The organism is Microbulbifer sp. MKSA007 (assembly GCA_032615215.1).
Taxonomy (GTDB): Bacteria; Pseudomonadota; Gammaproteobacteria; order Pseudomonadales; family Cellvibrionaceae; genus Microbulbifer.
In genome coordinates, this window is sequence record CP128433.1 from 3,422,717 (window position 1) to 3,538,059 (window position 115,343).

General features: G+C 48.8%; 105 protein-coding genes and 3 tRNA genes (2 of these 108 running past the window's edge). 37 read left to right on the forward strand and 71 right to left on the reverse strand.

Annotated features, from left to right (window positions below; translation table 11 throughout):
* Window positions 1–1,242 carry the 5' portion of a DUF6351 family protein gene (locus tag QT397_18045; protein ID WNZ54767.1) on the reverse strand. Its footprint begins 1,134 nt before the window's first position, so 1,242 of the gene's 2,376 nt are visible here — the first part of the coding sequence; the start codon lies at window positions 1,240–1,242; its stop codon lies beyond the left edge, outside the window.
* Window positions 1,243–1,435: 193 nt separating this feature from the next.
* Entirely contained in the window at window positions 1,436–2,065 is a 630-nt protein-coding gene (gene cysC, locus QT397_18050) for an adenylyl-sulfate kinase (GenBank protein ID WNZ54768.1), read from the reverse strand.
* 1,032 nt (window positions 2,066–3,097) lie between these two features.
* Here cysC and nhaA point away from each other — a divergent pair.
* Window positions 3,098–4,528, forward strand: coding sequence for a Na+/H+ antiporter NhaA (nhaA, locus tag QT397_18055; protein WNZ54769.1), 1,431 nt, complete (start codon window positions 3,098–3,100; stop codon window positions 4,526–4,528).
* Window positions 4,529–4,642: 114 nt separating this feature from the next.
* On the opposite strand, the gene QT397_18060 is transcribed toward nhaA, so the two are convergent.
* Complete coding sequence (locus tag QT397_18060) at window positions 4,643–5,038, reverse strand: universal stress protein (GenBank protein ID WNZ54770.1); 396 nt, start codon at window positions 5,036–5,038, stop codon at window positions 4,643–4,645.
* Between the two features lie 1,226 nt (window positions 5,039–6,264).
* Complete coding sequence (locus QT397_18065; GenBank protein WNZ54771.1) at window positions 6,265–7,095, reverse strand: glycerophosphodiester phosphodiesterase; 831 nt, start codon at window positions 7,093–7,095, stop codon at window positions 6,265–6,267.
* Between the two features lie 829 nt (window positions 7,096–7,924).
* Between QT397_18065 and QT397_18070 the strand changes: the two genes are divergently transcribed.
* The gene (locus QT397_18070) at window positions 7,925–8,203 is read left to right on the forward strand and encodes a hypothetical protein (GenBank protein ID WNZ54772.1); all 279 of its coding nucleotides are present in this window, start codon (window positions 7,925–7,927) and stop codon (window positions 8,201–8,203) included.
* Window positions 8,204–9,618: 1,415 nt separating this feature from the next.
* Here the strand turns inward: QT397_18070 and umuD are convergent.
* Window positions 9,619–10,020, reverse strand: a complete 402-nt coding sequence (gene umuD / locus QT397_18075; protein WNZ54773.1) for a translesion error-prone DNA polymerase V autoproteolytic subunit — start codon at window positions 10,018–10,020, stop codon at window positions 9,619–9,621.
* A 6-nt stretch (window positions 10,021–10,026) separates the two neighbouring features.
* Window positions 10,027–10,224 carry a hypothetical protein gene (locus QT397_18080; GenBank protein ID WNZ54774.1) on the reverse strand — a complete coding sequence of 66 codons (198 nt, stop codon included), beginning with the start codon at window positions 10,222–10,224 and terminating at the stop codon, window positions 10,027–10,029.
* Window positions 10,225–10,632: 408 nt separating this feature from the next.
* On the opposite strand from QT397_18080, the gene QT397_18085 reads away from it, so the two are divergent.
* Entirely contained in the window at window positions 10,633–11,283 is a 651-nt protein-coding gene (locus QT397_18085; protein ID WNZ54775.1) for an AHH domain-containing protein, read from the forward strand.
* A complete protein-coding gene (locus QT397_18090) occupies window positions 11,283–11,861 on the forward strand; it encodes a hypothetical protein (protein WNZ54776.1) in 579 nt (192 codons plus the stop codon). Before QT397_18085 ends, QT397_18090 begins: the two co-directional genes overlap by 1 nt.
* 450 nt (window positions 11,862–12,311) lie before the next feature.
* Here QT397_18090 and QT397_18095 read toward each other — a convergent pair whose 3' ends face one another.
* Complete coding sequence (locus QT397_18095) at window positions 12,312–12,866, reverse strand: HNH endonuclease family protein (protein ID WNZ54777.1); 555 nt, start codon at window positions 12,864–12,866, stop codon at window positions 12,312–12,314.
* A gap of 75 nt (window positions 12,867–12,941) precedes the next feature.
* Complete coding sequence (locus tag QT397_18100) at window positions 12,942–13,925, reverse strand: hypothetical protein (protein WNZ54778.1); 984 nt, start codon at window positions 13,923–13,925, stop codon at window positions 12,942–12,944.
* A 452-nt stretch (window positions 13,926–14,377) separates the two neighbouring features.
* Between QT397_18100 and QT397_18105 the strand changes: the two genes are divergently transcribed.
* Complete coding sequence (locus QT397_18105) at window positions 14,378–15,322, forward strand: hypothetical protein (protein WNZ54779.1); 945 nt, start codon at window positions 14,378–14,380, stop codon at window positions 15,320–15,322.
* Between the two features lie 419 nt (window positions 15,323–15,741).
* On the opposite strand, the gene QT397_18110 is transcribed toward QT397_18105, so the two are convergent.
* From QT397_18110 to QT397_18125, 4 genes are read right to left on the reverse strand one after another with little or no spacing between them, the layout of a single operon-like run.
* Window positions 15,742–17,796: a hypothetical protein gene (locus QT397_18110; protein ID WNZ54780.1), complete on the reverse strand. Its 2,055-nt coding sequence runs from the start codon at window positions 17,794–17,796 to the stop codon at window positions 15,742–15,744.
* Window positions 17,796–18,890, reverse strand: a complete 1,095-nt coding sequence (locus QT397_18115) for a hypothetical protein (protein ID WNZ54781.1) — start codon at window positions 18,888–18,890, stop codon at window positions 17,796–17,798. Before QT397_18115 ends, QT397_18110 begins: the two co-directional genes overlap by 1 nt.
* A gap of 47 nt (window positions 18,891–18,937) precedes the next feature.
* On the reverse strand, window positions 18,938–19,864 hold the full coding sequence (locus tag QT397_18120) for a hypothetical protein (GenBank protein ID WNZ54782.1): 927 nt from the start codon (window positions 19,862–19,864) through the stop codon (window positions 18,938–18,940).
* Between the two features lie 10 nt (window positions 19,865–19,874).
* Window positions 19,875–20,411 (reverse strand): hypothetical protein, encoded by a 537-nt coding sequence (locus tag QT397_18125; GenBank protein WNZ54783.1) that lies wholly within the window; start codon window positions 20,409–20,411, stop codon window positions 19,875–19,877.
* An 88-nt stretch (window positions 20,412–20,499) separates the two neighbouring features.
* On the opposite strand from QT397_18125, the gene QT397_18130 reads away from it, so the two are divergent.
* Window positions 20,500–21,111: a hypothetical protein gene (locus tag QT397_18130; protein WNZ54784.1), complete on the forward strand. Its 612-nt coding sequence runs from the start codon at window positions 20,500–20,502 to the stop codon at window positions 21,109–21,111.
* 156 nt (window positions 21,112–21,267) lie between these two features.
* Here the strand turns inward: QT397_18130 and QT397_18135 are convergent, their stop codons facing one another.
* From QT397_18135 to QT397_18260, 26 genes are all read right to left on the reverse strand, one after another.
* Complete coding sequence (locus QT397_18135) at window positions 21,268–22,131, reverse strand: hypothetical protein (GenBank protein ID WNZ58559.1); 864 nt, start codon at window positions 22,129–22,131, stop codon at window positions 21,268–21,270.
* A 912-nt stretch (window positions 22,132–23,043) separates the two neighbouring features.
* A complete protein-coding gene (locus QT397_18140; GenBank protein ID WNZ54785.1) occupies window positions 23,044–23,430 on the reverse strand; it encodes a hypothetical protein in 387 nt (128 codons plus the stop codon).
* Between the two features lie 9 nt (window positions 23,431–23,439).
* Window positions 23,440–25,899, reverse strand: a complete 2,460-nt coding sequence (locus QT397_18145) for a hypothetical protein (GenBank protein WNZ54786.1) — start codon at window positions 25,897–25,899, stop codon at window positions 23,440–23,442.
* On the reverse strand, window positions 25,896–27,422 hold the full coding sequence (locus QT397_18150; GenBank protein ID WNZ54787.1) for a hypothetical protein: 1,527 nt from the start codon (window positions 27,420–27,422) through the stop codon (window positions 25,896–25,898). Before QT397_18150 ends, QT397_18145 begins: the two co-directional genes overlap by 4 nt.
* The gene (locus QT397_18155; GenBank protein WNZ54788.1) at window positions 27,422–28,111 is read right to left on the reverse strand and encodes a tail fiber protein; all 690 of its coding nucleotides are present in this window, start codon (window positions 28,109–28,111) and stop codon (window positions 27,422–27,424) included. The genes QT397_18150 and QT397_18155 overlap by 1 nt, the downstream gene beginning before the upstream one ends.
* A 21-nt stretch (window positions 28,112–28,132) precedes the next feature.
* Window positions 28,133–28,540: a hypothetical protein gene (locus QT397_18160; protein WNZ54789.1), complete on the reverse strand. Its 408-nt coding sequence runs from the start codon at window positions 28,538–28,540 to the stop codon at window positions 28,133–28,135.
* Window positions 28,540–28,866, reverse strand: coding sequence for a hypothetical protein (locus tag QT397_18165; GenBank protein ID WNZ54790.1), 327 nt, complete (start codon window positions 28,864–28,866; stop codon window positions 28,540–28,542). Before QT397_18165 ends, QT397_18160 begins: the two co-directional genes overlap by 1 nt.
* Before the next feature lie 58 nt (window positions 28,867–28,924).
* On the reverse strand, window positions 28,925–29,818 hold the full coding sequence (locus QT397_18170) for a DUF5309 family protein (GenBank protein ID WNZ54791.1): 894 nt from the start codon (window positions 29,816–29,818) through the stop codon (window positions 28,925–28,927).
* Window positions 29,819–29,820: 2 nt separating this feature from the next.
* Window positions 29,821–30,810 carry a hypothetical protein gene (locus QT397_18175; GenBank protein WNZ54792.1) on the reverse strand — a complete coding sequence of 330 codons (990 nt, stop codon included), beginning with the start codon at window positions 30,808–30,810 and terminating at the stop codon, window positions 29,821–29,823.
* Window positions 30,811–30,816: 6 nt separating this feature from the next.
* A complete protein-coding gene (locus QT397_18180; protein ID WNZ54793.1) occupies window positions 30,817–31,062 on the reverse strand; it encodes a hypothetical protein in 246 nt (81 codons plus the stop codon).
* 4 nt (window positions 31,063–31,066) lie between these two features.
* Entirely contained in the window at window positions 31,067–33,103 is a 2,037-nt protein-coding gene (locus QT397_18185; GenBank protein WNZ54794.1) for a hypothetical protein, read from the reverse strand.
* Entirely contained in the window at window positions 33,103–34,539 is a 1,437-nt protein-coding gene (locus tag QT397_18190) for a terminase family protein (GenBank protein WNZ54795.1), read from the reverse strand. Before QT397_18190 ends, QT397_18185 begins: the two co-directional genes overlap by 1 nt.
* The gene (locus tag QT397_18195; protein WNZ54796.1) at window positions 34,475–34,990 is read right to left on the reverse strand and encodes a hypothetical protein; all 516 of its coding nucleotides are present in this window, start codon (window positions 34,988–34,990) and stop codon (window positions 34,475–34,477) included. The genes QT397_18190 and QT397_18195 overlap by 65 nt, the downstream gene beginning before the upstream one ends.
* A complete protein-coding gene (locus QT397_18200) occupies window positions 34,990–35,253 on the reverse strand; it encodes a hypothetical protein (GenBank protein WNZ54797.1) in 264 nt (87 codons plus the stop codon). The genes QT397_18195 and QT397_18200 overlap by 1 nt, the downstream gene beginning before the upstream one ends.
* Window positions 35,250–35,618, reverse strand: coding sequence for a 3TM-type holin (locus tag QT397_18205; GenBank protein ID WNZ54798.1), 369 nt, complete (start codon window positions 35,616–35,618; stop codon window positions 35,250–35,252). Before QT397_18205 ends, QT397_18200 begins: the two co-directional genes overlap by 4 nt.
* Window positions 35,618–35,995: a D-Ala-D-Ala carboxypeptidase family metallohydrolase gene (locus QT397_18210; GenBank protein WNZ54799.1), complete on the reverse strand. Its 378-nt coding sequence runs from the start codon at window positions 35,993–35,995 to the stop codon at window positions 35,618–35,620. Before QT397_18210 ends, QT397_18205 begins: the two co-directional genes overlap by 1 nt.
* 490 nt (window positions 35,996–36,485) lie before the next feature.
* Complete coding sequence (locus tag QT397_18215; GenBank protein WNZ54800.1) at window positions 36,486–36,689, reverse strand: hypothetical protein; 204 nt, start codon at window positions 36,687–36,689, stop codon at window positions 36,486–36,488.
* Window positions 36,690–36,802: 113 nt separating this feature from the next.
* A complete protein-coding gene (locus tag QT397_18220; protein WNZ54801.1) occupies window positions 36,803–37,696 on the reverse strand; it encodes a hypothetical protein in 894 nt (297 codons plus the stop codon).
* Window positions 37,697–37,792: 96 nt separating this feature from the next.
* Window positions 37,793–39,019 (reverse strand): DUF4263 domain-containing protein, encoded by a 1,227-nt coding sequence (locus QT397_18225; protein ID WNZ54802.1) that lies wholly within the window; start codon window positions 39,017–39,019, stop codon window positions 37,793–37,795.
* Between the two features lies 1 nt (window position 39,020).
* Entirely contained in the window at window positions 39,021–39,650 is a 630-nt protein-coding gene (locus tag QT397_18230) for a hypothetical protein (protein WNZ54803.1), read from the reverse strand.
* A gap of 290 nt (window positions 39,651–39,940) precedes the next feature.
* On the reverse strand, window positions 39,941–40,273 hold the full coding sequence (locus tag QT397_18235) for a hypothetical protein (GenBank protein ID WNZ54804.1): 333 nt from the start codon (window positions 40,271–40,273) through the stop codon (window positions 39,941–39,943).
* A 109-nt stretch (window positions 40,274–40,382) separates the two neighbouring features.
* Window positions 40,383–40,628, reverse strand: a complete 246-nt coding sequence (locus QT397_18240; protein WNZ54805.1) for a hypothetical protein — start codon at window positions 40,626–40,628, stop codon at window positions 40,383–40,385.
* Between the two features lie 27 nt (window positions 40,629–40,655).
* Window positions 40,656–41,369 (reverse strand): helix-turn-helix domain-containing protein, encoded by a 714-nt coding sequence (locus QT397_18245; protein ID WNZ54806.1) that lies wholly within the window; start codon window positions 41,367–41,369, stop codon window positions 40,656–40,658.
* A gap of 2 nt (window positions 41,370–41,371) precedes the next feature.
* The gene (locus tag QT397_18250) at window positions 41,372–41,581 is read right to left on the reverse strand and encodes a hypothetical protein (GenBank protein ID WNZ54807.1); all 210 of its coding nucleotides are present in this window, start codon (window positions 41,579–41,581) and stop codon (window positions 41,372–41,374) included.
* Between the two features lie 80 nt (window positions 41,582–41,661).
* Entirely contained in the window at window positions 41,662–41,874 is a 213-nt protein-coding gene (locus tag QT397_18255) for a hypothetical protein (protein ID WNZ54808.1), read from the reverse strand.
* Window positions 41,875–41,936: 62 nt separating this feature from the next.
* Entirely contained in the window at window positions 41,937–42,212 is a 276-nt protein-coding gene (locus QT397_18260) for a hypothetical protein (GenBank protein WNZ54809.1), read from the reverse strand.
* A 134-nt stretch (window positions 42,213–42,346) separates the two neighbouring features.
* On the opposite strand from QT397_18260, the gene QT397_18265 reads away from it, so the two are divergent.
* The 9 genes from QT397_18265 (at window position 42,347) to QT397_18305 (ending at window position 48,172) form a co-directional block, all read left to right on the forward strand.
* The gene (locus QT397_18265; protein WNZ54810.1) at window positions 42,347–42,799 is read left to right on the forward strand and encodes a hypothetical protein; all 453 of its coding nucleotides are present in this window, start codon (window positions 42,347–42,349) and stop codon (window positions 42,797–42,799) included.
* Between the two features lie 314 nt (window positions 42,800–43,113).
* Window positions 43,114–43,509: a hypothetical protein gene (locus QT397_18270; GenBank protein ID WNZ54811.1), complete on the forward strand. Its 396-nt coding sequence runs from the start codon at window positions 43,114–43,116 to the stop codon at window positions 43,507–43,509.
* A gap of 33 nt (window positions 43,510–43,542) precedes the next feature.
* Window positions 43,543–44,154 carry an ERF family protein gene (locus QT397_18275; protein WNZ54812.1) on the forward strand — a complete coding sequence of 204 codons (612 nt, stop codon included), beginning with the start codon at window positions 43,543–43,545 and terminating at the stop codon, window positions 44,152–44,154.
* A 121-nt stretch (window positions 44,155–44,275) separates the two neighbouring features.
* Complete coding sequence (locus tag QT397_18280; GenBank protein ID WNZ54813.1) at window positions 44,276–44,920, forward strand: YqaJ viral recombinase family protein; 645 nt, start codon at window positions 44,276–44,278, stop codon at window positions 44,918–44,920.
* A gap of 13 nt (window positions 44,921–44,933) precedes the next feature.
* Window positions 44,934–45,617, forward strand: coding sequence for a hypothetical protein (locus QT397_18285; protein WNZ54814.1), 684 nt, complete (start codon window positions 44,934–44,936; stop codon window positions 45,615–45,617).
* A gap of 91 nt (window positions 45,618–45,708) precedes the next feature.
* A complete protein-coding gene (locus QT397_18290) occupies window positions 45,709–46,113 on the forward strand; it encodes a hypothetical protein (protein WNZ54815.1) in 405 nt (134 codons plus the stop codon).
* Window positions 46,106–46,882, forward strand: a complete 777-nt coding sequence (locus tag QT397_18295; protein ID WNZ54816.1) for a hypothetical protein — start codon at window positions 46,106–46,108, stop codon at window positions 46,880–46,882. The genes QT397_18290 and QT397_18295 overlap by 8 nt, the downstream gene beginning before the upstream one ends.
* Window positions 46,879–47,124, forward strand: coding sequence for a hypothetical protein (locus tag QT397_18300; protein ID WNZ54817.1), 246 nt, complete (start codon window positions 46,879–46,881; stop codon window positions 47,122–47,124). The genes QT397_18295 and QT397_18300 overlap by 4 nt, the downstream gene beginning before the upstream one ends.
* Window positions 47,117–48,172 (forward strand): tyrosine-type recombinase/integrase, encoded by a 1,056-nt coding sequence (locus tag QT397_18305; GenBank protein ID WNZ54818.1) that lies wholly within the window; start codon window positions 47,117–47,119, stop codon window positions 48,170–48,172. The genes QT397_18300 and QT397_18305 overlap by 8 nt, the downstream gene beginning before the upstream one ends.
* A gap of 131 nt (window positions 48,173–48,303) precedes the next feature.
* Here QT397_18305 and QT397_18310 read toward each other — a convergent pair.
* The 3 genes from QT397_18310 to QT397_18320 all read right to left on the reverse strand — a co-directional run bounded on the left by QT397_18310 (window position 48,304) and on the right by QT397_18320 (window position 48,666).
* Window positions 48,304–48,379 (reverse strand) — tRNA-His (locus tag QT397_18310).
* A gap of 115 nt (window positions 48,380–48,494) precedes the next feature.
* Window positions 48,495–48,571, reverse strand: a tRNA-Arg gene (locus QT397_18315).
* Between the two features lie 18 nt (window positions 48,572–48,589).
* Window positions 48,590–48,666, reverse strand: a tRNA-Pro gene (locus tag QT397_18320).
* A 340-nt stretch (window positions 48,667–49,006) separates the two neighbouring features.
* On the opposite strand from QT397_18320, the gene folD reads away from it, so the two are divergent.
* The 3 genes from folD to QT397_18335 are packed head-to-tail and all read left to right on the forward strand — an operon-like array spanning window position 49,007 to window position 51,574.
* Window positions 49,007–49,852, forward strand: a complete 846-nt coding sequence (folD, locus tag QT397_18325) for a bifunctional methylenetetrahydrofolate dehydrogenase/methenyltetrahydrofolate cyclohydrolase FolD (GenBank protein ID WNZ54819.1) — start codon at window positions 49,007–49,009, stop codon at window positions 49,850–49,852.
* Entirely contained in the window at window positions 49,845–50,549 is a 705-nt protein-coding gene (rsuA, locus tag QT397_18330; GenBank protein ID WNZ54820.1) for a 16S rRNA pseudouridine(516) synthase RsuA, read from the forward strand. Before folD ends, rsuA begins: the two co-directional genes overlap by 8 nt.
* A gap of 8 nt (window positions 50,550–50,557) precedes the next feature.
* Window positions 50,558–51,574, forward strand: coding sequence for a methyltransferase (locus QT397_18335; GenBank protein ID WNZ54821.1), 1,017 nt, complete (start codon window positions 50,558–50,560; stop codon window positions 51,572–51,574).
* A gap of 49 nt (window positions 51,575–51,623) precedes the next feature.
* On the opposite strand, the gene QT397_18340 is transcribed toward QT397_18335, so the two are convergent.
* The 4 genes from QT397_18340 to QT397_18355 all read right to left on the reverse strand — a co-directional run bounded on the left by QT397_18340 (window position 51,624) and on the right by QT397_18355 (window position 54,018).
* Window positions 51,624–52,079, reverse strand: coding sequence for a hypothetical protein (locus QT397_18340; GenBank protein WNZ54822.1), 456 nt, complete (start codon window positions 52,077–52,079; stop codon window positions 51,624–51,626).
* Between the two features lie 126 nt (window positions 52,080–52,205).
* Complete coding sequence (locus tag QT397_18345) at window positions 52,206–52,952, reverse strand: methyltransferase domain-containing protein (protein WNZ54823.1); 747 nt, start codon at window positions 52,950–52,952, stop codon at window positions 52,206–52,208.
* Window positions 52,952–53,425, reverse strand: a complete 474-nt coding sequence (locus QT397_18350) for a GAF domain-containing protein (protein ID WNZ54824.1) — start codon at window positions 53,423–53,425, stop codon at window positions 52,952–52,954. The genes QT397_18345 and QT397_18350 overlap by 1 nt, the downstream gene beginning before the upstream one ends.
* 131 nt (window positions 53,426–53,556) lie before the next feature.
* Window positions 53,557–54,018, reverse strand: coding sequence for a hypothetical protein (locus QT397_18355; GenBank protein WNZ54825.1), 462 nt, complete (start codon window positions 54,016–54,018; stop codon window positions 53,557–53,559).
* Window positions 54,019–55,312: 1,294 nt separating this feature from the next.
* Here QT397_18355 and QT397_18360 point away from each other — a divergent pair.
* Window positions 55,313–57,187, forward strand: a complete 1,875-nt coding sequence (locus tag QT397_18360) for a hypothetical protein (protein ID WNZ54826.1) — start codon at window positions 55,313–55,315, stop codon at window positions 57,185–57,187.
* Between the two features lie 384 nt (window positions 57,188–57,571).
* Here QT397_18360 and QT397_18365 read toward each other — a convergent pair whose 3' ends face one another.
* The 7 genes from QT397_18365 to QT397_18395 all read right to left on the reverse strand — a co-directional run bounded on the left by QT397_18365 (window position 57,572) and on the right by QT397_18395 (window position 67,437).
* A complete protein-coding gene (locus tag QT397_18365; protein ID WNZ54827.1) occupies window positions 57,572–57,952 on the reverse strand; it encodes a hypothetical protein in 381 nt (126 codons plus the stop codon).
* Between the two features lie 42 nt (window positions 57,953–57,994).
* Entirely contained in the window at window positions 57,995–61,642 is a 3,648-nt protein-coding gene (locus QT397_18370; protein WNZ54828.1) for an SbcC/MukB-like Walker B domain-containing protein, read from the reverse strand.
* Window positions 61,643–61,797: 155 nt separating this feature from the next.
* Complete coding sequence (locus QT397_18375; GenBank protein ID WNZ54829.1) at window positions 61,798–62,562, reverse strand: DUF4194 domain-containing protein; 765 nt, start codon at window positions 62,560–62,562, stop codon at window positions 61,798–61,800.
* Complete coding sequence (locus QT397_18380; protein ID WNZ54830.1) at window positions 62,555–63,982, reverse strand: DUF5716 family protein; 1,428 nt, start codon at window positions 63,980–63,982, stop codon at window positions 62,555–62,557. The genes QT397_18375 and QT397_18380 overlap by 8 nt, the downstream gene beginning before the upstream one ends.
* Before the next feature lie 15 nt (window positions 63,983–63,997).
* Window positions 63,998–64,186 (reverse strand): DUF3012 domain-containing protein, encoded by a 189-nt coding sequence (locus QT397_18385; protein WNZ54831.1) that lies wholly within the window; start codon window positions 64,184–64,186, stop codon window positions 63,998–64,000.
* Between the two features lie 114 nt (window positions 64,187–64,300).
* On the reverse strand, window positions 64,301–65,677 hold the full coding sequence (gene cysS / locus QT397_18390) for a cysteine--tRNA ligase (GenBank protein WNZ54832.1): 1,377 nt from the start codon (window positions 65,675–65,677) through the stop codon (window positions 64,301–64,303).
* An 86-nt stretch (window positions 65,678–65,763) separates the two neighbouring features.
* The gene (locus QT397_18395) at window positions 65,764–67,437 is read right to left on the reverse strand and encodes a glutamine--tRNA ligase/YqeY domain fusion protein (protein ID WNZ54833.1); all 1,674 of its coding nucleotides are present in this window, start codon (window positions 67,435–67,437) and stop codon (window positions 65,764–65,766) included.
* 213 nt (window positions 67,438–67,650) lie between these two features.
* On the opposite strand from QT397_18395, the gene QT397_18400 reads away from it, so the two are divergent.
* Window positions 67,651–68,160 (forward strand): peptidylprolyl isomerase, encoded by a 510-nt coding sequence (locus QT397_18400; GenBank protein ID WNZ54834.1) that lies wholly within the window; start codon window positions 67,651–67,653, stop codon window positions 68,158–68,160.
* A 35-nt stretch (window positions 68,161–68,195) separates the two neighbouring features.
* Window positions 68,196–68,921 carry a UDP-2,3-diacylglucosamine diphosphatase gene (locus QT397_18405; GenBank protein WNZ54835.1) on the forward strand — a complete coding sequence of 242 codons (726 nt, stop codon included), beginning with the start codon at window positions 68,196–68,198 and terminating at the stop codon, window positions 68,919–68,921.
* Here QT397_18405 and QT397_18410 read toward each other — a convergent pair.
* Genes QT397_18410 through QT397_18420 form a run of 3 tightly spaced genes read right to left on the reverse strand, consistent with a single transcriptional unit; the run spans window position 68,918 to window position 72,023 of the window.
* Window positions 68,918–69,859 (reverse strand): NAD(P)-dependent oxidoreductase, encoded by a 942-nt coding sequence (locus tag QT397_18410; protein WNZ54836.1) that lies wholly within the window; start codon window positions 69,857–69,859, stop codon window positions 68,918–68,920. The two genes, QT397_18405 and QT397_18410, sit on opposite strands and share 4 nt — an antisense overlap.
* 24 nt (window positions 69,860–69,883) lie before the next feature.
* Window positions 69,884–70,684 (reverse strand): glycosyltransferase family 8 protein, encoded by an 801-nt coding sequence (locus QT397_18415; GenBank protein ID WNZ54837.1) that lies wholly within the window; start codon window positions 70,682–70,684, stop codon window positions 69,884–69,886.
* A 34-nt stretch (window positions 70,685–70,718) separates the two neighbouring features.
* Entirely contained in the window at window positions 70,719–72,023 is a 1,305-nt protein-coding gene (locus QT397_18420; protein WNZ54838.1) for a condensation domain-containing protein, read from the reverse strand.
* A 210-nt stretch (window positions 72,024–72,233) separates the two neighbouring features.
* Between QT397_18420 and QT397_18425 the strand changes: the two genes are divergently transcribed.
* The 6 genes from QT397_18425 to adiC all read left to right on the forward strand — a co-directional run bounded on the left by QT397_18425 (window position 72,234) and on the right by adiC (window position 80,747).
* Complete coding sequence (locus tag QT397_18425) at window positions 72,234–73,394, forward strand: saccharopine dehydrogenase NADP-binding domain-containing protein (GenBank protein ID WNZ54839.1); 1,161 nt, start codon at window positions 72,234–72,236, stop codon at window positions 73,392–73,394.
* 98 nt (window positions 73,395–73,492) lie between these two features.
* Complete coding sequence (locus QT397_18430; protein WNZ54840.1) at window positions 73,493–75,175, forward strand: FMN-binding glutamate synthase family protein; 1,683 nt, start codon at window positions 73,493–73,495, stop codon at window positions 75,173–75,175.
* A gap of 25 nt (window positions 75,176–75,200) precedes the next feature.
* Entirely contained in the window at window positions 75,201–75,395 is a 195-nt protein-coding gene (locus QT397_18435) for a thiamine pyrophosphate-binding protein (protein ID WNZ54841.1), read from the forward strand.
* A 32-nt stretch (window positions 75,396–75,427) separates the two neighbouring features.
* Window positions 75,428–76,912: a thiamine pyrophosphate-dependent enzyme gene (locus QT397_18440; protein ID WNZ58560.1), complete on the forward strand. Its 1,485-nt coding sequence runs from the start codon at window positions 75,428–75,430 to the stop codon at window positions 76,910–76,912.
* Between the two features lie 41 nt (window positions 76,913–76,953).
* Window positions 76,954–79,257, forward strand: coding sequence for an Orn/Lys/Arg decarboxylase N-terminal domain-containing protein (locus QT397_18445; GenBank protein ID WNZ54842.1), 2,304 nt, complete (start codon window positions 76,954–76,956; stop codon window positions 79,255–79,257).
* An 8-nt stretch (window positions 79,258–79,265) separates the two neighbouring features.
* Window positions 79,266–80,747 (forward strand): arginine/agmatine antiporter, encoded by a 1,482-nt coding sequence (gene adiC, locus QT397_18450; GenBank protein WNZ58561.1) that lies wholly within the window; start codon window positions 79,266–79,268, stop codon window positions 80,745–80,747.
* Between the two features lie 2 nt (window positions 80,748–80,749).
* Here adiC and QT397_18455 read toward each other — a convergent pair whose 3' ends face one another.
* Window positions 80,750–81,220: a putative molybdenum carrier protein gene (locus QT397_18455; protein ID WNZ54843.1), complete on the reverse strand. Its 471-nt coding sequence runs from the start codon at window positions 81,218–81,220 to the stop codon at window positions 80,750–80,752.
* A gap of 129 nt (window positions 81,221–81,349) precedes the next feature.
* Here QT397_18455 and QT397_18460 point away from each other — a divergent pair, with 129 nt between their 5' ends.
* Window positions 81,350–81,805 carry a DUF2269 domain-containing protein gene (locus QT397_18460; GenBank protein ID WNZ54844.1) on the forward strand — a complete coding sequence of 152 codons (456 nt, stop codon included), beginning with the start codon at window positions 81,350–81,352 and terminating at the stop codon, window positions 81,803–81,805.
* Window positions 81,806–81,822: 17 nt separating this feature from the next.
* Here the strand turns inward: QT397_18460 and QT397_18465 are convergent, their stop codons facing one another.
* From QT397_18465 to QT397_18475, 3 genes are all read right to left on the reverse strand, one after another.
* Window positions 81,823–82,803 carry a hypothetical protein gene (locus QT397_18465; protein WNZ54845.1) on the reverse strand — a complete coding sequence of 327 codons (981 nt, stop codon included), beginning with the start codon at window positions 82,801–82,803 and terminating at the stop codon, window positions 81,823–81,825.
* Window positions 82,804–82,877: 74 nt separating this feature from the next.
* Entirely contained in the window at window positions 82,878–83,507 is a 630-nt protein-coding gene (locus QT397_18470) for a malonic semialdehyde reductase (GenBank protein ID WNZ54846.1), read from the reverse strand.
* Between the two features lie 54 nt (window positions 83,508–83,561).
* Entirely contained in the window at window positions 83,562–84,026 is a 465-nt protein-coding gene (locus tag QT397_18475; GenBank protein ID WNZ54847.1) for a DUF3429 domain-containing protein, read from the reverse strand.
* Between the two features lie 70 nt (window positions 84,027–84,096).
* On the opposite strand from QT397_18475, the gene QT397_18480 reads away from it, so the two are divergent.
* Entirely contained in the window at window positions 84,097–84,357 is a 261-nt protein-coding gene (locus tag QT397_18480) for a DUF3081 family protein (GenBank protein WNZ54848.1), read from the forward strand.
* Between the two features lie 302 nt (window positions 84,358–84,659).
* On the opposite strand, the gene QT397_18485 is transcribed toward QT397_18480, so the two are convergent.
* On the reverse strand, window positions 84,660–84,926 hold the full coding sequence (locus QT397_18485; protein ID WNZ54849.1) for a hypothetical protein: 267 nt from the start codon (window positions 84,924–84,926) through the stop codon (window positions 84,660–84,662).
* Between the two features lie 1,896 nt (window positions 84,927–86,822).
* Complete coding sequence (gene miaE, locus QT397_18490) at window positions 86,823–87,449, reverse strand: tRNA isopentenyl-2-thiomethyl-A-37 hydroxylase MiaE (protein ID WNZ54850.1); 627 nt, start codon at window positions 87,447–87,449, stop codon at window positions 86,823–86,825.
* A 220-nt stretch (window positions 87,450–87,669) separates the two neighbouring features.
* Between miaE and QT397_18495 the strand changes: the two genes are divergently transcribed.
* Complete coding sequence (locus tag QT397_18495) at window positions 87,670–88,605, forward strand: hypothetical protein (protein WNZ54851.1); 936 nt, start codon at window positions 87,670–87,672, stop codon at window positions 88,603–88,605.
* Window positions 88,606–88,648: 43 nt separating this feature from the next.
* Here QT397_18495 and QT397_18500 read toward each other — a convergent pair whose 3' ends face one another.
* Window positions 88,649–89,098, reverse strand: coding sequence for a DUF1289 domain-containing protein (locus tag QT397_18500; protein ID WNZ54852.1), 450 nt, complete (start codon window positions 89,096–89,098; stop codon window positions 88,649–88,651).
* A 302-nt stretch (window positions 89,099–89,400) separates the two neighbouring features.
* On the opposite strand from QT397_18500, the gene acnB reads away from it, so the two are divergent.
* The 3 genes from acnB to QT397_18515 all read left to right on the forward strand — a co-directional run bounded on the left by acnB (window position 89,401) and on the right by QT397_18515 (window position 95,867).
* Window positions 89,401–92,016, forward strand: coding sequence for a bifunctional aconitate hydratase 2/2-methylisocitrate dehydratase (gene acnB / locus QT397_18505; GenBank protein ID WNZ54853.1), 2,616 nt, complete (start codon window positions 89,401–89,403; stop codon window positions 92,014–92,016).
* A 415-nt stretch (window positions 92,017–92,431) separates the two neighbouring features.
* A complete protein-coding gene (locus tag QT397_18510) occupies window positions 92,432–93,241 on the forward strand; it encodes a sulfotransferase family 2 domain-containing protein (protein WNZ54854.1) in 810 nt (269 codons plus the stop codon).
* A 484-nt stretch (window positions 93,242–93,725) separates the two neighbouring features.
* On the forward strand, window positions 93,726–95,867 hold the full coding sequence (locus QT397_18515; protein WNZ54855.1) for an alginate lyase family protein: 2,142 nt from the start codon (window positions 93,726–93,728) through the stop codon (window positions 95,865–95,867).
* Between the two features lie 21 nt (window positions 95,868–95,888).
* On the opposite strand, the gene QT397_18520 is transcribed toward QT397_18515, so the two are convergent.
* From QT397_18520 to QT397_18530, 3 genes are read right to left on the reverse strand one after another with little or no spacing between them, the layout of a single operon-like run.
* Window positions 95,889–97,289, reverse strand: coding sequence for an MFS transporter (locus QT397_18520; GenBank protein WNZ54856.1), 1,401 nt, complete (start codon window positions 97,287–97,289; stop codon window positions 95,889–95,891).
* Between the two features lie 31 nt (window positions 97,290–97,320).
* Window positions 97,321–98,700, reverse strand: a complete 1,380-nt coding sequence (locus tag QT397_18525; protein ID WNZ54857.1) for an MFS transporter — start codon at window positions 98,698–98,700, stop codon at window positions 97,321–97,323.
* A gap of 40 nt (window positions 98,701–98,740) precedes the next feature.
* Window positions 98,741–100,126, reverse strand: a complete 1,386-nt coding sequence (locus tag QT397_18530; protein WNZ54858.1) for an MFS transporter — start codon at window positions 100,124–100,126, stop codon at window positions 98,741–98,743.
* A gap of 199 nt (window positions 100,127–100,325) precedes the next feature.
* Between QT397_18530 and QT397_18535 the strand changes: the two genes are divergently transcribed.
* The 4 genes from QT397_18535 to QT397_18550 all read left to right on the forward strand — a co-directional run bounded on the left by QT397_18535 (window position 100,326) and on the right by QT397_18550 (window position 105,363).
* On the forward strand, window positions 100,326–100,796 hold the full coding sequence (locus tag QT397_18535; GenBank protein ID WNZ54859.1) for a hypothetical protein: 471 nt from the start codon (window positions 100,326–100,328) through the stop codon (window positions 100,794–100,796).
* A 197-nt stretch (window positions 100,797–100,993) separates the two neighbouring features.
* Complete coding sequence (locus tag QT397_18540; protein ID WNZ54860.1) at window positions 100,994–102,217, forward strand: hypothetical protein; 1,224 nt, start codon at window positions 100,994–100,996, stop codon at window positions 102,215–102,217.
* A 488-nt stretch (window positions 102,218–102,705) separates the two neighbouring features.
* The gene (locus QT397_18545) at window positions 102,706–103,791 is read left to right on the forward strand and encodes a hypothetical protein (protein ID WNZ54861.1); all 1,086 of its coding nucleotides are present in this window, start codon (window positions 102,706–102,708) and stop codon (window positions 103,789–103,791) included.
* Between the two features lie 450 nt (window positions 103,792–104,241).
* On the forward strand, window positions 104,242–105,363 hold the full coding sequence (locus QT397_18550) for a hypothetical protein (GenBank protein WNZ58562.1): 1,122 nt from the start codon (window positions 104,242–104,244) through the stop codon (window positions 105,361–105,363).
* A 500-nt stretch (window positions 105,364–105,863) separates the two neighbouring features.
* Here the strand turns inward: QT397_18550 and QT397_18555 are convergent, their stop codons facing one another.
* The 6 genes from QT397_18555 to QT397_18580 all read right to left on the reverse strand — a co-directional run.
* A complete protein-coding gene (locus tag QT397_18555) occupies window positions 105,864–106,220 on the reverse strand; it encodes a hypothetical protein (protein ID WNZ54862.1) in 357 nt (118 codons plus the stop codon).
* Window positions 106,210–107,643, reverse strand: a complete 1,434-nt coding sequence (locus QT397_18560) for a sulfatase-like hydrolase/transferase (GenBank protein WNZ54863.1) — start codon at window positions 107,641–107,643, stop codon at window positions 106,210–106,212. The genes QT397_18555 and QT397_18560 overlap by 11 nt, the downstream gene beginning before the upstream one ends.
* A gap of 246 nt (window positions 107,644–107,889) precedes the next feature.
* Window positions 107,890–108,507, reverse strand: coding sequence for an MFS transporter (locus QT397_18565; protein ID WNZ54864.1), 618 nt, complete (start codon window positions 108,505–108,507; stop codon window positions 107,890–107,892).
* Between the two features lie 137 nt (window positions 108,508–108,644).
* A complete protein-coding gene (locus tag QT397_18570; protein ID WNZ54865.1) occupies window positions 108,645–109,262 on the reverse strand; it encodes an MFS transporter in 618 nt (205 codons plus the stop codon).
* A gap of 307 nt (window positions 109,263–109,569) precedes the next feature.
* The gene (locus QT397_18575; protein WNZ54866.1) at window positions 109,570–114,762 is read right to left on the reverse strand and encodes a flagellar motor protein MotB; all 5,193 of its coding nucleotides are present in this window, start codon (window positions 114,760–114,762) and stop codon (window positions 109,570–109,572) included.
* A protein-coding gene (locus QT397_18580) for an isopeptide-forming domain-containing fimbrial protein (protein ID WNZ54867.1) crosses the window boundary here: on the reverse strand, window positions 114,762–115,343 show its final stretch. Its footprint extends 12,468 nt past the window's final position; the window shows 582 of its 13,050 coding nt (coding positions 12,469–13,050); its start codon lies off the right edge, out of view; it ends in the stop codon at window positions 114,762–114,764. Before QT397_18580 ends, QT397_18575 begins: the two co-directional genes overlap by 1 nt.

Sequence of the window (115,343 nt, forward strand, 5' to 3'; positions counted from 1 at the left end):
AGGGTTATTAACCAACGGTACTAAGCCTCGCCACCCTTCGACGCATTCAGTGGTTCCCTGCATCCTATCTCGGTAGCGACTATCAAAAATCCCAGCAAAAAAGCTCAACACTCCAAATTTACTTGAACCATTCTCACTGGCAGCTAACCCCTGGATAACCGTGCGCTCCTCTGCTTTTTTCCAGCGTTGATTCTGCCTATCCACAATGTCAAAGAAGTACTCCAGTGGCTCACAGTCGAAGGCATAGATTGTTTGGGACACCATATCTGGGTAGGAATACAAGGGGATAGCGGCATCTAAGAGGCCCGGAGCATTCTGCGCAAATAGATACTGCTGGATCGCTCCACCTGACCCCCCAATGCCAACGGTGTACATTGGATCCCCGTATAACGATACAAATTGCTTTTTCACTCTACGAGCAGTGTCTTCTGCCAGCCACATGTTGTAGTGGTTTCTAGTCTGATTGGCGGTCGAATAGACAATCGCATAACCGCGCGCAAGCTCATCCATTCGCCGCGTGGTGATATCTCCTTTGTTGATTTTTCCCTGGCGCCCTCCAATGCCTACGCCACCACGAAACTGATAGATCAGCCGCTTATTCCAGTTACTACCACTTGGCCTACCTGCAGACTCACCCTCTCCCCTTAATACTGCTATTGCATAAAAGTGACGGTTGATCGTGCCTGTCTCTACACGAACAATAAAATCTACCTGCTTCCCGTTTACCGTCACCTTATCGATATCATTTCTGGCCTCATGCAGATAGTGAAACTGGCCATCAGTGGTACTACGGTAAAAATAGGTAACCTCTGTAGCATGACTGCAATCCCGGCTATACCCAATAACCTCTTTTGTCTTCCTGCCCTTATCATTTAGAGCAAAGATAGGCACCCCTTCACCATCCTGGTTGTCTACCAGGGGCTGCTTATTTGTAATATTGTTTTTCCCGCAATAAAGAGGGTACCTGGCTGGGCCACTGAATAGAGTCTCTACAGGCCCGACTTCTCCCAAGCCAATAGGAAATGGGAAATATTCAGGCGGGCGGGACATCATTCGGGGGTGAGGGCCGGAATAAGCTGGCGCAGGTTGATAGTCCAACACCCCTTCAGGAACCTTCAACACCGGAGCATCTACGCTCCCGTGGACTTTTGGCAGCTGGTTATACCCATACCAAGCTGCTGCCCCCAGGCCCACTAGCACCAAGAGCAAAATAGAGAGTATCCAGCCTCTCCTAACGGACATAAGCGCCTCCACAGGAAACATCACTTTCTGTACAGCTTGAGTATATGAACGGATGTCCCAGGCTACTGGCAGTTGGCGCCGAGGAAGACTTAAAGAGGGCAGGACTTGTAGAGCGGTGCGCAGAAGCGCAAATATCTTTAGGACAAAAACAAAAAAGGGGATCTAGTGATCCCCTTTTCGAAAGCAGTGCCGCCTAGTCTTTAGCGATAATGCCTTTCTCCTGGAGAGTGGAGAGAATCACTTCCACTTCCTCTTCAAGAGTCATTTCAGCAGTATTCAGGTGCAATTCTGGTGAAACAGGTGCCTCATAGGGGTCATCAATACCAGTAAAACCTTTGATCTCACCTGCGCGAGCTTTCTTATACAAGCCTTTGGGGTCGCGTGCCTCAGCCTCTTTCAGTGGGCAGTCTACGAACACTTCCATATACGGAAGATCACCTGCTTCATGCATCTTTCTTACTAAATCACGATCTTCACGGTACGGACTGATAAAACTGGATAAAACAACCACGCCAGTATCCGCAAACAACTTAGAAATTTCGCCTACACGTCGGATATTTTCCTGGCGGTCCTCAGCTGAGAAGCCAAGGTTAGAATTGATGCCCAAGCGGATGTTATCGCCATCCAGACGGTAACTGAGCACGCCACGAGCAGCCAGAGCCTTCTCTACGGCAACAGCCACAGTGCTCTTACCAGAGCCCGAAAGGCCGGTGAACCAGAGAGTCACGCCTTTGTGGCCGAGGATACTTGCCCGGTTTTCGCGGGTCACATCACCCTTATGCCAATGGACATTGGTCGCTTTTTGCTCAACTGTAGCTGTCACTGATTACTCCAAGTCTTGAATACAATCCTAGTGTCACAGGTATCAAGCATTTCATTGCACTCTGTGCCAATGCCTGCCTGTGATATGGGCGCTAATTATCGAGTATTTGGGCGGTAAGCGTAAAGCCCTCTGTTATAACGTGTCTATTCAACTCAAAGTCTTGAGTGCATAAGCAACAAAGTGGCATTGTTCTAATAGTGGGACCGAATGGGCAAAATAACGCTATAGACAGGACTTTTTTGCTTGGAATCTGCTCCAGTGGTACTACTGCAGGCAGCATCATTTAAACCATTCTACCACTACCATCCCTTCGTTACGCGAAGGCCGAGCAAGACATCAGAGTGTTACACTAACCCATCTATAACTAGGTACTTCTATTAGCTATTGAGTGAAATAAAGAATGGAGCAAGAAGTATCACTAGTCACAAACGCTCGCAACCAATACCCACCTACATATTTTGTAAATCTATAAATTCTCACCGGAGATGTAAGCTCCTTCCGTCAGCTCCTTTTACTCGCTCCAATGAATAATATGCCGTTGAATAATCATCAGCTGGGGAGCCAAAAACAGGTAGGAAAATTTGACAAGGAGGCTCCTATGCAATGCTACTCTCCTTAACCTCAAGCAAAGAAACTTAGTAGCACCGCTACCCTTTTGGACTAGCTAGGCAAACTAAAGTAGACCATTCAAATCCATAGACAATTGGTTATTACAGTTAACACAAAAAACTATTATTCCTTACAACCCGAATACAATAAAATTATATGATATTAGAATTAAACTTGTCACCTGCCGATAAAAAGCATCGTTTAATTTCAAGTCATCGACACCCTCAACTTTTTCACACGAAGCGAATAACCCCCCGACAACTGCGCAGGTTTTCTCATTCATCATATTTGCGGAAGGCTACCGAGTGACGCGCTTTAATCTAGTTAAAAATACAAGTTCCATGGTAATCTGTGAGCCGAAATCGAGAAAAAACAGCCCTATATTTCTTAGGGTCTATAGTCAGTAAAGGAGGATGCTCAACGATGAGTAAAGGGGTTTTAAATAGATTTAAAATTCGCAAAGGAAAAATTTTTGAAGCCCCGCTAGAAGAGGCATTTGGTCGCCTGGTTACTCCTTTTGAGGAATTTATTCATCGTCAAAGCAGCAGTGGTATATTACTAATGCTCTCTGCGCTTATCGCTTTGATTGTTGCTAACTCTCCCCTACAAGAGGCTTACAAGCACCTACTTCATATGCCTATTGCGATAGGTGCAGGAGACTGGACATTTTCCCTTTCCCTACATCACTGGATCAATGACGGCCTAATGGCCATCTTTTTCTTTCTAGTCGGCTTGGAATTAAAACGAGAGTTTCTTGTGGGAGAACTCTCAGATCTCCGTCAGGCAGTACTACCTGTGATGGCCGCTATCGGCGGCATGGTGGTGCCCGCCCTACTATACAGCTCCCTTAATTTAGGTACCGAAGCCGGTCCAGGCTGGGGTATCCCGATGGCAACAGACATTGCCTTTGCAGTAGGCTGTATTGCACTACTAGGCAACCGTGTACCACGAGCAGTAGTGACCTTTTTGGTCGCACTGGCGATCGTAGATGACTTAGGGGCAATTCTCGTTATTGCCATCTGGTACACAGAACAAGTAAACATGACAGCACTCATCGTATCAGGTGGCCTGGTTGCAGTGCTCGGGCTGCTCAATGCTGCGGGGATTCGCCGATCCGCAGCCTATGTCTTTGTTGGAGGTCTATTGTGGTACGGACTTCACTCAGCTGGTGTCCACGCTACTCTCGCTGGTGTCATTACCGCTATGGCATTACCTGCCAAGCCAAAATACGATCCTGTAGCATTTAGCACCTTCGTAAAAGATATCATTCGCAGCTTTGACCGCTGCTTCCGCCCAGGTGACAAGATTATCGCTAACGATGATTTACGAGCTCGCGTAATGGGCTTGGGTAATGGCGTCAACTTAGCCCAATCTCCGCTACAACGCATGGAGACTCGCCTGCACATTCCGGTCGGGTTTGTAGTGATACCTATCTTTGCACTAGCTAACGCGGGAATTCCGGTCGACAGCTTCAGCAGCTCCGAAGCAGTACTCAACCCGGTAACTCTCGGGGTTATCTTTGGCTTGGTGGTCGGTAAGTTACTTGGGATTGTAGGGGCCACTTGGGTAGGTTGGAAGCTAGGCTGGGGCCAATTGCCCAAAGCGGCGAATTTCCAACATATTGTCGGTGTAGCATTGCTCGCAGGTATTGGGTTCACCATGTCCATTTTTATCGCAGAACTAGCATTTAGCTCACAAAATGAACTGCTTATTCAGGCGAAAGCCGGCATTCTGCTTGCATCGGTTATCGCTGGGACAGCTGGCTTTTTGGTGCTGCGTAATGCTCCCGCCTCAGAAGGCAATGAAGTCAAAAGCGAGGAGTCAGATTACCCGGCCCAAGCTACGTCCAACTAAACAGCAACATTCAAAGTAGGCCGGGCAAACTCCGGTTGCCCGGCCTACAAAAAGCGTCATCACGAATTAGGAACGAATAGAAGGCAAACTTTAAGTCAACTATGTCCCTATAACTTAGATTCGAACCAAAGTTACATCACAATGTGCATAGTTCACTATGCTATTAGCGGTAGAACCAATCAGGGAACTCAAACCTTTCTTGGAGTGAGTTCCCAGAACTATCAGATCCACCTTCCTTTTTTCAGCTTCCTTACAGATAACCTCATAAGGCTTTCCTACTTTAAGGGCCCGATTTCTCTTGCTAACCCCAAAGTCTTCCGTAATCTCCTCAAACTTCGGAATTGCACTCTCTTTCAACTCTTTTTGATAATCCTTGGGCAGGAAGCTATAAGGCAGTACATTTAAAACTACTAGCTTGCTATCAAATTTCTTAGATAGTTCTACCGCTTTAGACAACACATGCCTCCCTTCTTGAGACGCTTCTATAGCGCAAAGGATAGTATTGTACATATTCCCCCTCCAGTATATTTGACTAATAACAACTGAACTTATCGAGCACCAATTCCACCACAGCTTAAATGAAAAGAGTTCGAAGCACAAAGAGGGAAAATTAAAAAATCAACCTAATACCACCTATTATCTATTCAACCCGAACGGACTAAAGCCTCGATTATGGCACAATTCTCAAACACCATAGGAGGTCAAAAGTTATCATTTTCTTGACTAAACCTCCTGCGAACTCTAAATAATTAATATTAAACGATGAACATCTTTATCCGCGCAGATGATATTAATAGAAGAACTATCAACTTCAGAAAAATGTATACCTATTAACATCTCATTTACAGCCCTGCACTCGAAACAAAGCTTCATTTCAGAAGCCAATTGTTTCTCCAACAGGATTTGCATTACAAAGCACGGTGTCACTCAAAGGCCGAAAGAAATCTGACATGAAAGCCTCATGTGTGGCGGCTATGACTTTTTGTTAGCTGTCTACGCGTTAATGAGATTTACTGGAAAGTAAGGGGGCTCTTTTGGCTTGCACAATGGTAGCAGTAAAGATTCAACGTGGTAGTTACAAATATCCCTATGGACTAGAAGACACTCCCAATTCCCTCTCGACTGTATATGCACGCGGTAATATTAGCTTACTTAAGTAGCCTAGCATTGCAATAATTAGATCCAGAGATACGACAAAAACGGAATGAAAATAGTTCAAAAAAATGGTCAGCCATATTTCTTCTAGAAACAATGTCATCGTCAGTGGGATAATTCTAGGAGTTGACACAGCAGCCTGCAGGAAACGCTAGCTTCTAAAGGTGGAACAATTGCAACCTCACCTACGGATTGCATACAGAAAACCCAAGATCAAATTATCAACTAGCAATGTAAGTATTAAAAGGTGGAGGCCTGTGGGTATCAGAGCACACCTCCCCAACAGCACTTTTTGTATGCCGGAATAGATTGCAGCTAGGCCTTTCCCAACCCTCTCTAGTTGTTGAATCTGAAGCTTCGGGAGGCTCAATGAAGTATGTAGATTTCTGCCTCTAGGCTAAACACAAACTCTTTGCATCCTGCTTTTGCCCATAAAGATCAATATTACCTTTTCCTAGAACCTTAAAAAGCCAATAAAACACTGACTTTTTAAGGTTGAAATTATCAAGTTATCACTAACCTCATTATTCTTTTACATGAAAATTTTTGTACTCGGCAATTCTGACCCCAATCTAGAAAAATTACCGTTCTCCAGCACTCTCAAGTAGTTGATAAACTCGCCCAGGGAAATCGCCAATAAACCCATCTACACCAAGGGATATACTGCGCTCAATATCATCTGTATCGTTAACTGTCCAGAGATCGACGGCTACACCTTTACTCTGAAAAAAGCGAACATAGGGCTTAGTGGTAATACTGTATGGCAGTTGGGCAACTTCAAAGTCCGGCCTGAAAGCCCATCCAAAGCCTGAACTCCAGGCTAGACTGGCCTCTATAAGTTCACCGATTGTTGCACTCGTTCTAATCTTTCCCCCGCTGATATCACGAAAATGCCCCATAGCCCTATTGTGCTGGCTAGCCACAGTAACTTGCTGTTCCATTCTGTAGTCAACAATTACTTGCCATAGTATTTCTGATAAGACCTTATCATTTGGTTTAATTTCAATGTTAAATATGGCATCAGGATAGCGCTCAAATAGTTCATTTAATGTTAAGAGGACGAGCCCTTGGTTTCGGAATGGGTAACTATCACCATTATCTAGGGTAAACTCATATCCAGCATCCAATGCTTTTATTTCTCCCAAAGTCAAATCTTCTATTTTATCCGAGACACCTGCATTTTTTTTAAGGTCTGCATCGTGATTGATAATAATGAACTGATCTTTCGACAAATGTATATCCAGCTCTAGAATATCTGCCCCCTGCTCCAATGCCATATCAAAAGCCAGGGTGGTACTTTGAGGGTACTCACCAGAAGCTCCTCTGTGAGCAAGGATATCAATAGCCAAAACCTTATTGTAAGCCATCATAGATAAAACCAGACAAGTAACGATCCTGAGCACGTTGTTCATTTAGAAGTTTCCTATATTTTAAGAGAAGAGCTATTAGTCAGACACAAACAAAAGCCAGTCCAAAATAGATTCTACAGAGAAATAGTATTGGATCTACTATTTCTCACACATATAAAGCACGAATTGACTCATTCAACCTATTTAAACTATTTAAACCATATAAGAGATACAAAAGTAACTCTTACAGCCTTCAAGGCTCTTTTTGTTCACGTATACCCAACCAAAGAACCAACCATTAAAGCACTTAAATCTGATTGATAACCCACTCTAAATGCACCCATCAGTTTTAAGCAATATAATACATTTAAATATTAAGCACTAATGCACAAATCTAGAAAATATCGCCACCAAATTCATTAACTAAACAAAGCTTCCATTATCAATTATGGAAATATCGATCAAGCTTCTGGGTTGGAAATTCCATCCTTTAAGCTAAAACAAAACATTTAGATCAAGCCAGGAAGGTTAAGAGCGGTCGAGAGGGCCTGAAAATCCTCCCCCTTCATCTATACAGGCAAGCAAAAATAAAAATATATCGAACAATATAAAGCCTAGAGCAATTTAGACCTATTTAGACCTATTATTCTTGCACAAACATGTTGCAGATCACGACAAAAACCCTCCTCAAAATGCAAAAGCATATACTGGTTAAGCTTCTATACATAAACAAAAGGGTTAGATTAGAGTGCATGGTTAGTATGTAGGTTTTTAAAAGATAAAACATACTTCTAGCCAGGCAATTAGCCAACGGCGCTTCGGCGTATTTAGCCGACAGCAACTACCCAAGGCTACCGACTCGGAGCCCAGATTTATAAATTTGGAGAATCCCATGGAAAGATACGCATTATTTACCGGTACATATAACCTACTTATGGGTGGAATAAAGGACTTCAAGCGATCATTTCACAATAAGGAGGACGCCTATAAGGAAATAGAACAGATTGCCAAAACTGATCCATTTACTCACTGGGCACAGATATTCGACAAGAGAACTGATAAGGCAAGAATTTTTAATATTGTCGATGAAAATGTGATTGAGAGCAAAATCAATGACTGCCCGAAACAATCTGCTAAATCAATGGCGAAGGCTGTAACTAAGTTTTGCTAAATAGTATTCAGCCAGCTTGTGAGCCCGCGTAAAGCAGGCTCGCAAACCCTCGCATATTTATTAGCGGTATCGAATAGCAGATACCTATGTGGCTATTCAGTGAATAAGGAGGTTCTTACTTTCCAACAATACCTGTGCGCTATCAATTCTGCGGGTATCTCTACCCCAAATCACCAATAGCAGCAAGTATAAAGAAGAAATTACTCCGATCTTAAAGCTACTCATATGATTCGGAAGGGTAGCTTCGACACAGGCGTATCCCAGTCTACAAAAATTTATAGCGCTAATAGTAAAACTGTGCTGTCCATAGGTGTATCTCGGTGAAACGGAAACCTCATGAAAAACCACTTACATGGACTAGCTCAATCTTAATCTGAAATACCCAATGAAAAGGAGGTGTTTACCGGTTTTGCTGCAGGAACCTAGACCTAAAACCAAAGATAAGCCCGATGATCCATGCTAATAATCGCATTATCAAACAAAAAATATGAAGCTCAAGCCAGTAAAAGAACTCGGCAATATATCCAAAGCTGATATGATTCAGAATGTATCGAGAGACACCTTAGAAACCGTTTCAATTCGCGACGTAGACGCCCATCTTGAGGATAATCGATGGGTATCCAACCGTAAGAACCATATTGACACAGCCATTAAAAAAACAGCCTTGACTTGTGCCCTCCTCTAGGAGCCTACCCATCGACAGATTCGAGTCATCAGTGAACTGCGTAAACGCGGTTCACTTGTGTGTCCTCGTGGCGTTCGAAGTATTTGGCTAAGATCACACTAAAAGATTTCAAACTGAGATTAATAGAGCTTGGGGCTAAGATGGAGAAGGGACTCACCCTCACCGAGCCACACGTTCAGGCCTTGGAGTGAAAGCAGCAAAGGAACAGCGATTAGAAATTTCTATCTGAAGTTGGATAACCAGCTGCTTCCAAGCTACTCATAAAAAAATCTTCATATCGTATGACAAAAGGGAGTAGGATCAGTTGAACTTCTTCCCAGTCTCTCTCTTGACAACAAATTCTATCTGCTACTCTTCACTGCCTACCATCATACTCAAAAGCTCTATGATCGGCTCCAGTATACCCACCTAACTAATATTTGAATCTTTTTAACGGGATACCGAGAAACAAAGCTTTAATATAGATTAAGGCCCAAATTGCCACACCGAAACAGAAAAGAAAAAATTCGTATAAGTGAGTTTGTAAGTCCTTAATAAACAAGGACGAATCTGGGATGGCCGACGGGGATCGAACCCGCGACCTCAGGAGCCACAATGTTTGGCCTGCCCTTTCAAAATCAACCGCTTACACCATTTTCAGGGGTAACTACTGTATAAAAAGCCAGTATATTACCCTGCACCGCGGGTATTAAACATCGATAGTTACCCCTTATGCAAGCTGGACATGCAATCAGTGCTTTTTGTCACCCATACGATGGTACCGAATAGACGCCTTAACCACGCCCTCAACTAGCAATTCTTGGCCCTCCCAGACCGGTATTGGCCTGTATTTGCCATTAGCTGACAATAGTCGGCCTCGTTTCAAGTCCAAGATTTTGCAAGCCAGCTGACCATCCAGAGCGACCACTACCACATCACCATTCATAGGTGTCAGCGAGCGATCGACAATGAGCACATCACGGTCAAAGATACCCAAGCCCTGCATGGAGTCTCCGTTGGCCCTGGCCATGAATGTAGCCGGAGGGTTGGTTATTAAGTGTTCATCTAGGCTTAACGGCTGTTCTTTGTGATCATCTGCTGGGGAGGGGAAGCCACAGCTGACGCCGCTGCTGTATAGAGGGGATAATTTCATAGCTTGTTACTTCAATAGTTCTTTGAGCTGGGCCTGCTTCTCGTTCAGGGTGTTCAGCTCATCTACAAGGGCATTGGTTGCCGCATCCAGGTTGTTCACCTGAACCTTCAGCATGTCCCTAAGCTTCGGGTCGGCAGTGTCTGCGGTCATATCAATAGTGTTCAAGCAAGCGCGTATCTCGGCTTCAACCTCTATGAATGTCATGGTCCAACTCCTTCTTTCCGTCGACACAGGGGCAATCTACCAAAATACTGTATATATATACAGTATCGATAGCAAAAAGAAGATGGCGCCCACGCTAGCGGGCTTAGAGGGTCAGGATATACAGGTTTTTATGGGTGCTGAGTGGCTCTTTGGGTGAATGGTAGACGGAGGCTTTAGATAGAGTTAGTTAAATTAATTCGACTCTATTAGGGAGGCGCCTCTCATTTCATTGACTTACAGCATAATTTCTACACCTAGCGCTATTTTATACTGAGCCACACAAACCATAGATGATAATCATGAACAATTCTTGGACGCTGTAAAAGGACTAGTCAGTAAATGGAAATTAAGTACCAGAACGGAAAGAGAATAACCAAGCACAAACATGAATTGTCTCATCTAGAGTCGATGATTCAAGACTACGAGCAAAAGGCAGAAAAATTCTACAGCGGGGGCAATGCGGTAAACTCCTTAGATAAAGAGAGGAAGGCAGAAAGGGAGAAGGCTCTGAAATATTTGGACCAAGAGCGCAGAACCATTGAAGCCATGATGGACGTTCAAGAACAGCTTGCTAAGTATCGAGCGGTAGGTGAAGGAGCCCTTAGCGGTACACTAAAGGAAAGGACGGATACTCTTCAGGTAATGGAGAAAGAAAAACACCACCCCACCGATACGCTAGAAAAGTACATGCGAGCCGAGGGAGTGCCCAAGCCGAGTCCACTACATACTGCGCACCACATTGTGCCAGGTAAAGGAAAGCTACCAGTCGTCACAGGTAGAGCCCGAATGCACCTCCATCGTCATGGGATCCGTATAAATGACCCGGCGAATGGAGTTTATCTAGTCAGAAGAGATGATGATACTCCACACTGGTCTATGCCAGAATCGACAGGCCACTTAACATATCATACCCATGAGTATGAGCGATGGGTCGCTCGACGTATACAAGGGTTTCGCGATATGGATACGATCAAAACTCAACTTCAGGTAATCGGGAGAATACTCCAAGAAAATGAACCCGATACCGCTATTACCGAAATTAAAAACGGAGTTATCTGATGCCTGCAATTTACGCAATTCGTGACGACGGCTTTCGGTTTAAAAACCTAGACTTAAGTATTCTGGATATTGCCAGGCACGCACCAGATGACTCCGATCCAGACTCAATCCTAGATTTTAGCCTGCACAATACTGCGATGGCTGCCTGGTGGCCCCCCATGGGAGCACACTTTTTAAGCAATGAAGGGTTTGAGGGGTCCCCTATTCCAGATATATCATCTGGCCTCGGTGCCACGCTGGTCCTGTCCCCAAAGGCCAAACGTTACCTTGGGGATTTGCTGGAAAGCTATGGGGAGCTGCTACCTATTGAAGCAGAAGGTGAAGTCTACTATCTCTTCAATTGCCGCACTTTTGGTCAGGAAGATTTAGATGTTTCCCAGCATGAATACCTTGGTGATACCCCTATTTCTTTAAAAGCTTTAGCTTTTACCGGTGATGCCGAAAAGCTAGCAACCTTTAAATCCAAATTTGAAAACTGCGCGACTGTATTCTGCAATGAGCAGTTTAAACGTGCTGTAGAGAAATTTGAGCTAACTGGCATTAGCTTTGATGAGAACCTAGTTGAGCAGTTTGGCTGAAGAACAGCAAATGGGAGGCAAAACCTCCCCTATTCCTCTAATAATCCCAGAATCTGGGCTGACTTTCCGGAGAGAGCTGCAGCCCATGCTTCTTAGCTATGACATAGACTCATTTTGGCCACACCCGAGACAGTGGTAGTAGGGTCCAAACCTGCCTGTACGAAATTCAACCGGCCCGCCACAGCGGAAACAGGAATATTCCTCTCCCTGACTCCAGCGCCAAAGCCGCAAGCCTGGAGGGAAAGCAAACAATATTCCGAGGCAAAATAAAACTAAACCACCCCAGCCCGACAACCAATATGCTCCCGCTACCATCTTTTCAAACATTGGGTGAGTAAAAAACAAAGGTATAATCTTTCCTAACACTACTATTGCCAGGAAGGACAGTAGAAAAAATAAAATTGAATAGCGGAATAATTTCAAGAACATCCTTGTCTGCATAGAAAACCTTTAACCTGCGTTATTGCTTCTTAGCGCTGCAAATTGCCGCGCCTCATCTTCTGTTAGAGCCAATCCATACTTCTCCACTATCGCCATGAAGCGCTGCACATAGATTACCTGGACGGGCTCATAGGGTGGCATCCACTCATCAGGGCCTTTGTCACCCTTGCTTTGGTTCCGGCCATCATCGACTAGCCACAGATTCTCAGGGTCTTCCGCAAACTGACGCTTTAGCTCTACAGTCCAGTTGGCACCACCGTGCCCGTGAGCCCAGGACAGCGGCACGATGTGTTCAACATCCAGGTCAGAGGCCAGATTGAAAAATTGGCCCGTGTATGGGTCCAGCCAAAGGCCAGTATCTACAGTGCACCGCTTGTCATTGGTGAAGGTTACTGGAGCCAGGGAGAACTGAACCAGTAGCTCATGGCGTGTACTCTGGCAGTCTCGATCGGAATCAGACCAGCGTGGCAGCCATTCGTGGCGGTCGTATTCGTTGGTGTTGGCTACAGCCTCAAAACAACCAGACAGAGCGGTGGATAGGATAATTGGTAGCAATAGACGCATGACGACCCCTCTTTATTGTTTAGAGGGATCGTACATGACGAAAATTAAGAGAACAAATACAAGCCTTTACACTTTTTACTGTAACCTGGGAGGGTAATCGAGAATTTCTTCTCCTGTGTATTGCCCTGAATTAATATCGAAGACACCAAAGCTCTTAACAGGCGCATTCCAAACTCCAAACTTGGGAAATGAAGTGCTCCCATCACCATGTTGTCGATATGCAATTGTGATCTCATTGTATTTAGCCCGCTTTTCAGAAGTCAGAATATCTTTATAATGAAAAGCGTTTTCAGCTAATTGCTCACGGTCCTCTGGAGTTACCGGGCGGGTACCAATCAAACCTTTTTCTTTAATTCTATTGCCCAGCCCATACTTAAGCTTCACCCCTGGCTTATGTGAAGAAGAGGGTCGATCAAATGCAATCATTTGCGCGCCAATATCATTTTCATACGCCAACTTTATGCGCGTCATTTTACTTCTATACTCTCTAAACAAGGGGCAAAGAGATGATTCTGGATACTTTTTAACTATATGGTCAACCACATGAAGTAAATGCATATCTTCAGGCTCAGGAAGTGGCATAAAAACAGCTACAGCGCCATGCTTCCCCCTATCTAGAGCTAAAAATAACTGCTCAGATATAGGTTTTTCCCGCGTCAATAAGGAGGCACTAAGATCATGCAGGCCATACCTATATTTTAAACTTTGAGACCCGGGGCCATTATAAAAAAAGCTCGGCATCGTTCGAGCCAAAACTCCTTGACCACTCACATCATATATATGATCGTAACTCTTTTTTCCTGACTCCCCAAATGGCGTAGCCATAGTAGACTCATAAATTGTTTGCCATTTAGAAGAGCTATCACTTCCATCACAATTATTGTACACACGAATAGATAATCGCGACTCGTGAAAAGCTTTCGATACAGTATCCTTAGACTCCCACTTCTTAAACTCACGCCACCACACTTTGGCATAAGAAGCGATAATGGGTTCCGGCCTTTCATCTGCCACTTCCAATACATCGATAAAATCATTACGCGCCTCAATAAGGTTCATAAAATTCCTGCCATGCATTGTAAAAAAAGGTTTCTATTGATACCGACTCCCCCCAAGCATCAATCTTTAAAATATGCACAAAAAGGGAAAACTAACAGTAAAAAACATCAGAATTGAAATCAATTAAAACAACACCACTCATACTATTCTCTTAGAGCAAAATAACTACACAAGCAAAAAAACAACTAGCCGAAAAACTTTCCTTAACCTCCATCAGGGAGAAACAAAATAATAGAAAGAAGCTGAGGTATGACAACCCTTCAGAATTATATTGAGTGGTCGTACTGGAAGTGAACAGAGGAGACAAATACAGTTCGACATATCAAACACTTGTCTCCATATATCAATTTTGAAAAATTAACAAGAGTTTACTATTACGTGGCAAGTCACGATAATCCCCGTGGACCACTAGTTAAATATCAAAAGAAAATTGAATAAGCCAAGGAATGGTTTTGAAGAAATTAATTTTTCTTGCATTTGGGGATAATTTTTTTACACGATTCTTAAATCACCCCGCATTAAGCATTTGTATACCTGCCTTTACCACTATGTATTATCTAACCCTTGATATTTGGGGGGATGACTTTGCATTAATCAAGAACAACATAGAATTTCATCAGTCAGCTTTTCTGACCCTCCTCTTTATCACATCCCTAGTGATAATATTTAAAACAATTTCTGAGCTTTTGCACAGCAAGGTAAGCAAACAAAAAAACGAGATAACCAAGGCTCTAATAATGCTATTCAAGAGCCTGGTAAATAAGAAAAAACGTAGATTTTTTGACAAGGCAAAGCACCTAAAACCAACCGGTGATACCTTCAAAGCAATCACACACCCAAAGGAGCAATTAGAGTATGTACTGGCTGAAACAAAAAGATTTTTAGTCGAAGCTTTTGGATTAGACGCCAAAAATATTGCAATAACAATCATCCAAGGCAATCCAAGGGAAGATAAGTGGTGGTATGAGTTGCGATGTGAAACACAAAGAAAATACGCAAGAGCTCGGGACATCATGAACGGAAACTCTACAGCCGCCACCTGCTTTCAATCTGGTGATAGCCTATTGATTCCAGATATTAGAAAGGGTATCAAAGAGAATATGTTTGAGCACTCTAAACGATCTAGAGATGCCAAACAGGGATCAATTTATTGCAAACCAGTTAGAATAACTGTAAACAACTGTAATTATGTTTACATTTTCTCTATTGCAGTTTATGGTCAAAATATATGTCCAGCAGATAGTAATGAAGATTTTAAGGCCTGCGAAAATGTATTGGATGACATCGCTGACCGCGTCGAATTAGAGCTTTATCTACACTCAATGAGAAAATATCGATTTCAGGACATCAGTACAAGCAGGGAGGGCAGTGCAAATGCGGAAGATATTAGCACCTGAAAAAGGTGAGTTTAAACGTCAAGGAAAGCTCGATTATATAAGGTCTGCAGCAATTAAAATGCTAGCCTCCAATATCAAACCGGTTAGCAGTAAGGAGCCCGAGGTACAAATTATAACTAGTCGCCCTAAAGAGCTAAAGCCATCCGGGAGTTACTGATAGTTAACCATGCAAACAGTACCACTTGGGGCTGACTCACGCGCCCCAAGTAGCTGGCACCCTCATTCCAATTGGGGGTTTTACCTTATGGCACGCTTCTCCTTAATGCCCACTGCCAGACACTTTTTGTATTTGCTATCTGGGATATGGTTTAGGAATGAATAAAGAAACAAAACAGTTAATCGAAGAAATTGTCTTTACATTCGGGTTAGCTGTTATTTTTATAGCTCCCTTTGTGAAAGATTGGCACTTCTCATAGCCATTACTGGTTAACGACATCCAGGGCCCCAACCAAAGGTGCGAGTGATTTGCCCTCTTCCCTTACGGGGGTTACTGGTATGTCTATAATCTCGGCATCTAAAACTCCCTTGGCGCGCCGCCCTTTGTACCCTAGCTCCAGTAATTTCAGAGTTGCCCGCTCAAATACGCCCAGGCTTTCTTTTAGAGAATTAACTGCCACACCTGTCGGCCCATCGCCTAGAGCTGTTCCAGGAACAGGAATACGCAACTCACCAACTTTGGCAATACTCTCAAGGGCTTCAAATTCCTCATTAGATAAAATTTGCTTAAGCTTGGGTCTGCCAATGCCCTCAATTGCTCTTCGGAATTCCGCCCCATTGAAAGTCCGCTCGCCCTGCTGATTTGTAGCAAGCGATTTTGTTGCCCTATCTTTTAGGTGTACCAAAGTTTGAGCCCGAAGGTCATTCCAAGCAGCCTTGCCAGCCTCACCACTGCCGCTATTCAAATAGCCCTTTAAGAGCTTCAGGTCATCAACTTTGCCGCTCTTGCCTACCACCAATCGATTGAAAATGTCCTCTGGCGCAACCCCTCCCTCCAGTATTTGCTTTACAACGGACTTGTCGTTCTTCCAGAACTTATGCTTTTTAACTGCCTCCAGCGATTTCCGGGACTGCTCGAAAGCCGCGCGAGCTTCTTTGTAGAAATCGTCACCGGCAGATGCAAAAACATCCTCGTCAACCGCGTCCTTGAGTTGTGTCAATATGCGGCGCCCAATGCCGCTAGTGGAATCCCAATATTCATTGATAAGTTGCCGGACATCCCGCTCCACTTGCCTTGGCGTGAGGCGTGCATGTTTCTCTACCATGCCTGCCGAGTTAACCGCTGATGGGGACTGGCTGAGCAGCAACCCCTTACGCTGTAGCCTGCCTCTGATCGCCTTCAGCACACCATTAGCAGCATCGTCCGAGGTCATACTATCTTCCAACAAACTATTGAAACGCTTGAGCAGCACTTTCGGCTGGCCACCAGCAATCTCACTAGCCTGCTGATACAGCTTCGACGCGAGGGCATCATCATGTAATGCTCTACGTGTGATCGCGTCCTCAATCGCATAACCCGTTTCATGCGCCTCTCGGCTGGCCCCACCAGTCCGGCCAGCCAACTCATCTACGCGTTGAGTTAAAATAGAGTCCTGCTCTTCCAGAGCTCCACGGATAGCGCCAGAGTGCTTACCCAACTCTTGCTGCTCGCGGAAATCATCAGCATTACGCGTGAGCTGGGCCTTTGTTGGTTTTACTCCTACCTCTTCGAATGTCCTGTTGCGCACACGCTGCTCGACTGTATCGAGAGCACCTTTTAACTGCGTAGGCTGAACCTCGCCACGCGCCACAAGTCGCGCCCCCTCCCTGGTAACCCCTTTCTCATCAGCGAGAACGCCTTGGGAGATAGCCATTGGCTTGCGCTTCATATTTGAGGTTACAGCTGCAGCCCCTACGGGTAGCGCTAAAGCCCCTACCATCTCGCCCACTTGACGCCCAGTCTCGCCACCAACATATTCACCAGCTTCTCCACCAAACTCAGAGCCAGCACCTGACGCGGCGCCAAGACCAATATCAGCTGAGGCCGAAGTCTTACCTACTTCGCGGATAGCTCCGGCAACCGCTGACTCAGAAGAAGCTCCGAATTGCGGCAGCCTTGCAGCGGCTTGCCTTAACATACCCCCGGCACTTGCAGCAGCAGGGATTACTTCCCCTGTTTGGCGGACTACATTTTTGCCTAGCCCGTCCTCCATGAAATTGCCTTCAGTTCCCTCTTCTAAAGCACCTGTTAAACGAGGCATTCTCCAATCAGAACCAGCCGCATATGCCACCGCATTCGGTACTGCACCAGCAACAAAATCTACAAGTTCAGTTGCACCACGGTTCACCGCACTCATGAACTCCAGTGGAACAGAGGCTACTAGAGGCATAGATGAGCTTTCAGCACTACTCTCGGTCTCTTCCTTTGCCCATTGACGCTCCCAAGGCCTCGGATTTTCTGAAGCGGATTCCCAATTTCTCTCCCAAGGCTTTGTCATTATTTCTGCCTCCAGTTGTTAGGGTCGTTTGGGTTACCGCCAAGGAATTCATAGCCGTCTACTACCCCTCCCTTTTGGGGGAGGCCTGATGGAGGACCAAGGGAATCAATATTTGTATTTCCTGTTGGCTCATCTCCACTGCTAGGCCGAGCCTCATCAAAACCGATTCCAAGTTTTGCGCGAACAATCTGGTCTACCATTTCAAGCTTTGCTTTTCGCGCTTCGGGATGGTCTTTTCGGGTCGGAATCATGTTTATCAGTAATTCTTGGTCTTTATCTGTAAAAACACCTTCACCAGCTTCACGGAAAAGAGATTTAAGAATTGGAGCCATTGCTGAGACTGCACCATCAGCCGTCTGCGCCGCTGAGGTCAACGCGGGTAATGAGCCTGTAATCGGGTTAGTAGTGGTCCCCTCCATTCCTTTAGTTAGACCTTCCATACCTGCTTGATACGCCTTGTAAGTTTTGGCGTTAAGTACTGCAGTTTTTTCGGCCTCAGAATTAGCCTTTAAATCAAGCTCGCCTTTCTTGTTCTTTATGCGCTGGTCATAAATCTTCTGAAGCTGCTCATCCGATAAAAGCTCCACCGGAGTGTTGCCGCCAGTCGTTGTCAAAAGCTGGTCACCGATCTTATGTACTTTTGGATCAAATCGAACACCCAAGTCACGTACTTCAGTCGAGCCATCAGGATTCTTAACCGCAATCCCATAGTTACCATTAGCGAGCGCCAAAGGAGAGCCAACAGTCTCAGGAGTAGCCATTCCTTTCTGCTCTATCATTGCTCGCTTAAGATTTATTTCATCAATCCCAGAATTGAGCTTGGCATTATTATTTTGTAGCGCTGCTAGTTGATTGTTGTACCCCTGATAAGCTTGTGAGGGTTCGCCACCGTTTAGGCCTACACCTGCAGCTGTCAGCATCCGTCCAATGCGGGCCCACTTATTACCTTTCAGCCTTTCAACTTCACTCTGATTTTCAATTAACTGCTGTTCGTATCGGTCTATGCTGCGAGAGAAAGGATCTGAGGAATCGAAGGTGGGAGATTGTTGCGGTTCAAGAAAATTCTGGTCGAGCACTCCGATAGGCTCACCCATGCTTAGTACTGGCATTTATCTATCCTGTTGATTTTCAGTTGTGGGCCTTATCCCATGCCCTGCATGATTCCGCCGATACCACTAAGGATGCCCCCGGCTCCTTGACTACCGCCTGCCTGAGTGGACTGATTAAGCACAATCGGTGAGCCAATCGAGCCCTGGTACAACTGCAGTTTCTGCCAGGGCTCCATTGCTACCTGCTGCATGTAGTTCTGCATTGCATTGCCGCCCTGCCCCATCATGCTCACACCGCCCATACCCATGTTATAGGCGTTGCCATACCCGGTATTAAATAAATTCCCAGCTGTGCCGAAATTGCTCGTCGCCATATTGGCATTGAGATTGTTGGTGTTCATTTGCGCGTTTTGGTTTGCACTGGCTTGATTCGCTGCAACCCCCACGGCCTGGTTATAGGCATTGGAGCGAATACCTGCGGCCACATCTGAGGCCCTATCATCTGCTCCGCGCATAGCGATACCTTCGGCAACCCCTCGGCGCGTTGAGCCTGTATTACCTGTAGAGACAGCGCCTGAGGCTATGCCCGGTAGCTGGTTTTCATTGAGGTCGCGGTAAATATCACGAGTACTCGCTGTGATTTGCGAGTTCAGTAGGTCATTATCAATTAGGGAGTTCACGGTATTCATATCAACACCGTTTTGCATTGGTGTTTGATATCCACCACTTCCCATGACTTGGTTTAGGTAACTCTGCATTGTGTCTGCAGTATTTCCGAAACCATTGGATGCACTTGTCACTTGGTTAGCATAACCATTGGCCGTATCACCAAACCCCATTGCAGCCTGAATGTACTGCTGCATTTGTGGTGTGAGGTCTGCGACTGGAGATTGGCCAGAGTTGTAGAGTTGCTGCCCTTGCCCCCAAATATCATTGAGGTAGCCTTTCTGGTCCTCATCCAGATAACTCTGGCTTTTGGACTCTCCACCGCCACCCATAAGACTGTCTAAAAATCCCATGTTTCACCTGTTAAAAGAGGCTGAGAATGCCTTTGATTAGTGGGTCTTCTTTCAATCCATCTTCAAACGCTTTGCCAGCGTTGGAGAAATCCAGAGAGCCAAGGTTTGCCATTGATTCAACCATGCTGCCAGAGCCTGGCAAGGTATCGTTGAGGTCGTCTTTCCAGCGGTAGGTGGCGTCCTGCTCGAACACCTTTCCGCCGAGTAAGTCCAGGGCGTAGCCCTTGTCATCTTCATCGCGATAGCCACCATCTCGGGCTTCGTGTTCGTTGATGGCAATGATTGCGGCGAGGGCTGCCCAGGGGCCGGCTGATGCAATCCAGCTAGAACCTCCTGTTACACCACTGCCGGCGCCAGTGCTTGCGGTGCTACTCGCGGTACTCCCTGCACCAGATGCGCCACCGCCTGCGAATTTGTTGTACCAGCTCATGGCCTGCATTGGGTTGATACTGGATTGTTGTGTGGTTTGGGGTTGTTGAGTTAAAGAGGGTGCCGGGTTGTACAAGGTTTCCCAGTCGGGCATGTAGGGGTTGTATCCAAGGTTCATAATTTTCTTCTATGGAAAGGGTACATTTAGCACTTTGCTGTAGATACAATGACTTGGTTAGGTAATATTATTTAAGGAGTTTCCTGCTATGGATCAGCCTGCAACGCTTTCTCAACTTATTTGGATGTTAACAATCTTCACCTTTGCCAATGCAGTTGTTCCTTTCATTAAAAAATGGGCAACAGACCGGGCCGCGCTTGCTACAGCAGCTAACCTCAGAGAGCAGCAGGGGAATGTAGATCACAAATTTGCAGCAAAACTAGAAGAGATAAAAAAGCAAAATAATCAATTGCTTGAGCACGTTAAAAATCAAAACTCCCTTCGACTTGCAGCTGCGGAAAAGAGACTTGAAGTGTATGCAAAAACCAGCGAGCACCTTTATGCTATCCACAAAGATTTCTTTAATTCTAGAATCCTAGAGCTACCAAAGAACCTAGAGTCACATTTTAAAAGCAACGGAATTTACTTCAACAAGGAGACCCTTGTTGCATTAGAAGAAGCCTTAATAGCTATTGATGTAAGAAACAAAAAAATACAATACCTAAGTGCTAGCGTCGTCCCTGAAGGAATTCAAAAACTTATGTCGGATATGAGAGGAAAAATCATAACAGCTCATAACCTATTATTTGAATCTGTGAACCTACCACCATTGAAACATGAAGAGAACAGCTCCCACAATAGCACTGAATTTATATCCTAGGGTAGCTATCGGACACTTCTTGGCACAGCAAACGGTCAACTCGAAGGAATTGCCATAGCCGCAATGGAACCATGAGCGGCTAGGCGATTCGCCACTCATACAACCTAATAGGGGAGCTAGGACACAAGAGCACCCCAGCCCGTAAAAAGTATAATTTTAATCAGTACTTTTTGTGAAATACAAGCTGTCTTCCACTAGCTTCCCGGTGCTTGGATTAACAACATACCAAGTCAACTCGTAGTCTCCAGCCTCAAACCAAGCAGGTATATTTAGGTAATTTCGCGTGTAGTCCTTTGCTTCAGAATAATTCAATACGACATCCCGTGATTTATGAATGGGATAATTAGTCCCATTGGGAAGTTTGAGAACACTCCATTGTTCGAGTGTAACCAATGATTGCGTATAGTCTAAGTTACGAATACTTGCATCATAATTAACTCTTCCCCCATAAGAAGGAACTGAAAACTCAGCCGGCTCGTCAATCTCGATCGCCAACTGGATGTCAGAGGATTCACCTTCGACAATTAGCTCAACGTCCCAGAACTCCACGTAACCATCAACCGCTTCGATTGAAAACTTAGCTTCCCCATCGAGAAGGTTTTTCGCCAAGAGAGAATTTTGGTCTAAACAGAGGCTAACATCCTGTAGCTCTGAGACAGGGTTGGGATTTTCCGGAGTTGGATCATCGGCGGTGTAAACCATAGACATCGGATACAACATCTCATAGGACATATGGCAGGGCTTAACATATTCCGGTCCTACAATAACAGCCATCCTGTCAGCATTTCCGCCTTTAACTTTGGTTTTGATACAAACTTGTTCAATGGCATCAAACTGATGGGCAATATCTAAATCCACCTCATGCTCAACTCTATCTTCGAAGCTGAAGGGATACGGCTCACCTAGGTCTATTGTTGTACTGATCGTATCTGCCTGAACCAATGTCGATGCGCAGATTAAAGTAAAGCCAGCGATAGATTTTTTCAGCACGGCCTTGTGCAGAGGGCAGCTTGCATTCATTTTTTTCAAAATCACAATCCATTTAATACATTGAGAGAAACAAAAATACTTCTGACAGTTTTTAGAGTAGAACCTTGATAAAGCAAGACCAGTTCCTTGAAAATCAAATATTTACAGGATGTCTTGGCAGTTCTAATCTGCGAAAAGTAACTTTATTGGTTTACTAGGCTAAAACTGTCCTAAGCATTGTATTTCACCCTTTCCTGCCCCTACAAAATTTTTTCCTCTCTAACCGTACCAGGTATAATAAAAACTAAAGGCGCCACAACTAATTATTCTCATTATCCCGGTAAGTATTTTTATGCGAATAAAGATTGCGTAAACACCTCAGCCAAATTGCTGCCCGTATCCCCAATAGCCATCAATAATGTCTCCGGGCGATTAGTCACCAGTTGTTTTAGTTATCCGCTAGGGATCGCCATAGCCGCAATAGAACTATGCACAGCTAGGCGATTCGCAACTTCAACTATATCGCTGACTGCATGGTCTATAACGACTTCCGATTGCATGCAGAGTCATCGAAACAATCTAACTGGTACAAACACACGATAAATACTGATTTATAAATCCAAATAACTATTGTTCCACAATTTGATTTTGGGTATTTTTCAAGTGGCGCGAAAATTATTAGGTAGAGGCCACATGAAAACTTCAAGTTTCCATAAATTCCGCTCCAATCGTTTTGTGCGCTCTTTAGTTTATAGGTAAATAGGAATTACAACATGAATGTAGGAACTGACATTAAAGCTGGCCCAAACATCGAGAATGGGTCAGGAGGAGCCAGACCGGAACCTGGACAGGGCTAGTTAGCGGCCACTAAATCCAGATTTACAGAAACCTCGTGTTGCGACTCGAGGTTTTTGAAGCTTAATAAGTCCTTTAGTGGGCAGTCCTCTCCCATCACAATCGTATTCACGCGCTAGGAATAGCCATTGCCGCTATTGAGCTATGCACCGCTAAACGATTCGCCACCTCAACAATACAGCTCGCTACTAAATCAGCTGCATGGTCTGCCACATTCACAGCCTGACCTGAATCAGTCTGTAGTGTTTTCGTTGTTACATACACACTAGACATTTCATCACCAGCACCATCAAGCTGCACATTGTTTTGGGTATCAATTACAGCGATGGTGCACTTCAATACGGCGGCAGCCTGGGCATCAGCAGAAGCGGACTCAGTAGCTTGGGTAACTGTAGCGCGAACGATAGTGCCCGCACTGTGACCATCATCGATACTGTAGGCGAACTGCCAGGACTCTAAATCTGGAACACTGCTTAAGGGAGAAAAACTGGGCACAGTTGCCTCCTAAGGTTTATATATTGCGTTGTGGGTAATTACTCGGTGCTGAGGGTCAGCACCAGCGGCATAGCTGATATTGCCAACGGAAATTTTGTAGACAGTCCGCAGTCCAGCACATTCAACGCGCTCAACAGTTTCCCAGGTGAGCGGCTCGTCTTCATGCAGGACTCCAAGCTCAACATCAACACAATCCTGAGCCAAATAAACCTGACCGGATTTATCTGTAACTGGGGTTTCCCTGCTGCAAATAACCTGAGCCCCGCTCGTCATCGTGAGCAACACACACGGCACAGTCTTTTGAGGTTCAACCGCCCTGATAGGTGCCAAATGGGAATCTCTGTCACTAACATCCCAACAGTCAATCAGGTCTCCAACCTTGCAGTTATCTGCCAATAATCCGTCTCTCAGCCAGGAGCCCTCTGCAACGCAATACGGGTCAGTTGGAGTTGTGGAGCCTCCACCTTTCGCTGGGGTTCGAATGGTCCCCACTGCACGCCGTCCAATGCCGGCAGCTAATTTCCAAATCTGCGTAGTTGCATAGTAAGTAACACCACCACCGGCATAGTCCGGGTCATCTACATAAACGTAATAGGTAGTAGAGAAACTCAATCCGGTAATAGAGCCACTGTTATAGGCAACAGTGAAGCCTGCGTACTGAACAGAGTGGGAAGAGATTGAAATTTTTGCAGTAGAACCGTCATCCGCTGCGGACAGCACTGCACTGCTAGTTGGTAAGCTAGCCACGCTGCCCATATTCTGCTGCAAGCTGCGCTGGTCGGCTATCTGGCCCTTTTCATTGAGGCCACTCAGGTATTGCGCGAAGCCGATTAATGGGCGCGGATTTTGGTAAACGCCACCGCTGTCAACCACCTCAGTTGCCGATAGATAAATCTCCCCAATAATCAACAGTTTTTCCGTTGGCGTAAATGAAACCCGCTTAGTCGTAGACCCGTCCCAGTAGTGATATTGGTACTGCCCCCGCTCAATAGATACCGGCAATGCTGAGCGACTTGAGGTCCAGGACCCGTCTGTATCAGTAACGATATAAAACTGCCCGGATAAGCTTGGATTCAGCTGAACCGCCGGAACGGTCACCCTTTCGCCATCCCAGATAAACCAGCCCGGCAAATTGCCATCGGGATTACCGCTGGAATCAAAGCCGCACAATTGCGCCTCTCCCGGGTTCGCATCATCTCCCAAGGTCGATCCACTATTTATTTTCAGGTAAAGCCCATTCCCGGTAGGCTCAACCTTATCAATGCGGACATAATCCAGCTGCGTCCGCCCCACCTTATCGCCACCATGATTGGCAATAACAAACGGGGAAAAAGAGCGCACATCAGCATGCAGCTTTGCAGGCTGCGCAATCGTATTTCCCCCCGTCGCACTTATTTCAGCATCAGAGCTAGAATTACCTTGAAAATAACCCGTGTACTCCTGCCAGCCGTCCCCCGCCGCTGACACCCCTGAGCAAGCCACATAATGCTGACTACTATATGAGTCGCTTCCGCTACGATTGCACCGGGTACCATCAGCACGATAGCCGCTGACCCCAATATAAAGCTTCCTGTCTGTATCCCCCTCGTTACCTACCCACACCCGCGCTTTAATGCGGTAGAGCTCGCCGGGATCAAATGGAAAGCGCTCAATATACTCAATATATGCCACACCATCCGAAGCGAAATTACCACTGCCATCACCACCGACACGCAACACATTGCCGCCGACCCGCGCACCAGAATCATTGGTTTTCACATAATAAATATTGCTATCGCTATTACCCGCAACAATCGGCCAATCATTCTTTGCTGTGGTATCCAAAAACGCATCAACAAAAACTGAAGCGGAGGCCTGCTGTGCGCGCAGCTGTGCACGCCGGACACTCTGCATTGAACCAATCAGTATGCCGTCATCGGTGAACTGACCAGTGGTCTCATCGTAGCCAACAACATTGCGGGTAGCATAAAAGGCCTGTTCTCGAGTGGCTTCAACCACTGCGCTCAATAGCGCGGTTTTCATATCGTGGGCATAGTCCCAATTAGCATCAAAAATAGTACGACTAATTAAGGTTTTTTCAGAGAGGTCATCCCAAGCCGGAATTAGCCCCTGCAAATAACTAGTTAATGCGGCCAAAGCATTAGTAAATGCAGCTCGTTCAGTATCAAGAGCAGTCCCAAAGTTGCTTGCCAGTACATCCAGCTCAGTCTGGTCACTAATTAGCTGGCTGTACTCGCGAACTAGGGACAGCTTCTCACTTGCATGTAACACGCCATCTGAGGAGATATCATCCAGGTCTTGTAGCGCTGTATCCGCACTCTCTTGCGCACTGGTGGCAGTGCTTCCTGCATCGTCAGCTGTTTTTTCAACGCGAGTATAAAGCCGCTCGATAGACATAAATTCGCGGCGGACAAACTGCCAAAGCTCTGTCAGTGTGCGCGGGATTCCTGGACCAATTCTATAGCTCATCGTCCATCCACCTGCAGCAAATCCAAATCCCACCCAGTTAGTCGCCAAAACCCATCATCAATAGATTCGATGCGAATGGCGAGATAGCGAGCCTTCACCCGACAATCCACTTTTAGCCCTGTTGCAATGTCAAAGGTGCGCGGCTGTCTCCAGCGAACTGCACCCATCGGAGTGTCAGAACCGCCGATAGTTATTCGTACCTGGCCAGAGCCCTCTATTTGCGGGACTATTTGGCGAATCAGCTTCCAGCGCTTGGAGGGGGCTTTAATAAATTGGTCGAGATCAATTCCAGTTCGCTCAAGATAAACTGCTTCAGTGCTGTTGGTGGTGGCGAGATAGTCGGCCTCCATCAGCTGGCCGTCAGCGAAATAGTACATAACCGGGTAATATGTCGTCTCTGACATATCGCCCCAGCTCTGGGCCAATTCTTTCCAGCTCAGCCCCGCCAGCTCATCCCAGGTGATTATCTTCCCTTGCTTTGGTGCGAATACCGCACAGGCAACATTTGGCAAGTCGACAAAAGTGAAGGTGTTATCAAGCCAGTTATAAACCAAAGCACGGTTTGCTGAGCCGGTCGGGTTGGTGGAGTAATAGACCCACACTTCTTTGGTTTTGTGATTGGCAATGCAGCGTACTTTATCCCGCTGTGCCAGCTCACCGTAAAACATTTTATTTACACGGCGGTGAGCTATTGGCCGAGGCGTTAGGCCGTCATGGACAAAAATTTCTGTGGAGCCAACCACGAAGTGACTGCGGTCAAAGGCGGCTACCGAGTTCCGGCAAAGAATGCCTTGGTCGAAAAGTGTCTCGAACGAGAAAATAAACTGGCCACCAACATGCTGCATCAAGTAGGTGGCGTCATGGCTATAAACGATATTGGCCGAGCCCATCGGCAGGCAATCGACAAGCTCGCTTGCGCCCGCGTCAATGGGGTTTGCACCCGCCAAATTTGAAGTGTCGGCAACGTCCCAGGTCTCCGGCACTGTTCCGGGCTCAGCTTCATCACTCCAGCGCACTGTATTGGGATAGCTCACACCATCCTCAGTTACACCAAGTGCAATCATAAAACCTTTGTAAATCCGTAAGCATTTTGCCCGCAGATTACTTGGCCAGTTCGGCAGGTCTTTAAATTCAGTGTCATTCGGCTCAATGATTTGCGGAATATCGGTGCCGTTGTTGAATATGGCAGACTCTCCCCAGACCTCACTGTGCCAGTCATCACTGTTGTATCCGGATGAGTAAGCAGTGCCGGTACGCTCCACAAACGCCTCATTCTCACGGCGGTACAGCTTGCTTGCTGAGGCATAGGCCAACTGAGGGATACCGTCAGCTATCCAACCCTCACCCCATACCGGGGTTTCTGCCAGGTCTTCCAGGGCAAGCGGGCTTGGCATCGCTTGGGCTGCACCGTTAGCAAAGCGCACATTGCGGCCAAAACTGAATTCATTGATTGCCAGCTCATAGGCGGGCTGGTCAGCATTAATGCCTCGCTCACCGAGTTGTCGAATTGGGTAAAATGGCATTAGGAGACCTTCATAATAAAGGCGAGACCGTAATATGGAGGTCTCACGTCTACGGTGTGTTTGTGTTTACCGTCTTCATCAATCGTGTGGTCGTGCTCCTCACCCCCACCCTCAGATTGCAAGGAGGCAGTCTTGGCATCTTTATCTGACGGATCGTAATCCGGGCCAAAGCTGGAGCTTTCGTCACCGGGATAGGCTAGGACTTGCCCTTCGTGCCCGTGATCGTGTGGTGGCATTTGGTCGACAGAGATAGCCGTTCCACCAGTTTTACCGCTGTGGTCATGCTCGCCCGTCTCGCTTGTATATTTTGTTTTCGCGCCGCCATAACTACCCACGTTGTAATCCGATCCGGCACCGACAATAAACCGGTCACGTAAATCCGGCGTTCCGTTTTCGCCATCGCACAGCACCCAATTTTCCGGGATCGTATTGCCGGACCACATAACAATTGCACCAACAGGAATTATGGAGAGAGCGTCAATAGCTTCGCTAATTCCTTGGGTTATTGCTTCCGGTAATTTATTAATCTCTTCATGGCTTAAATCTATTGCCCCGGATAGATTCGGGAAAGTGTTTTTTATGGCCTTCTTTAGCATCCGAAGATGGTCATCACCCCACCCTGCCGGGTCACCATGGGCTGGGTTATTGTTATCCAGCTCAGAAATAAAATTTGCGTCTTCGATTGGCATGGTTTGATACCCGGGTGACCGTTAATAGGCGCTCTGCACAATGGAGCCTGAACCAGCAAGCTCTTCTTCCTCGCATACAAGGTTGAGCCGGTGCAGCTGGTCTTGAAATTTGGATTCCCAAAGCGGAACACGGCTGTCGTTCATCAGGAATGATTCAGCTTCTACAAGAGCGCCGAATAGATAGAGGTCAGGCGCGGAAGTTAGGACCGGATTCGTATCCGTATTAATGGAAAGCTGGCCTGAAAAGTCCTGATTGCGCGTAATACCAACCGCGCCATTTACTTCAGCGCTAACAGTTGGTCCGCGTAATTCGCGAAGGATTCGCAGTTCAGCCAGTGTAATGAAGTCAGGGATTGATTCGTCCAGGTCTTCACGCTCCAACCATCGAGCGATTGCTGATTTCAGCTCGCCATAATTGGTGATTGCCATTAAATGCCCTCAAAGAATTTCTGCGAGCGCCCCATAATGCAGCGGGGAAACTCGGAGTGAATTATCTGGTCGAATTTGCGCTTTTCAGCCGGAGACATTTTCCCGTATCGAATCGGGTCCATTTCCTTCCCGTACTTCTTAATGATTTCAAGCTGAATGGTTGCGGGAATACTGAAGCGAAGACGGCGGTAATCTTCTTTCACTGCACCGGCTTCTATTTGATGCCGGCGATGGTCCTGCTGAGCAAAGAAGGCTTGCTCGTTATCTTTGCGGACCTGATATACGGTGCCGTCCTCAATCGCGAAACTTTCGTGTGTTCTGGCCATAAATTTTGAGCAATAAAAAAGGCGCCCGAAGGCGCCCTTAGTTGGAGGGGGTTAAAACTTAAGAGGTGGTGATGTTCTCAATCACAAAGCTGGTTTTATCATTGAGGCAAGCCAGTGTTAGCTCTGCTTTCCACATCATTTTCTGGTTGTGGCCGGTTAATGCTAGTGGCACCAGCTTGGTTTTCTGCAGGGTATCCGCAGACCAGAACTCTGAATCAAGACCAAGGATTGTGGAGGTATCCATATATCGGCCTTTGACCACCGAAACAGAGCCATGAGGTGTGTCAATGATATCGATACAGTCAACCAGCCTCTTCTCTTCCACATCACGGTTTCGCCCTGACTGCTGTGCAAATCCAGCAATAGGGTCAGCGTGAATAGGATTAATTAAGAGCGTTTCAACATTGCCACCATTGTTATATGTAGCGAGCTGACCAGCCTTAATCGATGCCTCGCCATTTGAAGCGGTAAACGCGGCACCGTGGTCCACCCGGCAATCGCTATGAATCTGCACTTGAGCGCAATCCATCTTGTCCGGCACGTTGTTACCATCACCAGTCTGTCGAGTTTGCTTGCCGGCACCATTAAAGGCGTACTCAATGTCATTCTTAAGTTCGCGCAGTTTTACGGTGGACTGGTCCTTTAACTCACTAGAGCGGCCATGCTTTTTAATCTCTTCAAGTGTGTCGGAGATTTTGAACGGCTTGTCCATCAACTGACAACGATTGTCCATCATCGCTGTCGGTGTGTAACCGAACGTGCCGATATCAGCCCCTTCAGGCCGTGCATTTTCACTTGGCGCCGTGGCATCCCGCTTTTGCCATTCGTGCAGTTTGCCTGTTGCCTTCCCGTTTTTGATAACGTTCAGCATCGGCTGGTCAATCAATTTGGTTTCGAAGATTGCATCTTTTACATCTTCAGCGGCACCAACTGAGTCGTATGTGGTAGTCATCACTAATTTCCTAAAAGACGGTCGATTTCACTATTTACAGTGTGAGCTGTAAGGCGGTTTTGAGCGGCACGGTCACCTTTTGCAGCAAGTATGCGGTCCCGCTTTATTGCGTCCCCGCGCTTCTGTGCAGCTGTACGAGGCTTACCTGCCGCCTTTTGCTTAATCGTTCGCTTTACTGTTTGGGGTTTAGGTTTGGGTTTGACTTGAGCCTTTTCGGCCCTCATCTGGTTGAGTAATGCGGATATCACCCAAGGGCGAGTTTCACTTGCAATTTCATCCTGGGGCACGCCCTTCTCGACTGCATACTTCAGCACTGAGTGGTACAGCTCATTGCTCCAGTCAGAATGCATCTCCTGCAGGGTTTCGACTGCCTCCTTGGCTTTGCGCTGGTGGTCTGCCTTGCGCTGCTCCTCGGCCTGCCCCTTCAGTTTCTTGCGGGCTTCCTCAACTTGCTGGAATCCCTGCAGGGCAACCTTGTATTGCCCGTGCAACTGCTGATACTTCGCCGGGTCATTGGCTTGTAGCTCTTGCCAGTTAACGCCGTCGAACTGAGCCAGTGGACCTTTCAGCTGGTTTTCGAGGAACTGCAAACCCTGGTCAAGTTGCTGATACTTCTGGTCAGCTTGCTTTTGGGTGTCCGCCAACTTCTGGTATTTCTTGGTGTAACCGGCCTGAAAGTTCTTCTCAGCATCGCGCCAGGCCTTCACCTGGGTCAGCGACACTTTCTCACCGTCTACATCAAAGGCAGGCTCTTCAGTAGATTCCGCTTCTTCGGTGCCCTCCTCGCCGTCTTCCTCCGATTCCTCATCGGCTTCTGGTTGCTCCTCTTCGGAGTCCTCCGCCTCAGCCTCCTCTTCGGTTTCAGTGTCGAGGTCAGTTTCGGTTACTTCCGGGTTTTCGGTTTCGGTTTCTGGTTGCTCTTGCGAGTCCTCCATCTCACCTAATACCCCAGAGATTGCTTCGTCGATTGCAGAATTATCGGAGTCCGACATAGCCGGTTATTCCTCTGTTGGTTGGTAGTAGCTGTTTAATTTTTCGGTGACTCGATGCAGGGCACGGGACTGTCGGTGCAGCTCTTCTCGCTGCTGTGGGTTTTCACAGTGGAGCCATTCACCCTGAATATCTGCGATTGCATCCTTAACCGCCTGTTTAAATGCTGGGTCATCCCAGAGTTGTTTGGCATGTACCGAGCGCGCACGGGCTGGCAGGCAGGTATTGGCAACCCGCTTGAGTAGTTTTTTCATGGGATTAAATGCTTACGTTGCGGTCCTGCCGGCGCTCAAGGGCGAGTTCCAGCTCGTCGATAGTTTGGTCATGGGCTTCAGCGTCTTCAGCCAAGGATTGCTTGCGGTCACCCAGCGAGGCGTCTGTCATTTGCTTCTGGCGCTTGAGGTCCAGGTCTCCCAAGGCTTTCACCTTCCGTGTCTCTGCGTCCTGGGCCTTGATGCCAAGCTCTTGCTGATTGAGCTGCTGCAGTACCGCTTGGAGCTGTTGGTTTTGCATGGTCATCTGCTGCAGCTGCTGCTGGACCTGCATTAATTGCTGCTGTAGCTGTGCCGGGGTGCTGTTCGGGTCGGTCAGGAATTCCGGTGAGGGCTGGCCAGACAGCTTGAATATCTCGCGCAGCACAGAGTATTTATTTTGTGGGGAGTAGATGGCCTGCAGTGAGGGGTCCATCTGCGCACCTTGAGTCAGCGAGTTATGCAGCACCATCAGCGTGCGCGCTCTCATCTCGGCATCATCAGGTGTTAGGGCCGTGGTTACCTCCATATCAACGCCCTCACCCATTTCCTGCGGGTTGAGCTGTTGCCACTCGCCATCGACCTCAGCTAGCAATCCCTCCTGGTCGTGCTCGAGAGCCAAGGTGTAAATCTCTTGGAATATCGGGATTAAAAACAGCTCTGCGTAACGCCTGGCCATCCCCATCATTCGCCGCATTGCTGCGCTGGTCATGCGGTTAATCATGTCGTCAGCATTCTGATTGCTGATAACGTCCTGATTGAGCCCGGAAGTTAAACGAGATACGCCAGCCCGGTGCTCCTTGTCCTGGTTCAGCATCTCCAGGGCGGGCATTGTGAGTGGTGTTAGCTGCGGGGTTGGAGTTGCCATCACATGGTCAGTTATCGGTCCCGCTGTAGTCTTGCTGAGCCAATGAGTTGCACCAACAGGGTTATCAATCCAGTCAGCAGGATTAACAAAGGCGCCCTGCCGAGCAACACGAGATTGATTATTGGAAATCAGCAGGTTGTCTACTATCTGCCGTTTGATGGTCGCTTTGAGCTTTTGAATGTCACCAATAATGTCGTACATGGATAGGCCGTCATATCGATGAGCTATCCGAAGTGCCGCCCAGCTGAAATACGGCATGCGCTGTACTTTCTCAACCTCAAGGATGGTGTTGCCCACCTTGAACACCTGATGCAGCTGCGCAATTCCATCGCCTTCGTCATCCCACCAGATAAACAGCTCGTAAAGCTCCAGGGTTTCTTGTGAAGACTCGCCAAGCAAATCATTACCGGTCGTCACACCCTCGCGGGCCTGCTCTTCCATTTCATCCTGGGAATCACCGTCAGCAGTCAGGCCAGCAACTACTTGAGGGTCAAAGCCCATCTCAACCAGCTCAGAGCGGGTAACCTCACTTTTCTCACCCCAGAAGCGCGCCTTGCTCGGTTCAGTAGCGTTTGGGTCTCGAACCACACGCTCAGGGGCAATAACCTCTACCGCAACACGAGAGGCATCAACAGGCACCCTAAGCTCGGCATCAATCAAGCCGCTGGCCTCATCCTGCTCAGCCTGGGTCACCTCTGCTTCAGAGTTTTCAAGCTGCTCGTAAATATCCGGCGTGATTCCTTCCACCTGCTCAGTCTTGTATTCGGTCTCCTCATTCCAGTAGACCTTGGCTGTGCAGTTCTTAGCTAACAGTGCATCCTGGATTGAGTCGTGCAGGATGGAATAGCCGGAATTGTTTTTATTAAATACCCGGTTGCAGTAACTGGTGCGCAGCTTTGCCTGCAGCACATCATTCTGGTCTTGCGGGGTGAACTTCACGGTCTCCCGGTTGGAGCCGAACACCTCCAATAAAATCTCTTTGGCATCCTCCACTGCATCGAATACATCACGGCTCACATAGTCAGAACGTCCATCACGCTCATTGCCGAAGGGCTCACCGTAGTAATACTTGTAGGCCTGGGCACGGTCATCAGAGTTGGTGGAATCGTCATCACCTTCTGATAGCTGGATACACTGCTCAGCTAGCTTCAGAATTTCGCCTTTAGTCTTTGCCATCAGTAACGGATTCCAGGGTTGGAGCGGGAATAGTCGAAATTGTCGGCACCGGCACGATTCTCACCAAATCTGGCAACACTGATTGCGGAGTACCTAAAGCCATCCATAAAGTCATCATCAATCTTGACGATTTTTCCGTTCTTGCGATGGTATTTCCTGAACTCATCCCAGAATGGTTTGACCGTTGAAAATACTTTGAGCCGTCCCGTACACATCCGCTGATAAAGCTCCTGAATGCCAGGCTCTACAAAGTTGGTGCCGTCTTCGTTAGTGAACTTGATGTGCATGTTCACGTTGAGCTGGCGATACTGCTCCGCCATTGTTTGGCCTGAGCCTTTTTCAACGCTATCCCCATCATGGGGATATATCACCGGGATATAGTCACCACGGGAATTAATTGCAGCCGCATGGATTGCGGGAACCTCACCACTTTTTGCATAGCCGTCATAGACGTAAATGATGTCCGAGTCGGCATCGTATGCAGTCCAGCAAACTGCTGTGTCATGAGCAAAACCAAAATCAATGGCCGCGCACTTCTTCCAGTGTGTCGGTATCTCAATCGGGTCAATCTTTATTGAGTCTTCCGATACTGGGTAAACCATTCCCTCACCCAACAGTGGAATGCCTTTAGTTCTCATATCTCGCTGATATGGTGGGAATGCTGCTAACAGCTGCTCTTTTGTAGAGTCATCAAGGTGCGGAGCATCATCCCAGGTCACGGTTTGCAGATACTGCCCCTTCTGGCGGTCTTCCATAAATTGGGTCACCAAGTCAGTCATGCCATTTTCAGGAGTAAAAGTGAGTGAAGCCCAGCCGCCCTTGCTGCGATTGCCTGTAGCGGTCCGGGTTAATGCCTGCGGGTATATTTCTGGGTCTTTTGGCTCTTCATCAATCCAGCCGTAATCAACTGATGCACCCATTAGGACATGCTGACCTTGGGCATATGCCTTTAGGCTGATTTGCGAATAATTCACCACATCACCACCGGCACCGTAACGCACGTAAATATCCTTAGCCAAGCGCGGAGTTCCCATCGCTGGCACAACCTCATGAATCAGGTCTTTGTGAACCAGCCCGGTGCCATCGAATTGTCCACCGTAATAATTACCAAACAATTCTTTCTGCATTACATCGCGAATCTGCTCGCCGGTGACACCTAGCCCCCAGGTATAAGGGGCATAATTAAACGTGATTCCCGGCCACCAATCGGGGTACTCGCCAATTAGGTGACTTGCAACTTGGTAGGCTTCAGACGCAGTCTTCCCTACCCTGTTTGCGGCCATTAGCAGACATTGCTTGTTAGTTTGAAAGGCGCTATACCACTGCAGCTGCCAGTCATACGGCCTGAAGTAATGCCGCTTGTTGTACTTCTTATGTTCCTTGACCGTCTGCAGGGCTTGAGCCAGTCGTATCTTCTCCGCTGGGGTCAATTCCATGCTCCTGCAAAATTGCGTTGGCTTGGTCGATGGTCATGCTGATACCGCCGCTATGCTCAGTCTTCTGGTCAATGTCGAGCTTCTGCCCGTACTTCTTTGGCTTGAGCTTTTCCATTAGCCACTTGCGTGTATCAACTCGAAGTCGAGAACGCTGGATATTCTCGGGATTAAGCACCTCCTCTACTGAACCATCTCTTGCCTGTCGGTCCATGTAGTCATTGGAACTATCGTCGGCTATCTCCAATAGCTCTTCAGCCATGACAAAAGTTGAGACCTCTTTCGCCTGTGCGTACTGGTCGCAAAACTCTGAGTTAGTGGCCAGCCAACGTATGACTGTGGACTTGTCAGGCATGCCATCATGCGCGCACACCTCACGTAAACTCAGTCCTTCAGCGAGCAAAGTGCAGATAGATACTGCAATCTCTTCGGAATACAGAGTTGGCCTTGCCATTAGTCCGCTCTCTCAATCAACCGCTCTAGCTTGCTATCAATACGCTGGAGCCGTGTTCTGATTTCGTCTTTGAATTCAGCTATGTGCTTTTGCTCTAGGGCACGCATAGCTGATTCGTGCTTAATTGCTTGCGCGTTCTCCCCTACCCGTTTTTCTACATCTGAGCCCCAGGCAAACAAGCCAGCCGCTAAAAGTATGATGCTGGCTATCTGAGTGATAGAGATGCTTTTGCTGAGGTGCCAATGCTCTGTTTGTTGGGTCATGATTGCTTCCAAGCCTTCATTGCTTTCTCAGCGCTTCGCCCCACGACATAACCTCCGAGGCCGATTTTTACTATCTCTAGCAGTACCAGGGTTTGCTCCTCGCTCAGATTTGGAGCTGTCCAGCCTAGCCAATGAAATACAATCAGCCCGACGAACGTGAGCATTGTTACTGGCCGCCAGTTTCTCTGTAGCCATGACTCCCCCGAGGCTTCTGCCGTTATTACCTGAGTTGCCGCCTTTAGCTCTTCCAGGTCCATTGAAATCAGCTGAGAGTCAACCTGAGCTTTTAGGCGGTTGGCTTCTGTCTTATCTGGGAATGCTTTGTCTATGACCTTGCCGAGTAGATTTGATATAGCTGAAATCATTAGTAGCTCCAGACTGTGGGCCGGGTTAGTTCGCCAGGTATTGCTTCAAGGTCATCCAGGTGGAGGAATCGCTTACCGATAGCGCCCTTTTGCTTAACTCCTATACCAGTAAACCCTTCCTCTTGAGCGATTTGGATTAACCGATAGGCTCGGCCTAGTGCCACTTGAACATCAACAGCTTGCCCGGTGGCGTGGGTCATAGTGGCATTTAACCGGGCGTTATGTGCTGGGCAGCGATAGCCAGAGTTAATAATCATTGGCTTGCCGAAGCGCTCTCTAACTCTAATCAGACGCTTTAGCGTTTCATCTTTGAAATGATTTTTGCCACAACAACGACAGGCCAACTCCGACTCTGTGAAGTAGTCGTTTTGGAACATAGGAGTCTCAAATTTCAGGCATAAAAAAACCGGCTTGGGGGCCGGCTTAAGAAAGGATGGTCGCTGCATGAAAACCAAAGCAGCTGTGAACATACTACCCATGGGCACAAATACTGCCAATACACACAACTGTACATATATACAGTTAATGCAAATTTGTGCGCCACTCTAACAATCTGACACAAAAAAGCCCGCATTGAGCAGGCTTTAGGGCGTTTCGCTAGGAACCTGCATATTTATCCCAGCATGGGGTTTTTATACAGTTCTGACACAGAGAAAGTCAAGGGCTTCTTACCATTTAGTAGTAATCTATCTAAAAAGTAACTTTAATCACTATACATAATTAACCCTAAATAATAAATCTTGCAACCTAACTTTTGGAAATATCAAACCCCAATAAACCGCTATGCCGTACACGCTTCTGAGAACCGTTCGACCCATTCTTGGCCGTTTAAATGCTCTTCAAAGCTTGCATCAATATCAATATCTTTCAAATTATTTTTTCCCCTCCAAACACCCTCATAACCTCACCGTTTTTAAGGTATAAAGGGGGCAAAGAAACAGACTCAAAAGGTAGAATACTAGAAAATAAATCTATGATATTAAAGTTATCAAAACCCGCCTGACCATAGCTGCGAATGTAGTCCAGCTTACTAGAACTCAATTCCTCGTGACACTCAGCCGCCTCGCTCATACATGCATCTCTGAACACCGCCAAATCAACACCTAGATTAGCTAGCGCCTGAATAACACCCTCTTTTACTTCTTTCTTTTTCTCAACCAGATCAACTGGAAGTGACTTGCAAATTAGATAGTATAAAATACCAAAATCATGGTTTTTAAGACCCTTCCTAACACGATCTCCAAAAGAGTGCCCCGGGGAATACCAAAAATTTCCTCTACATTAACAGCATCAAGCACCTGAACAAACAATGAAAGAGGGAAGTTAAGCACCACGCGAACTACCACAGACACCAGCCGAAAAGCTGTATATATATCTGAACATTGCAAATGATTTGCTAATATATGAACACAAACCGTATATTCAGTAACATGATGGTTATACAAAAAGGAAAGAGACTTTTCCTGAAGCCTATGCATCTCTACTACTTTTGCATCTGCATCCAGGCTATTAACTATCCCAAGCTCTGTTAGTAGCTCCTGACTCATTGCCGAAGCCTCTAGCAAAGACACCATCGATAAAGGTGAACGAGCTAAAGGCTGACCATAACCATTCTTAAACCAAGAAAACAAAACTGGTTTATCGGAAACCTTACCTCTCTGATCAAACTGGCTCCCAATCGAGATGTCAAATGTCCATGGTCTAGAAGAATCAGCCCCCGACTGAATCAAAGTATAATAGTCGGGTAAGCGTAGCGACTTTACATGATCCAGAAATTCTTTTGCCCAATAAAAATCAACTTCCTCTCCTCCAAGTTTATTATTCGACAAATACCCCTTATTCATTTTCACCAAATGCCTAAGCCCCCATAAAGAAGAGGTGGCATCTAAGAAATGTGTGTATTCATGCACTGCTAAAGGGACCACCTTTAGCTGCATACTGAACTCACCATTTTTCAAGATCTCAAAATCTTGAGGAGTTATGTTATTAAGACATACAGAATTCGTAAAAAAATCAAAACTTCCAAGCACGTCCAACTCTAGCAAACGTCCGAAAGGATCTACATCCCTTTTCAACATCTCAACACCCTCACCCTCACCCTCACCCTCACCCTCTCTTAGAATCAAAAACAACCAACAAGAAATCTTGGATCAACTCAGACCAAGAAACAAAAATTAGCTACTCGCTTTTACAGAACCTGCCCAGTTAGATACCATAAACCGAAGCCTTTCAAGAAGGTCGTCATATGTAACAATATCAACCACATTTTTATACTTTCTTTTCACCACCTCAAAGTCTTGTCTTTGCTCCTGACTAAGACCCTCACTACGCCCCATAACAATTATACCACTTGGATTGGTTATTTTTATTTTGAAATCTTTCGGAAGAGAGTCTTTATATTTCTTTGTCAGCACTTGCTCACCCTTCAAACCAGACTTATTGAGGTAAAAAATGTACTTTTCAACCTGCATTATTGTTCCAGATAAATCTCTCATAGGAATATGATTTTTCCTATAAGTTCTACTTGTAACAATACTCTTACCAAAAGGCTTCTTTATCTCCACAATATCCACGTTTCCGCTAGCATCCACCAACAAATAATCAACCATTCTCTTTGAACCCTGCAAATCATAAATTGGTGCCTCTCTAAAAATATGAATATATTTAGGGTTCAGTAGGAGCAACACCTGCAACAACTCTTTCTGCCATTGGCTCTCAGTATATGAAATCTCATCATCAAGCATTGAATGCAACTTCTTGTGAATAGCCTTATACTTTTCCGCCTCCATACGAGAAAAGCTACTCACCAAGTCAACCCCCACCTTCCCAGGTTTACCGTTTAAATACTTTTGATAAGCCACTTCAAAATCTTCCTGCGTCTCCACATATGAAGACAGCACACCGTCTATTCGCGCAGACACGTATTTCTTTAATTCATAGGTGTTTGGGAATTTTTGTAGTAATTCCTGGAAGACAATAGAGGGGATTGCTCGCTCGTCATTACCACCGACATAAACTACCCCAGATGAAATATCATCAATTTTTCGAAAAATAGAGACATTTTTCTCCGCAACAAACGTCTTTCGATTTAACCTGATTGACTTATGAATATAAAGATCTTCTTTAAGAGATAAAATTCTCTTTGGATATCGATAATACTCCCCCTCCAAAGTGGCCAATAAAAAATCCACCGAGCCATCAAGGTAGTCAGCTTCTTCACCCTCCCCCCAATCACCATATTTTTTCGAGCTAGGGACTATATCTTTAAGGGTGAACTTGAAAATTTTGCTTATAGTGACCTCACCCTTTTCTTTAAGCTTGGTTTTCACCCACAAAGGATCACCACTCTCCTCAAAATATGAGAGTATTAACAAGTTATCTACCATTTCAAATCTAATCAAATCAAAACCGTCCTAAAAAATATTCCATCCCCATGAGTGCGCGTCTAGGCAGCGGGTCAAGCAGTCTCTCCATTCGAATCCAAACTCTACGCCAATCCTGATTCCATCCACATATATCGCAACCTAACAGCTGCCGCGCTTGACGAAGATCAACTCTCCTACCCGTTACATCACGTAAAGCAAAAGAATGAATACAAAATAAGGCCAACTGCCCAGCTTTCAATGGATCATGAGGCTCTCCCCAGCTATAAAACCGCTTCATCATGTAATTCAGAAGATAAGCCCGCTCCTTATACCGGTTTCCCGGCGGCGCATATGCAGCCATCCCCCAACAGTAAGCCAACTCATCAGTTTCTCTCAGCTTTGCAATAGCATGCTGCACCAACCCCTTTTCACAAGCATCCATTATTCGCCCGCTACTACCCTTCCCCACTCTAGTTTCAGCTGCATAAACAGTCTGACCTGCCAAACGAGCAGTAACTTTTCCATCCTCATTCCGAATTTCATCGATGTAATGCTTAGGGCCTCGGCTCCGTACCGTCTGCCCGCCCAGCATTGCCGCATAATCAGATTGCTGAGTGGCTGTATCGAACGCATCATGCCAAGCCTGTCGAGCTGAGTGAAAATTCATTGATTCACCTTGAAGATTTTCTGGAATATCTTTGATGTGGGCTCTCTATCTCGATACCTCACCTTGCCTGTGTCTTGCCAGCGTAGGTAATCACTGCAAGCGAGCTCCTCTACTGCACACCTGTCCCTTTGCTTACACGCATCGCACGGAGATGGCTCAAACAAGGCGCTTTGCTGGTTACGAGTTAATTCTGTATTTCTCCAGCTAGGCATTGGTTACTCCTTTATCAATCCCTTTTCCCGCATCTTGCTTTGTGTTTCGTATAGCGCTCTTAACTTGCTGCGCTACACTTACCGCATATTCATTTCAGCTCTGGCGTTCGCCTGCTTGGTGCGCCAAGTTTCCACCTTCATCTCGGTGACCTTTATTCCCATACGTAACTTGAGGGCTACTTCTGTTGCGTATCTCAAGCCCTCTAGCAGCTCCACATACTCGGGGTGGGCGTAGGCTTCACGCTCTTGGGCTGCAGCAGAGAGGCCGGGTTTCGCACGCTCAGCATCCTTCATCAGTAGGGCCTTCTTGGACTTACGGAATTCTGATAGGTAAACCCGTTCAGCTTCTGCTTGGGCATACTGGGCAGTTTTTTGTCGTAATTCTTCAAACGTCTTCTCTTGCTGGTCCATAAATCCCCCTACTCCAACCCAATCAAAAACCAAACACCTGAGCCAACCGCCACTACCCACAGAGAGAATTCCAAATAAAGAACTGTTTTGGTTGGGGCTGGCTCATTCATCACGCGACTTCTCGCATACTCTCTGAGTAGTCACGAAGCCGCTGACGGGCCTCGCTCAAGCTCTCCCTGTGGAAGCTGCCAAGGTAGTTGATATCGCCCCACTCGATGCGCTGCTGGGTGCGGATGGTGCTTGCAAACATCACATCTACTTGGTCGTCTCGCTTGGTGCGGAATACTGCTAGCGGACTACAGGGCTCAGTGGTTGAAATCCGTTGAAGGGCTTCTGGAATGGTGGCTACGGTCATGGGTATCACTCCCTGATGGTTCTAGGTTTACCAGTTGGTGTCGGTGAGTATTTCGGTCACGGACCGGTCTCGGGTCCGCCCCTGGTGCATGGATTGGGCGTGAGGCTGCTGCCCTTGCCCCTCGTGATTTAGCAACCACTGGAACTGAAACCCTCGCCAACCTCGCTCACAGCAAATGGCAAGACAGTGGTCAACGCTGTAGCCGTGTTGGCTGGCTAGGTGAAACTGCTTAGCAATCTGGTTGACAGCGGTTTGAGTGAGCGGCGCCTTGCGAACTTTTTTCCAGTCCTCCAGAACTTCCTTCCCAGGCTCAGTTGGCCAAGATGAAAAATCTAATCCCCTATTAATATTTTTAGGTTCTTTTAGATTCTTTTTAGATTCGTGGTCCGTTTTTGGTACTGGTCCAGTCCCGTTTTCGGTACTGGTTGTGTCCGTTTTTGGGCCTGGTCCGTTTTTGGGACTAGTACCGTTTTTGGTACTGGTGATTTGGCCAAAATTCAAAGTGAATTGATTGCTGGAGCCGCTCGATTTGACCCGAATAATTAGGCTAGATTCTTCCAACTGCTCCATTGCAGAAATTACGGTTTTGCGGTTGAGGCCAGTAGCTTGAGCAATGTACGCAATGGATGGATTGCACTGCCCGTTTGCCTCATTGTGGCAATTGGCAAGAGATAGCAGCACTAACTTGTGCGTAGACTTCACGCCCTGCTGCCATGCCCAGAAAGTGGCCTCAGCGCTCACGGCTAACTCTCCTTCACTTCAATAAAGTCAGAGGGAGTCTCTGAGACTCTCTGAGGATTAAAAACCGAGTCGACAACATCACCACACAACTGAGCCATCTGCTGGCGCCGACTTTCGTCTACTTGTAATTCACTGTAATTTTTCGGCAGCTGGGCAGGAATTGTTTTACGCAGCTCATTTTGAGTTAGCGCATTAGAAGTTTTATTAGACATACAATGCCCCTTTCTTTTGCTCTTGATGTGTGAACCGTTTTATTTTTTATGCACTTCTACAGCAGGGAATTTAGATCTTTCTAAAACGCGCGGACCTTAGAGAGGACCGCCATACTCGTAAGGGCTTCTTTTAAATCTGCCTGAGTCTGAGCAACGTAGACAGGCAAACATGCTTCAACCATGATTCGTAAAAGCTGCTCATGGCCGATACCCAGTTCCGTCGCCCTGGATTTAAGTTGATCAAAGTCCGACTGCTTAATTCTCAAGTTGCATTTTCTTAAGCTGGTCTCCATTGCTATTTCCTGAACCATCCTTGAGTTAAAGTTGTTTTCAGCTCTTCGGCTGATATTTAGATTTATTGCAAATAGCAATAATCAGCACCATCTTGCTCGGTCAGCTCACCATCACTGACCTGGACAATTACCTTCGTAAGGTGCGGCCTAGCCTTTCTACGCCCGCTCGCCACCTGATGCAGATATGAAGCCGCGCAAGGTTCTCCTGCCTCAGTGCACAGGTGTGCCAACTGCTTCCGCTTGCGGTACCAGTAATCCCTCACATAAGAGGCAAGGCGGCTTTCCGCTCGCGCTTTTTGTATGTGTGTGTGCTTGTCCATACCCACAGAGTATGTCATAGAGACCAACTTTTTCAATACGAGACTAACTTGAAGGACATGAAAACTGTGCCAAAGTTACATAATTGGCTAACTTGTCGAGACTGCAAGATGGGTAGAATTGGGCTCAAAGCACGAACACAGTCGTAGACCGCATGGATATAAAGACAATAAGGCGAGAGAACGCCCGGCGTATCGCCAAAGAGGTTGGCGGTGCAGCTGAGCTGGCTCGCAAGCTGGATATGCCCAACTCTGGAATATCACAGATAATCGGTAAAAACCCCCGACGTAACATCGGAGACTCGATCGCCCGACGAATTGAGGATGCCGGAGGATATCGCCACGGCTGGCTGGACTCTTACCATGACGATGAGCAGGCTGAAGCTACTCGCACGCCGGGTGGAGTAAATGTCGAACTCCTGGTTGATGCTCTCGTCCAGAGTCAGAAGGAGATGAAACTCCTATCACTAAACCTCAGTGAAGATGAACGCATGGAGCTTTTGGCTAAGACCGCAGCTGCGGTTTACGCTTACACGGAATCCACAGGGGGCACCACTCTCGTCGATCCAAGCTATGCCCTCAGACTTCTGCTACCAAAAGAACCATAATCTGTGATTAAGGCCGGCGGCCCACCGATAGTAATCCCCCCACAAGGGCCGCCAACTCATACCGACCCCAGCACCACCAAAGCTGGAACCCTTGCATTCAACACTCCACTTCTCTCTGCAATCACGTCACCTAGCCCCTAAAGCTGAATGCAGCCTGCCCCGACAAATCGGGCAAGCAATTAAACGCCGCTCAGGAAAAGTGTGGTTCATCTGACAAACTAACTGCCACCTAAATCAACACAAGTTAATCTTCTAGACTTTACAAAGTTAGTCATTTTGCTTAACCTGCTTTTAACAACTTAGGGAGAACCCCCATGTTAGGAAGCAGCTCAACCGCCCCGACCGAAAACGCTCTCAACGCCTACGAGATTCACCAAGACTCTCTGCCGGACGAAACCGCAAGCGAAGCAGAAAGGATTCTGGCGGGCATCGCCGATTACTTCATCAATCGAATCTTTCTCGGTAGTCACCGCCTCAACCGGTCTGAGGCTGATTATTACGGGCGCTTTCTCGAAATCGCAATGGAAGAAGTTAAAGAAATTAGCGAGGACGCCCTCAGCGAATTCCTGGCCCTCAGCAAAAAAGACGAGTGCCAAGCAGGAAAAATCAGTTCCGATTTTGCTGATAAATGCGCAAAGCAAGTTGCAAAAGAATTCCGCGAGGAACTAGAGCCCCTAGCAATTGAATATGGATATGTCCAAGCGGCTTGAGGCTTAGCCACTTTTAATTACGGGAATTCGAAAATGTCTGAATCAAGTCAAGTAATGGTACAGCCGGCAACTCAGCCAGCTCCTGCTCAGCCAGCTTCTGAAGCTACACAAATGCTCGCTGTTATTGAGCGTGTAGCAGCAAACCCAGAAGCAGATATCGACAAGTTGGAACGCCTTCTGGATATGCAGGAGCGGGTTATGAACCGCAATGCAGAGCAAGCATTTAATGCTGCACTTGCGCAGATGCAAAACGAATTGCCAACAGTTGCCGAAACTGCTGAGGGGCACAATGGCAAATACGCTCCTCTAGAAAAAATTAATGAGACCGTGCGGCCTGCCCTTCAAAAACATGGTTTCGCTGTAACTTTTCGCACCAAGCAGCAAAACAACGCAGTGGAAATAATAGCGGTTCTTTCTCATAGAGAAGGCCACCACGAGGAAACATCTCTAATTCTCCCGCTCGATACAAGCGGCAAGAAAAATACAGTACAAGCCATTGGTTCAACAGTTAGCTATGGAAAGCGTTATGCGCTATGCGCCCTGTTGAATATTAGCACTGGCGAAGACACGGACGGAGCGCCCCCGCAAACGCCAACAGCGTATCCCCCCAGCAAATCCAACAGCTTCGCAACGCAATGCGAGTAGCCGGAATTTCAGAACAACAGTTCTGCACTTCCGCAGGCGTAGCCAGCATCAACCAACTACATGCGGACAGATACAACCGCGCAATGAACCATCTTCAAAACCGAGCGCAAGGAGTGCAGCAATGATTACCTGCAAGGTCGAACAGGGCTCTGAGGAGTGGCACCGCGAGCGTGCCGGGGCCATCACCGCGAGCAACTTCTCTGAGGTCCGCAAGCGCTTAAAGAGCGGCAAAAACAAAGGTGATTTCACCGTCGCTGCTCACGACTATGCCTTTCGTCTAGCTGTAGAGCGTATCAGTGGTGAACCCTTGGATGGAGGTTTTCAGACCTGGGCAATGAAACGCGGCAACGAGTTAGAGCCAGAAGCGCGTGCAGCCCACGAAGACAAAATCGATATGTTTATCGAGCAGACCGGGCTGGTGCTAACTGATGACCGCAAGTTTGGAGCCAGCGCAGACGGCTTAATTGGTGAGGATGGCGGCAGCGAATATAAGTGCCTAGTTTCACCTGAGCGCCTTAGAACCATCCTGCTTGATGAAAATCTCGACGAATTCAAAGACCAGATTCAAGGCTGTATGTGGTTGACCGGACGCAAGTGGTGGCACTTTGTTTTGTACTGCCCTGCCCTGGAAAAAATCGGAAAAGCTCTAACAGTTCGAAAAATGGAGCGTGACGATAACTACATCAACGAGCTGGAAATGGATTTATTGAAGTTCGACAAATTGGTTGAGGAGTATCGCAGCAACCTAACTAAAAAGGCCGCTTAGAAAGGATAGAAAAATGGAACTACAGAAACTCGTCACTGACAGTCTTGGCAAATACATTGATAGTGGAAAGCTAGAGGAATCAATCGATTCAAAAGTTGAAGCAACCATTGTTGGAATTCTGGATTCAGTACTTAGAGAGTACAGCGATTTTGGACAGTCTTTAAAAAAGGCTATTGAAGATAAAATCTCTACCTGTACAAACCAAATAACCCTGCCCGAGTACAACAAATATATTACCGACATGATCGGTGAGCTGTACATCAAAGCTCTCCATGAGCAAGCAGGCGCACATTTAAAACCACTACTTGATAAGGCTCTAAAACCTGTTCCATCCGTAATGACATCTAAAGAGTTCTTGGAGCTCATTAAAAAGGAATGGCAAGAGGAGCACCTTCATAATGGGCATGAAGAAATAATACTGGAGTGGGAGCGATCCGAATATTTCACATATGTAAAAATCCTCCATGGTGAATATTCATTCAATAATATTGAGATTTCACTTTATAAAGATCGCGATGAAGAGCATCACTACATCTCGATTATCCGAGAGGATGGCAAAAACTTTAGAAGAGGAGTGCAGGCCCACACAGTTAATTACGGGCTTCCCGGTGAACTTTTCAAGCTGTATGCCCGCAGAACAATGATAACGGACCTAGAAGAGATCTACGACGAGTCTATTTATCTTGATTGCGATTAGCGGAAGCTAAACCTGCACCACAGATACGTTAGCGCGTGAGGCTTGCGCCGCTGGTACGGGGCGCTTTTTAGGTTATGGCGAGGGATATGCAATGGGACACCCAATATACAAAGACCTCCTGGAACAGTTGAGAGAAAAGGCTAAAGAGATAGCTGGAACCAGCGAAGGGTTCACCTTCTACGACCCGGAATTTAATGAATTCCTGCACTGGATGTTTTCGCAGTTTCAGGCAGTTGTTGATTCAGGGGAGCCCAGTCCAGCCGGCAGCGTAAATGAGTTTTTAAGTAAAGTAGGCGATCTGAGGGATAAATACCCTTGCTTATGGGTGGACATCCATAAAACCAACACTACGGGCTGGGTCGCAGCCCTACATGATAATTTCATGTCCACTAACGTATTAGCCTACGGACGAAACGTTACAGCCGAGCTGGCATGTAAGGATGCACTGGAGAGCATGGATAAGAACCCTCTAGCTGTGGAGGCCACCAATGACTAATTCTGCCGCGAAAGAGCGTCCAATCTTATTTAATGGGGATATGGTCCGTGCAATTCTGGATGGCCGCAAAACCCAAACGCGCAGGCTGATAAAACCGCAGCCATTTAATGGCGCAAGCGATGAAGAGGCCATCAAACAAATTGGTGGCTTGCCTCCCGGCCGCTCCTTATATCAGGAGGTCAATAGTGCCTGGCAAAGTGGGTTTGTAGATATTAATTGCCCCTGCGGGGAACCCGGTGACCGCCTATGGGTGCGTGAAACTTGGTGGCAAGCAGGAGATTGGGTTACTGCATATCCTGAGGATGATGAAAGTCACTGGGCCGGAAGCAATAGAATTCATTTTGCTGCTGATGGTAATCCACCCAATGAACCCAATTATCATCATCCAGATGGACTCCAGAATGGCTCTTTTGCTGCGGCACATCCGCATAGAGTTTGGAGAAAGCGCCCTTCAATCCACATGCCCCGCTGGGCCAGCCGTATCACCCTAGAAATTGCGGCTATTCGAATCCAGCGTATTCAAGATATCAGCGAGGAGGATGCAAAAGCCGAAGGTCTGCGCTGGCATAGCTTCTACCGGGAGTGGGGCGGTGTCGAATTACACCCCGATTCTCGGCCGGACCTGCCGCTGTGGCGCTGGTATGACAATCCCGTCGAAGCATTTAAAAACCTGTGGGAATCCATCAGCGGCGCCGGCAGCTGGGACCAAACCCCCTGGGTATGGGTTATTGAATTCCGCAGAATTAATCAGGCAGAGGTAGCAGCATGAGCAAGCTACTCACAAAAAATGAAATTGGCCGCCTAACTGGTGTTGGTGCCGAGAATGCCGAAGAGCAAAAGCGAGTCCTAGATAAAAATCGCATCCCCTATGTAATCAAGAAAGACCGCTCTCCTGCCCTAACCTGGGAAATGGTCAATCAAGCTAAACTCATGCAAATAAACAACTCAAGCTCCAATGGGCAAACACCTCAAATACCCGCCGGAATAAACATGAGCGCCATCAATGGCTAGACCAAGAAACCCCAAGAACGCCTGGATGCCACGCTGGGTAGAAGTTTACCCGCGTGGCTATCGGGTAAAAATACGAGGGCAAGGTGCTTGGCACCTGTGCGACCCTGACGCTACTCGCGCCGAAGTGTGGACCGCCTACGAATTATGGGAAAGCGGCCAACACGGTAAAACCTTTACTATCGCTGACCTGATAGAGCTGTATCTAGCCTCTCCTCAATACACCAAAGAAATTAAACCTCAAACGCAAAAAGACTATCTGCGATACGCAAAGAAAATTGAGGCCGTCTTTGGTCAAGCAGTGCCGGACTCCATCACATCACCTGTGATTCAAATGTATATGGATGCACGCGGGCAGCAATACCCTACAGCTGCAAACAGGGAGCGCACATTTCTCAGTATTATTTTTCGCTGGGGAAAGGCTCGCGGGTTCGTATCAATCGAAGACCCAGCCAGGGCGGTCAAGCCAATCAAGGAAAAGCAGGCTGGGCGGTATGTCGAAGATTCCGAATATTTAGCTTTCTATAACTGGTTAGAGTCCAAGGGGCATACTGCTCACGCAGCTGCAATGGAGATTGCCTATCTCTGTGCCGCTCGCCAGCAAGATGTTCTCGCATTAAAGCGGCAGGATATTACCGAAGAAGGTTTATTGATTTGCCAACAGAAGACCGGCAAGAAACAACTGAAGCTCTGGACGGACCGATTACACGACGCGGTTGAGCTGGCACTTAAAAGCAACACCACCTCTAGGTCACAAAGCATGTATCTGATTCGCGGCCGAACTGGGCAGCGCTTCACCCGAGACGGATTCAACACCACCTGGAGCAGAGAACAAAGAGCTGCCAATGAGGCCGGCGCCCTTCCCGCTCGCTTCCGGTTTCATGATTTAAAGATTAAGGGCATCTCAGATTTCGAAGGCGACAAGCAGGAGTTCAGCGGGCACAAGACTCGCAGCATGATGGAGCGCTACAACCACACCGCCGATAAAGTGGTTTCTCTTAACAAGGCGAGGATTAAAGGGAAGGAAGGCACGCCAAAGGACACTGGATAAATGTCCAATCCGAGGAGCTGGAAAAATCGATTGTGGTAAAAATTACCCCCTCGAATTACCCCTCAAAGGCCCAAAACTAAAAAACCCCGCACTCGGCGGGGTTTTAAGTCCTTGATAAACAAGGAAGAATCTGGGGTGGCCGACGGGGATCGAACCCGCGACCTCAGGAGCCACAATCCTGTGCTCTACCAACTGAGCTACGGCCACCATAAAAGTGATATACTTCAGCACCTTGTGGCAGTACTGATTACCGGATACCTCTTGCAGCCAATCTGACTTCAGACTAAGTCCTTTTTGCCAAACCAGCACCATCTTATAAAGATGGCACGCCCGGCAGGACTCGAACCTGCGACCATCCGCTTAGAAGGCGGATGCTCTATCCAGCTGAGCTACGGGCGCAAGGTGAACCCGGAAAATTGGTCGGGGCAGAGGGATTCGAACCCCCGACATCCTGCTCCCAAAGCAGGCGCGCTACCAGACTGCGCTATGCCCCGTTTTTCCAATCATTCGCACCTCTTTGACCCTGTTAACCGCCCCGTAGGTGGTTGTGTAAGTCGCTGTAGCTGCGAAGTGCGTGCATAGTAATGATACCCCCGGCCCATGTCAACGCTTCTAAGCTATTATTTTTAAAGAAGTTTATCCTTTTGCCTATCTGGGCCCAGAAGTGGCGAAATTATTTCCAACCTGTGCGAAAATGGCGCACTTCGCGAATCCGACCGGATAAAAAGTAAGCGTTTTTAAAAATCGCCGGCTTCCGCCCTTCTATATAAAGTAGGTGCTGAAGCAGATTCCGGTCTATTAGCCATCGATTTTTTACTGTTAGAGATAGTATCTATGTCTGCACTGGTTCTGGACGGCAAGGCCCTGGCACAGAAAACTGAAGAGGAACTCTCGGCTCGGGTAGCCGTACTAAAGGAAAAGAGTGGTGGCCAAACGCCAATCCTGGCGACCATTCTAGTAGGTGATGACCCCGCCTCTGCCACTTACGTAAAGATGAAGGGCAATGCCTGCCGCCGAATCGGCATGGACTCCCTCCAGGTGGAACTGCCCTCCTCCACCACCACTGAGCAGCTGCTCGCCAAGATCGAAGAACTCAACACCAACCCCAACGTCCACGGCATTCTGCTCCAGCACCCGGTACCGGCGCAGATCGATGAGCGCGCTTGTTTTGATGCGATCAGCCTGGAGAAAGATGTAGACGGTGTAACCTGCCTGGGCTTTGGCCGTATGGCAATGGGTGAAGAGGCCTATGGCTGCGCGACTCCTAAAGGAATTATGCGCCTGCTGGAAGCCTACAATATTGAACTGGAAGGCAAGCACGCCGTGGTTGTGGGTCGCAGCCCCATTTTAGGTAAGCCGATGGCGGCCATGTTGTTGAATGCCAATGCCACCGTGACTATCTGCCACTCCCGCACCCAAGACCTGGCCGAACATATCCGCCGCGCCGATATCGTAGTGGGCGCCGTGGGCAAGCCTGAGTTTATCAAGGCCGAGTGGATTAAGGATGGCGCGGTGGTTGTGGATGCCGGTTACCACCCCGGCGGTGTCGGCGATGTCGAGCTGGGCCCACTGACCGAACGCGCTGCAGCTTACACCCCGGTACCCGGTGGCGTTGGTCCCATGACCATCAATACCCTGATCTATCAATCTGTCGATTCCGGTGAACGTAAAATTGGCTAACCTGATTCGTCTGGATAAAGCGGTCAGCCAGGTCACCGACCTCTCCCGCACTGATGTAAAGCGCGCCGCCTGGGCGGGGCGCATTACCGTTAATGGTGAGGTGATCACCAATGCGGCCACCAAAATACAAGTCAGTGATGAGTTGTGCCTGGATGATGAGCCCCTGCACGAACCGGGGCCCCGCTACATTATGTTGAACAAGCCCCTGGGCTATGTCAGTGCCACCAAAGATGGCGAGCACCCCACGGTGCTGGACCTGATTGATGAGCCTAACAAGGAAAAGTTGCATATTGCCGGGCGCCTGGATATTGATACCACCGGCCTGGTGCTGCTTACCGATGACGGCCAGTGGTCCCACAAGGTGACCTCCCCCAACCATCATTGCGACAAGACCTACTACGCTCTGTTGGCCGAGAAAATTGAGGAAGATGCCGTGGCCAAGCTTGCCAAGGGTGTCTGGCTCAATAACGAAAAGAAGAGAACCAAGCCCGCCAAGCTGGAGATCCTCTTTGCCAACGAAGTGCGCATCACCATCGGTGAAGGGCGCTATCATCAGGTGAAGCGTATGTTTGCAGCCCTGGGCAACAAGGTATTGGAGTTGCACCGGGAAAAGATCGGCGAAATCATCTTGGATGAAGAACTTCAGGAAGGTGATTACCGCCTCCTGACCCCTGAAGAAATTGCCTCTATCAATTAAAAAAAGATATGTCAGCCCTTCTACATCAGGAACTTATCCAGGCCCCAGAGGAAACCCTGTGGATCGCCGATGAAAACAGCAAGCCCCTCTTACACCAGGAGGGGTTTCATTTTGCCGGGGATTTAATCAGTAACCGCTGGGATATTGCCGAACTCGCCGAAAATACGGTGAAGCGGAGCTTCTTCAACGATTTCCATTTTGAAGAACTGGACCGCAAATACCGCCGTATTGTCTACGCCGTTTCGAAAGAGAAGGCCGTAGTTCACCATATTATTGATTGTGCACCCCACTTCCTCGGTGAAGGTGGCGAATTGATTCTGCTGGGTGAAAAGCAAAGCGGAATCAAAAGCTACGCCGCCAAAGTGGCCGAGCGCCTGGGCACTGCCAAGCACCTGCAAAAAAACGGCAACGACTACCTGAGCAGTAATGTTGTCGCTCACGAGGACACCGGCAATCCAATCAGTGAGCTTAAGTACGCCCAGTTACAAAAGCTGCCCGAGCTTGGCGACCTCTACTCCAAGCCGGGATTGTTCGGCTGGAACAAAGTCGATAAAGGCAGTGCCCTACTCGCCCAGCAATTAACCACTGAGTTGCCACAGGACGGTTCTCGTATTGTTGATCTCGGTTGTGGTTATGGCTACCTGAGTATGCAATTAGCCGCTTTGGGTAAATATCATTTTACCGCTACGGATAATAACGCCGCTGCTCTATTGGCCTGCCGCAAGAATTTTACCGAACAGGGAATCGAAGGCATCGTTGTGCCCTCTGATGCAGGCTCTGAACTGGAGAGTGAAATCGCCGATCTGGTGCTGTGCAACCCACCTTTCCACCAGGGCTTTCAGGTGGAGGGGGATTTGACCGATCGCTTTCTGCAACAGAGTGCGCGGATTCTCAAAGATTCCGGCGCTGCAATTTTTGTGGTGAATGAATTTATTCCCCTGGCGAAAAAAGGGCCCCGCTATTTTTCCCAGGTGGATTTGATCACTAAAGAGCAAGGATTTTGCGTATACCGACTGCGCCCCTAAGAGCTAGGGGCGCGGGCCGGCAGCAGTCGCCTGGAAACTGAATTAAAGGCTAGTAATCGCGCAGATTAAACAAGTTCATCGACAGCGTATGCTCTTCCAACTCTTCGAGTTGTCGCAATCGTTCGAATGCATCTCGTGCCGATGGGGTTTCAGCGCCCTGGGCTAGATCCCGATATTGATCGGCCAGGTAGATCTCGATATCCATGGCCAACTTGGCAATCTGCTCCAAGTCTTCAATATCAATGCCGCGCAAGCGCTGCAAAAATTCTTTCTCTCGCCCTTCCGGGGCAAATTGCACCCAGGTATGCAGGGCTCCAGGGGGCAGGTCTGCATGGAAGTTTTCCAGTGAGTGCTTCATGGAATCTTCCCGTCGTCGCAGCTGATCCAGCAGCAACTCGACCCGTTCATTGGTGGCAAGCTGCTCATACTCTTCGTATTGCAGCGCCAACTTGGCATGAAAATCCCTTCCTTCCTGAATCACTTCCTCAACAGTTTTGTACCGCATCAATCGATCCCGGCAGAACACTTCGCTCACCTTGAGTATAGTCACGAGGTGACAAAGGGCGCCAATGAATATCACTATTAAAGTGACAGGGATTTTAGGAGCCGGCCTCTGTGGGGGCTGTCGAGATTAGCGAAGCTGGCTCATGCGGAAATCCAGGCGCCGATTGGGGTTGGCGGGATTGATCTTTTCTGGGGCCCTGGCCGCCAGCTCACCTTTGCGCAGAGTTCTTCTGCTCACTGCCAGGATATGATTCTCATACTGGGGCATATAGGCCATCCAGGCACCGCCGAGTCGCTCACGCATAGCTTTATCGCGCCAAGCACTGTTCTGTAGCTCGGGCCTATCCCCGAAGTTGCTGACCAGCACGCCATCTTTATGAAGCAGGCGCATCAGACTGGAGCACCAGGACTTATCGGCGGGTACCGCTCGCTGCACTACGCCGTCGCAGTGCCCAAATAAGTCGTCGATCACCAGGTCGAAAGTGCTGTGAGAGGGTCGCTTCAAGTGGTCGCGTACAAAGTCACAGGCATCAGCACACACCAGCTCGACATCACGCACGCCAAAGAAGCGACGGGCAATATCCAGGTGCACCGGGTCCAAATCTACGCCGACAATACGCTTAGCGGAGGTGAACGCCTGCAAAAGGCGAATCAGGGCACCACCACCGACGCCGAGTACCAATACCGAATTCAAGCGCTCTTCAGGGAGGAAAAATGCCGGTAGCAGCAATAACTCCCAAAGGGAGCCTTTGAGCGGATCGCGGGGATTCCACTGAGAGTGGAAAACCCCGTTGCTGTAGAGGCGCACACTGGCGCCATGGTTGCGCACCTGGTAACAGGTGTCGTCAACCTGCTTTTGCCAAAGCAGCGCCATCAGCTCGCCGGGAGGTCTGAGGACTTGAGCAATACCCGGGCAAATTCCTGTAGGCCCGCCAGGTCTTCCTCGCTAAAGCGCGCCACACTGGGGCTATCGATATCCAGCACTCCCAGGCAACGACCCGCTTCGTCATAGAGCGGCACCACCACCTCTGAAGCCGACACGGCATCGCAGGCGATATGGCCGGGGAACTGATGCACATCCTCTACCAATTGGGATTCACCGGTCGAAACAGCAGTACCGCAAACACCGGCGCCCACTGGAATCCGGGTACAGGCAGGCTTGCCCTGGAAGGACCCCAAACGCAATTCATCACCGTAGAGGAAATAGAAACCGGCCCAGTTGATATCTTCCAACTCCATAAACAACAGCGCACTGGCATTGGCGGTGTTGGCCAGCCAGTCTCGCTCTCCAGAAAGCAATCCTTCCAGCTGCCCATTTAAGGTGGTGTAAAACTTGTTCAGCGACATACCTAACGCCCCTCGCCCACTTATAATTTCAAATCGTGTCAGCTAAAACTGGCAAACCCGCAAAACAGTATCCTGCGGGAGGCAGGTATTTTGCGGGCTTTGGCGAGGGAATCAATATGCTGCGTGCAAAATTACTGGTAGGGATCGACCACTGCGGGTTCTTCACCGGTCTCACCGCGATACTCATCGGCATCTACAGTTGGGCGAGACCACTCACTTTCATCATTGTTGCTACGAGTGTTCGACTGGATAGCCGGCGGCGCGCTGGTAACGTCTGATTGCATCAGGTTGCGCGACTTTTCGAAGCGGTCTTCCACTTTTGGCTTGGGCGCAACTTGTGCGGGATTGCCGCTACCTTCACGGCGAATACGGTTGGCCATAGCACTGAGATTAGGGCGGCGGCGTTCCGCAAGCTTCACGGTTTCCAACTCACTGTTCAGGCGGTTGATCTCCGCCTGTAAATCACCCATCTGCGCCTGAAGTTCAGTAATCTGGGTCAACACACCTTTTACTTTACGGCTTTCCTTTTCGTACATCACGGCGGCGCCGCCAAAGGCCAACGCAAAAATGACCAGGATGGAAAACTGACGCATAGCAAACTCCGGAAACTGCACTTGTTATTCTGAGGGGCATTTTTACAGCATATTTTTTCTATCTTCCGAGAAATTGCGCATAAAAAACAAGTTCAAACGCCTACTGACGCCTTGAAAGTCACCATTCCATAAAAACAAACAATTAAAATTTATCGAATAGCGACAAATTTAGACGGGTGTCCCTACCTCTCTCTAAACTCCCACAATAACTGACAAACTTGGCGATAGTGGAGATGAAGGCTAGCTACCCCCAAAACCATACCAGATTGAAATCCCAACAGGCAGGTCTATCCAGCCCGAGCGATTGAGCAACGGCTCAGTCATTCCAATAATAGGTCCACCTCAAACTAAGGATCCTATATTTTGTCACGACCCTTATAGCGCTGAGCTCGTTCACTAGCTGGCGCTGCATAGCAAATAAGCAGTTCAACCCACAAGGGCCAAGCAAATTGATAGATCCATGCGGACTGAGAAGCATGAAAAATAACCTGCCATCCAACCGTTTACTGTCTGATTAGCAGTTCAAATAACGACCACCTGCCCATCTAATCACAAATACAAGAACCCTGAGCGAGGCAGAAATTCACTCCAGGAAACAGTAACTAAACAAACATCAACGGCTATTGAAACGTTTCTTCTCGTATGGGGTTCAAATTATAAATCTGCCGAAACACCAGGTTGATAATGCAGTATTCCGTATCAATAAAATTTTAAATTACTGACGCCTGCAGAAACTCTTAGTCGGCAGGCGCGTGTCACTTATCTAGGCAATCTAAACTTATAGCCAACTGGCCTTCTCCGCTATCGCAAGTGTGTTGGTTATCGCGGGAATTTAGAAACCACCTCACAACTATAATGGATTGAATCTAATGAAATAAGGTATATTTTTTGGATGATTCTTACCCCCCATGTATATTTTACAATAAAATAAATTAAGAGGTCTCTAAATAATTTCACGATATCTCTGCAGGCCTTTCAGAAGCCCCTTAAATGTTTTCTTCAAATTTAAATATTTTTGCTCCCAGGCACTAAGAATGGGCATTAATCAGAAAATCAATTATATTCCATTAAAGCAGACCAAATAATAATCTACAAAAATAACCTTTAGACCATAATATAAAAAAGTATGACCAATATTGATATCAACCCTTAAAAAAAATATTAAAGTTAACACCGAAAACCAAATTTAGCTTTGCTGACTTCTCACTAGACCGCAAGTTTAGTAAGTGCATAGTGAATTTATTTCAAAACATATCGCTGTACTTGTCACAAACATAGAAAGGTGTACTAAATCATGAGAAATTTAAAAAATAGGCTAAGGTTTTGCTTATTGACCTTAGCCATCTCTCATTTATCTTTTGCAGATGAAGTTCACACAAAAAATAATGTGTTAATATATCAAGGAGCAAAGCAACTATATGCATTTTGCCGCCTAGATATATATCCAAACACCTCCCAAGATGAGTGTAAAGAGCTATTTACAAAAAAGCAGGGGTATTTTGGTCAATACCATGGCAACTATGAATTTGTGGTAAATGCTACCCCATTTAAAGTTGATGGCTATGTGCATAGTTGGGCCTATCCGCATGGTGGCTGGGTGCCTAAATATAATGACAATTTGGTAGTTTTACCTGCAAAATCCTGTGTAATATTTAGTCATGATCAGGATGCATCTAGATTGTGTAGCCATAAGCCCTGGTGGGGAAGCGCCACTAGTGCAGTAGGGTATTATAGAGACATTGACCGTCTTGATTATTACAAAAATCTAGCCACACAAAAATTGCTACCTTACTTAGAGGATGAGCAATGGATGAGCGCAGTCTTTGGCGAAAACTATGATAAAAACATTGCTCAATCATTAGCAAATAATTTTAATTCCGGAAGTATGGATTGGTTTCCTGAGGTTGTCATTTTCGACCCATCAAAATCCAGTGCGAGTGTAAAAGGTGTACCTATAAAAGATATATCCACCGGTCAACCAGTAGAGCTTAGGGGAGCATACAAAGAAGGTACGATCTATTTTAGTAATAAATATATAAATAGCAAAGACCCAATAATAGAAGGAGAAATCATTTTTATTCAGGAACTCGCGCATCATATTGACGCCCTCGTAAATCCATACGGAAAGCATACAGGATCAGAGGGTGTACTTGCTGCGCAACTAATATATGAAGCTGCGCATGGCAATCCAGATCAGGAGCCTTATGTTACACCACTGAGTGACGAAGAGTATTCCAAGCTTAGGCAATATAGAGATCATTTCGATATAACCCTGGATGGAAAAATGATCTACGGTGCCGAACTCGGATTTTCGTATTCAGGCATAGCTATAGGGGCCGCTGCAGCAGTCGCATCGGTAGTAGCAATCGTTGCAACCGGGGGCGCAGCAACACCCGCCGTGTTAGAGGCCGATAGTGCATTGATCAGTGGTGAAATAGTAGTTACGGAAGGCATCGCTGAAGGTACGGCGATAGCGACTGAGGAGGGCTTAGCGGCACTGGAAGAAGCTGGCGCAGCAGCAACTGCTTCTGAAATAGCCCCAGCTGCTTCGGAGCTACTCGGCCAAACATTCACAGGTGCAGCAGCGGGTACTGAAGGAGCCCTTTCTTCTGAATTGATAGAGTCTGCACATGCCGCATTGGAAAGAGCTGGTTATCGGTTTGTTGGGTACCACGGAACAACAGCAAGTAATGCCGTCAGTATAGTCAACCAAGGAATAGAAGCTATTAGCGGTTTCCCCGAGGGGCAAGCGTGGCGAGGATTCTACTTTGCTGACAGTCCCGAGGTCGCAGCAGGCTATACCATAGATCAAGAAACAGCCTCTCTTAGCGGCGGGCAATTGCTTAGAGTCTACCTGCCCACAGCGGAAGCCAATGCTATGCAGAATATCGGTATTGCACTAGATCAAGGCGAAGCCATTACTGAAGTTGTCAACCTGTATGGGGAAGACGTTTGGAACGCTGGTAACTTTTTGATAAGAGGGGTCGAAACCACAGGGGAAGCAAGCACAGAAAGCATCATGGGGTTTAATCTGGCGAAGAGAGCGGTGGTAATCCCATCCAGTATTGAGGTACTCCAATCCGGATTTCAGGCCGGAATCAAGCAGCTTATAGAGTGGGAAATGGGAATTGCAGCCCCTGTCGGTGAAGGAAGCCTGCCATTGCCATAAGACAACCCAATTTAAGATATAGGGCTTGACCAGCAGGCTTTACCATAGCCTGCTGGTCTCTGTTAAATTATCTTTAATTCACTGGTCATCAGGCCTGTTTAGCCAAATTACACCCTAAAAGTAAGCTACGCTCAGGCTACCCAACTCAGGCAAGCCAAGTGCCACTTACGCATAAAGCACTCACCCTCCGCTGCTGAATATACCGGAGGGAGCGGGGAGCGAATAACAAGGCTACCGCCTTATTTCATCAGAACCCATGAGCACGGGCCCTTCATAACCCCCTCCTCCTGAATTTCAGTTGGCAGTATGGGGCACAAGGATAAGAGGCCTTGTAAATGCCAGGAAGCAGGAAAAACCTGGCTCAAGAATTTGCAACCTTTTAAATTAATAGCGGCGCAGTCCTTGGGATGGGCGATTGAGCCACAGGCGCAGCTGTTCCTCGCTGGCATCCCGAAAAATCAATTGGGCCCCCTGCCACTCGGCAATACCCGGCCGCCTTTTCGGATTCGGTTTTACCGTAAAACACTGGTATTCCCGCGCAAAATGCTGCAATTCATTCCACAGCTCCTGCTCGTCTTGGTCGGGGTCCCTGAGGGGCTCCAACACTTCCAACCAGCGCTTACTGCCAGCGCGCAAATCCAGCCTGAAACTAATGCGGGCTTCCTTGCCGCGTTCCAGCTGGCTGTCCCGCCGATCCAGAATAAAATTCAGGATGCCGATTAACAGCGGGTTTTCCTCTACCCAATAGGGCAATGTCTTTTCCATCGGTTGCCTCCCTGCCAATGGAGGGGTTTCCCCCGGAAATACCTATCCCTCTACTTCTACCAGGTCCATAAAATCCAGCGACGCCTGCTGGCGAATCGTACGGCGGTGATTGGCCCAGAGTTCGGCGATACGCTCCTGGTTGCACACCTTGCGATCGACATACACCCGGGTATTCAGCTGGCCGATGGGCTTGGCACTGGGGCACTTGCTGAATACAAACTGATTCGAGATCAGGTCCATAAAAGGCCCCGATTTACTGCTGGGCATAATGAACAGCAGCTGTAGCCCCAGGGTTTCAGTCAGATAACGGATCACTTCCTTGGAGCGGGACTCATCCATTTTGGAGAAGGCCTCATCCACCAGCACCATTTGCAAATGGCTGCCGCTTTCACCAAAGCGGAAGGCCGAAGTGACCGCAGCGGAGCGGATAATATAAGCCGGCGTTTCCAGCTGACCGCCGGAACCGGTGCCGTACTGGCTGAGCGCAATCGGTTCCTTGCCTTCTGGCTCCTTATAGATCTCATAGCTGCGGTAGTTGCGATAGTCGCTGATTCGATCCAGCTCGCGCCGCGCTACCTGCTCGTCTTCACTCAGCAGCATACTCAACAGGCGATCCCGCACCTTGCGGTGCTTGGGCGCCAAGTCCGTGTCGAACAGGCTCTGCTCTTCACCCAGATTCGGCAGTTCAATTACCGCCTTAAAGAAGCTCCAGTACTCCTTGAATTCCGCCACCCACTGGTAGTCAAAACGGAAGCGCTCGCGGTCGGCGCCAAAGCGGTGGTGTTCCAGCTCTTTGTTCAGATCATCCAACACGCGCTTACCATCGTTAATGGACTGGTAAATAGCGTGGCACAAGTGGGTTACAAAAGTGGTGTTAAAGGATTTTTTCAATCCCAGCAATTGATCGTGGCGCTCCACCAGCAGGTTGTTCTTCAGGCGGTTGCGCAGGGTCTCTACCTGATCGCCGAGACCGCTGATCAACTTGAACAGGTTGTCTTTATGGCCGCCACTCAAGTCTGGCTCAAATACCAGGGTATCGACGCTGGCACAGGTGGCGTTGTACTCCATCACCGCGCGATCCAACTGGCGACTGTATTTCTCCAGCTGTCCCTGCCAACTTTCGATATCCGCTGAGAAGTCGAAGTTGTCTGCTGCGCGATCTACCTGCTCGTCGGCAGTAACCAGCACTTGCTCGGCATCAAAAGTCGGATCGATGGCGGTAATACGCCTTACCATTTCCTCGCTGTCACTGGCGGCATCGTCCAGGGATTCCAGCTCGCCAGACAGCGCGTATAAGAGTTTTTCGTTGCTTCTTAGCTTGGTCTCCAGAGAGCCATGCTTGCGCTGGAGGTCCGACAGCTGCTTTTGCTGATCTTTGAGCTGGGCCTTGAGTTCATCGACCTGCTGCTCGAACTGCTCGAAGTCCTTCAGGTCCAGGTTTTCCAGGGCGCGCTCGGCACTGCGCCATTCTCGCTGGGCCGCCAGGGCGGTATCCACAATGGACAACAGCTTGATATTCGCCAGTCCGCGCACCGCGTTGGTAACGCGACGGTAGAGCTGGTGGCGCTCGTTGACGTGGGCGGCCTCTTCCAGCAACTGCTCCATAGCGCGCTGCTGCGCCGCCAGTGCGCGAGCACGGGCGCCCTGGCCGAATACCAGCTCGGCATCGTCCATATCGCAGCGCCACATGCTGTAGTTGCCACTGGCCATACCGTCGGCAGTCAGGCCCCGGCGGGTGCCCCGCAGCTCGTGTTCATCCTCCACCTGAACCACGGCACCGTAAGAGGCGCGCAAATAGTGCTCGGCAGTTTTATGGGTGAACTCCATCAGTTCGATAATGGAGCCCGACGGCGTATCCAGGCGCTCCGCATCGCGGCGGGCTTTGTCCCCCTGGATCACACGGGCGCGGTTGTTGCGCCCGGGCAGGCCTCGCACGATACGAATCGCGCGGGCCTCGTGTTCCGGCTCCACGATAATTGAGAAGCGCGCGCCGCCCAGATAGCCTTCAATCGCCATCTGCCAGCGCTCATCCAGCACTTCCACATAATCACACAGGACGCGGGGCTCCGCCTCCGGGCACTGCTCGCGAATTGCGGCCAGGGCCACTTCTACCGATTGGGGGTAGCGCACGCGATTGGCCTGGAGATGCTGAATGCGACTCTCTTGGGTGCGCAGCTGCTTTTGCAGTTGCTGCACTTTTTGCTCCCAGCGGGAGGCCTGCTGAGCAATCTGCTCTTTGGGGGAAACCTCATCACTGGCGCCAGCTTTACCACTGCTATCCAGCAGGTCGAAGAGGCGGTTCTGTAGGGCCTCACTGCTGGCGGCGCGCTCCCGCAGTGGCTCCAGTGCGGCCAGATCGATCCAGTCCTTGCCCAGCAACTTGTGCAAATCCGGCAGGTCTTCCTCGCGGGCCACCTGCTTAATTGCCTGCACCAGTGCCTTATCGGAGAAGGCGGGAATTTCCAGCTCGGCGGAGGTGGAGTTGAGTAGATTTAATAATTCTTCGGCGGCCTCGCGGTTCTCGCGCCAGCGGGCCTCTTCGGCAGACATGGGGGTGTGCTGCTGGGACAGCAGGCTCAGGGCATTGTTAATACGCTGTTCCAGTTCGTCCTTATTGCGCAGCGCATCGACACCCAGGCGCTGGGCTTGAAGCTCTACCAGCTGACCGTTGAGCTGCTCGACGCGCTCGGAAGCGACGCGCACTTCCCGCTCATTGTTGTCCAGATCGCTGCGCAGTTTTTTCTGGTCGTTCTTGCCACTCAGATAACTCTTTTGCACCCGCTGCTGGCGGTGGCGCGCGCATAAATATTCCTGCACCCGCAACTGCAACCACTGCTCCCGATAGAGCTCTACCGACTGGGCGATGGCCTCCAGGGAACTGACCCGCTCCACAATCTGGCGGGCTTCCTGCTCCATGCTGTGAATGGTTTTCATCAGTTCGGAGACGGAGCGGATGGCATCACCCAAATCGCGTTTTTCCAACACCTCTTGGGCGACAAAATCGTTAATACTTTTTACTGGCTTGTAGGCCATAAAGTTGGCAAAGGTGCGTGCAGCGTGCATAGCCTCTCGATCGGAGACCGCATCACGACGTCCGCGCAGGGCACCGTAAAGGCGGCGCAGGTAGGCCTTTTTCTTGTCGTACTGCTCTACTTTTTCGAACTGCTTGCTCAGGACCTGGTTGAATTTATCCAGCGGCAGCAGGTGTTTGCCGTCGGTGTAATCCCGGATAAAATCCCCCATCACCAACTGTTCGCCGGGGAATACGAAAAAGCGCAAATCACTCTGGCGGGCCTGGGCGGGTTTACTGCTGCTATCCAGGTGCGCGCGAATACCCATCACTGCGGTAAAGGGCTCAGCATCGTCTTCACCGCTGGTGGGATGGAAAATACCGGCGATGTAACAGTCGGTAGGCTCGACACGGGCATAACTGCCGTCGTCACAACCCAGTACATAGGAAGCTAGCGTCCGCACCTGCTTGCCACCGCGCCCGCGCTGGGTGGTTTCATCCTGTCCCGGGTTAAAGGTAAACAGAGTGTCGTGGGCGGCGGTCATCAATGTCTGGATAGCATCGGCCGCCGTGGTTTTACCGGAACCGTTGCCACCGGAAAACAGGTTGATCGGGCCGAAATCATATTCCAACTGCGGGATATTGCCCCAGTTAATCAGGATCAGTTTTTTTAGGAACATAGTCTTTTCAAAAAAACGGTCTTTTCAAAAGCAGGGTCTTTTGCAGGCGGGAAGCCGACACCCTTCTCCGAGGCTCCCGAGCGCAATTCACGCAGACCCGGGCGGTCGAATGTTTCTCGATTTTTTATAGCCGCTACTGCGGCCTCTATTTTCAACTAGGAAGCGGCTTCACTCTCAAACAGGCTGTTATCTTCGACTTCTGGAGTGATGCGTTCGAGCGATTGCTCTTGTTCCGCCTCTTCAACCTCGCCAACCTCATGAACTTGAGCGGCCTCGCTCTCCACTGTAGGAGGGACTTCGCTGTCGATCAGCTGGTGCAATACCGACTCGCTGACAAAGTGGGCGATGGTCGGGCGCACCCGCAGCCACACTTCCGCACTGGTCTCCACTTCTTCACTGCTGAACTGCACCAAACGCAGCTGGCGCAATTTCTTCAACAGATTTTTGCGCTCGGCGTGCTTATCCGGCAGGGACATTTTCAGCAGGTTGCGCATGCCCAGTTCCAGGGCTTCCATCGACAGGGCGGCGCAACCACTCTCATCCACCTGCCCTTCCCGCAGCGCTTTATCGTACTCCACGCGCAGGGCGAGAATCGCGGCCACTTCCTGTTGGCTGAGACGGGCGCGGAAGCCGCCGTGGTGCGGCTCTTCCTGATCCGGCAGACCCGGCACTTCGGCGCCGGGCGGATACACGCGGATAAACTGGAAACGGCTGTCGTGCTGCAAACGCAATCCCAGCGGGGCCAACCACTCGCGCACCAGCTGCTCGCAGCGCTGGAAGCGATCGTAAAGGGTGGTCTCAATTACACTTTCATCCCGACAGATAACGCCGTAATCCAACAGGCGCACCAGCAGCTCGGAAAATTCGCTGCGGTTCAGGCGACACTGCGCCAGGGCCTCTTCCAAAGCCTGTTCAATCACTGTTTTTCAGCTCCAGGATATATTCGTCAAATTCGGTGAAATAGTCATTGCTGGCGATTTCACCGGTAAATTTCACCTGCAAGTCGGCGGCGCCGCTCTGGTTCACCGCCGCTGCTTCGATCACATGGCTCATAGCGAGCAGATCACGCGCATCGCGCAATGGCAGGTTGCGGCTGTTGATCTGGCGGCCGGTGCCGAGGGCATCACTCAAGTAATCGCGCAGGTTACTGTTGTTGAAGTTAAACGCCTGGTCGAGCAGTTGTTGCAGCTCGATCTCGCGGCGGTTCTCCTCACCGATGGGGGTTTCATCTTCGACCCGGGTATTCACCGGCTGGCGGCGATTGCGCTGCCACAGCTGGGTTTGTTTGGGGTCAAACAGGCGCAGCTGGAAGCCGCCTAACTGTTCGCCCAGCTGCTCGAGAATTTGTGTTTTTTGCTGGCTCTCGCCGAGGCGCTGGCACAGGTCGGCAAACTCGCCCTCGGCCTGGCTGTGCAGGTAACTGAGCTGGCGAATAATAATATCCGCGCGCTTGGTAAAACCCTGTAGCGCGCGGCGCAAAGCGGGCAACTTCACCTCGCAGGCGCGGCGCATGCGGTCCTCGATGGTATCGAGCATCAGCCACAACAGGGAGTGGCCCGGCTGCATCAATTCCGGCAGCAGCTGGCGCAGGCGCTTCTCCCACTCCGCTTTCTGCATATCCTCCTTGCGGCGAATGCAGTCAATTACCCGGTTGATGGAATCCCGGTGCTTCTCCACGCTGTCCGCAGACAGTCGGATAGCCAGGTCCGGCTGGAAGCGGCTCTCCATAAAGGAGAAAAACTCATCGGTGGCCTGCTGCACCAGCAATTGGGCCTCCACTTCCCGCACCATTTCCCGCTTGCGCTCTTCCAGCTCGGCGATCATATCGGTGAAATCCGCCACGATACGCTCGGAGTATTCCCAGGCATCGATCAAGTCGTGGATTTCACCTCGGCTGGCAAAGGCTTCCAGGGCATTTAAGGTGTTGCGGGTATTGCGGTGGCGGGTGCGCACGCGGGTGCCGTTCACTTCAACCAGCGGCTGAGTGAAAAGGCGGCCCCGGCGGCTAAACGGATAGGTGGCGGTGAGCGTGGCGCTGTCCACCTGCTTCTCCAGCCAACCGAACTCCACCAGGCTGTTCAGTACCCAGACGGCCTGATCGCGCAGGTTGCGGAAGCGGCCCTCGGGGTCCTGCACTCCATCTTCACTATCGAGTTGGGGCGCGCGGGTCAGGGCCTCGGCAAAAATTTCCAGGATCTGCTCACGCAGCAAAGACTCACCGTAGTCAGCCTTGGCGGTGTACAGACGCTCATACAAAAGACGCAAGCACTCAACCACCTGCTCGCGGTATTTACCGGTCAGCGGGCGGAAGAAGTGCTGGTAGGAATCGACGAAGAACAACGACTATAGGCCCGCTTATTCCTCTTCCGGCTTTTGGTTGAAGACACAATATTTTGTGTAGTCGCGGGTATCGTCAAAAGTCCACTGCCCTTTGGGAATGCCATCCATTTTTTCGCACCAGGCATCGGAACCCCGTTTGGGCTCACAGCCGGTCAGTGCGATAAGGGCGATAACAGCGCTGGTCAGGACAAATACTTTTTTCATGGTTCGCTTCTACAAATGAAATTCGAATTTCACTTCCCCGGCGGCCGCAATGTGCCAAGCCGGGAAAAATCTATCGGTGTCTCAAGTCTATCCGTGTCTCGGGGAGGGACCGCGCTATTCGCGGCGCCACTTGGTCCCTTCGCGGCTATCCTCAAGCACCACACCTTTGGATTTTAACTCTTCGCGAATCTCATCGGCGCGGGCAAAGTCACGGTTCTTCTTGCTCTGTGCGCGCTCTTCGATCAGTGCTTCAACTTCTTCGGCAGAAATGCCTTCATCTCCACCACGGGCCTGTTTGAACCAGGCTTCCGGGTCTTGCTGGAGAATACCCAGCATATCTGCAGCGGCCAGCAGCAAACCTTTCAGGCGTGCTTTATCCGCCTCATCGGCTTTGTTCAAGTCACGGGCAATCTGGTGCAACTCGCTGATGGCGATCGGCGTATTCAGATCGTCTTCCAACGCCTTGATAAAGGCGCTGCCATTAAGATCTGCCGCTTCAGCCTCAAGCGCTTCTGTTTCACGCAGTGCGCCATAGAGAGTATCCAGGGTGCGCCATGCCTGATCCAGCAAATCAGCACTGAAATTCAGTTCTGAACGGTAGTGGGCAGACAGCAGTGCAAAACGCAGCACTTCACCGGGGTATTGGCTCAGCAGGTCTTTGACCATGCGGAAGTTGCCCAGAGACTTGGACATCTTTTCGCCATTGATATTCACGTAGCCGTTGTGCATCCAGTAGCGCACAAAATCCACACCATTGGCGCAGCAGCTCTGGGCGCGCTCGTTTTCGTGGTGGGGGAAGGTCAGGTCGCGACCGCCGCCATGGATATCGATAGTGTCACCCAGGTGCTTCTTGATCATGGCCGAGCACTCCAGGTGCCAACCCGGGCGCCCACGGCCCCAGGGGCTGTCCCAACCGGGCTCGTCATCGGCGGACGGCTTCCACAATACGAAGTCGCCGGCGTACTTTTTGTAAGGCGCTACTTCCACCCGCGCACCGGCAAGCATATCGTCGAGGGAGCGTTTGGACAGCTGGCCGTACTCCTGCATGGATTCCACGGCGAACAGCACATGGCCTTCGGCGGCGTAGGCGTGGCCTTTCTCCAGCAGGCTTTCGATCATCGCGATCATTTCCAGCAAGTGCTGGGTGGCGTAGGGGACGATATCCGGCTCCAGGTTATTGAGCGCGGCCATATCCTCGTAGTAAGCCTGGGCATAGCGCGCCGACAGCACGCCGATTTCCTCGCCGTTGTCCCGCGCGGTCTTCATGATTTTGTCGTCAATATCGGTGATATTGCGCGCGTAAATCACATCGCTGAAGTTTCTTTTCAGTACCCGGTACAGGGTGTCAAACACCACCACAGGGCGGGCATTGCCAATATGCACGCGGTTGTACACGGTGGGGCCACACACATACATGCGCACCTGATCTTCCACCAGTGGTAGGAAGGGTTCTTTCTTCCCGGAAAACGTGTTGTAGACCTGTAGAGACATCTTTTCTCTCGAATTCTTTTGCTGTGTGGCTGGGCCAGTCATTGACCCAGCCGCGAAAACTGCCGCTCGGGCAGCTCTCCGCTTTGCTATTTGTTTTGCTCTTTGGCCCAGCTATCGCGCAGACCAATGGTGCGGTTAAACACCGGCGCTTCCGCGCTGCCGTACTTGCTGTCGCGACAGAAGTAGCCGTTGCGCTCGAACTGGTAACCCTGCTCCGGCTCCGCTTTGGCCAGGCCGATTTCCGCCTTACAGCCTTTTAGAATTTGCAGGTTGTCCGGGTTTACGCAGTCGAGGAAGTTCTTACCGCCGGCATCCGGCGCCGCATCATTGAACAGGCGATCGTATAGACGCACTTCGCAATCGACATTGTTGTCCGCAGATACCCAGTGAATAACGCCCTTTGGCTTAACGCCGTCGGCCGGATCTTTGCCCAGGGTGTCCAGATCAACCGAGCAGATCACCTCAACAATTTCACCGGCATCGTTCTTCACGACTTCTTCAGCAAAGATCACATAGGCGTTGCGCAGGCGAACTTTTTTGCCCAGCACCAGACGCTTGTACTTCTTGTTGGCCTCTTCGCGGAAATCCTCTTTCTCAATATAGAGAGTGCGGCCAAAAGGAAGTTCACGGGCCGGCAGATCATCGCGCACCGGGTGGCCGGGTGCTGACAGCATCTCTTCCTGGCCTTCCGGGTAATTTTTCAGGGTGATCTTCAAAGGCTCCATCACGCACATGGCGCGCGGTGCATTTTTATCCAGATCGTCGCGAATGCTGTATTCCAGCATGCCCACATCGACAACTGAGTCGGAGCGGGTTACACCGATCATCTCGCAGAAGTTGCGAATGGAAGCCGGAGTAAAGCCGCGACGGCGCATACCGGACAGGGTCGGCATGCGGGGATCATCCCAGCCGTCCACATGGCCTTCGTCTACCAGTTGCTTGAGCTTACGCTTGGACACCACGGTGTAGTTGAGGTGCAGGCGTGCAAATTCGTACTGACGCGGGCGTGAAGGCACCGGCAGGTTCTCGATCAGCCAGTCGTACAGGGGCTTGTGATCTTCAAACTCCAAAGTACATATGGAGTGGCTGATACCCTCAATTGCATCACACTGGCCGTGAGCGAAATCGTAGCTGGGGTAAATACACCACTTATCACCAGTCTGGTGGTGAGCCATTTTTTTGATGCGATAGATGATCGGATCACGCAGGTTGATATTCGGTGCGGCCATATCGATCTTGGCGCGCAAGCTACACTGGCCCTCTTCCATTTCACCGTTGCGCATCTTTTCAAACAGCGCCAGGTTTTCCTCGGCGGAGCGATCCCGGTAGGGGCTGTTTTTGCCCGGCTCTTTCAGCGTGCCACGATAGTGACGAGCTTCTTCTGCGGACAGGTCGCAGACGTAGGCCTTGCCATCTTTAATCAGCTGCAGAGCCCACTCGTACAATTGATCAAAATTATCCGAGGAGTACTTCGCCTCGCCATTCCACTCAAAACCGAGCCAGGAGACATCGCGCTTAATCGCATCGACAAACTCTTCCTCTTCCTTGGCCGGGTTGGTGTCGTCAAAGCGTAAATTACAGGTGCCACCGAATTCCTGCGCCAGACCAAAATTCAGACAGATGGACTTGGCGTGGCCGATATGCAGGTAGCCGTTGGGCTCCGGCGGGAAGCGGGTCGCGATCTGCGTAACCCGGCCCTCAGTCAGATCTTCACGGATAAGGTTCTGTAAAAAGTGAGCTGGCTTGCTCTCGGATGTCATAGGATTCTCTTAATTTACAGCTGTGCGAACGTAAACGGCGAATTATAACCTACTTGAGAGACAGAATATCGAATTTGAAGGAACGCTTTTCATAGAAATTCACTGCAAGCGTTTGATTTTTGTGCAATTGACACAGATATTCCGACACAGCATTTTACAGCTACAGACTACAAGGTATCATGCCGCCCCAAATCAACCCTCATAGGACATTTTATGATCACCCTTCACACAACCCATGGAGATATAGCCATCGAATTGGATTTCGAAAAGGCACCCAAGACTGCTGCCAACTTTTTGCAGTACTGCCGTGACGATTTCTATACCGGCACTGTCTTCCACCGGGTGATCAACAACTTTATGATCCAAGGTGGCGGCATGACTCCAGACATGCAGCAGAAGGAAACCCGCGATTCCATCGAAAACGAAGCCAACAATGGCTTGAAGAACGACACTGGCACCCTGGCCATGGCCCGCACTATGGACCCGCATTCCGCCAGCTCCCAGTTCTTTATCAATGTTAAGGACAACGATTTCCTGAACTTCCGCAGCGAAGACTCTCAGGGCTGGGGTTACTGTGTATTTGGTAAGGTTGTCGACGGCATGGACGTGGTCAACAAAATCAAAGACGTTAAAACCGGCAGCAAAGGCTTCCACCAGGACGTACCCCTGGAGACTATCGAAATCACCGGTATCAGCATTTCTGACGCCTACGCCGATAAGTAATTCCACGGGTCAGTACCGACTCTAAGGCGGGGACATTGTCTACTTATTTTATTTCTGACTTGCACCTCGACGAAAAACGCCCGGATATTACCCGGGCGTTTTTTGATTTTCTGCACGGGCGAGCTGCCGGTGCTGAGGCGCTATATATTCTCGGCGACTTTTTTGAGGCGTGGGTTGGCGACGACGACGATGCCCCGCTGGCCCGCGAAGTGATTGGCGAGTTAAGTCGCTATAGCGGTACCGGCGTAGAGTTGTACCTGATGCACGGCAATCGGGATTTCCTGCTGGGTACCGACTTCGCCCAGCGTGCGGGAGCCACTTTACTTCAGGACCCGACTGCGTTGTCCCTCGGTAATGAGCGCGTGTTGCTTATGCACGGCGACAGCCTTTGCACTCTCGACAAAGAGTATATGGCGTTCCGCCGCCAGGCCCGGGACCCCAAGTGGCAACAAGAGCTATTGGCCAAGTCCCTACAGGAACGCCGCGCTATTGCCGCGCAGATTCGTATGGCATCCAAGAGTATGAACAGCCGCAAGGCCGAAGACATCATGGATGTAACCCAGGAAGAAGTGGAGCGGGTGATGCTCGAGCACAATGTGCATCGACTGATCCACGGCCACACCCACCGACCCGCCCGCCACGGGTTGACAATCAACGGTGAACAGGCGGAGCGTATTGTGCTGGGAGATTGGGATAAGAATGCCTGGTGCCTGAAAGCGGACAACGACTCACTGGAGTTGATTCACTGGCCGATCGGCTAGGAACCAGCGTTTTGGATGAGGCTCTGCTGTTGCTGCACAGCCTCTACCAATTCCCCAAGCGTCTCCCGCAAACGCTGCACACCCCCAAATTGAAAACCTTTCCCCTGTAAATAAGCGCAATCCATCACTGCCGGCGGTTTCACTTGTGGCTGGGGAGGTAACGGTCCCTGTTGTCCGGATATCGACCGTAAAACCTTTACCAACTCGCGACTGCTAACCAGGCAATCACTACAGTTTACTGCCCGCCCCCGGGCATCCTCGTGCTCCAGTAAAAGCTCTACCGCCCGCGCCACATCTTCTCCGTGCACTTCCGTTGAAAGCCGGGAATTTAAATAGGCTTCCCCAGATATCACTGCTCGAGCGATGTCATACCACTTGCTGCGACTTAGCGGACTCACCAGCCCGTAAACTCCAGTTAAGCGCAATGAAACCGTATGCCAGCCACGCTGATACGCCCAAGCAGACAGCATGGCTTCCACAGCCGCTTTATAGCCGCCGTAGAAAGTATCCGGCTGAACAACCTGCTCCTCGCGTAAAGAGCCGCTCAACTTTCCAGTGGCATAAACGGCACGACTGGAAATAAACACAAATTTTTTTACCTTCGCTGCATAGGCGAATCGGATTAATGCCAGGGTTTGATTGAGGTTTACATGTAAAAAACCCTCGAGATCTTCCCCCTCCCCATTTCGATAGCGCCCGGGAAGATGCTCGAAAGCCGCATGCACCACCACATCCAGATTGCTGGCGAATGTCTGTAGTGTTGTATCAGAAGTAATATCCCCGACGCTCCACGCCAATCTGGGTGAAGCAATACTGCGAAAAAGGGCTGCACTTTCCTCCCTGCGCAGTAATGCTCGCACTTCATAGCCCAGCCGCAAAAAATGCCTGACCAGAAATTGCCCCACATAGCCACTGGCGCCAGTAATCCCTATTCTCACAATTCCCTCTCTCGATTTTATTTTCTAAGCACGGGCTAACTCATCCAGGTCAACGGCAATATCCCGCCCCTCATAAACAGCCCACCACAAGTCGATCAGGGGCTTGAGCTTCTCAACTTTCGAGTGTTGCTTTTGCCAGGGTTTTTCATATTGGTAGTGAATGACATGAATACTGTCCCACTGCCACAGCTGCGGTAAATTCAGGTAGAGGTATTGCAAGGCGTTATAGATATAAGGCAGGCCGTGCCAACGAGGAAAAAAGGACTGCAAAAATGTCTGGTCTGTGCGCCGCCAGAAAACCCCTGGTCGATCCAGTTGCTCAAGCATTTTTTGGTAAGTCGCTTCACTCGGTACCGCAGTAAACAATCCCGAATTCATACGATGAAATCCATCCAAGTCTTCGTAAAGATTGGGAGCTGCGCAAAATTCCGGGTAATTCATCAAGTGATCAATATTGCGCAAAACCAGGGTGTCTGCATCCAGAAAAACAAGCTTATCGAATTGGGTCAATTGCCACAGTGCCAATTTACAAAAGTTATTCAATGGGTCATGGAAAGCGGGCTTACTACCCTTATCAAAGGGCGCGCGCCGGTGCAAAGAATCGCGTTTATGGCGGCGGATAAACTCATCGGAAAAACGAGGCGTATAAACTTCTTTTATCTTGCAGCCCGCCGCTTCCAATGGAGCTGGATCACAACTGTTCGGTGGCACCATACAAATTAACGGATAGGCACTGGCCGTACGATCCAATGAGTGTTTCAGTGCCTGCGCACCTATTACATAATCCGGACTATTGACCAGGGTCACAAAGGCACATCTTGACATAACAATTGGCTCTACAGTCCCTATACAGCGTTATTTACAGCGGCGGTAGAATATCTTCAGGCCCGCACAATAATCTGTCACACCAGCGACTTACCATTTCCTCTACTTTTTTTTGTTCAAAGCAATTCTCATTGTAGATAAAGCTCGAGCGCAACTGCTTTCCAAAGACAGTAATAGATAGATAGATGCCATATGGCGTTAAGCGCGTCGCCAGGGGGACAATGCGAATCTTCAAATGGTCATTCAATTTGACCCAGTTAGAAGTTTCACCGGTATAAACCGCAAAAAAACCTTCCCGGTGCTCCTCTGTTTGCAGGAAAGTCACCAAGTAGCAATGGGATGCATCGAGGTGGTGGCCAATCAGGCCGTGAGGCCCGATTGCATCAGCAGCATAAACCGTGCGCATGGCATACTTTATCTCCGCAGACAGGCGCGAGAGCTTCTCCTCCCAGGACTCATCCCTACGAACCGTCAAATTAACATACCGGCACATGGGGCCAAACACTTCCCGATACTCCCTCTTAAGCCGAAGGGATAAATTGCCATTCATCCAAAAAGAGTGAGGTATGAATTCACATAAAACTTGCTGAAATGCGGCTGCCAGATAGGCGAAGAGGCTCACATTCTCCGAGCTGGCCAATGTCTTTATCTGCTCTAGCTCAATCTCATCTATATGCTGGATTACTTCACTACAAATAACCGAGGTCTCTTCCGATTGAGGCAACTGCTCTATCTCATCTTTTTGGGATTGCAGCTTTTTTTGCCAAAGATTTCGCGCCTTATGCCCCCTCGGCGATCTCAGATAGGTATTTTCATAATTTACATAATCTGCAAAGTCTGCAGTTTCCACCCTAGGTTGATAATCCTTACCCTTCGCACTATCCAAATAGTGAGTCAAGGATTCAGACCAGAGCAGTGACAAGCTAATCCCATCGGCAATGATGTGGTGACACTTGGTCAAAAAAATGTATTCATCCTCTCCACTGCGAAGAACACTGAGCCCCAACAATTGATCCTGCGTCAAATCCATTGGCGAGCTGCCAAATTGACGCAAAAAGCTCGTGAAGTGAGTATCACTTAAGTGGCGAATGTCGATGTAGTCCAGCTCAATATCTACAAAGGAGCGGACAGCCGGCTCCCCGCTATAACGACAGCGAAAAATCGGATAGGTGTTTACCACCTCTGAAATAGACTTCTTAAACAGTTCAACATCGAATTTTCCTTTGAAAACCATGGCGCGGGTAATCAGGTCGACCAGATCCTTGCGGTGATGCAAGTCATAAATACGCTGCTCAGTGATCGATAGGGGGACCTGAGTCGATAAACTCCAACCGGTCATTCTGATCTCCAAAAATCATTTGCCCGACATGAGATCACTAATGAGCCTGATAAAACTGCACAAGATCATCGGGAACGTTACTTTTAGAATATACAAAACGGTGAAATGACAACGGCGGTATGCTGAAGGCACAGACAAGATTCTCTTGCTTTAAGTCACCGGCACGATGCATGATCTCTACAAACTATAAGGGGCAGGAGTTCCATCCAGGTGATCAATAACCTGAATAAACGCGTATTGATTCTCGGAGGCTACGGCAATTTTGGCGCACGTATTGCACAAATGCTGAGTTCTGAGCCCAATATCCAACTGATTATTGCCGGCCATAACAAATCGTTGGCCGACCGTTGCGCCCAATCACTCGGTGGCCTCGCCGAGGGGTTACGACTGGAGCGGGACTCCATCAACTTGGCTGCGCAATTGAAAGCCTTGCACCTGGATTTATTGATCCACTGCGCTGGCCCCTACCAGAGAGAAACCGATTACCGGGTGGCCAAAGCCTGCATTGAAGCCCGTACCCCTTACATCGATATTTCAGATGCGCGCCGCTTTGTATGTGATTTTCACCGTCTCTCCCCGGCCGCCGAGGCCGCCGGTATCGCCATGGTATCCGGTGCCAGCAGCCTGCCCGGCCTCAGCTCAGCAGCCATAGCTGAGATCCAGAAAGAGCTGCCGGTCATTCACTCTGTACAAGCGGCAATTGCTCCAGCACACAAGGTAGAACGCGGCCTTGCCACCGTGCGCTCCGGTTTTGAAGCGCTGGGGGAGAGCTTCCCCCAATTGCGGGATGGGCGCTGGAGAGAATCATTTGCCGGCAATCACCTGCACTCGGTAACTCTTGCCCATCCAGTGGGAAAACGCTGGCTGTGCGACTTTGAAGTACCCGACCTGGAGTTGTGCCCAAGACACCTGCCAAATTTAAACACAGCACTATTTTCCACGGGGACAGAGCCCCTGATTCTCCAGGCCGGCCTGTCTTTGTGCGCCCAACTCTCGCGCCTAAATTTGCCCGCCACGAGTTCCCGCATCGCACAGATTGCCCATAAATTGAGTGCCCGCTGGCCTGGTGGCAGCTCTCACGGCGGCATGATTGTCCGCGCACTGGGTGAAGATGCTGACGGTAGGACAGCTGGTAGGCAGTGGCAAATACTTGGAATGGATGGCGATGGCGTCTGGATTCCTGCAGCACCCGCAGTGGCTTTGGCGAGAAAATTCCTTCGCGGTGAAATTTCAGACAGTGGCGCGCGCGCCTGCTGGCAACTATTAAAGCTGGATGAAATTCTGGATGAACTAAAGGATTACTCTATCGTCACTGCCATCGAGTTTTTACCTGCAAAGCAAAATTCACTGCCTGCATTAGCGGCAAGTTAGGGGAAAAAGCCCTTTAGTTGACCTTATCAAGGCAGAACCCTTACAAATGATCTAGGTTCAGTATCGGAACTTTATGTAACGATGCTGAACCTGATTTTATGAGTAGCTCCAACCCCTGGTGCGCCTATTCCGGCCGGAATGGTATAAAGCGCGCGATTATTCCCATTACCGCTCTTATCCTGACCCCATTCTTCTTGGTGCTCACGTTTACAAACAGCGCCTGGTGGCTGGTGGCTCTACTGATTAGCGTTTCACTGGTACTACTGGGAATCTACGATATGCTCCAACCCCATTGGAGCATTACGCGGAACTTCCCGGTTGCCGGCCGCATTCGCTGGATATTCCTGAACCTGCGTCCCTATTTCCGCGCCTATATGGTCGAGGGTGATGAGGAAGGACGCCCTTACAGCATTGAAGCCCGAAGGCTTGTGTATGCCCGCTCCGAAGGTTTTTCTGATATGCATCCGTTCGGCACTGAAAAAGATGTGCAGAGTGAGGAATATACCTGGCTCACTCACTCGGTGAAGCCCGAAAAACATGCAGACACCTCCTGCCGTACTGAAGTGGGCACGGGCCGCTGCAAACAGCCCTACTCCGCCGCCCTGTTAAATATCTCGGCCATGAGCTTTGGCGCTCTGTCCGCCGCCGCAATAGAAGCTTTGAATAAAGGAGCCTCAATTGGCGGCTTCTATCACGATACCGGTGAGGGGGGTATCAGCCCCTATCACCGCAAACATGGCGGCGATCTAGTGTGGGAATTGGGTACCGGTTATTTCGGTGCGCGCAACGATGACGGCAGCTTTAACCCGGATCTATTCCGCGAGGCCTGTAACGACCAGGTTAAAATGACGGAAATTAAATTGAGCCAAGGAGCGAAACCCGGGCACGGTGGAGTATTACCCGGCGCCAAAGTAACTCAGGAGATCGCCTCCACCCGGAAGGTTACGCCCGGCCAGGACTGCGTATCCCCCCGCGCGCACTCCATGTTCTCCACCCCCATTGAAATGCTGGAATTTGCCGAACAAATGCGTGAACTGTCCGGCGGCAAACCGGTAGGCATAAAACTCTGTGTAGGGCATATCTACGAGGTGATGGCCATAATGAAGGCCATGCACGAAACCGGGAAACTGGTGGACTTTATTGTTGTAGACGGCGCCGAAGGCGGTACCGGTGCAGCGCCGCTGGAGCTTTCCAACCACGTGGGTATGCCGCTGCTGGAAGGGTTGATTATCGTACGCAATGCCCTGGTGGGGGCGGGCCTGAAAGATAAGGTGAAGCTGGCTGCCAGCGGCAAGGTTTATTCCGCATCCGGACTAGCGCAATGCTTGGCCATCGGCGCCGACTGGTGCAATGCGGCGCGGGCCTTCATGCTTTCCGTAGGCTGTATTCAATCCCAACGCTGCCACACGGATACCTGCCCAACTGGCGTTACCACCCAAGATCCTCGGCGTCAGCGCGGGCTAGTGGTGGATGTGCAAAGCAAGCGAGCGGCGGCCTTCCAGGCAAAAACCCTCGAAGCATTGGAGGATATTGTGGCCGGCGCTGGGCTTACCGACCCCCGAGACCTAAAACCCTATCACATGATTCACCGAATTAATGGCGCAGAATCCAGGCCGATAGATCGTATCTGGCATTTTCTTGACACCAACTCGCTGATCGACGCACCAGAAGATACGCCCTACTGGCACTGGTGGCTGGCCGCACAGGCAGACAGTTTTCAGCCTGCGATCAAGCTCGAAGAGGGCAAGTACGCGTCGATCCGCCGCGCTATTAACCGCTAGCCTCACCCAATCTGTGGAGATTGCTATGCAAACCGTTTCAGAGATTATTGTCGATACACTGGTCAAGGCCGGCGCCAAACGGTGCTACGGCATTGTCGGCGATACCATCAATCACTTCACATCAGCGGTGCGCACTTCCGACTTGGAGTGGATACATGTGCGTCATGAGGAAGTGGGCGCTTTCGCCGCTGGGGGGAGTCTTACCTTACCGGTGAGCTGAGTGTCTGCGCCGGGACTGCCGGACCCGGCAGCCTGCACTTTATCAACGGCATTTTTGAAAGCCATCGCAATGGCGCCCCGGTGGTACTGATTGCATCCCGCATCGACCGTGCGGAACAGGGGTTCGGCTATCCACAGGAAGTGGACCAGCAAAAACTCTACGAACAGTGTTCGGTCTTCTGTGAAACCATGACCCACCCGGAGCAAGCCCGTCGAATGATTGTGCAGGCGGCACAAACTGCGCTTACTCGCGGTGGTGTCGCGGTGGTGCAAATTAGCGGCGACTTGTTCAAGGAGAAGACCAAAGACAGTCTGCCCTGGTCGGTACATCGCCCTGAATGGCTAGCGCGTCCGTCTGACTCTGAGCTCGACGCCCTGGCAAAGAAAATCAACGCCGCAAAAAATATCACTATTTACGGCGGTATCGGCTGCCGTCACGCTCACGATGAAGTAATAAAACTGGGACAACACCTGGCCGCTCCTATTGCCCACACCACCAAGTCGAAAGAGTTTCTCGAATACGACAACCCCTGCCATGTGGGCATGACCGGGATTCTCGGCAATCCCGCGGGCTACCGGGCCATGGAGACTTGTGACCTGTTACTGTGTCTGGGTACCGATTTTGCCTACACCCAGTTCTACCCGAAAAAAGCCACCATTATTCAAATTGATGCGGAAGCGCCGCACCTGGGGCGACGCGCTCCTGTGGATATGGGCCTGGTAGGACATGTGGGGCCCACCATTGAAGCCCTCTTGCCCCGATTAAAGGCCCGCACCGACAGCACCTTCCTCGATGACCTTCTGGAACGATACAAAAAAGATCGGGAAGAGATGAAGAGCCGCGGCAAAGAGAAAGACCCCAGCCTGATCCACCCTCAATTTGTCGCCCAGACGCTCAACAAGCTGGCCGATGAGGATGCCGTATTCACCGCCGATGGCGGCGCCTGTATGGTTTGGATGCTCCGCGACCTCACTGCCAACGGCAAACGCTCATTTCTCACCAGCCTTTCCCACGGCACCATGGCCAACGCCTACCCCCAAGCCCTGGGCATGGCCAAAGCCTATCCCGGGCGCCAGGTCATCGCTATGTGCGGCGACGGTGGTATGACCATGTTAATGGGAGACCTGTTGACACTGGTGCAAGAAAAAATCCCATTAAAAGTCCTGGTATTTAACAATAACTCCCTCGGCTTCGTAGAGATGGAGCAGCGCATTGAGGGGCTTCTCGACAGCTATACCGACTTACATAACCCGGACTTCGGCCGCGTTGCCGAAGCTTGTGGCATCAGTGGTGCCAGTATCGAGAGTGCGGATCAGCTTGAGGAAAGTATGAAGCGCTGGCTCGCCACTGACGGGCCGGCACTACTCAGCGTACCGACGAACCGCGTGGAGCTGGTGATGCCGCCGGAAGTTACAGCGCAGCAAGTCACCTCCACCGCACTGTTCGGACTTAAGGCAATACTCAACGGCCGCGCCGATGAGGTGGTAGATCTTTTGCGAGACAATTTCCTGCGCTGAGACTTTTTAGCAGGCCACAACAAAAGGTTTGTGCGGCACTCATGCATCATTTCGGACAGCAACGCCATAACAGCATGCTGGCCCTGATCGCCAGCAGTGAAGTCGACGACAACAGCGCTCCCGGCCGCGCCGCCATGAGGCTACAGGCAGAGTTATCAGAGCGAAAAATTGACGTAATAACAACCACCAGTGGTAGTGATGCCTGCGCCATACTGAGTACTAACACCGCGATCCAATGCCTGCTGATTAATTGGACCCTGCCCGGTGAAGCGAAATGCCCCGCCCTGGTTGTATTGGAAGAACTTCGCGCCCGCAATCCCCAAATGCCGGTATTCCTTCTGGCAGATCAGCAGACTGTCAGCACCATGCCGCGACGGGCCCTGGAATTAGCCAACGATTTTATCTGGATGTTGGAAGATACCCCGACCTTTATCGGCGGTCGCATCCAGAGTGCGATTGAAAGATACCGCCACGCCATTCTTCCCCCCATGTTTCGCGCCCTGACCCACTTTGCCCGGGTCCATGAATATTCATGGCACACACCCGGCCACACTGGGGGAACAGCTTTTCTCAAATCCCCTGCGGGTCGCGCTTTTTACGATTTCTTTGGGGAAAATATGTTGCGCTCGGACCTCTCTGTTTCTGTAACAGAGTTGGGATCGCTTTTGGATCACTCGGGCCCCATTGCCAAGGGAGAGAAATATGCAGCAAAAGTATTTGGTGCGGATCGCACTTACTATGTAACCAATGGCTCTTCGACATCGAATAGAGTGATATTGATGGCATCGGTTACCCGGGGGCAATTGGCTCTGTGCGATCGAAACTGCCATAAATCCGTCGAACACGCGATCACCATGTCAGGTGCAGTTCCAACCTACCTGATTCCCCTACGCAACAACTACGGCCTCATAGGCCCTGTCCCTCCCCAACAGTTGACGGCCAGCTCTGTTGCCAATGCTATTCGGCAAAACCCTTTGTCCAAGCACGCCAAAAACTCCCGTGCCGTTCACGCAGTCATTACTAATTCCACCTACGACGGTCTCTGTTACAACGTGCGCAGAGTGGAAGAACTTCTCGGCGAGTCCGTTGATCGCCTGCACTTTGACGAAGCCTGGTACTCATACGCTCGATTTAATCCTATCTATCGAGATCGCTTCGCAATGTATGATTTGGGCGAAGCCGACGCGAAAAATGGCCCGAGCAAATTTGCCACTCAGTCAACACATAAATTACTCGCCGCATTGTCCCAGGCATCGATGATTCACATTCGCGATGGGCGTAAACCCATTGAGCATGGGCGCTTTAATGAAGCCTTTATGATGCATGCCTCAACCTCCCCACTTTACTCCATCATGGCCTCCAATGATGTGAGCGCAGCAATGATGGATGGGCCGGGTGGAAAAGCATTAACAGAGGAGTCAATTGCTGAGGCCATAGCGTTCCGACAAGTATTGTCCCGTTTGCAACAGGAGTATCGCGATAAAGAAGAGTGGTTCTTCGGAGGTTGGCAGCCTGAGCATGTCACCGACCCCAGTAACGGGCACAACTACGCCTTTCACAGCGCCCCAGCAGAGCTCCTGTGTCATGAGCCCAGCTGCTGGTTATTAGACCCCGGCGAGTCATGGCATGGATTTGGTGATATTGAGCCAGATTACTGCATGTTGGACCCGATTAAAGTATCGATTACCACCCCGGGGATAAACCCTGATGGCAAACTGTCTGCATCTGGAATACCTGCCAACATCGTCAGTAAATACCTGGACAACCTCGGCATTATCGTGGAGAAAACTACCGATTTTACGATTTTGTTCCTGTTTTCTATCGGTATTACCAAGGGTAAGTGGGGCACTCTCATCAATGCTTTACTGGCCTTTAAGCGCGACTTCGATGCCAACCGGCCCTTAAGTGAATGCCTGCCAAACCTTATAAAAAAGTCCCCAGCCTATCGCAATATCGGGCTGCGCGACCTTGCAGACAATATGTTTGCTTCCATGAAAAAATTGCAAACCACAGTGCAAATGTCTGCAGGATTTTCAGCCTTACCTAGAGCTGACTGCAGTCCGGTACAAGCTTATGAAACCCTGGTTCGCGGCGATGTGGAAATGCTTCCGCTAAGCAAGTTACCTGGACGTACCGCAGCCACGGGCGTTGTACCCTACCCTCCAGGTATTCCTCTGTTAATGCCCGGCGAAAATTTTGGCGATGAAGATAGTCCGGCATTGATTTACTTGAGAACTCTGGAAGCCTTCGACCAGCAATTTCCAGGCTTTACCCACGATAACCACGGAGTAGAGGTGCGGGACGGCCACTATCATATTTACGCCCTGCGGGGAGACTCGCCATAGGCTCGCCTATCAAAGAGGAGCATAAAATAGGCTTAGTGCCCGCAACCCTGATGGTTGCAGGCAATATGATGGGCTCCGGGGTTTTTATGCTCCCCGCCAATCTCGCCGCAGTCGGCAGTATTTCTTTGATCGGCTGGCTGATAACCATTGTCGGCGCTATCTCCCTGGCCCTGGTATTTGCCAAGCTCGCCGCTATCTATCCCGCAGCCGGCGGCCCTTACGCCTATGCCCGCCGCGCTTTTGGCGATTACATTGGCTACCAAACCAACCTGGTTTACTGGCTGGCCAATGTAATCGGTAATGTTGCGCTGATTACTGCAGGCCTGGGCTATCTGACCCATTTTTTTCCACCGTTAAAAGACCCACTGACTTTTGCCATGGCCCAGGTTGCTATGGTCTGGCTGCTGACTTACGCCAATGTACTGGGCCCGCGCACCGTCGGTCGCATCCAATCCCTCACCACCGGCCTGGTTTTGCTTCCAATCCTCGGCACCGCTATTTTTGGCTGGTTCTGGTTCGACCAGCAAAACTTTACCAGCAGCTGGAATGTCTCAGGCAAAAGCGACCCCAGTGCTATTATGGCCAGCCTGACCTTCACGCTCTGGGCCTTTATTGGGGTGGAAACCGCCTCTGTATCCGCCGCAGTGGTAAAAGACCCCACCAAGAACGTTCCGATCGCAACGGTTGGGGGAGTTACCCTGGCTTCTATCGCCTATGTACTCAGCTCATCGGTCATTATGGGGATGCTGCCGAACCAGGAATTAATCAGCTCCTCCGCTCCCTTTGCCGATGCTGCTCGCCTGGCACTGGGAAATACTGCGGCCAATGTCGTAGCCCTGTGCGCCGCTATTGGCTGTATCGGTTCATTGGGCGGCTGGATACTGCTGGTGGGGCAGTCTGCCAAGGCCGCGGCAGATGATGGCCTGTTTGCAGCGCTATTTGCCCGCACCAATAACAAAGGCGTGCCTACCGGCGGATTAACCCTGGTGGCCGTGTTGATGTCTGTATTGATACTCACCACCATATCGCCAACGGCCAGCCAGCAGTTTGGCAAAATTGCTTCTGTCGCTGTGATTATGACACTGATGCCCTATATCTATTCTGCGGTAGCTTTGCGGGTTTTGGCCTACGGCAAAATGCCGCCTCAGCAGTACGGACTGTTTACCGTGATTTTGCTGATTGCAGCGGTGTACTGCCTTGTGGCCCTGGTGGGATCTGACGGGCAACAAACCCGCTGGTCCCTGATCTTTGTGATTGCGACAGTCATTTTTTATGCGCTAATTTTAAATCGCCGTCGCAGCGTTGAAGAAAAGCACTTTCTACCCGGTGGGCCAGAACCAGCCTGGGTTCACTACTTCACTCTCTTTGCCACAATTGCTGCCCTGTGCCTGTTCTTCTGGTTTTCCGTAGGGCAATACCCGGACTTGGAATTGCGCCTGCGCGCACCCAACCCCTCGGGTCATCATCTTGAGAGGCACATTGAACCCTAGACTCAGCGGGTTAGCGCCCTCTCGATGGTTTCCGCGGTAATTTCAGTAATCCCTTGGGAGTTGGATTCACGGTTACCCGCCACATTGAGCGTCTGCGGACGATTCTTGAGGATAAAGTCGCGCACCAGTTGTACTCGATTGGCATCAGTCGGATTGACTACCAAGTGTGGCCTCCCCGATGCCTGGCAGAACTCAATAGTAAACAGGGTGCCATCACTACTGGGATTGGTTGTGAAGATAACAGTGGCATCGGAGTTGCGGATATTCTCACGAGTACGCTCTTCCAGATCCGGGGACGTGTTTTCAACCAGCCCAAGCCTTTTCAGAAAATCCGGCCGATCACCGATCTCAGTCCAGTAACCCTGCGGTGCTGTGCCACCGGTGGCAATTCCCAGGCGCTGCCCTGCCAGCAAGCCGCCGGTATCCGCCCCTGTCTGACCACCACTGATAATTTTCTCCGGTCGGAAGATCACTTTTCTCCCCCATATCGTTTATCGTCCTACTAGCTCGAGCTAGCAGATATCAAGGCAGCGATAATTGGCATTGAAATTAACGACCGCAGCCACTAATTTATCTCCAACTTTAGTCTGGCCGGCAGCGCTGTGAATTACTATCTGATACTGAAAACACTGCATATCCTTTGCGCCATAATCGTACTCGGCACAGGGACCGGCATCGCTTGGTACACCCTGAGGGGCTGGCTGTCCGGAAATGCCCAAGTTATGCAGTGGGTCAGCCGGGAGACGGTACGGGCAGACTGGATATTTACCGGATCGGCGGTAATTGGTCTATTCGGTAGCGCGGTGGGAATGCTGCTGATTAATCCAAGCTGGATGCTGCAAGCCTGGCTGCAATTAGCCGCCGGTCTCAGCGCAACCGTGTTCTTGTTGTGGCTGCCGGTTGTTTACCTTCAGTACCAGCTGCGTAAACATGCCAAAGAGGACGGTAATATAGACAAAATGCGCAAGCTAATGATGGCTTGGTCCCTGCTCGGGGCTATCGCATTTCCCATAACCGTTGTCATTGTCTATCTGATGGTCTCTAAGCCGGCACTATAAGGACTCATGCCTGGCCATTACCTCTTCGCCCCCCTGAGGGTCTTATAGCTCGCTCGATGGCCAATATCTTTCCACTGCCGCTTGAAGTCATCCAGGACGACCCCAGACACGATTTCTGCATTACCTTCCGCACTTTTATCCAAACGGTGTATCGCTTCTTTCTTACATAGTGGAACAATAATCGCCGAGCGTTCATGTCGGTCCATTCTCAACAGACGGCTGCGAATATGCTCTGCCTCACCACCGGTACAACTTGCATCTGTAATCACAAATACATTGGTATCACTGTCCAGGTCCGAGGCTATGGTGCCAAAACCTAGATCAAACTGCCGAAATACCACCCCTTTAAACAGCCCCTCCCCAACTTCCGAACCCGTAATAAAGGGCCAGGCATGTGCCAGGGTCCACAAGTAGGACTTACTTAAGACATATTGCAGGTGCTGATTGCGAACAAGCCCCAACTGGAATTGACGCTCAAAGGTTTCATCATTCAACTTGGCTTTACTGCAAATGGCTTTGGGAATGAGTTCCCCTTTGTAGCTGGTGGTCGGGATAACCACAATAAAATCATCAGCATCCCGCTTTTTCTCCAACGCCTTAAGAATGGTCGCCTGTAGATGTAAGACAAATTCCTCGGTGGTAATTACATCGTGTGGCAGCGCTGCGTTGTCCATTGCCAGGTTCATATAAAGTGTTTCCGCTCTATATGCCTGAATAATCGGCTCCAGCTCTTCTCGACTAAACAACAACTTTTCATCGAGAATCGCCTGCTCATTTATTTTCTTTGCGTAGCAATCTATCAGCAGTTGGTCTGCGGCATAGATACCGAAATTTCCCGAACTGACACAGCGGAAGTATTCCTCATCTTGCATCGACAAAAATCGCTCAACCACAGCCCGGCTTATGTCCCGGCCAAACAACTCATAAAGCGCGTCCTCTTGCCTAGGTAAAAAATATTCTTCCGGGTCAATCAACTGCTGAGATCGTTTAAGAACCACTTAATCACACCTAATTCTTAATCCACTGCCATTAACCCGCATTAACAAATACGAATTATGTTAAACACAACAATTTACAGAGTTGTGCACACTTCATCGAAATCCAACCGAGGGTTGCGCGGATATAATTTGTCAGTTTCGCCATAGCCAAGGTTGCACAAGAAATTGGACTTAATATGACAATCGGGGAAGTGCTCCGGTAGAAAAGCCGGTGCTGAGCATTTTTCACTGAAGAATTCCTCATCAACTAATGCGTTATCAAACCCCGACATTGGACCGCAATCGAGCCCCAGGGCCCTCGCCGCTAAAATAAAGTAGCCTCCTTGCAAGGAACCATTGCGAAATGCAGTAACCTCGGCGTATTCGGGGCTATCGGCAAACCATTCCCGCGCAGGAGTCTGGGGGTAGAGCCTCGGAAGGTGTTCATAAAAGTGCATATCGTAAGCAATAATGGCAGTCACCGGAGCCCGCATAGTTTTTTCAATGTTTCCTTCATTAAGCGCTGGCTTGAGCCGCTCCTTAGCCTCCTTACTTACAACAAACACCAATCGCATAGGGCAACAATTAGCACTGGTGGGTCCGAATTTGACCAAGTCGTAAAGCTGTTTCAAAACCTCTTTTGAAACCGGCTTATCCTGCCAATGACTATGGGTTCGGGCTTTGTTGAATAGCTGGTCGAGCACCTCAGAGGAAACAGGTTGCATAAGAGCTACCCCAAAATAACTTCGCTGGTAACAGTTTAGTTTGCGCCAGACATTTCAAAGGAGCAGCAGAATCATTAGAAGATGGCAGGCCATCACTAGGTAGGTCACGATGCTGCGGGTGCGGAAATACTGATCCCGCCCGGGCAGATTGGGGTTCAACCGGGCCTCGGCCCAGACAACAAAACCGAAAGCAACTAGTAATACCGGTAGCGCCCAAGTGGTGCGAAACATCAGCAGCGCCACCCACCCCACCAACGTCACCAGGTTACTCAGTAGCGCTAAAATCATCCTATGCGGATGCCCCACTTGATTGAGTGCAGCACCCCACCAAACACCGCAAAGAAAACTCAGAATCACGGCGCTGTAGGCGGTGAACAGTAGGCGCGGAGTCACTCCCCAAAGAGAAAACCCTAACCACTGCATAATGATTCCTGCGACAAATGGAATCAAACCAAGGTAAGCCAGCCAGTCAAACAGCCGCGTATCTACTGGTGGGTAGTGATGGATGTCAGTGTCCATGTCGTCTAAGCTTCCAAGTCAAAGACAGTTTCGTCTCAAACAACAAGCTTAGCGGCAGGAGCAAGCAGCAATGGATGCCGAACAGAAGATTGACGTCAAACAAGCGCTGCGGGTGTTTGATAGGGCGACAAAGGAGGGGCGCAAGGAAGGTAACGAATGGCATTACCAGGGACTGGCAGTCAGCACTGACTTTGACGGCTATACGGTTTTTATCAACTCCCCCAAAGTAAAACTCACCATATTTTTCCACAATAAATTTTCTGTGGATTCCACCAGCAGCAAAGAGCTCGAAGAGTTTATTCGGCTATTGAAAAAGCTTGATTCAGGATAAGAGAAAAGAACCTAGAAACCTCAAACAGAGGTAAATTTTAAACACCAAAATGAGACACGGTGAGAGCAACTTTTCGACATTCACTAAAAGAACACCGTATGCACAAATGGAGACACTATCCACCACCAAGCTTAAAAATCTCAGAAAACCCAACGCATCCGGTTTAAAATTACAGCCTAATACTACCGCAGCTACCTTCCAGATAAATCGATCATCTTACGGACTTATTCGGGTAGCACAGAATTTTGAAGCCCAGCGAAACATTGACCCATCATTTCACCCAAAGTCCGCTGGGCTAAATCTTAAGCTTCCCCTAGTAGAATTTTAATTATTGCCCCAAGAATATAACCAACACTATCCGTCACTCCACCAGACACATCACTTCCAGCCATTAACATATCTGCTGAAATGGTTTTCCCTTCTTCAGATATCTGAGTGTGAATCACATCCTCATGTATTGATCCAGCAAAACATACACTGACAGTTAAGACCATAAAAAACAATTTATATATAACTTTCATTAACATTCCTCCTAATTGATCAAATTTTCCACCTTTCCTTCTTTCCATCCTCCAAAAATCTCCCTATTTTTGGAATATCCACATTAATGGATATTTGAACAGCCTTCAAACCTATTAGATTAAACTTAAAATTCTCATATGAAACCTTATTAGCTTCCATGAATGAAAAAATACCTGCGAGATCAGCCTGGGTGTTACTCCCTGACGGAACAAAGTAGCCAGCAAGATCGAACTTGCGATTGCCAATATCTTCCGCGTCATATTCAATCCCCCTGAAACCTAAAAGGTATCAACACCTCCAAAAGTTCAGTGCTATCATTGGGAGACGCGCCTAGTACTTTTCTGCCACGTCTAAAAGCAGAGGACCACCACCTGCCAACATGGTAGAATTGTGTTTAAAAAAATCCAATAGTTGGTTATCCATAACCAGACACTTCGTCAAACACCAGTCCCAAATAACAGCATCTCCCCAACCTTCCTTTAATATCAACCTTTACATTTCATTGCATGCAAATATTTTTTAACATCCTCAGGAGCCAATAAACAATTACAGCTTTGAAATATCTTGCTCCTGGCAACATCATTGGTCACACAAAAGATCATCTTGAGCATCAATACTGATTCAGAGTTAGCTATGTTGATGCTCAAACGGCAAAATATAACCTTTTTCGCCAGAGTAAAGTTGGAAGCTTGCCATGTCTTTTTTCAGTCCTTCTCGAGGAAGGCCAAATAGCCTTACACCCTAACAGGATTCTTTAATGGCTTTATTGATACAACCTTCTCGCCAAGGATAAATGTAAATCATGGTCATATCTACTGGAGAGCGTCCCAAGATCTTTATATTTTCTGCAAACTAAAATACTACGGCGTCTAAGTGATCAACCCCACCGTGAATACCGTTTTGCTTTATGAGATCTTGTGCAAAATTATTGAGTAAAGCACGGGGCAGCCTTGCCTTTGTGCTTCTCTCAGCATCTGTATATTTCTTGGAAATGAAAGATAGTTTTTCCATTACTTACATTTTCTGGGGGAGGAGGGAAGAAATACCGGGCTACCTGGTACAAACTCACCATAACAATCATCCTGACTGATCATTACGCTCCTCAATCTTCAGTGCTCCAAGATCGCCGAATGCGGCCCCTGCAGTAACACCAATAGGTTTACCGTCCTAGGCTTTCCCGTTTTGGTGCATTTCTCAGGAAGCCTAAAAAATTCCTGAAATTAGCCCGTCGCCTAGTATCTCTCTCTTATATGTCGTTAAGCAGTTTCATTACCCCTTAATGCACTACAAAAAAGTACCCAAAGAGTCACTTTCGTCTTCCTTGAATCACTCAGACAAAGATGCCCATAAACCATTTATGCTTTCTGGTTACAAAATAACTGATTGAAAATAAAAGCTAATTAAGAAACGGCACGTAAATCTTCAAAAGGCGGTACTCAAAAACTGTACTTCCACACATTGGCTCTAATTTATAATTTTTACGGAAGGATGGTCAGTAGAAATCACTGTACAGTACGTAAGTTTTTCAAGATTGGCCAACAGGGTATTGATGAACAGCCCCTAGTGTACGAGTTTGATCTTCTAGCGAGCCTACGATAGTACAGCTTACAAATACCCTTTAGTATTAGTTTACTACTGCTCACCCAGCTTACTTATAGCGTTCGATCAGTCGATATCGACTTGTAATGGCGAGTTCCCAAAGAGACCTGTGCTGATTTTTAGAGCACTAACGTGGAAGCGGGCAAAGGCAACAGAACTACCAAGCTGTCTCACGATAACCCCATAGCCAACGATTAGAGCTACTGCTGAAATGACCCAATTTAGTGAGCTTAGGCAGCGAGTATTCTGGCGTTTCCTCTAAAGAATCAGGAAGCTTGGAGCCAATAAACGTCAATGCAAAAGCTTCCTGTAAATCTGAGCCACCTTAGCAGGCCAAGCGAGAATTACTGCCCGGCACTCTCCGGCACACCACTGTGAAAGCGGAACTGTCCATCACTGCCTTCCACTAATTCCTTTTCTTTCTCCAGCAGTACCTGAACCCTAGATTGAATATCTTCATCGGAAGCCTTCTGGGCAAGGTGTAGGTAATCGCGGAAGTGACGCGCCTCAGATTTAAGCAGGGAGAGATAAAACTTCTGCAACTCATCATCTAACTGAGGCGCAATCCGTGCAAAGCGCTCGCAGGAGCGCGCCTCGATAATAGCGCCACAAATCAGCGTGTCGATCAGTCGCCCCGGCTCTGCGCTGCGGACTTCGGCACGAAGGCCCGCCGCGTAGCGGGAGGCACTAACGTGGTGGTAGGCGATACCGCGTTTCTCCATAATCGCCAGCACCTGCTCAAAGTGGCGTAGCTCTTCGCGAGCCAGACGCGACATTTTGTTCAGCAGCTCAAAGTCATTCAGATAGCGAAACATCAGGTTCAGGGCAGTACCCGCCGCTTTTTTCTCGCAGTTGGCATGATCAATCAGCATCATTTCCGGCTCCTTCAATGCCGCCTCCACCCAGGCATCGGGCGTGGGACACAGCAGGAATTCATTGATAGCGGACAGATCTGGGATTTGAGCATTCATAGGGCGAACAAACTTAACCGGAGCAAAATAACTTGGCGCGGGATTATAGCGGCCCCAAGCCACAAACGCCCACTTTTAAACCTCTAACGGGCACTACTTCACCGACTGACAGAGCCTGGCAGCAATTACCCAAGAAGGTCCCTAATGATAAATACACTCAACTTGATAACGATTTATTAAGTGCATTAATATAAAAATCACTTTTTATCCGGCATATCTGATGAATGACTACAGAACCCAGGCAAAAGCTATCCCACCGCTACTGGAAAACGTCCATGGCGCCGCCCAAGCCCTGAGAGAATCCCTGGAGTTGCTGCAAAATGCCGAGAAACCCTGGCAGCACTATCTACTTCAGCCCCCTTTCGCACAGGATGCCGCACTCAGTCTCAATCAGAGCTTTGAACGCCCCTATTCACTGTCAGGCGCTCTCTACTCGCAACTCGACTATCTGGAGCCCGTTAGCGCCGGAGGAGATGCCCGCGCTACTTTACAAGTACCAGGTTTATTGGCGGTACCGACCAAAACCCTTGAGCTTGCCCAACAACTCAATAGCCACAAAGAGATCTTTGCCAAGGCTATTGCCGAACTTCGCAGCGCCCTAGCGGAGCGGCCAGTAGCTGAGCAGGATCGCACTGTGCGGGAAACCCTTGCGGATGCTAGGTACCCCCGCGCACATCTACGCCAATGCTACCGGCTAGTGTTGATGTGCCCGAAGCGGCCGGATGCCATCACCCTTTCATGGATCAAGGCGCGTAAATCCATTCGCAAGGTCACGGTGAAATGGTGTGAAAAGAAGTTGGTGCAGCTCGACCCTCAAGGGTCCGATCCCGGTATCCAATATCAGCGCCAGCTACTCGCCGGGCTACACAAAAGCCAGCAGGAGGATTTACGCCAAGTGCAGGTACAGAGTCGCCCTAATCTCCAGGTAGCGGAAATCTTCTATGGGCACGAGCTAGGTGAGGAAGAGGAATATCATCAGGTCGGCTATTCCTCCATGCCGATTCTGGTAGAGGCCAACGAAGCCGGGCAGCTGCCTGAATTCACCCGAGTTGACCACCAACCGAGCTTGAGTCGGCGGCGCCAGCGGCGGGATCTGGCAATCGCCAGTGAGCCCTTTCTACCGGCGCTCAGAGTATTTTTGCGCCAGCAGCGCTAAACCCAGGCTCTCAAATGGAGCTGCCATCAACTTTTGAACCGTCCTAGGTAATACCAGGCGCCACATAGCGCTGGTAATAGGCGACAGACAGTGCGTAAAAATCCTCATCAATAAGGCGGCGAATTTCCACCAGTGGGACGCCGCGCGCCTGTGCAGTGAGTTGCAACCCAAAAGCCTTGAGGTCTGATATTTGGCTGGCCCCTGCCCTCAACAGTTCGAACACCCAACAGTAGGGATTTTGACTTTCATCAAAACGGACCCGCTGGTGATGAAGCTGCTCCAATAGCAGCTCGCGATCCACGATCTCCAACTGGCTGCGCACCGCATTCACCAAATACCCCTCTCGGCGCTCGGCAATTACCCGGCGCTGTTCTTCACTGTAGGCATTCCAATCAATAACCTCATGTGCAAAGCGCTTGCAGCCACGACAAACATCATCGCCAATTCCTGTGGAGCAAACACCGATACAGGGCGTGCGAACCTTCTTGTACATTAACTATCCGACCAACCTATTTATGCCGCCCGCGCGGCCTTCAAATTGCGCGTAGCCTATTTTGTTTCCGCCGCCAAGAAAAGGGGGAAGTACCAGCTGCCAAACTACTAAAATTCACCTAGCAAATAGTCATAATTCACTTAAATTATTGATTTTTCGATAAACTTAACAGCAGTAGGGCTTTCCTGTAGTATTCGCCCCCCGCCATCAGCGGCCTCGAAAAAAAATCCCGGCTGACAGTTAATAGACCGGGAATTCCACCCGCTGTAGGTGCCACCCCACACACCAAGAGGGACTTATCAGTGCTTGAAGCCTATCGCAAACACGTCGCCGAGCGCGCCGAACAAGGCATTCCGCCAAAGCCATTGGACGCCGAGCAAGTCGCCGGCCTGGTTGAATTGCTGAAAAATCCGCCAAAAGGCGAAGAACAGGAACTGGTTGACCTGCTCACCCAACGCGTTCCGCCGGGCGTTGACGAAGCCGCTTATGTTAAAGCAGGTTTCCTGTCCGCCATTATCAAAGGTGAAGCAGAATCCCCGCTGATCGATCGCAAACACGCTGTAGAACTGCTGGGCCAAATGCTGGGCGGTTACAACATCTCCACCCTGGTCGAGCTGCTGGACGACAAAGATCTGGCCGAACTGGCTGCCGAGCAGCTGAAAGGCACCCTGCTGATGTTTGACGCCTTCCACGATGTGGAAGAGAAAGCCAAAGCCGGCAACGAATTCGCCAAAGCGGTAATGCAATCCTGGGCAGACGCCGAGTGGTTCACCAAGCGCAACAAAGTACCCGAGAGCATCAAAGTTGCCGTATTCAAGGTAACTGGCGAAACCAACACCGACGACCTGTCTCCGGCACCGGATGCCTGGTCTCGTCCGGACATTCCCCTGCACGCGCTGGCCATGTACAAAATGAAGCGCGACGGCCTGGAGCCAGAAGAAGCAGGCGTTACCGGTCCGCTAAAGCAGATCGAAGAAGTTAAAGCCAAAGGCCTTCCCGTTGCTTTCGTTGGCGACGTAGTAGGTACCGGTTCTTCCCGTAAGTCCGCCACCAACTCCGTGCTGTGGTACTTCGGTGAAGAAATGCCTGGCGTGCCCAACAAGAAAGGTGGCGGTATTTGTATCGGCGGTAAAGTTGCCCCGATCTTCTACAACACCATGGAAGATGCCGGCGCACTGGTATTCGAAGCCCCCGTTGACGAACTGGGCATGGGCGACGTTATCGAGATCCGCCCTTACGACGGCAAGATCCTGGCCGAAGACGGCAAAGTCCTGTCTGAATTCCAACTGAAGTCCGACGTACTGCTGGACGAAGTTCAGGCTGGCGGTCGTATCAACCTAATCATCGGTCGCGGCCTGACCGGCAAAGCCCGTGAAGCCCTGGGCCTGGCGCCTTCCGAGCTGTTCCGCAAGCCTGAGCAACCTGCCGACACCGGCAAGGGTTACACTCTGGCCCAGAAGATGGTTGGTAAAGCCTGTGGCGTTGAAGGTATCCGTCCGGGCACCTACTGCGAGCCGAAAATGACCACTGTGGGCTCCCAGGACACCACTGGCCCCATGACCCGTGACGAACTGAAAGACCTGGCCTGCCTCGGCTTCTCCGCCGACCTGGTAATGCAGTCTTTCTGTCACACTGCGGCCTATCCGAAGCCCGTTGATATCAGCACCCAGCACACCCTGCCGGACTTCATCATGAACCGTGGCGGTGTTTCCCTGCGCCCGGCTGACGGCATCATCCACAGTTGGCTGAACCGCATGCTGCTACCGGACACCGTAGGTACCGGTGGTGACTCCCACACCCGCTTCCCCATGGGTATCTCCTTCCCGGCAGGTTCCGGTCTGGTAGCTTTCGCCGCCGCTACCGGTGTTATGCCGCTGGATATGCCTGAGTCCGTACTGGTGCGCTTCAAGGGCAAAATGCAGCCCGGCATCACCCTGCGCGACCTGGTGCACTCCATACCTCTCTACGCTATCAAGCAGGGCCTGCTGACCGTTGAGAAGAAAGGCAAGAAGAACATCTTCTCCGGCCGCATCCTCGAGATCGAAGGCCTGGAAGACCTGACTGTAGAGCAGGCATTCGAGCTGTCCGACGCCTCCGCCGAGCGCTCCGCTGCTGGCTGTACCATCAAGCTGTCCGAAGACACCATGTCTGAGTACCTGCGCTCCAACGTAACCCTGTTGCGCTGGATGATCGCTGAAGGTTACGGCTCCAAGCGTACCCTGGAGCGCCGCGCGCGCGCCATGGAAGAGTGGCTGGCCAACCCGAAACTGATGGAAGCGGACGCCGACGCTGAGTACCTGGAAGTAATCGAGATCGACCTGGCCGAGATCAAAGAGCCGATCGTATGTGCTCCTAACGATCCGGACGACGCTCGCCTGCTGTCCGACGTTGCTGGCGACAAGGTAGACGAAGTGTTTATCGGCTCCTGTATGACCAACATCGGTCACTTCCGCGCTGCCGGTAAACTGCTGCAAGAACACAAAGGTGGCATCTCCACTCGTATGTGGATTTCCCCGCCCACCAAGATGGACGAGCACCAGTTGATGGAAGAGGGTTACTACAACATCTACGGTTCTGCCGGTGCCCGCACCGAGATGCCCGGATGTTCCCTGTGTATGGGTAACCAGGCACGTGTGGCACCGAACGCCACCGTACTGTCCACCTCTACCCGTAACTTCCCCAACCGTCTGGGCGATGGTGCCAACGTGTACCTGACCTCCGCTGAGCTGGCTTCTGTAGGCGCCATCCTGGGTAAACTGCCGACTCCGGCTGAGTACCAGGAATACGCACAGAACCTGGACTCCATGTCCAGCGAGATCTACCGCTACCTGAACTTCGATCAGATTGAAGACTTCCAGAAGTCTGCCGAAGAAGGCAAGCGCATCGCCGCGACTGAGATCCAGGAAGTGAATGTCTAAGTGACAGCCTGATCCAGACCAAAAGCCCCGCTTTTTAGCGGGGCTTTTTTTATCCAGTGAAAATATCCCTATTTACCTACCCTGTAAAATCAGATTTTCCTGCCACTATATCCCCCCTAATTCCTAAGCAAGTCCCTAAAGTCGCGACCACTATTGGCCCACAAATAGACTTTTGAAATACCCTACTGCGAAAGTGCATACATTCTTCCGACTGAGATTTGGGAGATGAGTCTTAAATTGAAAGACTAAATAATATAAAAACCGCCACTAGGCAAACAATATATTGCCCATTTCATTACCACCGGCTAGATTTGAAGATTGGCATTTATACAGAGTTTACAACGGTAAACCTTAGAGAATTAAATTCGATGATTTATTGGAAAACAACCTCTATTACTCGATAGACTTTCTTTAAATGAAAAAATTATTGATGAAATTTAGCCGACCTACATTTAAAAAGTTTCCTGTAAGACTCGTACCTCCCCCTAAAATCTTCTTTTGCCACATCCCAAAATGTGCAGGTTCCTCCCTGCACTCCGCCATTAGTTCTCAATATTATGAGCCAAATAAATTAGGCAGCTTCAACATTAAACGAGCAGTTAGCAAGCGAGCAGCTGATGTATTAGAAATGCCAATGATGTCTGTACGAGAAACTGTAATGGTTCACAATCTATCTATAAATTCTAATTATTATGGACACGGGCACTCATTCTGCCGCCCGAATGTTGTAAAAAATTTCTCCAACGAATGGAATTTTATAACAGTACTACGAAACCCAATTGATAGATGGATATCTCTCTACACCTATAACACCTACAAGAAGAGTCAATGGGACAAGAACTCTCTCCCTTTGGATAAATATATCGAGTCCCAGATTGGGATCATGACAGGACAAGTTTTCATACGATATTTTTCGGATTTTTCTGACTCAAATCCTTCAGAATACATAGAGCAAGCCTTAAAAAATTTACAGCAGTTCTCAATTGTTGGCACAACCAATCATTTAGACAAGCTAACCCAACAAATCTCTAAAGACTTCGATATAAAACTAGACATCCCCAAGATTAACAAGAGCCCTAATACCAAACTTGCTCAGGAGATAAAAACAGACGCAAAAGCAATCAAGAAAATTGAGAAGATTTGCCAATATGATATGGAAATTTACAAAAGATTTACTGATAAGCATGGACCAATATCTTCTGGAAAGAGTTACAAAGCGATGTAAAAACACTGAAAACATACCAAGTCGTGCGAGCCCCCACTAAGACGATAACCCTGCAAAGGGGGAGAGGACTACGAACGGTACAAGTTACGCTGATTCAAATAAAACGAGCGCAATATTGCTACCCATATACAAATATCAGAAACCCCCTCCAAATATATCACTTAGATCATCCACACCCGTAACGGCGCAAACCTCTCGATTACTGTTTAAAATATAGCCACCCATAAATCTACCCGAGAAGACAAGTGGAATGACGCGAATTGTTATCAGTCATAACCACCTCAATTGGTATCGGCTAATGGAGATACACTTCAATGATGGCGTAATCTACAGCTTTCTTTCCCTCTCAACTCCTAAAATCAGGTCAGCTATAATCATTTACAAGCCATAATGTAAAAGTTCGACCATTAGGAATTTTCCTGAAAACAATAAGATTCGCTTAAATACGCCCCCAAAATATCGAACTATAAGAATATAGATACCAATGCCCAATAAACACCCAGATTTTAAACAAAAACCAACAACTCCCAGTAAAGATACTTTTTTAATACAGTGGCAGAATCGCTGGGCATTCTTCACTCAAAAATTCAAACGGAAGATCCTGAAGTATGCCGGTCGCCTAATCAATGCTATCTTTCACAAGCATCGCCATTTCCCAAACTTCTACTTCCCCAATAGTCGCCCACCCTACCCAAAGACTATACCAAGCAACTCCTATACAAGCACATCAGACAATACCCAGACTTTTATTCTTTATAGAATTATCGGCAACGACCTAATCCCTCGACACAGCGCCGGACAATCCTATAAAAACCTTGAATTCATTTTGCAGCATGAGCCTCCACTAGAGGGCTGCAAGAAGGTGTTTATCCTCAACCGAATTGTTGACCCAAGAGAGGAAACTGCCATTATCAAACTGCTTTGCAATTACAAACAAAGTTACTTGAGAATACCCTTTCACTGGGGTGAATACAAAGAAATTGGGTGGAACATCCTGGATTACCCGATTAATTATGCCCCCTATAAACTAAAAGACCTTCGCATGCGACGGGATTTGGAAATACAAGCCGAGCTGGGTCTATACCGTCATAAAAATAACTATGTAATGAATAATAATGGGGCGAGAAATCTCGCTCTAGAAGATGGTAAATCAAAAGCAGATTGGATTTTACCTTGGGATGGAAATTGCTTTGTGACTTCAAAAGCCTGGAACGCAATAAGACAACAAGTTCTCAACCATGCCACCTACCCATACCATATTATCCCAATGGCAAGACTATTAGATAATCAGTCCATACTGTGTGAAGACTTCGAGCCTGCCCCCACAGAGGAGCCACAGGTTCTGTTTCGATCTGATAGCACTGAGATTTTTGATAGCCGCTTCTGTTACGGAAGGCGCCCTAAGGTAGAACTTTTATGGCGGCTAGGAGTATCGGGGAAATGGGATGAGTGGGCGATTTTCCCTTGGGATCTCCCCTGCCCGAATTACTCGGAAGCCGCAGGTCACTATACTCAGGGAGGCTGGGTAGCCAGACTATTTTCCGGAAAGACGCACCTGGAGCGGACAGATCAGCAGTCCAGCCGGGATCGAGGAACAACTCGCTCTGAAGCTATCCTTGCCATGCTGGATCACCTCGATGATTCCAGCTTTTCCGCCGATACAAGCGCCCCTGGCAGCAAGTTGGCCGCAGCAAACAGGTGCGACCTTCCCTACCTAATGCTATTAAGAGAGGCCACGCAAAGATCGGTAAAAGCAAAACAGAGGGCGCGATCCAGTTCGATTAACAGCCTGCTTCAGGATTTGACCATTGTCGCCCTTGCGCAATCCCACTGCTCGAAGCAGGAATTCATTCAATTTATCAACAATAGCCTCATCAAGCTATTCCCCAACAAACATGAAACGAAATACAGCAAACAATTACAATCTGTAAATCCCAACCTACTGGTCTACACCCTCTCCAATTTCAAAAAACTGAAACAAGAACAGCAGATTCGTCTGATAGGAGTTGAGCGATTAGACTACCATCTGGAGCAATACTTTAACTGGTTGATAGATAGTCATCGCGGACAATCAACACGCCCAAAACTTGGGCATCTTGGCACACAGTATGATTTACAAGTTGTAGCTTTAGCGCTCTATCTCAATCAAATACAAACTGCCAGAAAAACTCTCAGGGACTCCCGCTTCCGAATATTAGAGCAGTTTGATCACTCGGATAACCAAGTATCAAAAACCAAGAGTAAAAATAATTTTCATTATGAATGTCTCAATCTTCAATCATGGATTTATCTTGCCAGTCTCGCAGAAACAATTGATGAAAATCTCTGGAACTTCACAGCAAGAAATGGGGCTGGCACCCAGCAGGGAATAGATAATTTTCTACAAGCGTTCGAAAACCACAAGGGCCCCAAGCATTTCGACCGGCAGAGACTGATCCCAATAGCCTATGCCTACAGACAACATTATGGAGAGCTAAAAGTAAAACTTAATGCCGTACCAATCAGCCAATGCAAACCTGTTTTCCCAATCGAAACGGGAATTTCCCCATTTTGGAACCTCGGCAAAGAAGCACAAACTTCACCTTTAAAGGCTGCCGATCAATTAACAACTGAAACGGAAAGATAGACAACGGATAGATTATTAAAATCAAATTTCAGGCTTTTTATCTCCGACAAATAAAATGCAAATAATAAAAGCAAACATGGCCAGATAGGCATTTACAGTAAATGCATATTCAATACCCGATGGCATATCAGTGGCCATCGCCACTATCGTAGTATTCAACCCTAATCCTACGGCACCACCCGCTATTTGAAACATAAAAATGATTGCACCCGCTAAACTTGCCCTACTGCTATCAACAACCGTTATAGCTACAGTTGTAATGGTGGAATTGAACAAACCAATACCAGCACCCAATATCACAAGCCCGGGAACCAAAGACATATATTGAGTATCCTTGTGGATATGAGATAGAAGATACATTCCAAGCGTCATCAATAAAGTAGCTGTCGATACTATCTTCTTTGCTCCAATCACATCATATAGCTTCCCTGCCAGAAAGCCGAAAACGCTAAAGGAGAGCATCATAGGGATCAGCCCCATCCCCGCCCTCATTGCTGAGGTACCACGAACATTGGTTAGGAACTGTGGAATAAAAAATAATCCAGCAAAGAAAAGCGCTGAAATCAATAACGTAGCAACAGAGGCGAAGACAAACCGTTTATTCCCAGCTACATCCGGTGGAATCAACGCCTGAGCCCCAACTCGTTTCTCAACGACACTAAACAAGCAAATAAGTAAGAAAAAGGCGGCGATAAGGCCGAGAACCAATGGGCTTTTGAAACCGACATCAACAACAAGATCGAACGCCAGTAACAAGGCAAATAGAGCCATCGACAGCGAAGTGATTCCGGCATAGTCAATACGTTCATCACAAGCTTCTGGAGAGTCATCAGGAATCACTCTCCAGCAAACATATAAGGCAACTGCTGATACCGGCAGGTTAATAAAGAAAATCCATCTCCAACTGGCATAATCTGCCAGCGCACCACCTAACAGTGGTCCAACTGAATTGGCAATACCGCAAACAGTAATCACCAGCCCTCCAGCAAAACCCGCTCGCTTTTCAGTCATCAGGCCATAGGTCATACCCAGGATCGACGGCCACATCATAGCCCCTCCAATCCCCATCAGTGCCCGGGATATCAATAACATTCCCATATTAACTGCAATCCCACCGATAAGTGAGAACGCCATAAATAGCAGGGTTCCAATAAAGAATACCCTCCTCCTGCCATACATATCGGCAAGGCAACCACCTGAAATAATCAGTACTCCAAAGACTAAGGCGTAACCATTAATGACCCACTGGGTCGTTGTAAGGTCAGAGTGGAACTCGTGCTCCATTGCCGGCAGCGCGGGAGAAAAGGCCGTAAAATCATTGGCGACAAGGAAAATGGCAAGAGACAGAGCCAACTTTCCAAGGTATAAATTCTTATCTAAGAGACCCTCTTGTCTTTCCATGGCGTAAACCTGCACTTGCATATACATAAACCAATTGACATACAAAATGACGTTATGATTTTTCTTCCTTAGACCCTATAAATAAAACGCAAATAATAAAAGATAACATCGCCAAGTATGCGTTTAATGTAAATGCCTGACTAATCCCATAAGATATATCACCAGCCAATGCGACTATTGTGGTATTCAGGCCCAACCCCACTGCACCACCCGCTATTTGAATCATAAAGATTATTGCTCCGGCCAAACTTGCTCGGCGCGGATCAACAACCGATATTGCAAACGTGATTATAGTAGAATTGAATAAGCCAATACCCGCCCCCAAAATTAACAACCCGGGAACCAAGCGAATATATTGACCGTCCTGATAGATATGAGACAGCATATATAAACCTAAAGCCATTAATAGTGTTGCTATGGAGACAATTAGCTTGGCTCCCAGCACCTTATAGACATTACCAGCAACAAAACCAAATACACTAAATGCCAACATAAGTGGAACCAATCCCAGACCTGCTATTGTTGCAGAAGCTCCATGGACTTTACTTAAATATTGCGGGATAAAAAAGAACCCCGCATAGAAGAACTGGGCAATTAACAAAGCGACACAGGCTGCAGTGACAAAAGACTTGTTTCCTGCTACATCTGGAGGGATTAATGCCCCCTCAGCTGCTCTCCCCTCAACCAATATAAAGAGGCAAAACAAGAGAAAAAAAGCCATAAACAACCCAAACACTAGATAGTTTTTAAACCCCACATCGACTACAAAGTCGAAAGCAAGCAGAAGAGAGAATAGTGCCGATGACAGTAGAGCAACTCCTCGATAATCTAACTTCTCTATAGGCACATTTAACGAATCTGGTGGAATCACTCTGAAGCAAAGATAAAGAACCACTAGAGAAAGTGGTAAATTAATAAATAGAATCCATCTCCAGCTGATATAGTCAGCCAGGAAACCTCCCACTAATGGCCCTACAGAATTTGCTATACCGCATATCGTAATAATCAGTCCACCGGCCAACCCAGCATTCTTCGGTGTCATCAGACTGTACATCATCCCCAAAACAGACGGCCAAATCAGCGCACTCCCCGCCCCCATAAATGCACGGGAAACCAACAGCATCCCCATACTTCCAGCAATTCCGCCCAAAAACGAGAAAAACATGAAAATTAATAACCCGACAATAAATGTTCGCCTCCTACCATACATATCAGCCAGACGACCTCCTGAAACTATCAACACACCGCAAACCAATGCGTAAGCACTAATTACCCATTGACTCGTAGTCAGATCTGACTGGAACTCTTGTTCAACCACAGGCAGTGCCGGCGAAAATGCAGTGAAATCATTGGCCACAAGAAAGATGGCCAGGGACAGCGCGCCTAGACCAAGATATAGATTACTTTTCACCGAGGGCTTTTTATCAACCACACCTAAAAACTCGGCTTATTCTCAGTGAAAATAGCTGCCATTAACGAATCGTTTTTGTAGAATGACCAGAAAAGAAAATCATGGAAATCAAGAACCCAAGTAGTGCCAGATAAGCATCAACCACAAAGGCCTGCTCAATCCCAACAGCGATGTTGGGAGCCATAGCCAGTAAAGTCGCATTAACTCCCAACCCAAGGGCCCCGCCCACAAATTTAAACATATAGATAATCGACCCTGCCAAACTGGAATCACTGGGCTCAACTACGCTAATTGCCGCTGTAACAATCGTAGGGCTATATATGCCAATACTGCTGCCCACTATCAAAAGCCCGGGAAGGAAGCGAATATAAGATGCCTGGGGCTCAACAGCCGACAGTAGAAACAGCCCTACACACATACCCAAAGCACCAGCACAAATCAAAATCTTAGCGCCCAGACGCTCGTATAATGCGCCAGAAATATAGGCTACAACACCAGAGCTGACCATTAATGGTAGCAACGCCAACCCTGCCCCAAAGGCAGAATAGCCCTTTACCTTGATAAATAGCTGCGGGATATAAACCAGGGTCGCAAAAAATGCGATAGCAACAAAGAACATACTGAGTCCAGCGGCGATAAAGCCTCTGTTCTTTATCAATTCACCTGGAATTAGCGCGTTATTAGGATCAACAGTTTCAACAACAGCAAAAAATATCATGAGAAATATGGACAGTACCAATAGGCCCCACACATAGAAGTGGGACAAGCCATACTGAACCACCAGATCCATAGCAAGGAGGAAACTAAATAAAGACCCACAGAGGGTAATAACACCCCAATAGTCAATTTTCTTATTGCTTTTCTGCGTACTAGCTGGAGGATATTTGCTCCAACACAGAAGAATAACCAGCAAAGCAATAGGAATATTAATAAATAATATCCAGCGCCAGCTGGCAAAATCAGCCAACAGACCACCAATCACTGGGCCACTGGCATTGGCCAACCCCGTTGTAGTGAGAATCAATCCTCCGGCCAGCCCGGCCTTATCCCTGGGCAAGAGGGAGAAAACCATACCCAGGATGGCAACCCAGGCCAAGGCTCCCCCCAAACCCATCCATGCACGGGCGAATAATAGCGTTCCTATATTTCCCGCAAATCCACCTACAAGGGAAGATGCAGTAAAGATATAGATGCCGGTAATAAACATTCGCCGACGACCATAGATATCAGCCATCCTGCCCGTAGACACAATCAAAACACCATACACCAGGGTATAGGCGTTAACGACCCAATGAATGGTGGTGATATCGACATTGAATGTCTTTTGAATTGCAGGGAGTGCCGGCGAAAATGCCGTATAATCATTGGCAAGAAGAAATGCCGCCAGTAGCAGGGCAAAGAGCCCCCAGTAGTGAGTGGGAGTTAAAGAGCTTTCATTGGATGCCATCGATTAAATCTACAGGTACTTTATATCCAGTATGGTGTATTTGTTCCAACACCCACCCCAGCAAAGCCTCAATTCGTAATCAAAAATCAATATAATTCGAGCCACTATCACATTTACATGACAACAGCTAATGATTACCATTAATTAAGCTACATTCCACTTGAAAAAACAGATTTAAACGAGCTTCATCAATAAGTACATGCCTACAAATTATTACAAAGCGCCTAAGGCCAACCTGGAAAGTAAAACCACTCCTTCGCCCCAAACTATATCCTTCCTTATTGCCCTTAAAGCTACTGCGCTAACCTGTGTCGTATTACCAACTATTATTGCGGTTTTTTCCTTGCCAGGTGCTTCCGGAATTCAGATTCTTAATGGTACAGTCCCGATGCTGACATTGTATCTGATGACCACTCTGATATCCTTAATCGCCACACTAACCTACGGGAAGCTTATTGAGTACTTCCTGTTAAAGATGCAGAGATACAACCGAGTTTCTATGATGTTGGGTGGTGCTCTTCCAAGCATTCTCCTTTGCTGCGCAGGAATAGCAACAACAGAATCAGGTTTCTTCGGTCTCGCATTTATTATCGCTTTATACTCAATTCCCATTGCCTTTTTATGCCATTATTTTGTTGAAAAATCTGGCAAGGATGTAAAGAGCGCTTAAAGGAACCTGCCTCTTCCCCCCTCCCTCAGACGAAGAATTAAGAGCCTCCGATCACCTTTGGGAAATTCTTCTCAGAATATTGATAGTTAATTCCCAAGGAAAACACTCTGCCCATAATCAAAAATCGGAGGGTCATCCTATAACGTCATCCAATATCATTTTAACGATAGTGCTTTGGATGTCAGTGGTAGCTTTGGGTGAAAATAATTCAAGTAATTACCCAGGGATTTGAGAGCCGTCTTTGCCTAACCAGCTATTCAGCAGAGTCCCAAATCGACAAACAGGCAGTAATCCGCTTGATAGAACTTAATATGTTGATTTGTAAGGAAATAGATATGAAAACTTACGCCTCCATTGCTGCGGCAGTCGCTATAGCCATCAGTGGGCACGCTGCCGCCAATACAGTTATTCCCATTCAAAACGGTAATGGAAATTCAATAACAGCCAACCAGAATGATCCATCAACATCTGGTAATTTTGCAATACTTACACAAATCGGTGACAACAACTCAATGACCACATCTCAGCTAGTCAACACTACGAATAGTGTTATCAACAGCACCCAACTTGGCGACAACAACACTGTTTCATCGATTGATCAAACCGATGCCACTACATCGACTGTTACCGTACTGCAAAATGGCCAAACCAATTTGTTTAATGCGCTTCAAGTTAGCACTACTTCAAGTACTTCAACAACGACACAAACTGGCACCTCCAATCAATATACCACCGTACAAACTAATTCATCTTTAGATAACACCGTAATCACCCAGAATGGTGACTCAAACATGGGTTCCATGGTTCAGTCATCCTCCTCTGGGAATGGGCTTTTTATTACCCAGCTTGGAACAACTAATACCGCAGGAGCAGCTCAATCAACTGAGACTTCCGGCACCATCACGGTACTTCAAGATGGCACATCAAATATGTCGGGAAGTACACAATCTCTCGGAACAGGGAATACTCAAAGTACAACCCAGGTGGGAACGAGTAACACCTCATTAGTTCTTCAATTTACCAGTGTCGGAGATTCCGCTGAATTAATACAGGAAGGTGATTCAAACGATGCAGATATTGAACAAGATTTAGGCGCGGGCAATAGTCTCTACGCTGAACAGCTAGGCACCACCAATACGGTCATGACCTTTCAAACTGGTGCGGGTAACGATGGTGAAATTCTCCAGGATGGATTAAGTAACTCAGCAGATCTATCACAGGATGGCGACTTGCTCGTAGCCTATATAGAACAAATCCAGACTTCGAATACTGCAACAATTACCCAAACATCAACCAACAATAATGCCAGTACTATGCAGATGGGTTTCGCCAACACCCATGACACCACCCAGGCAACAAGTGGAAACTCAGCAACTGCTACCCAGCTAGGTACCAGTAATACAGGTACCATCTTGCAGTAATTCATCGGCCGGCTCCTGTGAGCCTCAAGCTGGAGCCGGCCATACCTGATGATATAGTGATATTTACTTTGCTATAGTAAATTTTTCAACAATTAAAGCCCCCAGGTTTTTCCCCGCCCCTATTTTAAATGCATAAAAGAAATGACTAACGTAATTAGTCACTTCTTTTTTATACAAGACAAGCTGCGATATCTGCCTGCAACTATCTCTTTAGGGATTTCTTCTCAGTAGATTGATAGTTATTTCCCAAGGAAAACACTCTGCCCATAATCAAAAATCGGAGGGTCATCCTACAACGTCATCCAATATCATTTTAACGATAGCGCTTTGGATGTCAGTGGTAGCTTTGGGTGAAAATAATTCAAGTAATTACCCAGGGATTTGAGGGCCGTCTTTGCCTAACCAGCTATTCAGCAGAGTCCCAAATCGACAAACAGGCAGTAATCCGCTTGATAGAATTTAATATGTTGATTTGTAAGGAAATAGATATGAAAACTTACGCCTCCATTGCTGCGGCAGTTGCTATAGCCATCAGTGGGCATGCAGCCGCCAATACTACCATTGTCATTCAAAACGGTAATGGAAATACAGCAACATCTAACCAGAATGATCCATCAACATCTAGTAACTTTGCAATATTTACTCAAACTGGCGACAACAACTCATCCACCACCGCTCAGACAATCAACTCTACAAACAGTGTTATCAACAGTACACAAATAGGTGACAACAACACTGTCGCCTCCATTGACCAGGAAAATAGTGCAACATCAGTTATTACTGTTGTTCAAAATGGACAAACTAATCTCTTTAATGCCATACAACAAAATACGACAACAAGCACTTCAACAACCACACAAAATGGCACATCGAATCGATTTGCAATTGTGCAAGGTGATTCAAACTTTGATAATATCGTTGTTACCCAGGCGGGAAATTCAAATGGCGGCACAATGATACAAGCCTTTACATCCAACGCATCCCAATTTATTACCCAGCTGGGAACCTCAAATCTTACCGGGGGCTCTCAAAGGAGCGAGACGTCTGGTGTTGTCACGATATTTCAAGATGGCACCACGAATAGGGCATTTTTTGGGAATGGGAGCGGATCTGAAAATGATCAAAACACCACACAGTTAGGCCTTAGCAATACATCAAGCACGAGACAATTCACAACACTCAACAACACCTCCAATCTGTTACAGAATGGAGACTCTAATGTTGCTGATATTGCCCAGGATTTTGGCTCAAATACCTCTATTGAAGTTATGCAGCTCGGCACGACTAACATGGTGATGACATTCCAATCAGGGTCAACTAATGAGGCAGAACTTGAACAAGATGGCCTCAGCAACACCGCAGACCTCTCTCAAGATGGAGACCTACTTGTAGCCTTTATGGAGCAGGTTGGAGATTCTAATGGAGCTACGATTACCCAAACCTCTACGATGAATACCGCTAGCGCCATGCAAATGGGCACGACAAACACCCATGACACTACCCAGGCAACAAGTGGAAGTTCAGCAACTGCAACCCAAGTGGGAACCAGCAACGTAGGTACCATCCTACAGTAATCCAAGGGCCGGCATCCGGGAAATTTCAACCGGAGCCGGCCATCCGAGAATCTCATGAATCTTGATTTTCAATTGAAAATCTACCAACCTGTTATGCTCCAAACCTTTCACTTCCAAATTTCCAACGAGTAAGAAAAGTAGTTAATTCGATTAGCCTCTGCCTATCTTGCTCATACAAAAATTTCAGACCAAACCTGTAGCCGTCTCTCTAAGCATTTATTCTCAGCATTTTGATATTTAATTCCCAAGGAAAATACTGCTCACCTGACTGAAAATCGTGGAGTCATCCTATTACATCACCCAATATCATTTTGACGACAGTGGTTTGTGTGACAGCGGAAACATTGGGTGAAAATAATTCAATTAATTACCCAGGGATTTGAGAGCCGTCTTTGCCTAACCAGATGTTCCGCAGAGTCCCAAATCGACAAACAGGCGGTAATCCGCTTGATGAAGATTAATATGTTGATTTGTAAGGAAATAGATATGAAAGTCTACACTTCCATTGCTGTGGTAGTTGCTATAGCCATCAGTGGGCATGCAGCCGCCAATACTACCATTGTCATTCAAAACGGTAATGAAAATACAACAACATCTAACCAGAATGATCCATCAACATCTGGTAACTTTGTAATATTTACTCAAACTGGCGACAACAACTCATCCACCACCGCTCAGACAGTCAACTCTATAAACAGTGTTATCAACAGTACACAAATAGGTGAGAACAACACCGTTTCATCAATTAGTCAATTTGACACCACCACTTCAGCCATTAATGTACTGCAAAATGGCCAAACCAATCTCTTTTTTGCCATGCAAAGCAATACGATGACAAGCACATCAATAAGCACACAAAATGGTACATCTAATGAAATGGTAATTACACAATTTGAATCCAACTTAGATAATATGGTTGTTACCCAGACAGGAGATTCAAATATAGGCGTGCTCGGACAAGACCAAACATCTAATACTTCCCAAATCTTAAATCAGCAGGGAATCTCAAACGTAGTCGGAGGCATTCTAGCTAACGAGACGTCTAGTATTGGCATAATATTCCAAGATGGAACCTCGAATATTGCAGACTCTATTTTTGAAAATGGTTCGGGGAATTATCAAAGTACCATACAGCTAGGCCTTAGTAATACATCATTCACTAAGCAATCCTCTGCATTTAACAACACTTTTAATCTGCTACAGGATGGTGACTCTAATGATGCCCATGTTGTCCAGGAGTATGGCTCCGACACCTCCATTGAGGTCATACAGCTTGGCACAACTAACATGGTAATGACGGACCAGACTGGATCAACTAATGAGGCAGGACTTGAACAAGATGGCCTCAGTAACACCGCAGACCTCTCTCAAGATGGAGACCTACTTGTAGCCTTTATGGAGCAGGTTGGAGATTCTAATGGAGCTACGATTACCCAAACCTCTACGATGAATACCGCTAGCACCATGCAAATGGGCACGACAAACACCCATGACACTACCCAGGTAACAAGTGGAAATTCAGCAACTGCAATCCAAGTGGGAACCAGCAACGTAGGTACCATCTTGCAATAGTCCACTAGCCGGCCTCAGGAGACTGTCACCCTATGCCGGCCAACTTGGCCTTTGGCTTTACGTAGAATTCTTCTCAGTATTTTACGCCGTCTGCGAACCTATCCACCTGTTTACAAGAACTATGGGGCTGCCCTGCAATATAGTGTCCTTAATGCCAACCATGGCTCACCATCTTCAAGTTTATTATCCGTCAATTTGTCACCAGGCTAAGAATTCACACATATGAGTGCACTTATAGAGTTAAGGAGCCTCTGAATAATTCCGTGATGCCTCTGGCTTGCAGAGCGGTTCACAATCAAGGCGCGACTTCGCAGGAATGTCTAGACCTTTCAAGAAGTTTCAACGCGGAGTGTGAATCGCTCTGCAAGCCCCGTAGGGCAGGTCCTGAAGGCTACAGCCATTCTCGGCGAGCTGCGCCTAACATCTGCAGCCCTCAAGGCCCGCAGAGATATTACGGAATTATTCAGAGGCTCCTTAAAGCTACATTTCCGGATTCAACTCTAGGGCCATGGATACTTACCAGTACCCTCCTTCTCAAACTGCTCTAACTTTTCTTTCGCTTGAGGCAAAAGATCATAGATTGGAGGGTTGTTGGATATAAAACCGATCTTGAATTGTGGGGGATACTTAATGAGTTCTTTCATGTAGTCCCCTGCTGTTGTCATCACCGGCACAAGCATTGGCAAATGACGCACACCGATACTGACATCTTCCTTAGGATTGGAATAAAGGTTAAATAATATTGCCCCACCACTCTCGACAAAGATAGGGCCACTAAACCCGCCCCAGTTACCTCTCTGTACAACACCATTCTCGATTTCTGCCGTCCATACATATTTGAATTCATCAATACGCATGGCCGAAAAAATACTGATTCATCGTATAGGGCCGACTACGGCGTGCAGACTGGCCATTATCCGCCAACAGCATTCCCGTTTGATCGATACCATCGATATATCGATCTTCACTAACAAAACTTGCCACCTCCCTACCGGGCTTGCCCGCTATTGAAATGGCTGTGTTAAAGAGATCAGCTAGATCAAACAACCCTTCAGTCCGGCGAGGCTTTATCATCCCCTTCCAATAGGCAAATGTCGGTACCCTCACACCACCTTCCCAGCTAGTACCCTTGCAACCCCGAAAAGGTGTTCGGCCATAGGGGGGAACCTCACACTCGGGACCATTATCCGAGGTGAAGAAAATCAGGGTGTTATCCAGCTGGTTTGTCTCCTGCAAAGCACTAAATATCTGCGCAAGTACATAATCCATATGCACCATACAGTCGCTATATACTGTACGAGCTCGCGATTTCCCTGCCCACTTATAAGATGGATAATTATCAAAGTGGCAACCTCGGGGGGCGTGATACAAAAAGAATGGCTTTTCAGAGCTTTTCATTTGCCTAATGAAATTTACACTGTAATCCATCCACTGGTCATCGAGCACCTTGATAGAGTCCAGGTCAATCAGATGGAGATCTTCACACCGCTCCGTGTCCTGCGGCGTGCAATGAACCTCACTATGACTAAATGGCTCCTTCTGCATCATGGCAAAGCGCTCTGGAGACAGCGCCACTTCTGGATTGAAATAAACGTCCCGCCATTCCGTATACATATCTGATACACCGAGAAACCCTCGGTAATCGTCATAACCAACATTCTGCGGTAGTGAGCCCTTATTCTCTCCCATATGCCATTTACCGACCCCCTGGGTCACGTAGCCTAACTTTTTGAGTACCGCCGGCATGGTTACTGCTCCGTCCAAGCCGCCAGCCTCACCATACATTGGGGGGCGTAGGATTCCATGGTGTAGCGGATTTTGGCCGGCATGAATCGTAGCCCGTGTTGGCGAGCATGAAGGTGTTGAATAGGCAGAGGTTAGAATAAGCCCCTCATTCGCCAATTTATCCATAGTGGGTGTGGCATTGCCGACAGCAATACCTCCACCATTAAAGCCAACATCCATCCAGCCCACATCATCAAGTAAGAAAATCAATATGTTAGGCTTTTTGCCAAACTTCTCCTCCAGAAGAGCCAGCTTCTGTCTAGCTTGCTTTTCCTCTTGCGGATGCTGGATTACGGGATACATATTGTCAGCCAGCTTTACAGGCTTTAAATGCAGAAATTGATCCGGATGGCTGTATCCTGGTGCAGAAGTTGGCCCCGTGGTACTTCCCCGTAAATTCTCTGCCAGAGCAATGGGGCCTGACACCATCAAGATTACAGCAAGAGATACAACAAGAGAATTATCAGCCAAGAACCGCAACCAAGACAATTTCATATCCGAGATCCATTTCGTATAAATTTACTATTAGCAATCTCTAAGAACTCAGCCCTTCCTGAGCCGCCAATATTAAACGGCTAACAACCCATACGAGTTAACATCGCTAATACTTGTTGAAGGATAGCCCCGACCACTCGCCTTATCCCTTGCAGTCAACATTTAGAGAGAATGAAAATAGGAAACACGCTCCTAAATACCGATAAGAAACCGTATTGCCTAAGAGGAATCTAAGCAGCGCGTCAATTACCTTCTCTGGGGCTCCTGAAAGAAGAAAATTGCAATCAAGAACCCTATAAGGACAATAAATCCATCTACCAGTAGTGCCCGGTTCACACCGGTGGCAATATCCGGCGCTGACGCCAATATGGCTGAATTGATCCCCAAACCCACAGCACCACCTAAAAAACGGAACATATAGACAACAGCACCAGATAAACTGGATTTACAGGCCTCCACAGAGGTAATTGCAGCGGTCACAGCGGCAGGGCTAAATATACCCAAGCCACTACCAATCAATAACATACCCGGTATAAAGACTGGGTAGACAATATGATTACCGTGAACCGAAAGCATGAAAAGCCCCAGACTCATCGCCAGGGCGCCTGAACAGAGCAGTAATTTGGGGCCAAACCGCTCATGAATTACTCCAGAAACAAATGCAAAAATGCCAGAAGAGACCATAGCTGGCAACAAAGCCAATCCGGCCTGAAATGCAGAATACTGATGCACGCTAATAAAAAGCAAAGGGATATAGACAAGGGTTGCAAAGAAGGCGATAGCGACAAAAAACACACTAACTCCTGATGTCATAAACACACGATTTCTCACCAAGCTCTCTGGAATAAGAGCATCATCTGCCATTCTAGCTTCAACAAAAGCAAAAGTTATCGCAGCCAATAAAGATATTGCCAGAAGACAGAAAACCAAGAGTCGAGAAATACCTGTCTGAGTTATTAAATCAAGAGCCAACAAAAACAGGAAAAGGGATACGGAGAGAGTTAACACGCCCAAGTAATCAATTCGTTCGTCTTTTTTTCAAACTGCTCTGACGGGTACTTCAATACGTAAAAAACGACCACAAAGATAGCAATGGGGATATTTATAAATAAAATCCAGCGCCAGCTCAAAAAATCTGACAACACTCCTCCAATAACAGGCCCGCAAGCAGTAGCCACACCTAATGCAGCCAAAACAAAGCCCCCAACAAATCCTGCGCGATCAGATGGCAACAGTGTGTAAGCCATCCCTAGCATTGCCGACCAGGCTAATGCACCTCCCAACCCCATCAATACCCTGGCGATTAACAGTACCCCTACCTCACTCGCAAGCCCTCCCAATAGCGATGAGCAAGAAAAAATACCAACACCAATTAAGAAAACAGTTTCACGCCCATAGATATCCGCCAAACGTCCACTGGTCACAATAATGACTCCATAGGCCAGGGCATAGGCATTCACTACCCAGTGAACGAATGATATGCGGACGGAAAAGTCTTTGGCGATAGCGGGGAGAGCTGGTGAAAAGGCGGTAAAATCGCTGGCGATCAAAAATACTGATAAAAAGAGAACAAACAGTCCCCAGATTTGCCCCTCTGAGATCCCCTTCACTTTTGTCATTTTTACGATGCCAGCTCTCTAAGGTCCTACTTAGTGACACTCTAGTCCATGGGCTCAGAGGAAGAGTCTCACAGCTTGTATAGCTCCATATATTGCATCTGGCGACGATTGAAGTGGATTTGGAGGCTTACTGACTGAGTCCGTCTAGTGACGGCTAATAACGCCATTTACTCTTTACTTAAAAATTGGAGTTAAATAGTGGGATTAAACAACCTGATTCTTTTCCGTTTTAATAACTTCACATTATTGTTTGAAGCTCAAACGAAAGGGATAAGAATTAAGGCCCAGCTTGCACCGGGCCCTAAAATCACAGCTTACCAATAATATTAATAAACACCCCATGACTGTCATAGTCCAGCTGGGTGAGGTCATCAGAGAAGTCGGTAAAGTTGTAGCCCACCCCCAACTTAAGGTGGTCGCCAACATGGCGATACAAGCCGATTAAGGCGCCGCTCTTGCTATCCTGGGCATCGGGTAAATCGAGCAGACGCGCTTCCAAGAGGAGGTCCCAGCGCTTGATAAAATGCCAATCGGCACGCAGTACATAGAGGCTCGCACGGCTATCGAAAAATTCCGGGTCTTCCGTATCCATGCTCAACTGGCCCAGACGATAGGCGTACTTGCCACCCAAAGTCCACTGTCGATTGAGATCGTAACTGGCATCTATCGAAAAGATATGACTCTTCTGGATAAATTCAGTGGAGGTATTTTCAACCGTAACCTGATCCTGAGTCGGCACATTATAGAAATAGGTGTACTTCATCAGGGTGTTCAGGCGGTCATTGTTTACCGGGCGGTAGGCATAACCCATTACCGCTTCGGTGAATTTACCATCGTAGAATTCACCTTCCGAACTTTTGCTGTCTGAATAGTTGAGTTTGCCAACCAAGCGCCAGTCCGGAGTGAACTGGTAGTTGAAGGTATTTTTTAATAGCCAGGTATCGCGCTCAGTTTCCGATACAGTATTTTCGCCCGATACCGTTTCCGATATATCCGTACGGTATTCCAGCGCGGATGCGATACGTATAGCATCCAAGCCATAGCCCACATTAAAGCCCATGGCATTGCGCTCAGTCTTAGCTCCTGTATCCGGGTCTTCGAGTGTGCCCGCCTCCAGGGTAGTGCCATAGGTCCAACGGTCATTGGGGGCCAGATCCATACCCAGGGCGTGGGTCAGGCCAGTGGAAACATCACCGTGACTATAGCGCTCCTCACCGTAAATATTTAGCGTATCAGAATAGCGACTGCGGAAGCCGGTACTCATATTGCCCTTGCGTGCACGCACACCGGTATCGCTGCGCTCATTATCCAGCGCATAATTCATATAGAGGCTGGTTCTGTCAGTCACCAGAAAGTCCGTACCGAGTCGGGCAGCTGTGCCAGTATCACCACCGGAAACTTCACTGTCCATTGTCAAACGGTCACTTACCCGATAAGCGCCACCGAGGCCGATGCGATTGTTCTCTTCGCGGGTACCGGTCACTTCCATCGTATTCTGAACAAAACCAAAGGCGCTCCAACTCTCACCGGAATCATAGCTCGCCTCGACAGCAACATCTGTGCGATCCCCTTCTGTCTGGGTAGCGGCGACAACTTCGGATTCATCTTCACGGCTATCATTGCGAACTGCGGAGGTGAGTCGCCAGTGATCATTAATGCGGTAGCCGAGCATCAAGTCCATGGCATTGGTTTGTAACCCCTGCTCCTCCTCTTTGGTATCGGCTTTGATTCTTACATCAAAACTTTCGCCGATCGGCAGGTTAACGCCACCGCCATATTGGATGGTATCGCCATCCACAAATTGGCCTGGACCGGAAAAACCAGCTTCACGCTCTTGATGGTAGAAATTACCAGAGCCACGCAAACTCTCGAAGAATTCTCCCAGCTGTAAAACGCCTTCCACTTTAGTTGCACTGGCAGCAACCGTGGAATCCAGGCTTTCGTCATCAAAGGTATAGCCGCCATCGAGTGAACTGACGCTATCGAGATTACTGCCCTCGCTGTCGGCCACTTCAATTTTTACCCAACTACTGGCGCTTTTACGCAAAGTCAGGTCAATACCCTGCAAGGAACTTTCATTTTCATCTTCATCTTGCTGAATACTGCTGAAGCCCAATTTGACGTGATCGCCCAACCAGTAGTGGGCACGCCCACCAACAGCCAGGGTGTCCATTTCTTCAAAACCTGGTGTGTATTCGTAGCGTGCTACCAGGTATTGGGGATTGCCGTTGTAAGCGCCATCTTCAATGAGCAGTTCATCATTTGCCAGGGAAGATAAGGGGCTGTTAAGCAGGATACGCCCTTGGATATAGTCGATGTCGTAATCAACTACTGCGGTGAGAGTCTTAACTGCGAGCACCAGCCCGGAATCTTTATCCCGAACTTCTACTCGTAAACTTTCCGAACCGCTGGAAATGTCCTGGTGGCGGAGGTAATACAGGGAACCGCCGGTTCCACGATACTCATCGCGCCCGGCAATGGTTCCCGGCTCTGCTCCAAAGGCATCTATTTGAAAGCGCTTCTCACCAAAGCTAGTCATCGCATCGGTTTCAAAGTGACCGCTACCGCCGTAGAGCGTTCGGTCAATTTGAGCGAGCTCATTATCGGCGTAGTTGGCTTTGAAATTACCCCAGAGACCGTAGTCATCGTACTTGGACAATTTCACATAAAACTTGCCTGACGTGGGGGCGTCTTCAACTACGGTGGAGTCATCGCCAAACGTCGGGTAATACAAATCACTATCCAGGCGGCGGAACAAGGCATCGGGAGACTTTTCCATAAAGTTGGAAAACAGATCCTCTACCGGGCCCTCTTCGGTATCGGCACTGGCCGACAGGCGCCAGCCTTCCCCGAAACCGCCGTTGGTGTAAAACGCCAGACGGCCATCGTAGCTTACTGAGTTGTCATAGTGAGTTTCATCACCGGTAACCAGGGCCGCTGGACCATTGGTTTTATCGTAACCCACAGTAAGGTCGGCAATACCTACAGCAAACCAGTCGTTTTTGGCAAAATCCAAATCCCGCAGGAAAAGTTCACCATTACCCTCATCATCGAGTATCGCCACTTCAACCGTATGCATGCCCGGCTCAAAAATTTGCTCGGCGATAAACTGGCCTTGACTATCGACCGGTACTGGATTGCCCGCTAACCATACGGTGTGCCCGGACGGCACCTGAGTGCCATTGACCAATACACTGTTACCATCCAGAGGGATGTTCCGCTGTGCTAAGCGGTTCTCGCCGTAGCCTACTAATAATTCCCTACCGATATCTTCATTTTCTGCAGACTCTTCAATTTGATCTACCAACCACAGGGTCTGTTCCGTAGTCTCGTCATAGCGGCCCTTGTTGTCATAGGCACGCAGTACGTAGTGTAATTTTTTTAGAGGCGCCTGGAATTCAGAAAATTCTGCATGCCATTCCCCTTTGCCAAAGTGATCCAGCGGTACAATTGCCAGAGGTGTATCGCGCAGAGACTGTCCCTCTTCGAACAATCGCACTTCGGTACTTTTAATAAAAGAGGGATAGTTGGTATAGCTACTGAAAAATACCCGGTTCTCTGCCAGATCGGTATCCGGGTTATCTGCGTAACGGATGGTGTTGGGCCACGCTGTCACATTCAGGCGCGGTTGCATTTTTTTATTGTCGAAGCGAAATTGAATATTCGCTTCTTGCAAGGCCACATCAGTACAGCGCTGTAAGTCCGCTGAGTTTTTATAGGGGTCGTATTCCGGGCTGCCGTCGACGGTAATACGCATCAAGTTAAGTGCGTAGGGATTATTGGCTATGGCTTCACGATTAATGCGCTCGATTTCCAAGCGATCACTTTCAGTGAGAATTGCCAATTCATCGTACAGGATTTCGACCTCAACCCTGGCGCCATCCCGCTGCTCAAAGCCATTGCTCACTACATCGGCAGATTGGACGTAGCCGCGCCCCTCAAACTCCACCTGGGTATCTTCGAGATTCAGTAATTCCTGTACCTGTGCCATAGCGCGCTGAGCGCGGGCACCGGACAGTCCCTGGTCATCGCCGTAAACCATCGCTTCGCGGCGATCCATACGCTGGTTATCGCTGTAGCCAATAAAGCTCAGACGAACATTCGCTTTATTGGAAATTTCAGCCATGGCCGCACGTATTTGTGTCAGCTGTGCCTGACTGATAATCGGATCGCCATTATCAAAACGAATCGGCGACAGTTTTCCACCCGCAGATTCATAGGCAATAGTGAGAGTTTCCGCAGCGGCAGCTTCCGGACACGCCTGAACAGAATCTGTAGCGACTTCCAGTGGGTCGTCATACCAAAATTCCACTTCCACCCGACGGTTGAGGGCTCGCCCTTTCGGCGTATCGTTGGCCGCTAGCGGCTGGCTCGCCCCTTTGCCACTGCTGGTGATCATGGCCGCAGGCAAATTCAATGCAGTACCCAGGGCCTGAGCGACACGGCGAGCTTCGCTATAGGACTGCTCCTGATAAGCACTCTGTTGGGCTTCCGGATTTTCACTCACGTCCAGGGGACGGGCGTCGGTATGACCAATAAAGTGAATAACCAGATTGTTTTTATCCGCAAGGTTAGATCGAACCTCGCGGATACGGCGGATAAAGGCTTCCGGCAATTCTGTTTGTCCGGGCTCCATCCTCAGTGGCGTCACCAGGTTTCTCAGGCGTGCCCGCTGTTCACTGCCTGCAGCGTAAGTAAGTCTACACACCGTTTCCTGGCGACATACTTTCACCCGGTTGAGCAATAATGCCTCCGCACGGGCACGGTCCGCCATGGCTTTTTCATCCAGGGCGTCGTAGGTTACTTTTACCTGTACTCGGCGGTTCTCTTCACGACCTGCGGTAGTAATATTATCCGCTGTGGGTTCTATATCCCCACGCCCTTCAACAACAATCATTTGCTCAGGCAGTTCAAGGGCCTCTTGAAGGAAGTCCGCCACGAACTGGGCCCGCGCCAAAGTAAATTCTTCTTTGCTGGCAAAGTCTGCTACCTGCTCCCCGGTAAGGGGATCGGAATCTGTATGGCCAACAAAGTGCAACTTAAAATTGGGCGTCTCACCCAAGTCATTCAAGCTCTGGCGCAGTAACTCCACGGTCTCCAGAGGAACTTCATCCTCTACGCCATAGAACAGGATTGGGTCGATAAAATCTTCCACCACGATCGGGTCCAGCGGCGCAACAAATTGAGTTGCATCCTGCAACCATTGATTTGTAGGTGCGCGCAGCAGCATACCTTCAGTATTACTGCCTATCGACTGCTCTTCGAGTTCGGATTGAGCTCCACTTTCTTCAGAACTCAGGCTTGGAATATTTTGCCAGACCTGCCACCAACTAGGCTCATCTACTTGCGCACCCACTTCCTGGGACTGCGCCGGAAGTGTCAATGCCAACGCGATCGCAGTAGCGAGACGGCAGTCCCGCCGGGGGAAAAAGCGGGTCGTCTTCGCGGCAGTATTTATCGAGCAAGCTCGCCGGTCACGATTCCGTTTTGCAAAGGACATCACTCCAAACCTCCTTTACCAGGAGGCGCTCCACGGCGCCAGAAAACTTCAGTTTCTATGGTCAAATCGTAGTCACCTTCACGGCTCTCCCAGTCCTGGGCGACCTGATCTTTAATTGCCTGCAGACGCTCGTCCACCAGATCCGGATCTTCATTCTCCCCAAGATAGGCAAGGCGTAAAACAGAGGGAGCTTCACTGAGTTTTTCCAACAATAAATCCATTCGGGAATGCCATTGCGGGCGCAACTCTGTTGTGCCCGGTTCAAATACCGCTTCGGCAATATCCAGGCGCACTACCCGGTGCAAGCTGGCTCCAAAGTTGAACTTCAGCATCTTGCCTCGGGTGGCTCGCAGCACACGCGGGTTTTCAGTGGTGAGACGATACCCGCTTGGCAAGCTGCGATCGTCGAGCTTGAGCACAAAATTGGAACCTCGATCCCCATTCGGCACCACTGCGCAGGTAATATGGAATCGACCGTGGGAGTCCGCAGTAGCATTCAGGCCGGTAGCCGTCACCACTCGAGCACCCGGTAAACCACCCTCTCCTTCATCCTGGTAGCCATTCATATTTTTATCGTCAAA

Excerpts from the sequence above, each read along its gene's own strand:
- QT397_18255 (WNZ54808.1), bottom strand. The coding sequence starts at position 41,874 with ATGGAGACCAGCTTAAGAAAATGCAACTTGAGAATTAAGCAGTCGGAC.
- QT397_18340 (WNZ54822.1), bottom strand. The coding sequence starts at position 52,079 with ATGCGGTACAAAACTGTTGAGGAAGTGATTCAGGAAGGAAGGGATTTT.
- QT397_18070 (WNZ54772.1), top strand. The coding sequence starts at position 7,925 with ATGGAAAGATACGCATTATTTACCGGTACATATAACCTACTTATGGGT.
- QT397_18280 (WNZ54813.1), top strand. The coding sequence starts at position 44,276 with ATGATTACCTGCAAGGTCGAACAGGGCTCTGAGGAGTGGCACCGCGAG.
- QT397_18305 (WNZ54818.1), top strand. The coding sequence starts at position 47,117 with ATGGCTAGACCAAGAAACCCCAAGAACGCCTGGATGCCACGCTGGGTA.
- umuD (WNZ54773.1), bottom strand. The coding sequence starts at position 10,020 with ATGAAATTATCCCCTCTATACAGCAGCGGCGTCAGCTGTGGCTTCCCC.
- QT397_18190 (WNZ54795.1), bottom strand. The coding sequence starts at position 34,539 with ATGGAATTGACCCCAGCGGAGAAGATACGACTGGCTCAAGCCCTGCAG.
- QT397_18185 (WNZ54794.1), bottom strand. The coding sequence starts at position 33,103 with ATGGCAAAGACTAAAGGCGAAATTCTGAAGCTAGCTGAGCAGTGTATC.
- QT397_18100 (WNZ54778.1), bottom strand. The coding sequence starts at position 13,925 with ATGAACCTTATTGAGGCGCGTAATGATTTTATCGATGTATTGGAAGTG.
- QT397_18555 (WNZ54862.1), bottom strand. The coding sequence starts at position 106,220 with ATGCGTATTGATGAATTCAAATATGTATGGACGGCAGAAATCGAGAAT.
- QT397_18445 (WNZ54842.1), top strand. The coding sequence starts at position 76,954 with ATGCATCATTTCGGACAGCAACGCCATAACAGCATGCTGGCCCTGATC.
- QT397_18500 (WNZ54852.1), bottom strand. The coding sequence starts at position 89,098 with ATGTACAAGAAGGTTCGCACGCCCTGTATCGGTGTTTGCTCCACAGGA.
- QT397_18370 (WNZ54828.1), bottom strand. The coding sequence starts at position 61,642 with ATGTTCCTAAAAAAACTGATCCTGATTAACTGGGGCAATATCCCGCAG.
- QT397_18435 (WNZ54841.1), top strand. The coding sequence starts at position 75,201 with ATGCAAACCGTTTCAGAGATTATTGTCGATACACTGGTCAAGGCCGGC.
- QT397_18230 (WNZ54803.1), bottom strand. The coding sequence starts at position 39,650 with ATGAATTTTCACTCAGCTCGACAGGCTTGGCATGATGCGTTCGATACA.
- QT397_18420 (WNZ54838.1), bottom strand. The coding sequence starts at position 72,023 with ATGACCGGTTGGAGTTTATCGACTCAGGTCCCCCTATCGATCACTGAG.
- QT397_18550 (WNZ58562.1), top strand. The coding sequence starts at position 104,242 with ATGAAGATTAATATGTTGATTTGTAAGGAAATAGATATGAAAGTCTAC.
- QT397_18270 (WNZ54811.1), top strand. The coding sequence starts at position 43,114 with ATGTTAGGAAGCAGCTCAACCGCCCCGACCGAAAACGCTCTCAACGCC.
- QT397_18520 (WNZ54856.1), bottom strand. The coding sequence starts at position 97,289 with ATGCAAGTGCAGGTTTACGCCATGGAAAGACAAGAGGGTCTCTTAGAT.
- QT397_18360 (WNZ54826.1), top strand. The coding sequence starts at position 55,313 with ATGAGAAATTTAAAAAATAGGCTAAGGTTTTGCTTATTGACCTTAGCC.
- folD (WNZ54819.1), top strand. The coding sequence starts at position 49,007 with ATGTCTGCACTGGTTCTGGACGGCAAGGCCCTGGCACAGAAAACTGAA.
- QT397_18195 (WNZ54796.1), bottom strand. The coding sequence starts at position 34,990 with ATGGCAAGGCCAACTCTGTATTCCGAAGAGATTGCAGTATCTATCTGC.
- QT397_18240 (WNZ54805.1), bottom strand. The coding sequence starts at position 40,628 with ATGACCGTAGCCACCATTCCAGAAGCCCTTCAACGGATTTCAACCACT.
- QT397_18565 (WNZ54864.1), bottom strand. The coding sequence starts at position 108,507 with ATGGCAGATGATGCTCTTATTCCAGAGAGCTTGGTGAGAAATCGTGTG.
- QT397_18165 (WNZ54790.1), bottom strand. The coding sequence starts at position 28,866 with ATGGCCAGAACACACGAAAGTTTCGCGATTGAGGACGGCACCGTATAT.
- QT397_18135 (WNZ58559.1), bottom strand. The coding sequence starts at position 22,131 with ATGAATGCAAGCTGCCCTCTGCACAAGGCCGTGCTGAAAAAATCTATC.
- QT397_18285 (WNZ54814.1), top strand. The coding sequence starts at position 44,934 with ATGGAACTACAGAAACTCGTCACTGACAGTCTTGGCAAATACATTGAT.
- QT397_18510 (WNZ54854.1), top strand. The coding sequence starts at position 92,432 with ATGAAAAAATTATTGATGAAATTTAGCCGACCTACATTTAAAAAGTTT.
- QT397_18530 (WNZ54858.1), bottom strand. The coding sequence starts at position 100,126 with ATGGCATCCAATGAAAGCTCTTTAACTCCCACTCACTACTGGGGGCTC.
- QT397_18415 (WNZ54837.1), bottom strand. The coding sequence starts at position 70,684 with ATGTCAAGATGTGCCTTTGTGACCCTGGTCAATAGTCCGGATTATGTA.
- QT397_18355 (WNZ54825.1), bottom strand. The coding sequence starts at position 54,018 with ATGCGTCAGTTTTCCATCCTGGTCATTTTTGCGTTGGCCTTTGGCGGC.
- QT397_18350 (WNZ54824.1), bottom strand. The coding sequence starts at position 53,425 with ATGTCGCTGAACAAGTTTTACACCACCTTAAATGGGCAGCTGGAAGGA.
- QT397_18295 (WNZ54816.1), top strand. The coding sequence starts at position 46,106 with ATGACTAATTCTGCCGCGAAAGAGCGTCCAATCTTATTTAATGGGGAT.
- QT397_18335 (WNZ54821.1), top strand. The coding sequence starts at position 50,558 with ATGTCAGCCCTTCTACATCAGGAACTTATCCAGGCCCCAGAGGAAACC.
- QT397_18060 (WNZ54770.1), bottom strand. The coding sequence starts at position 5,038 with ATGTACAATACTATCCTTTGCGCTATAGAAGCGTCTCAAGAAGGGAGG.
- QT397_18215 (WNZ54800.1), bottom strand. The coding sequence starts at position 36,689 with ATGAGCGAGGCGGCTGAGTGTCACGAGGAATTGAGTTCTAGTAAGCTG.
- QT397_18400 (WNZ54834.1), top strand. The coding sequence starts at position 67,651 with ATGATCACCCTTCACACAACCCATGGAGATATAGCCATCGAATTGGAT.
- QT397_18065 (WNZ54771.1), bottom strand. The coding sequence starts at position 7,095 with ATGAACAACGTGCTCAGGATCGTTACTTGTCTGGTTTTATCTATGATG.
- QT397_18200 (WNZ54797.1), bottom strand. The coding sequence starts at position 35,253 with ATGACCCAACAAACAGAGCATTGGCACCTCAGCAAAAGCATCTCTATC.
- QT397_18205 (WNZ54798.1), bottom strand. The coding sequence starts at position 35,618 with ATGATTTCAGCTATATCAAATCTACTCGGCAAGGTCATAGACAAAGCA.
- QT397_18495 (WNZ54851.1), top strand. The coding sequence starts at position 87,670 with ATGAATGACTACAGAACCCAGGCAAAAGCTATCCCACCGCTACTGGAA.
- QT397_18265 (WNZ54810.1), top strand. The coding sequence starts at position 42,347 with ATGGATATAAAGACAATAAGGCGAGAGAACGCCCGGCGTATCGCCAAA.
- QT397_18385 (WNZ54831.1), bottom strand. The coding sequence starts at position 64,186 with ATGAAAAAAGTATTTGTCCTGACCAGCGCTGTTATCGCCCTTATCGCA.
- QT397_18145 (WNZ54786.1), bottom strand. The coding sequence starts at position 25,899 with ATGAGCTATAGAATTGGTCCAGGAATCCCGCGCACACTGACAGAGCTT.
- QT397_18545 (WNZ54861.1), top strand. The coding sequence starts at position 102,706 with ATGAAAACTTACGCCTCCATTGCTGCGGCAGTTGCTATAGCCATCAGT.
- QT397_18275 (WNZ54812.1), top strand. The coding sequence starts at position 43,543 with ATGTCTGAATCAAGTCAAGTAATGGTACAGCCGGCAACTCAGCCAGCT.
- QT397_18080 (WNZ54774.1), bottom strand. The coding sequence starts at position 10,224 with ATGACATTCATAGAGGTTGAAGCCGAGATACGCGCTTGCTTGAACACT.
- QT397_18535 (WNZ54859.1), top strand. The coding sequence starts at position 100,326 with ATGCCTACAAATTATTACAAAGCGCCTAAGGCCAACCTGGAAAGTAAA.
- QT397_18560 (WNZ54863.1), bottom strand. The coding sequence starts at position 107,643 with ATGAAATTGTCTTGGTTGCGGTTCTTGGCTGATAATTCTCTTGTTGTA.
- QT397_18180 (WNZ54793.1), bottom strand. The coding sequence starts at position 31,062 with ATGAAAAAACTACTCAAGCGGGTTGCCAATACCTGCCTGCCAGCCCGT.
- QT397_18220 (WNZ54801.1), bottom strand. The coding sequence starts at position 37,696 with ATGTTGAAAAGGGATGTAGATCCTTTCGGACGTTTGCTAGAGTTGGAC.
- nhaA (WNZ54769.1), top strand. The coding sequence starts at position 3,098 with ATGAGTAAAGGGGTTTTAAATAGATTTAAAATTCGCAAAGGAAAAATT.
- QT397_18160 (WNZ54789.1), bottom strand. The coding sequence starts at position 28,540 with ATGGCAATCACCAATTATGGCGAGCTGAAATCAGCAATCGCTCGATGG.
- QT397_18345 (WNZ54823.1), bottom strand. The coding sequence starts at position 52,952 with ATGGCGCTGCTTTGGCAAAAGCAGGTTGACGACACCTGTTACCAGGTG.
- QT397_18300 (WNZ54817.1), top strand. The coding sequence starts at position 46,879 with ATGAGCAAGCTACTCACAAAAAATGAAATTGGCCGCCTAACTGGTGTT.
- QT397_18570 (WNZ54865.1), bottom strand. The coding sequence starts at position 109,262 with ATGACAAAAGTGAAGGGGATCTCAGAGGGGCAAATCTGGGGACTGTTT.
- QT397_18475 (WNZ54847.1), bottom strand. The coding sequence starts at position 84,026 with ATGGACACTGACATCCATCACTACCCACCAGTAGATACGCGGCTGTTT.
- QT397_18095 (WNZ54777.1), bottom strand. The coding sequence starts at position 12,866 with ATGCGTCTATTGCTACCAATTATCCTATCCACCGCTCTGTCTGGTTGT.
- QT397_18430 (WNZ54840.1), top strand. The coding sequence starts at position 73,493 with ATGAGTAGCTCCAACCCCTGGTGCGCCTATTCCGGCCGGAATGGTATA.
- QT397_18120 (WNZ54782.1), bottom strand. The coding sequence starts at position 19,864 with ATGGGATTTTTAGACAGTCTTATGGGTGGCGGTGGAGAGTCCAAAAGC.
- QT397_18470 (WNZ54846.1), bottom strand. The coding sequence starts at position 83,507 with ATGCAACCTGTTTCCTCTGAGGTGCTCGACCAGCTATTCAACAAAGCC.
- QT397_18210 (WNZ54799.1), bottom strand. The coding sequence starts at position 35,995 with ATGTTCCAAAACGACTACTTCACAGAGTCGGAGTTGGCCTGTCGTTGT.
- QT397_18175 (WNZ54792.1), bottom strand. The coding sequence starts at position 30,810 with ATGTCGGACTCCGATAATTCTGCAATCGACGAAGCAATCTCTGGGGTA.
- QT397_18260 (WNZ54809.1), bottom strand. The coding sequence starts at position 42,212 with ATGACATACTCTGTGGGTATGGACAAGCACACACACATACAAAAAGCG.
- cysS (WNZ54832.1), bottom strand. The coding sequence starts at position 65,677 with ATGTCTCTACAGGTCTACAACACGTTTTCCGGGAAGAAAGAACCCTTC.
- QT397_18155 (WNZ54788.1), bottom strand. The coding sequence starts at position 28,111 with ATGCCAATCGAAGACGCAAATTTTATTTCTGAGCTGGATAACAATAAC.
- QT397_18125 (WNZ54783.1), bottom strand. The coding sequence starts at position 20,411 with ATGAACCTTGGATACAACCCCTACATGCCCGACTGGGAAACCTTGTAC.
- miaE (WNZ54850.1), bottom strand. The coding sequence starts at position 87,449 with ATGAATGCTCAAATCCCAGATCTGTCCGCTATCAATGAATTCCTGCTG.
- QT397_18115 (WNZ54781.1), bottom strand. The coding sequence starts at position 18,890 with ATGGGTGAGCCTATCGGAGTGCTCGACCAGAATTTTCTTGAACCGCAA.
- QT397_18365 (WNZ54827.1), bottom strand. The coding sequence starts at position 57,952 with ATGGAAAAGACATTGCCCTATTGGGTAGAGGAAAACCCGCTGTTAATC.
- QT397_18085 (WNZ54775.1), top strand. The coding sequence starts at position 10,633 with ATGATTCAAGACTACGAGCAAAAGGCAGAAAAATTCTACAGCGGGGGC.
- QT397_18235 (WNZ54804.1), bottom strand. The coding sequence starts at position 40,273 with ATGGACCAGCAAGAGAAGACGTTTGAAGAATTACGACAAAAAACTGCC.
- QT397_18110 (WNZ54780.1), bottom strand. The coding sequence starts at position 17,796 with ATGACAAAGCCTTGGGAGAGAAATTGGGAATCCGCTTCAGAAAATCCG.
- QT397_18290 (WNZ54815.1), top strand. The coding sequence starts at position 45,709 with ATGGGACACCCAATATACAAAGACCTCCTGGAACAGTTGAGAGAAAAG.
- QT397_18130 (WNZ54784.1), top strand. The coding sequence starts at position 20,500 with ATGGATCAGCCTGCAACGCTTTCTCAACTTATTTGGATGTTAACAATC.
- QT397_18485 (WNZ54849.1), bottom strand. The coding sequence starts at position 84,926 with ATGGAAAGAAGGAAAGGTGGAAAATTTGATCAATTAGGAGGAATGTTA.
- QT397_18170 (WNZ54791.1), bottom strand. The coding sequence starts at position 29,818 with ATGACTACCACATACGACTCAGTTGGTGCCGCTGAAGATGTAAAAGAT.
- QT397_18515 (WNZ54855.1), top strand. The coding sequence starts at position 93,726 with ATGCCCAATAAACACCCAGATTTTAAACAAAAACCAACAACTCCCAGT.
- QT397_18480 (WNZ54848.1), top strand. The coding sequence starts at position 84,097 with ATGGATGCCGAACAGAAGATTGACGTCAAACAAGCGCTGCGGGTGTTT.
- QT397_18150 (WNZ54787.1), bottom strand. The coding sequence starts at position 27,422 with ATGCCATTTTACCCAATTCGACAACTCGGTGAGCGAGGCATTAATGCT.
- QT397_18575 (WNZ54866.1), bottom strand. The coding sequence starts at position 114,762 with ATGTCCTTTGCAAAACGGAATCGTGACCGGCGAGCTTGCTCGATAAAT.
- QT397_18250 (WNZ54807.1), bottom strand. The coding sequence starts at position 41,581 with ATGTCTAATAAAACTTCTAATGCGCTAACTCAAAATGAGCTGCGTAAA.
- QT397_18395 (WNZ54833.1), bottom strand. The coding sequence starts at position 67,437 with ATGACATCCGAGAGCAAGCCAGCTCACTTTTTACAGAACCTTATCCGT.
- QT397_18090 (WNZ54776.1), top strand. The coding sequence starts at position 11,283 with ATGCCTGCAATTTACGCAATTCGTGACGACGGCTTTCGGTTTAAAAAC.